At 66.2% G+C, this 113,452-nt stretch carries 118 protein-coding genes and 1 riboswitch (2 of these 119 cut by a window edge); of the genes, 52 read left to right on the forward strand and 66 right to left on the reverse strand.

Annotated features, from left to right (window positions below; all coding sequences use genetic code 11):
- On the reverse strand, positions 1–221 hold the 5' portion of the coding sequence (locus tag AB0876_RS21065) for a hypothetical protein (RefSeq protein WP_526043045.1). 139 nt of this gene lie to the left of the window's left edge; the window shows 221 of its 360 coding nt (coding positions 1–221); it begins with the start codon at positions 219–221; its stop codon lies off the left edge, out of view.
- A 163-nt stretch (positions 222–384) separates the two neighbouring features.
- Here AB0876_RS21065 and AB0876_RS21070 point away from each other — a divergent pair, with 163 nt between their 5' ends.
- Entirely contained in the window at positions 385–897 is a 513-nt protein-coding gene (locus tag AB0876_RS21070; protein WP_526042869.1) for an Rv2253/PknI dimerization domain-containing protein, read from the forward strand.
- An 84-nt stretch (positions 898–981) separates the two neighbouring features.
- Here AB0876_RS21070 and AB0876_RS21075 read toward each other — a convergent pair whose 3' ends face one another.
- The 8 genes from AB0876_RS21075 to AB0876_RS21110 are packed head-to-tail and all read right to left on the reverse strand — an operon-like array spanning position 982 to position 10,170.
- The gene (locus AB0876_RS21075; RefSeq protein WP_526042870.1) at positions 982–2,550 is read right to left on the reverse strand and encodes an MCE family protein; all 1,569 of its coding nucleotides are present in this window, start codon (positions 2,548–2,550) and stop codon (positions 982–984) included.
- Entirely contained in the window at positions 2,550–3,785 is a 1,236-nt protein-coding gene (locus AB0876_RS21080) for an MCE family protein (protein ID WP_526042871.1), read from the reverse strand. Before AB0876_RS21080 ends, AB0876_RS21075 begins: the two co-directional genes overlap by 1 nt.
- Positions 3,782–5,239, reverse strand: a complete 1,458-nt coding sequence (locus AB0876_RS21085; RefSeq protein WP_526042872.1) for an MCE family protein — start codon at positions 5,237–5,239, stop codon at positions 3,782–3,784. Before AB0876_RS21085 ends, AB0876_RS21080 begins: the two co-directional genes overlap by 4 nt.
- Complete coding sequence (locus AB0876_RS21090) at positions 5,236–6,318, reverse strand: MCE family protein (protein ID WP_526042873.1); 1,083 nt, start codon at positions 6,316–6,318, stop codon at positions 5,236–5,238. The genes AB0876_RS21085 and AB0876_RS21090 overlap by 4 nt, the downstream gene beginning before the upstream one ends.
- A complete protein-coding gene (locus tag AB0876_RS21095; RefSeq protein ID WP_491841416.1) occupies positions 6,318–7,349 on the reverse strand; it encodes an MCE family protein in 1,032 nt (343 codons plus the stop codon). The genes AB0876_RS21090 and AB0876_RS21095 overlap by 1 nt, the downstream gene beginning before the upstream one ends.
- On the reverse strand, positions 7,346–8,533 hold the full coding sequence (locus tag AB0876_RS21100) for an MCE family protein (RefSeq protein WP_526042874.1): 1,188 nt from the start codon (positions 8,531–8,533) through the stop codon (positions 7,346–7,348). Before AB0876_RS21100 ends, AB0876_RS21095 begins: the two co-directional genes overlap by 4 nt.
- 12 nt (positions 8,534–8,545) lie before the next feature.
- A complete protein-coding gene (locus AB0876_RS21105) occupies positions 8,546–9,403 on the reverse strand; it encodes an MlaE family ABC transporter permease (protein WP_526042875.1) in 858 nt (285 codons plus the stop codon).
- Positions 9,400–10,170, reverse strand: coding sequence for an MlaE family ABC transporter permease (locus tag AB0876_RS21110; protein WP_055110583.1), 771 nt, complete (start codon positions 10,168–10,170; stop codon positions 9,400–9,402). The genes AB0876_RS21105 and AB0876_RS21110 overlap by 4 nt, the downstream gene beginning before the upstream one ends.
- Before the next feature lie 228 nt (positions 10,171–10,398).
- On the opposite strand from AB0876_RS21110, the gene AB0876_RS21115 reads away from it, so the two are divergent.
- Positions 10,399–11,277 (forward strand): alpha/beta fold hydrolase, encoded by an 879-nt coding sequence (locus AB0876_RS21115; RefSeq protein ID WP_526042876.1) that lies wholly within the window; start codon positions 10,399–10,401, stop codon positions 11,275–11,277.
- On the opposite strand, the gene AB0876_RS21120 is transcribed toward AB0876_RS21115, so the two are convergent.
- Complete coding sequence (locus AB0876_RS21120; protein WP_491841420.1) at positions 11,252–11,920, reverse strand: TetR/AcrR family transcriptional regulator; 669 nt, start codon at positions 11,918–11,920, stop codon at positions 11,252–11,254. The genes AB0876_RS21115 and AB0876_RS21120 overlap by 26 nt on opposite strands.
- Before the next feature lie 118 nt (positions 11,921–12,038).
- Here AB0876_RS21120 and AB0876_RS21125 point away from each other — a divergent pair, with 118 nt between their 5' ends.
- Complete coding sequence (locus AB0876_RS21125) at positions 12,039–12,890, forward strand: IclR family transcriptional regulator (RefSeq protein WP_526042877.1); 852 nt, start codon at positions 12,039–12,041, stop codon at positions 12,888–12,890.
- A gap of 7 nt (positions 12,891–12,897) precedes the next feature.
- On the opposite strand, the gene AB0876_RS21130 is transcribed toward AB0876_RS21125, so the two are convergent.
- Genes AB0876_RS21130 through AB0876_RS21150 form a run of 5 tightly spaced genes read right to left on the reverse strand, consistent with a single transcriptional unit; the run spans position 12,898 to position 17,403 of the window.
- A complete protein-coding gene (locus AB0876_RS21130) occupies positions 12,898–13,740 on the reverse strand; it encodes an SDR family oxidoreductase (protein ID WP_526042878.1) in 843 nt (280 codons plus the stop codon).
- Positions 13,741–13,742: 2 nt separating this feature from the next.
- Positions 13,743–14,504, reverse strand: coding sequence for a hypothetical protein (locus AB0876_RS21135; RefSeq protein ID WP_526042879.1), 762 nt, complete (start codon positions 14,502–14,504; stop codon positions 13,743–13,745).
- A gap of 9 nt (positions 14,505–14,513) precedes the next feature.
- Entirely contained in the window at positions 14,514–15,005 is a 492-nt protein-coding gene (locus AB0876_RS21140) for a nuclear transport factor 2 family protein (protein WP_526042880.1), read from the reverse strand.
- Positions 15,002–15,805: a mycofactocin-coupled SDR family oxidoreductase gene (locus tag AB0876_RS21145; RefSeq protein ID WP_526042881.1), complete on the reverse strand. Its 804-nt coding sequence runs from the start codon at positions 15,803–15,805 to the stop codon at positions 15,002–15,004. The genes AB0876_RS21140 and AB0876_RS21145 overlap by 4 nt, the downstream gene beginning before the upstream one ends.
- On the reverse strand, positions 15,805–17,403 hold the full coding sequence (locus tag AB0876_RS21150) for a flavin-containing monooxygenase (protein WP_491841495.1): 1,599 nt from the start codon (positions 17,401–17,403) through the stop codon (positions 15,805–15,807). Before AB0876_RS21150 ends, AB0876_RS21145 begins: the two co-directional genes overlap by 1 nt.
- Before the next feature lie 146 nt (positions 17,404–17,549).
- Here AB0876_RS21150 and AB0876_RS21155 point away from each other — a divergent pair, with 146 nt between their 5' ends.
- The 6 genes from AB0876_RS21155 to lipP1 all read left to right on the forward strand — a co-directional run bounded on the left by AB0876_RS21155 (position 17,550) and on the right by lipP1 (position 24,247).
- Positions 17,550–18,614, forward strand: a complete 1,065-nt coding sequence (locus AB0876_RS21155) for a 2Fe-2S iron-sulfur cluster-binding protein (protein ID WP_491841426.1) — start codon at positions 17,550–17,552, stop codon at positions 18,612–18,614.
- Positions 18,615–18,714: 100 nt separating this feature from the next.
- A complete protein-coding gene (locus AB0876_RS21160) occupies positions 18,715–19,896 on the forward strand; it encodes an acyl-CoA dehydrogenase family protein (protein ID WP_491841427.1) in 1,182 nt (393 codons plus the stop codon).
- 13 nt (positions 19,897–19,909) lie between these two features.
- Entirely contained in the window at positions 19,910–20,818 is a 909-nt protein-coding gene (bphC, locus tag AB0876_RS21165; protein ID WP_491841428.1) for a biphenyl-2,3-diol 1,2-dioxygenase, read from the forward strand.
- Positions 20,815–22,281 carry an FAD-dependent oxidoreductase gene (locus AB0876_RS21170; RefSeq protein ID WP_526042882.1) on the forward strand — a complete coding sequence of 489 codons (1,467 nt, stop codon included), beginning with the start codon at positions 20,815–20,817 and terminating at the stop codon, positions 22,279–22,281. The genes bphC and AB0876_RS21170 overlap by 4 nt, the downstream gene beginning before the upstream one ends.
- Before the next feature lie 212 nt (positions 22,282–22,493).
- The gene (locus AB0876_RS21175) at positions 22,494–23,327 is read left to right on the forward strand and encodes an IclR family transcriptional regulator (protein ID WP_418010847.1); all 834 of its coding nucleotides are present in this window, start codon (positions 22,494–22,496) and stop codon (positions 23,325–23,327) included.
- Positions 23,324–24,247 (forward strand): LipP1 family hormone-sensitive lipase, encoded by a 924-nt coding sequence (gene lipP1 / locus AB0876_RS21180; RefSeq protein ID WP_526042883.1) that lies wholly within the window; start codon positions 23,324–23,326, stop codon positions 24,245–24,247. The genes AB0876_RS21175 and lipP1 overlap by 4 nt, the downstream gene beginning before the upstream one ends.
- A gap of 155 nt (positions 24,248–24,402) precedes the next feature.
- On the opposite strand, the gene AB0876_RS21185 is transcribed toward lipP1, so the two are convergent.
- Positions 24,403–24,738, reverse strand: a complete 336-nt coding sequence (locus tag AB0876_RS21185) for a hypothetical protein (protein ID WP_133058787.1) — start codon at positions 24,736–24,738, stop codon at positions 24,403–24,405.
- A gap of 108 nt (positions 24,739–24,846) precedes the next feature.
- Between AB0876_RS21185 and AB0876_RS21190 the strand changes: the two genes are divergently transcribed.
- The gene (locus AB0876_RS21190) at positions 24,847–25,758 is read left to right on the forward strand and encodes a hypothetical protein (RefSeq protein WP_198542213.1); all 912 of its coding nucleotides are present in this window, start codon (positions 24,847–24,849) and stop codon (positions 25,756–25,758) included.
- Positions 25,755–26,498, forward strand: a complete 744-nt coding sequence (locus AB0876_RS21195) for a hypothetical protein (RefSeq protein WP_088304839.1) — start codon at positions 25,755–25,757, stop codon at positions 26,496–26,498. Before AB0876_RS21190 ends, AB0876_RS21195 begins: the two co-directional genes overlap by 4 nt.
- Before the next feature lie 138 nt (positions 26,499–26,636).
- On the opposite strand, the gene AB0876_RS21200 is transcribed toward AB0876_RS21195, so the two are convergent.
- A complete protein-coding gene (locus tag AB0876_RS21200; protein ID WP_055110596.1) occupies positions 26,637–27,842 on the reverse strand; it encodes an NADH:flavin oxidoreductase in 1,206 nt (401 codons plus the stop codon).
- 100 nt (positions 27,843–27,942) lie between these two features.
- Between AB0876_RS21200 and AB0876_RS21205 the strand changes: the two genes are divergently transcribed.
- Entirely contained in the window at positions 27,943–28,962 is a 1,020-nt protein-coding gene (locus tag AB0876_RS21205; protein WP_088304838.1) for a Dabb family protein, read from the forward strand.
- A gap of 621 nt (positions 28,963–29,583) precedes the next feature.
- Here the strand turns inward: AB0876_RS21205 and AB0876_RS21210 are convergent.
- From AB0876_RS21210 to AB0876_RS21225, 4 genes are all read right to left on the reverse strand, one after another.
- Positions 29,584–30,048, reverse strand: coding sequence for a hypothetical protein (locus tag AB0876_RS21210; RefSeq protein WP_133058786.1), 465 nt, complete (start codon positions 30,046–30,048; stop codon positions 29,584–29,586).
- Entirely contained in the window at positions 30,045–30,428 is a 384-nt protein-coding gene (locus tag AB0876_RS21215) for a hypothetical protein (RefSeq protein WP_055110597.1), read from the reverse strand. The genes AB0876_RS21210 and AB0876_RS21215 overlap by 4 nt, the downstream gene beginning before the upstream one ends.
- An 865-nt stretch (positions 30,429–31,293) precedes the next feature.
- Positions 31,294–32,181: an SDR family NAD(P)-dependent oxidoreductase gene (locus AB0876_RS21220; RefSeq protein ID WP_526042884.1), complete on the reverse strand. Its 888-nt coding sequence runs from the start codon at positions 32,179–32,181 to the stop codon at positions 31,294–31,296.
- Positions 32,178–34,103, reverse strand: a complete 1,926-nt coding sequence (locus AB0876_RS21225) for a flavin-containing monooxygenase (RefSeq protein WP_526042885.1) — start codon at positions 34,101–34,103, stop codon at positions 32,178–32,180. The genes AB0876_RS21220 and AB0876_RS21225 overlap by 4 nt, the downstream gene beginning before the upstream one ends.
- 103 nt (positions 34,104–34,206) lie before the next feature.
- Here AB0876_RS21225 and AB0876_RS21230 point away from each other — a divergent pair, with 103 nt between their 5' ends.
- From AB0876_RS21230 to AB0876_RS21270, 9 genes are all read left to right on the forward strand, one after another.
- Positions 34,207–35,793, forward strand: coding sequence for an acyl-CoA synthetase (locus AB0876_RS21230; protein ID WP_526042886.1), 1,587 nt, complete (start codon positions 34,207–34,209; stop codon positions 35,791–35,793).
- A 10-nt stretch (positions 35,794–35,803) separates the two neighbouring features.
- A complete protein-coding gene (locus AB0876_RS21235; RefSeq protein ID WP_526042887.1) occupies positions 35,804–36,910 on the forward strand; it encodes a zinc-binding dehydrogenase in 1,107 nt (368 codons plus the stop codon).
- A gap of 9 nt (positions 36,911–36,919) precedes the next feature.
- Entirely contained in the window at positions 36,920–38,350 is a 1,431-nt protein-coding gene (locus AB0876_RS21240) for an aldehyde dehydrogenase family protein (protein ID WP_526042888.1), read from the forward strand.
- Positions 38,347–39,123 (forward strand): enoyl-CoA hydratase/isomerase family protein, encoded by a 777-nt coding sequence (locus AB0876_RS21245; protein WP_526042889.1) that lies wholly within the window; start codon positions 38,347–38,349, stop codon positions 39,121–39,123. Before AB0876_RS21240 ends, AB0876_RS21245 begins: the two co-directional genes overlap by 4 nt.
- Entirely contained in the window at positions 39,120–40,223 is a 1,104-nt protein-coding gene (locus AB0876_RS21250; protein ID WP_526042890.1) for an acyl-CoA dehydrogenase family protein, read from the forward strand. The genes AB0876_RS21245 and AB0876_RS21250 overlap by 4 nt, the downstream gene beginning before the upstream one ends.
- Positions 40,220–41,281, forward strand: a complete 1,062-nt coding sequence (locus AB0876_RS21255) for an acyl-CoA dehydrogenase family protein (RefSeq protein WP_526042891.1) — start codon at positions 40,220–40,222, stop codon at positions 41,279–41,281. The genes AB0876_RS21250 and AB0876_RS21255 overlap by 4 nt, the downstream gene beginning before the upstream one ends.
- A gap of 68 nt (positions 41,282–41,349) precedes the next feature.
- Positions 41,350–41,856, forward strand: a complete 507-nt coding sequence (locus AB0876_RS21260) for a polyketide cyclase (protein ID WP_491841442.1) — start codon at positions 41,350–41,352, stop codon at positions 41,854–41,856.
- Positions 41,853–42,716: an SDR family NAD(P)-dependent oxidoreductase gene (locus AB0876_RS21265; RefSeq protein ID WP_491841443.1), complete on the forward strand. Its 864-nt coding sequence runs from the start codon at positions 41,853–41,855 to the stop codon at positions 42,714–42,716. Before AB0876_RS21260 ends, AB0876_RS21265 begins: the two co-directional genes overlap by 4 nt.
- Position 42,717: 1 nt before the next feature.
- Positions 42,718–43,656, forward strand: coding sequence for an alpha/beta hydrolase (locus AB0876_RS21270; protein ID WP_526042892.1), 939 nt, complete (start codon positions 42,718–42,720; stop codon positions 43,654–43,656).
- 33 nt (positions 43,657–43,689) lie between these two features.
- On the opposite strand, the gene AB0876_RS21275 is transcribed toward AB0876_RS21270, so the two are convergent.
- Entirely contained in the window at positions 43,690–44,556 is an 867-nt protein-coding gene (locus tag AB0876_RS21275; RefSeq protein WP_526042893.1) for an alpha/beta fold hydrolase, read from the reverse strand.
- A gap of 68 nt (positions 44,557–44,624) precedes the next feature.
- Between AB0876_RS21275 and AB0876_RS21280 the strand changes: the two genes are divergently transcribed.
- Positions 44,625–45,242 carry a TetR/AcrR family transcriptional regulator gene (locus tag AB0876_RS21280; protein ID WP_491841446.1) on the forward strand — a complete coding sequence of 206 codons (618 nt, stop codon included), beginning with the start codon at positions 44,625–44,627 and terminating at the stop codon, positions 45,240–45,242.
- 36 nt (positions 45,243–45,278) lie between these two features.
- Here AB0876_RS21280 and AB0876_RS21285 read toward each other — a convergent pair whose 3' ends face one another.
- Positions 45,279–46,169: an LLM class flavin-dependent oxidoreductase gene (locus AB0876_RS21285; protein WP_526042894.1), complete on the reverse strand. Its 891-nt coding sequence runs from the start codon at positions 46,167–46,169 to the stop codon at positions 45,279–45,281.
- 152 nt (positions 46,170–46,321) lie between these two features.
- Between AB0876_RS21285 and AB0876_RS21290 the strand changes: the two genes are divergently transcribed.
- From AB0876_RS21290 to AB0876_RS21310, 5 genes are all read left to right on the forward strand, one after another.
- Complete coding sequence (locus AB0876_RS21290) at positions 46,322–46,924, forward strand: TetR/AcrR family transcriptional regulator (RefSeq protein ID WP_526042895.1); 603 nt, start codon at positions 46,322–46,324, stop codon at positions 46,922–46,924.
- Positions 46,925–47,055: 131 nt separating this feature from the next.
- A complete protein-coding gene (locus AB0876_RS21295; RefSeq protein WP_526042896.1) occupies positions 47,056–48,132 on the forward strand; it encodes a hypothetical protein in 1,077 nt (358 codons plus the stop codon).
- Between the two features lie 18 nt (positions 48,133–48,150).
- Positions 48,151–48,933, forward strand: a complete 783-nt coding sequence (locus AB0876_RS21300) for an SDR family NAD(P)-dependent oxidoreductase (RefSeq protein WP_491841450.1) — start codon at positions 48,151–48,153, stop codon at positions 48,931–48,933.
- Positions 48,934–48,953: 20 nt separating this feature from the next.
- Complete coding sequence (locus AB0876_RS21305) at positions 48,954–49,397, forward strand: nuclear transport factor 2 family protein (protein WP_491841451.1); 444 nt, start codon at positions 48,954–48,956, stop codon at positions 49,395–49,397.
- A 59-nt stretch (positions 49,398–49,456) separates the two neighbouring features.
- Positions 49,457–50,080, forward strand: coding sequence for a TetR/AcrR family transcriptional regulator (locus tag AB0876_RS21310; RefSeq protein ID WP_491841452.1), 624 nt, complete (start codon positions 49,457–49,459; stop codon positions 50,078–50,080).
- 16 nt (positions 50,081–50,096) lie between these two features.
- On the opposite strand, the gene AB0876_RS21315 is transcribed toward AB0876_RS21310, so the two are convergent.
- Together AB0876_RS21315 and AB0876_RS21320 are read right to left on the reverse strand one after the other, a co-directional pair.
- Entirely contained in the window at positions 50,097–50,375 is a 279-nt protein-coding gene (locus tag AB0876_RS21315) for a ferredoxin (RefSeq protein WP_491841453.1), read from the reverse strand.
- A gap of 2 nt (positions 50,376–50,377) precedes the next feature.
- The gene (locus AB0876_RS21320) at positions 50,378–51,523 is read right to left on the reverse strand and encodes a 3-ketosteroid-9-alpha-hydroxylase subunit A (protein ID WP_526042897.1); all 1,146 of its coding nucleotides are present in this window, start codon (positions 51,521–51,523) and stop codon (positions 50,378–50,380) included.
- A 102-nt stretch (positions 51,524–51,625) separates the two neighbouring features.
- On the opposite strand from AB0876_RS21320, the gene AB0876_RS21325 reads away from it, so the two are divergent.
- Positions 51,626–53,329, forward strand: coding sequence for a 3-ketosteroid-delta-1-dehydrogenase (locus tag AB0876_RS21325; RefSeq protein ID WP_491841455.1), 1,704 nt, complete (start codon positions 51,626–51,628; stop codon positions 53,327–53,329).
- Positions 53,330–53,345: 16 nt separating this feature from the next.
- Here the strand turns inward: AB0876_RS21325 and AB0876_RS21330 are convergent, their stop codons facing one another.
- Positions 53,346–54,011 (reverse strand): PadR family transcriptional regulator, encoded by a 666-nt coding sequence (locus tag AB0876_RS21330; protein ID WP_491841456.1) that lies wholly within the window; start codon positions 54,009–54,011, stop codon positions 53,346–53,348.
- Positions 54,012–54,136: 125 nt separating this feature from the next.
- Between AB0876_RS21330 and AB0876_RS21335 the strand changes: the two genes are divergently transcribed.
- The 3 genes from AB0876_RS21335 to AB0876_RS21345 are packed head-to-tail and all read left to right on the forward strand — an operon-like array spanning position 54,137 to position 56,522.
- Entirely contained in the window at positions 54,137–54,673 is a 537-nt protein-coding gene (locus AB0876_RS21335) for a flavin reductase family protein (protein ID WP_491841457.1), read from the forward strand.
- Complete coding sequence (locus AB0876_RS21340) at positions 54,642–55,280, forward strand: PaaI family thioesterase (protein ID WP_491841458.1); 639 nt, start codon at positions 54,642–54,644, stop codon at positions 55,278–55,280. Before AB0876_RS21335 ends, AB0876_RS21340 begins: the two co-directional genes overlap by 32 nt.
- A 24-nt stretch (positions 55,281–55,304) precedes the next feature.
- Positions 55,305–56,522, forward strand: a complete 1,218-nt coding sequence (locus AB0876_RS21345; RefSeq protein WP_526042898.1) for an amino acid permease — start codon at positions 55,305–55,307, stop codon at positions 56,520–56,522.
- Positions 56,523–56,600: 78 nt separating this feature from the next.
- Here the strand turns inward: AB0876_RS21345 and AB0876_RS21350 are convergent, their stop codons facing one another.
- Complete coding sequence (locus AB0876_RS21350) at positions 56,601–56,732, reverse strand: hypothetical protein (RefSeq protein WP_491841460.1); 132 nt, start codon at positions 56,730–56,732, stop codon at positions 56,601–56,603.
- Positions 56,733–56,750: 18 nt separating this feature from the next.
- On the opposite strand from AB0876_RS21350, the gene AB0876_RS21355 reads away from it, so the two are divergent.
- Positions 56,751–58,025, forward strand: coding sequence for a uracil-xanthine permease family protein (locus AB0876_RS21355; RefSeq protein ID WP_526042899.1), 1,275 nt, complete (start codon positions 56,751–56,753; stop codon positions 58,023–58,025).
- Here AB0876_RS21355 and AB0876_RS21360 read toward each other — a convergent pair.
- The 5 genes from AB0876_RS21360 to AB0876_RS21380 form a co-directional block, all read right to left on the reverse strand.
- A complete protein-coding gene (locus AB0876_RS21360) occupies positions 58,006–59,022 on the reverse strand; it encodes an NAD(P)/FAD-dependent oxidoreductase (RefSeq protein WP_526042900.1) in 1,017 nt (338 codons plus the stop codon). The two genes, AB0876_RS21355 and AB0876_RS21360, sit on opposite strands and share 20 nt — an antisense overlap.
- Positions 59,019–59,528 carry an isoprenylcysteine carboxyl methyltransferase family protein gene (locus tag AB0876_RS21365; protein ID WP_526042901.1) on the reverse strand — a complete coding sequence of 170 codons (510 nt, stop codon included), beginning with the start codon at positions 59,526–59,528 and terminating at the stop codon, positions 59,019–59,021. Before AB0876_RS21365 ends, AB0876_RS21360 begins: the two co-directional genes overlap by 4 nt.
- On the reverse strand, positions 59,528–60,595 hold the full coding sequence (locus AB0876_RS21370) for a type III polyketide synthase (protein ID WP_491841464.1): 1,068 nt from the start codon (positions 60,593–60,595) through the stop codon (positions 59,528–59,530). The genes AB0876_RS21365 and AB0876_RS21370 overlap by 1 nt, the downstream gene beginning before the upstream one ends.
- A gap of 78 nt (positions 60,596–60,673) precedes the next feature.
- On the reverse strand, positions 60,674–62,110 hold the full coding sequence (locus AB0876_RS21375) for a M28 family metallopeptidase (RefSeq protein ID WP_526042902.1): 1,437 nt from the start codon (positions 62,108–62,110) through the stop codon (positions 60,674–60,676).
- Entirely contained in the window at positions 62,107–63,612 is a 1,506-nt protein-coding gene (locus AB0876_RS21380) for a M28 family metallopeptidase (protein WP_526042903.1), read from the reverse strand. Before AB0876_RS21380 ends, AB0876_RS21375 begins: the two co-directional genes overlap by 4 nt.
- A gap of 339 nt (positions 63,613–63,951) precedes the next feature.
- Between AB0876_RS21380 and AB0876_RS21385 the strand changes: the two genes are divergently transcribed.
- Positions 63,952–64,668: a slipin family protein gene (locus AB0876_RS21385; protein WP_526042904.1), complete on the forward strand. Its 717-nt coding sequence runs from the start codon at positions 63,952–63,954 to the stop codon at positions 64,666–64,668.
- A gap of 7 nt (positions 64,669–64,675) precedes the next feature.
- Here AB0876_RS21385 and AB0876_RS21390 read toward each other — a convergent pair whose 3' ends face one another.
- The 8 genes from AB0876_RS21390 to thiO all read right to left on the reverse strand — a co-directional run bounded on the left by AB0876_RS21390 (position 64,676) and on the right by thiO (position 69,759).
- A complete protein-coding gene (locus AB0876_RS21390) occupies positions 64,676–65,434 on the reverse strand; it encodes an ABC transporter permease (protein ID WP_491841468.1) in 759 nt (252 codons plus the stop codon).
- On the reverse strand, positions 65,431–66,342 hold the full coding sequence (locus tag AB0876_RS21395) for an ABC transporter ATP-binding protein (RefSeq protein WP_088304855.1): 912 nt from the start codon (positions 66,340–66,342) through the stop codon (positions 65,431–65,433). Before AB0876_RS21395 ends, AB0876_RS21390 begins: the two co-directional genes overlap by 4 nt.
- Positions 66,343–66,389: 47 nt before the next feature.
- Positions 66,390–66,680, reverse strand: a complete 291-nt coding sequence (locus AB0876_RS21400) for a WXG100 family type VII secretion target (RefSeq protein ID WP_491841470.1) — start codon at positions 66,678–66,680, stop codon at positions 66,390–66,392.
- A 16-nt stretch (positions 66,681–66,696) separates the two neighbouring features.
- The gene (locus AB0876_RS21405; protein ID WP_491841471.1) at positions 66,697–66,996 is read right to left on the reverse strand and encodes a WXG100 family type VII secretion target; all 300 of its coding nucleotides are present in this window, start codon (positions 66,994–66,996) and stop codon (positions 66,697–66,699) included.
- Between the two features lie 43 nt (positions 66,997–67,039).
- Complete coding sequence (locus AB0876_RS21410) at positions 67,040–67,810, reverse strand: SGNH/GDSL hydrolase family protein (protein ID WP_526042905.1); 771 nt, start codon at positions 67,808–67,810, stop codon at positions 67,040–67,042.
- Positions 67,807–68,565 carry a thiazole synthase gene (locus tag AB0876_RS21415; RefSeq protein WP_491841473.1) on the reverse strand — a complete coding sequence of 253 codons (759 nt, stop codon included), beginning with the start codon at positions 68,563–68,565 and terminating at the stop codon, positions 67,807–67,809. The genes AB0876_RS21410 and AB0876_RS21415 overlap by 4 nt, the downstream gene beginning before the upstream one ends.
- Positions 68,558–68,758, reverse strand: a complete 201-nt coding sequence (thiS, locus tag AB0876_RS21420; RefSeq protein ID WP_491841474.1) for a sulfur carrier protein ThiS — start codon at positions 68,756–68,758, stop codon at positions 68,558–68,560. The genes AB0876_RS21415 and thiS overlap by 8 nt, the downstream gene beginning before the upstream one ends.
- Positions 68,755–69,759 carry a glycine oxidase ThiO gene (thiO, locus tag AB0876_RS21425; protein ID WP_526042906.1) on the reverse strand — a complete coding sequence of 335 codons (1,005 nt, stop codon included), beginning with the start codon at positions 69,757–69,759 and terminating at the stop codon, positions 68,755–68,757. The genes thiS and thiO overlap by 4 nt, the downstream gene beginning before the upstream one ends.
- A riboswitch (TPP riboswitch) is annotated at positions 69,749–69,863 on the reverse strand. It overlaps the preceding gene by 11 nt.
- Positions 69,864–69,902: 39 nt before the next feature.
- Between thiO and thiE the strand changes: the two genes are divergently transcribed.
- Entirely contained in the window at positions 69,903–70,574 is a 672-nt protein-coding gene (gene thiE, locus AB0876_RS21430) for a thiamine phosphate synthase (RefSeq protein WP_491841476.1), read from the forward strand.
- Here the strand turns inward: thiE and AB0876_RS21435 are convergent.
- On the reverse strand, positions 70,558–71,064 hold the full coding sequence (locus tag AB0876_RS21435; protein WP_055110634.1) for an NUDIX hydrolase: 507 nt from the start codon (positions 71,062–71,064) through the stop codon (positions 70,558–70,560). The two genes, thiE and AB0876_RS21435, sit on opposite strands and share 17 nt — an antisense overlap.
- 132 nt (positions 71,065–71,196) lie before the next feature.
- Here AB0876_RS21435 and glnX point away from each other — a divergent pair, with 132 nt between their 5' ends.
- Genes glnX through AB0876_RS21450 form a run of 3 tightly spaced genes read left to right on the forward strand, consistent with a single transcriptional unit; the run spans position 71,197 to position 75,757 of the window.
- On the forward strand, positions 71,197–72,516 hold the full coding sequence (glnX, locus tag AB0876_RS21440) for a protein kinase G-activating protein GlnX (protein ID WP_491841477.1): 1,320 nt from the start codon (positions 71,197–71,199) through the stop codon (positions 72,514–72,516).
- Positions 72,513–73,481 carry a glutamate ABC transporter substrate-binding protein gene (locus AB0876_RS21445; protein WP_491841478.1) on the forward strand — a complete coding sequence of 323 codons (969 nt, stop codon included), beginning with the start codon at positions 72,513–72,515 and terminating at the stop codon, positions 73,479–73,481. The genes glnX and AB0876_RS21445 overlap by 4 nt, the downstream gene beginning before the upstream one ends.
- The gene (locus AB0876_RS21450; RefSeq protein ID WP_491841479.1) at positions 73,481–75,757 is read left to right on the forward strand and encodes a serine/threonine-protein kinase PknG; all 2,277 of its coding nucleotides are present in this window, start codon (positions 73,481–73,483) and stop codon (positions 75,755–75,757) included. Before AB0876_RS21445 ends, AB0876_RS21450 begins: the two co-directional genes overlap by 1 nt.
- A gap of 1 nt (position 75,758) precedes the next feature.
- Here AB0876_RS21450 and AB0876_RS21455 read toward each other — a convergent pair whose 3' ends face one another.
- Genes AB0876_RS21455 through AB0876_RS21470 form a run of 4 tightly spaced genes read right to left on the reverse strand, consistent with a single transcriptional unit; the run spans position 75,759 to position 81,908 of the window.
- Positions 75,759–76,889: an acetate/propionate family kinase gene (locus AB0876_RS21455; RefSeq protein ID WP_526042907.1), complete on the reverse strand. Its 1,131-nt coding sequence runs from the start codon at positions 76,887–76,889 to the stop codon at positions 75,759–75,761.
- Positions 76,886–78,964, reverse strand: a complete 2,079-nt coding sequence (pta, locus tag AB0876_RS21460) for a phosphate acetyltransferase (RefSeq protein WP_491841481.1) — start codon at positions 78,962–78,964, stop codon at positions 76,886–76,888. The genes AB0876_RS21455 and pta overlap by 4 nt, the downstream gene beginning before the upstream one ends.
- Positions 78,965–79,015: 51 nt before the next feature.
- On the reverse strand, positions 79,016–80,335 hold the full coding sequence (locus AB0876_RS21465) for a class-III pyridoxal-phosphate-dependent aminotransferase (RefSeq protein ID WP_526042908.1): 1,320 nt from the start codon (positions 80,333–80,335) through the stop codon (positions 79,016–79,018).
- Positions 80,336–80,351: 16 nt separating this feature from the next.
- On the reverse strand, positions 80,352–81,908 hold the full coding sequence (locus AB0876_RS21470) for an APC family permease (RefSeq protein WP_064887840.1): 1,557 nt from the start codon (positions 81,906–81,908) through the stop codon (positions 80,352–80,354).
- A 212-nt stretch (positions 81,909–82,120) separates the two neighbouring features.
- Here AB0876_RS21470 and AB0876_RS21475 point away from each other — a divergent pair, with 212 nt between their 5' ends.
- Positions 82,121–82,882, forward strand: a complete 762-nt coding sequence (locus AB0876_RS21475; protein WP_526042909.1) for a GntR family transcriptional regulator — start codon at positions 82,121–82,123, stop codon at positions 82,880–82,882.
- A gap of 2 nt (positions 82,883–82,884) precedes the next feature.
- Here AB0876_RS21475 and AB0876_RS21480 read toward each other — a convergent pair whose 3' ends face one another.
- On the reverse strand, positions 82,885–83,847 hold the full coding sequence (locus AB0876_RS21480) for an endonuclease/exonuclease/phosphatase family protein (protein WP_491841484.1): 963 nt from the start codon (positions 83,845–83,847) through the stop codon (positions 82,885–82,887).
- A 1-nt stretch (position 83,848) separates the two neighbouring features.
- Positions 83,849–84,859: a glucose-6-phosphate dehydrogenase (coenzyme-F420) gene (gene fgd / locus AB0876_RS21485; protein ID WP_491841485.1), complete on the reverse strand. Its 1,011-nt coding sequence runs from the start codon at positions 84,857–84,859 to the stop codon at positions 83,849–83,851.
- Between the two features lie 34 nt (positions 84,860–84,893).
- On the opposite strand from fgd, the gene AB0876_RS21490 reads away from it, so the two are divergent.
- Positions 84,894–85,634 (forward strand): MBL fold metallo-hydrolase, encoded by a 741-nt coding sequence (locus AB0876_RS21490; RefSeq protein WP_526042910.1) that lies wholly within the window; start codon positions 84,894–84,896, stop codon positions 85,632–85,634.
- On the opposite strand, the gene AB0876_RS21495 is transcribed toward AB0876_RS21490, so the two are convergent.
- The 4 genes from AB0876_RS21495 to AB0876_RS21510 form a co-directional block, all read right to left on the reverse strand.
- A complete protein-coding gene (locus tag AB0876_RS21495; RefSeq protein ID WP_526042911.1) occupies positions 85,631–85,933 on the reverse strand; it encodes a hypothetical protein in 303 nt (100 codons plus the stop codon). The genes AB0876_RS21490 and AB0876_RS21495 overlap by 4 nt on opposite strands.
- Before the next feature lie 18 nt (positions 85,934–85,951).
- Entirely contained in the window at positions 85,952–87,052 is a 1,101-nt protein-coding gene (locus AB0876_RS21500) for an LLM class flavin-dependent oxidoreductase (RefSeq protein ID WP_491841488.1), read from the reverse strand.
- Complete coding sequence (locus tag AB0876_RS21505) at positions 87,049–87,534, reverse strand: GNAT family N-acetyltransferase (RefSeq protein ID WP_526042912.1); 486 nt, start codon at positions 87,532–87,534, stop codon at positions 87,049–87,051. The genes AB0876_RS21500 and AB0876_RS21505 overlap by 4 nt, the downstream gene beginning before the upstream one ends.
- 105 nt (positions 87,535–87,639) lie before the next feature.
- Entirely contained in the window at positions 87,640–88,719 is a 1,080-nt protein-coding gene (locus tag AB0876_RS21510; protein ID WP_526043046.1) for a class I SAM-dependent methyltransferase, read from the reverse strand.
- A 73-nt stretch (positions 88,720–88,792) separates the two neighbouring features.
- On the opposite strand from AB0876_RS21510, the gene AB0876_RS21515 reads away from it, so the two are divergent.
- Positions 88,793–89,656 (forward strand): SDR family oxidoreductase, encoded by an 864-nt coding sequence (locus AB0876_RS21515; RefSeq protein ID WP_491841490.1) that lies wholly within the window; start codon positions 88,793–88,795, stop codon positions 89,654–89,656.
- Here the strand turns inward: AB0876_RS21515 and AB0876_RS21520 are convergent.
- The 6 genes from AB0876_RS21520 to AB0876_RS21545 are packed head-to-tail and all read right to left on the reverse strand — an operon-like array spanning position 89,653 to position 93,801.
- Positions 89,653–90,066 carry a hypothetical protein gene (locus tag AB0876_RS21520; RefSeq protein WP_491841491.1) on the reverse strand — a complete coding sequence of 138 codons (414 nt, stop codon included), beginning with the start codon at positions 90,064–90,066 and terminating at the stop codon, positions 89,653–89,655. The two genes, AB0876_RS21515 and AB0876_RS21520, sit on opposite strands and share 4 nt — an antisense overlap.
- A gap of 11 nt (positions 90,067–90,077) precedes the next feature.
- The gene (locus tag AB0876_RS21525; protein WP_526042913.1) at positions 90,078–91,301 is read right to left on the reverse strand and encodes an O-succinylhomoserine sulfhydrylase; all 1,224 of its coding nucleotides are present in this window, start codon (positions 91,299–91,301) and stop codon (positions 90,078–90,080) included.
- 17 nt (positions 91,302–91,318) lie between these two features.
- The gene (locus AB0876_RS21530; RefSeq protein ID WP_491837151.1) at positions 91,319–91,732 is read right to left on the reverse strand and encodes a rhodanese-like domain-containing protein; all 414 of its coding nucleotides are present in this window, start codon (positions 91,730–91,732) and stop codon (positions 91,319–91,321) included.
- On the reverse strand, positions 91,729–92,184 hold the full coding sequence (locus AB0876_RS21535) for an Rv0361 family membrane protein (protein ID WP_491837152.1): 456 nt from the start codon (positions 92,182–92,184) through the stop codon (positions 91,729–91,731). Before AB0876_RS21535 ends, AB0876_RS21530 begins: the two co-directional genes overlap by 4 nt.
- Before the next feature lie 6 nt (positions 92,185–92,190).
- The gene (gene purT / locus AB0876_RS21540) at positions 92,191–93,474 is read right to left on the reverse strand and encodes a formate-dependent phosphoribosylglycinamide formyltransferase (RefSeq protein ID WP_491837153.1); all 1,284 of its coding nucleotides are present in this window, start codon (positions 93,472–93,474) and stop codon (positions 92,191–92,193) included.
- Between the two features lie 24 nt (positions 93,475–93,498).
- Positions 93,499–93,801: a UBP-type zinc finger domain-containing protein gene (locus AB0876_RS21545; RefSeq protein ID WP_491837154.1), complete on the reverse strand. Its 303-nt coding sequence runs from the start codon at positions 93,799–93,801 to the stop codon at positions 93,499–93,501.
- A 43-nt stretch (positions 93,802–93,844) separates the two neighbouring features.
- On the opposite strand from AB0876_RS21545, the gene AB0876_RS21550 reads away from it, so the two are divergent.
- Genes AB0876_RS21550 through AB0876_RS21570 form a run of 5 tightly spaced genes read left to right on the forward strand, consistent with a single transcriptional unit; the run spans position 93,845 to position 99,665 of the window.
- Positions 93,845–95,434, forward strand: a complete 1,590-nt coding sequence (locus AB0876_RS21550) for a Na+/H+ antiporter (RefSeq protein WP_491837155.1) — start codon at positions 93,845–93,847, stop codon at positions 95,432–95,434.
- Positions 95,427–97,433, forward strand: a complete 2,007-nt coding sequence (locus AB0876_RS21555) for an MMPL family transporter (RefSeq protein WP_491837156.1) — start codon at positions 95,427–95,429, stop codon at positions 97,431–97,433. The genes AB0876_RS21550 and AB0876_RS21555 overlap by 8 nt, the downstream gene beginning before the upstream one ends.
- Positions 97,434–97,443: 10 nt before the next feature.
- Positions 97,444–98,250, forward strand: a complete 807-nt coding sequence (locus AB0876_RS21560) for an alpha/beta fold hydrolase (protein ID WP_526042914.1) — start codon at positions 97,444–97,446, stop codon at positions 98,248–98,250.
- 9 nt (positions 98,251–98,259) lie between these two features.
- Entirely contained in the window at positions 98,260–99,465 is a 1,206-nt protein-coding gene (locus tag AB0876_RS21565; RefSeq protein WP_526042915.1) for a cytochrome P450, read from the forward strand.
- 5 nt (positions 99,466–99,470) lie between these two features.
- Entirely contained in the window at positions 99,471–99,665 is a 195-nt protein-coding gene (locus AB0876_RS21570) for a ferredoxin (protein ID WP_055110659.1), read from the forward strand.
- Between the two features lie 11 nt (positions 99,666–99,676).
- Here AB0876_RS21570 and AB0876_RS21575 read toward each other — a convergent pair whose 3' ends face one another.
- Both AB0876_RS21575 and AB0876_RS21580 read right to left on the reverse strand, forming a co-directional pair.
- On the reverse strand, positions 99,677–101,212 hold the full coding sequence (locus tag AB0876_RS21575) for an HNH endonuclease signature motif containing protein (RefSeq protein ID WP_526042916.1): 1,536 nt from the start codon (positions 101,210–101,212) through the stop codon (positions 99,677–99,679).
- 51 nt (positions 101,213–101,263) lie between these two features.
- Positions 101,264–101,911 (reverse strand): hypothetical protein, encoded by a 648-nt coding sequence (locus AB0876_RS21580; RefSeq protein ID WP_491837217.1) that lies wholly within the window; start codon positions 101,909–101,911, stop codon positions 101,264–101,266.
- An 86-nt stretch (positions 101,912–101,997) separates the two neighbouring features.
- On the opposite strand from AB0876_RS21580, the gene AB0876_RS21585 reads away from it, so the two are divergent.
- On the forward strand, positions 101,998–102,744 hold the full coding sequence (locus AB0876_RS21585) for an SDR family NAD(P)-dependent oxidoreductase (protein ID WP_491837160.1): 747 nt from the start codon (positions 101,998–102,000) through the stop codon (positions 102,742–102,744).
- A 2-nt stretch (positions 102,745–102,746) separates the two neighbouring features.
- Here the strand turns inward: AB0876_RS21585 and AB0876_RS21590 are convergent, their stop codons facing one another.
- Entirely contained in the window at positions 102,747–103,373 is a 627-nt protein-coding gene (locus AB0876_RS21590) for a PaaI family thioesterase (protein WP_064931633.1), read from the reverse strand.
- Positions 103,370–104,665 carry an adenylosuccinate synthase gene (locus AB0876_RS21595; protein WP_491837161.1) on the reverse strand — a complete coding sequence of 432 codons (1,296 nt, stop codon included), beginning with the start codon at positions 104,663–104,665 and terminating at the stop codon, positions 103,370–103,372. Before AB0876_RS21595 ends, AB0876_RS21590 begins: the two co-directional genes overlap by 4 nt.
- A 105-nt stretch (positions 104,666–104,770) precedes the next feature.
- Between AB0876_RS21595 and AB0876_RS21600 the strand changes: the two genes are divergently transcribed.
- From AB0876_RS21600 to AB0876_RS21610, 3 genes are all read left to right on the forward strand, one after another.
- A complete protein-coding gene (locus AB0876_RS21600) occupies positions 104,771–105,352 on the forward strand; it encodes a hypothetical protein (protein ID WP_491837162.1) in 582 nt (193 codons plus the stop codon).
- Positions 105,353–105,381: 29 nt separating this feature from the next.
- Positions 105,382–106,161, forward strand: a complete 780-nt coding sequence (locus AB0876_RS21605; RefSeq protein ID WP_491837163.1) for a site-2 protease family protein — start codon at positions 105,382–105,384, stop codon at positions 106,159–106,161.
- A gap of 111 nt (positions 106,162–106,272) precedes the next feature.
- Complete coding sequence (locus tag AB0876_RS21610) at positions 106,273–107,169, forward strand: cation diffusion facilitator family transporter (RefSeq protein ID WP_491837164.1); 897 nt, start codon at positions 106,273–106,275, stop codon at positions 107,167–107,169.
- A 3-nt stretch (positions 107,170–107,172) separates the two neighbouring features.
- Here AB0876_RS21610 and AB0876_RS21615 read toward each other — a convergent pair whose 3' ends face one another.
- Positions 107,173–107,589 (reverse strand): DUF3151 domain-containing protein, encoded by a 417-nt coding sequence (locus AB0876_RS21615; RefSeq protein WP_491837165.1) that lies wholly within the window; start codon positions 107,587–107,589, stop codon positions 107,173–107,175.
- A 64-nt stretch (positions 107,590–107,653) separates the two neighbouring features.
- Here AB0876_RS21615 and AB0876_RS21620 point away from each other — a divergent pair, with 64 nt between their 5' ends.
- Positions 107,654–108,451: an Rv0361 family membrane protein gene (locus AB0876_RS21620; RefSeq protein WP_491837166.1), complete on the forward strand. Its 798-nt coding sequence runs from the start codon at positions 107,654–107,656 to the stop codon at positions 108,449–108,451.
- A 9-nt stretch (positions 108,452–108,460) separates the two neighbouring features.
- Positions 108,461–109,048: a CHAP domain-containing protein gene (locus AB0876_RS21625; protein ID WP_491837167.1), complete on the forward strand. Its 588-nt coding sequence runs from the start codon at positions 108,461–108,463 to the stop codon at positions 109,046–109,048.
- Here the strand turns inward: AB0876_RS21625 and fbaA are convergent.
- Positions 109,045–110,082: a class II fructose-bisphosphate aldolase gene (gene fbaA, locus AB0876_RS21630; protein WP_526042917.1), complete on the reverse strand. Its 1,038-nt coding sequence runs from the start codon at positions 110,080–110,082 to the stop codon at positions 109,045–109,047. The two genes, AB0876_RS21625 and fbaA, sit on opposite strands and share 4 nt — an antisense overlap.
- Before the next feature lie 75 nt (positions 110,083–110,157).
- Here fbaA and AB0876_RS21635 point away from each other — a divergent pair, with 75 nt between their 5' ends.
- Positions 110,158–110,862: a DedA family protein gene (locus AB0876_RS21635; RefSeq protein WP_491837169.1), complete on the forward strand. Its 705-nt coding sequence runs from the start codon at positions 110,158–110,160 to the stop codon at positions 110,860–110,862.
- On the opposite strand, the gene AB0876_RS21640 is transcribed toward AB0876_RS21635, so the two are convergent.
- The 3 genes from AB0876_RS21640 to AB0876_RS21650 form a co-directional block, all read right to left on the reverse strand.
- A complete protein-coding gene (locus tag AB0876_RS21640; RefSeq protein WP_491837170.1) occupies positions 110,859–111,758 on the reverse strand; it encodes an LLM class F420-dependent oxidoreductase in 900 nt (299 codons plus the stop codon). The two genes, AB0876_RS21635 and AB0876_RS21640, sit on opposite strands and share 4 nt — an antisense overlap.
- The gene (locus AB0876_RS21645) at positions 111,755–112,906 is read right to left on the reverse strand and encodes an XdhC family protein (RefSeq protein WP_491837171.1); all 1,152 of its coding nucleotides are present in this window, start codon (positions 112,904–112,906) and stop codon (positions 111,755–111,757) included. The genes AB0876_RS21640 and AB0876_RS21645 overlap by 4 nt, the downstream gene beginning before the upstream one ends.
- Before the next feature lie 63 nt (positions 112,907–112,969).
- Positions 112,970–113,452 carry the 3' portion of a FadR/GntR family transcriptional regulator gene (locus AB0876_RS21650; protein ID WP_526042918.1) on the reverse strand. It continues 201 nt past the right edge of the window, so only the last 483 of its 684 coding nucleotides appear in the window; its start codon lies off the right edge, out of view — the gene reads right to left on this strand; its stop codon occupies positions 112,970–112,972.

Genomic DNA, 113,452 nt, shown 5'->3' on the forward strand with positions numbered 1-113,452 from the left:
GACCGGAAGTAGCGCGGCTCGTAACGGCGCGGCGACCCGCAGAACACCACCCGGCCCCAGGAAGTGGTGCCGAAGACGTAGTACGCGGTGTCCGAGCACGGTGCGCCGAGCACGACGCCACCGGTGATTCCGGGTACGCATGAGGGTTCGCTGCAGCCGACAGGTTCTGCGCTCGCCGGCGACGGAGCGATCATCGCCGCCGCAACGAGCAGTCCCGCCATGCCCACCACCGGTATTCGCACGTACGACACTGTGGCACGGTTGAATCCGGCTGCCAGCTCATGGCCCACTAGGTGGGACATTGTCCGTCAGAAGACCGAAGAAGTTGCACAGTGAACACTGCCGCGGCGACCACCGGTGGCCGGCGTACAGAGGAGTTTGGTCATGCGGGTGTCGACTGCGTTCATTGGGGCGGCGGTGCTCACCGCCACTGGGGTGGCCGGCTTGTGCAGCCCGGTTGCCGCGGCGTCTCCGAGTTGGGGCCTCAACGGCACGTACACCGCCACGTCGAACGGCGAGTGGGCGAAAACGAACGACATCTTCCACGACGAGGCCAGCATTCGTGGCACCTGGACGATCTCGACGACGTGCAGTTACCCCAGCGAGTGCACCGGCACGGTCGACACCGATTGGGGCTGGAGTGCGCCGATCTACAAGAAGAGCGGCGTCTGGTACGTCAAGAAGACGGTCGACAACTGGCAGCCGTGTGGGGACGGCACCGCCGGTCCGGGTCTGCAGGTGTACCGCTTCTTCCCCTCGAACGCGGACGCCACCGCAACCGATCCGGCGTCGACGACGTTGCTGGGCGAGGACTCCACCACCGGCGTCAGCGGGTCGTGCGGCACCAGCAAGGTCGTGTTCATCACGATGCCGTTCAAACTCGTGAAAATGGCCTGAGCAGACACCTTTTCAACCACCAGACCAGGTACGTCAAGCCCCCGCAACGGCTTCCATTGCGGGGGCTTTGGCATTCACCGGCACTCAGGTGGTGAACAGGTCTTTCCACGTCGAGTCGCCGGTGTGCGGCACCAGGTCCGACTGTCGATACACCTTGCCGTCCGGCGTGGCGTACCGCCCCGTCTTCGGGTCGTAAGTGGCGATCGCGACCGAGGGGCCATCAGATCCGTTGGGAGTGAAGGCACTCGGCGCCATCGTCGGTGCATCCGGGCTCGGCGGCACCTCACCTTCAGGCGGCGCGACAGGCGCCTCAGCAGGCCCTTCGGCGGGCGCGGCCGCCGGCGGCATCGGGGTGCCCTCGACCGGGCCATGGATGGCCGCGTCCCGATCGACCCGCGAATCCGGCGCTATCCCCTGCGCCAGCAGATTGGGATCGATCGGGTAGGGGCCGAGGGGGTGCTGACGCATCGCCAAAGGCTCGTACGGCCGGTCGCTGTTACAGATTTCGACAGTGGGAGCACGTTTCCCGGGCTTCCCCATGCACGGGTAGTTGCGCGCTCCGCGGACACCGATCGGCGAATCCTGCGGCAGTTTGCAATACAACCCGTCGGGGGTGTCGATGTCGCTGGTGTCCTCCGGAGACCGCCACGCCGACGGCGGTAGGAATCCGACGGTGCACGCGGGCGGATCTCCGACGTTGAGGGTGAAGTCGCCCAGCGACATCCCGACCGGATTGTTCTTCGGCGCACCGTATGACTGCGTAGAGGCCACGGTTGGCGGCAGCAGCACCAGCAATTGCTCCAACGACGGGTGATAGGTCACCCCGACCTGACCCAAGCTGGTGAGGTTGGCGAGCAACAAAGGCAACGTGGGTTTGACCTGATTGAACAAGCGGGATGCTTCGTCCGCGGTCCCCGACCCGTCCTTCAACAGCGTGCGCACATGCTGGTCGTCGTCGGCAACCTGCTTGGTTATCCCGGCCATGCTCCGGGCCCAGGTGCGGATCGCATCGACCGACTCGGCCTGCCCGTCGAGTAAGGGCGCACCGTCGTCGATGAGCGCCCGGGACTGATCGGAGGCAGCGTTCGCCTCGTTGATCAGTCTTGACGAGGAGTCCAGCAGTGCCCCCATGTCATTTCCAGTCCCGTTGAACGCCTTGAAGGTTTCGTCGAGCAGCGGGCTGATCTTGTCCTTGGGGATGCTGCCCATGAGTGAGCTGACCTGATCGAGCATCGGCCCCACGGCCTGGGGAATCGATGTGCTGGATGCCGGGATGACCGACCCGTCCTGGAGATACGGTCCCGAGTCGTTGCGGGGCTGCAGATCCACGTACTGCTCACCCACTGCCGACACGCTGAGGACCGCGGCGTGCAGATCCGCAGGCACCTTGGGTGACGTGTTCAGCGACAGTGTGGCCACCGCTCCGTCACGGGTGGGCCGCACCTCGGTGACCTTCCCCATCTGCACGCCGCGGTAGGTGACATTCGAGAACTGGTACAGCCCACCGGTTCCGGGCAGTTGCAGGGTCACCGTCATCCGCCCGATCCCCAACAGGGTCGGAGCCTGCATGTACACGATGCCCATCAGAGCCATCCCGATCACCGACGCCACCGCGAAGATGATCAGCTGAATTCGGACAAAGCGGGTGAGCATCAGTTGCCACCTCCGTTCGGCGCGGCTGCAGGGTCGGAAGGCGGCGTTGCGGCCAGCGGATCGGACTGCCCTTCGTCCGGAGCCGGGTCGACCAGCGGCGGCATCGTGGCCACTGCGGGTGGTGGTGGAGTCAGTGGCATGTTCAGGGGATCCTTGGTGTAATTCGAGAACCAGGGATCGCCGGGCGCCGGCGTCAACGGCAGGCCCTCCTGGCCCCATCTGGTCCCCAGGAACAACCCTCTCTTCAGCCGCGGGACGGTGAAGTCGAAGGTGATGAACTGGTTGAGGTAGTCCCCGCGAATCGCCCGGTCGATGAAGTTCTGCGGATAGGGGAAAGTCGGTGCGTAGGCCAACACGGTGCCCAGATTCGGGCCGACGTCGGCCAGTGCCTTCACCGTCGGTTCAAGGTTGCGCAGGTTGGTCAGCAGGTCGTCCCGCGTCGCGTGGACGAGCTTGGTTGCGGTGTAGCTGAACTGACCGAACTTCTCCAATGCCGTGGTGATGCGCGGGCGTTCCTTCACCAGGACGTCCAAGGCGGGAGGGATCCGTTGCAGCGCCGTGGTGATGACCTCCTGCTGCCCGGACAGCGTGCCGGCCAACCGGTTGAGTGCCGTGATTGACGCGTTGATGTCGTCGCGCTGGTTGGCGAACATGCCGACGATGTCGTCGAGCCGGGTAAGCAGATCGCGAATCTGGTCTTCACGTCCGTTGAGCGCTGCGTTGAATTCGGTGACCAGGTCACCGATCTTGCCCAGACCGCCACCGTTGACGAGGACCGACAGCGACGACAAGGTCTGTTCGGTCGACGGATAAGTCGAGGTCTGGTCGAGCTCGAGCGTGGCGCTCGGTGTCAGCCGCCCTGACGGCGATTGCCCCAGCGGGGGATCGAGTGCGATGTGCATGGAGCCCAGCAGGCTGGTCTGCCCCACAGTGGCGACCGCGTTGGCCGGAACGACGACGTCGGGCTTGACCGAGACCTCCACGTCCGCGTGCCAGCCCTTCACCACCATGCGGGAGACGCTGCCCACGATGACGTCGCCGATCATGACGGGCGAATTCGCTTCCAGCGTCCCGATATTGGCGAGCTCGACATGATAGGTCGTGGCGTCAGCGCCACGCCCCACCGTGCCGGGCAGGGGCAGCGAATTCAGTCCGTGGAACGCACAGCCGGTCAGGGTCGCCGCTGCGCAGGCGGCTACCGCGGTCAGGCGCGTCAGCGACCTCCGAGCGCTCATGGGGTGCCTCCTGGGGCGGGTGGTGCAGGGGTCGGAGCCATCTCGGCGGGGAGGAGCATGTCCCCCAACGACTTCGGCGCTTGCACCGGTGTGTCCGAGACGATCGGTGATCCGGGATAGGCCGCGGGTGACGGGTTCGCGGGGAAACCGTTGGGTGTGTACGAACCCGGCGGACCCGGGGGCGCGCCCCATCCTGCCGGCGGCGCAACGTCACCGGCACCGGTGTAGGCCGACACCGCAGGCGGCTGATCCGCGTACGGCTGCGGACGCCCGCCGGCCCCACCGGGTGCGAGATTGGGATCGGTGTACACCAGGTTCTCCGGGCTGGGCGCCTTACGGAGGTAGGCGTTGAACGGCATCGGCAGGTAGTTGAAGTTGATCAACGACAGTGCCGGTCCGAGGTACTGGGCGCACAGCTTGGAGGATTCGGACGCTGTGGCGTTCTTCACCGCCGAGATCGCCGAGCACACCACCGAAACCGGATCGGCGAAGTTAGACAGCGCAAAAGCGCCGACGGCGGTCCCACTGTCGGGGTTGTAGATGTTGTAACCGTTGGCGATCGCGTTGGGCGCGACGTGCAGGACGTTCTCCAGCTTGGTCTTGTTGTCCACCAGATTCTGGGTGACGTTGTTCAACCGCTCCAGTTGCTCAGCGGTCTGATCACGCGTGCCGGCGATGAACCGCCGGACGTTGCCGACGGCATCGGCCAGATTGGTCAGCGCACCGTCCAGATCGGAGCGGCTCCCGTCGACGACACTGGTGACGTTGGCGAGATGTCCCTGGAACTCCACGATCTGGGCGTTGCTGTCCCGCAGCGCAGTCACGAAGACCTGCAGGTTCTTGATGGTGCCGACGAGATCGCCGCTCCCCTGGCCGAGGATCTTCGCGACACCGGACAACTGGCTGATCGCCTCGTGCAGTTTCTCACCGTTGCCGTTCATGGCGGCGGCGGCACTGTCGACGAACCGGCTGAGAGACGTGGCCGACGCCCCGTTGAGCGGTCCCAGATCGCTCGCCAACCGCATCAGCTGGTCCTTGACCTGGTCCCACTCAACGGGCACGGCGGTGCGCTCGACACCGATCTGCGCACCGTCCGCCATGGTCGGTCCGGAGTCTTCATAGGCCGGGGCCAGCTGGACATAACGAGCAGCAACCAGGTTCTGCGCCATCAGGATCGCCTTGGCGTCGGCCGGAATCTTCACGCCGTGATCGACGGCGAGGGTGAGCCGCGCCTGCCCACCGACCGGTTCGATGCTCGTGATCGAGCCGACCTTGACGCCTGCCACGCGGACCTCGTCGCCCGGGTAGATCGCGGTGGCCGAGGTGAAGTACGCGGTGATGGTGGTCGGCTTGAAGACGGTCTGCCGCACGATCACCACCGTGCCGGCCAGGGCCAGCGCGGCAAGCAGCACCAACACGGTGCGGCTGATCCGCTTGCGGTTGCGGGCGATCATCGACTTCCTCCAGGAATGCCGTTGTGGGGCCATGGGAATTCGGCGCGCGGGCCGGCATTGTCCGGTGGTTGCCCGGCGTTGGTACCGCGCCGGAATCCGAAGGCGTAGTCGAGGAAGGGCTGAAGGGTCTGCGCCGGCAGCAGGTTCCCGACGAACGCGTTGTAGTACCAGCCGTTGTTCACCGACTCACCCTGGGTCACCTGGTATTTGGCGAGGCCCGCCAACGCGCCCGCGATGTTGTCGCGGTTCTTCTCCAGCATCGCCGTCACCGCGTTGAGCTGCTTCAGGGTGGGCGCCAGCTCTTCTTCGTTGTCGTGGACGAGTCCGGAGAGCTGCTGGGCCAGCGCCGAGGTATTGGCCAGCAGGTTGACGATCGCGTACCGGCGTTGGTCGAGCACCCCGGTCAACGCGTTCGCGTCCAGCAGCAGCGTGTTGACCTGCTCGCTGCGCTTCGAGAGGATGCCGGTCACGTCGGCAGCGCTCTTGAGCAGGTTGGACAGGGACTCATTGCGGCTGTTCAGGGTTTGCGACAGCCGGGACAGACCCTCGAACGTCGGACCCAGTTGCGGCGCCATGCGATCGATGGTGTCCGACAACGTATCCAGGGATTGCGTGAGCGCAGCAGTGTCGGTACCGGCCGTGTTGTTGGTGAAGTCGCCGACGGCGTTGGTCAACGAATACGGTGACGCCGTCCTGGTGATGGGGATGGTGTCCGAGGAGCGCATTGTGCCCGCGCCGGCCGGTTCCAGGGTGAGCATCCTGGCACCGAGCATGGTTCCGGTGCGGATGTGCGCGGTGGTGGCGGAGCCCAGGCGCACCTTGCTGTCGAGAGTGAAGGTCACCAGTGCCTTGCCGTGACTCAGGCTGACGTCCGTGACGAGGCCCTTGGTGACGCCGGAGATCTTGACGTCGTTACCGGTGGTGATCCCACCGGCCTCGGCGAACAGTGCGTGATACTTCACCGACGTGGCCCAGGACCACAGTGCCTGAGGTTGGAGCCCGACGGCGATGACCATCGCGATCAGCACGATCCCGATGAGACCGCTCCGAATGAGGTGTGATCCACGGTATTTCAGCATCAGGGCTCCCCACAGCGTCCGGTGTTCTGCATGATCCACGGGAAGTACGCGGTGCGCCCCTGCAGGTCGGTGACCCGGACATTCATGCCGCACAGGTACTGATTGATGAAGCTGCCGTAGGCCCCCAACCGGACCAGCTTGCGGTAGTTCTTGGGGGCGTTCTGCAACGAAAGGTCCATCCGCGCCATGTCGTCCTCATTCGAGAGCAGCGGCGCCAGCCGGGTGAGTTGATCGACGGTGCCGGACAGGGGTGGCCGGGCCTCGGTCATGAGGTCTGCCAGAGAGGCGGTTCCATTGTCCAGCGCGGTGATCGCCTCGCCGATGGGATCGCGTTCCTGGGACAGACCGGTGATGAGTTGTTGCAGTTGCTCGACGGCTCCCGAGAATTTGTCACCGTCCTTGGCAACCGTTGCCACCGTGGTTTTCAGGTTGTCGATCAGCTGTTGCACGGTCTGTCCGTTGTCGGCGAGCGCCTGAGTGAACGTGGTCGTGTGCGCCATCAGCGATTCCACGGTGCCGCCCTGGCCCTGCAGGATCTGGATCAGGGAGTTCGTCAGCGCGTTGACATTCTGGGCGTTGAGTCCCTGAATGACGGGCTTGAGCCCACCGAGCAGCAGGTCGAGATCCAGCGCCGGTTCGGTGCGGTCGAGTGGGATCTGCGAACCCGCCGGCTGGATCTTGGTCGAGCCCGGACCCTCCAGCAGTTCCAGATAACGGTTGCCAACAAGGTCGAGATAGCGCACCGCGACCTTGGTGCCGGTCGTCATGACCACTTCACGGTCAGAGTCGAACTGGACCAGCACGGTGTTGTCAGGTTGCAGCGCAACGTCGTTGACCGTGCCGACGCGAATACCCGCCACCCGCACGGAATCGCCGGCCTTCAGGCTTGACGCGTCGCTGAACACAGCCGAATAGCCGTTGGTCGATCCGGTGCGGTACTGGCCCATGATCGCGAACAGCGCTGCGGTCAGGAGCAACATCGTCACGCCGAACACACCGAACTTGATCGCGGTGCCGATACTGCGCGTCATCCCGGTTGTCCTATCTGGGGTGTGTTGCGGGGCGGACCGTCGAGCGGGCCGTACAACGCCTGCTTGAGTCCCTCGGAGTTCAACAGGATTCCCTGGTTTCCGTACTGCGCCGGGTTGGCATCGATGTCGGTGACAATGAACGGCGGCCGTTGTTCGAAGCCGACCTCGGGCAGGCCCTGGCACTGCGGGCCGCCGGTGGCGGCGACCTTCGGCAGGTTGCCCGGGTAGCGGTAGCGTTCGGTGCCCAGCAGGAACGAGTCCAGCAGCATGACGCCAGGTAGCGGCTGTGGCGGCCCCATCGCCAGCGGCACCATTCCCTTGAGCACACAGTTGAGTGCCGGGTTGTACTGGTTGAGCAGATTCGTGGTCGGCACCAGCAGCCGCATCGCGTCGGTCACCCCGGCGCTGTTGGTCGAGACCACCTCGTTGCCGACGTCGGCCAGCCCGATCGCGCTCACCAACAACGCATCCAGATCATTGCGTCGATCGACAACGGTGTCACTGAGTCGCGTCGCGCCGCGCATGGTCTCGACCAGTTCCGGTCCGGCGTCGGCGTAAGCGTTGAAAACCTGCGGTGCGACGGCTATCTCGTGGCTCAGCGTGCCGAGGCTGGGGGCGAACTTGGCCAGCATGGCGTCGAGATCGACGAGCGTCTGGCCGAGCTTGTCGCCGCGACCGTCGATGGCCTGGGCCATCGCGCCGAGTGTCTCGTTGAGCTTCTCCGGTTGGATCTGTGCCAGCACCGACACCAGCTGCTCGAACACCGTGTTGATCTCGACGGTGGTGTGCGTGGCGTCGAGCACCTGGCCGGCGTACATCGAATTCTTCGACGGCTCCGGCGGCGGCACGAGCTGGACGAACTTGGCACCGAACACGGTGCTGGAAGCGATCTCCACACCCGTGTTGGATGGAATCAGTTGCAGATCAGCGGGATTCATCGCCAGGCGAAGCGCCGCCTGCCCGTCCGGCAACGTGTCGATGGCTACGACCTTGCCGACCTGCGCGCCGTGCAGTTTGACCTTGGCGTCGGGGTTCATCACCAAACCGGCCCTCGGCGAGATGACGGTCACCGAAGCGGTGGGCGCGACCCCGCCGCGGAACAGCACGACCGCGCCGGTGACGAGCGCGGCGATCACCGCGACCGTGGTCAGTCCGGCCAAAAGACGTATAGCGTCACGCGACATCAGATGCCTTCTTTAGCCGGAGAGGTTGAAGTTGCCGTTGGAGCCGTAGACGGCCAGCGAGATCAGCAGGGTGATCGAGACCACGACGATCAGCGACGTCCGGACCGCGTTGCCGACCGCGACGCCGACACCGGCCGGACCGCCGGTGGCGAAGAAGCCGAAGTAGGTGTGCACCAAAAGGATTGCCAGCGCCATCAGCAGCGCTTGAAGGAATGACCAGAGCAGATCGATCGGGTTGAGGAACGTGCTGAAGTAGTGCCCGTACAGACCACCGGACTGCCCGAGCAGCACGACAGTGGTGAACTGACTGGCCACGAAGGACAGGATCACCGCGATCGAGTACAGCGGGGTGATCGCGATCATTCCGGCCACGATGCGGCTGGACACCAGGTACTCGACGGGCCGGATCGCCATCGCTTCGAGGGCGTCGACCTCCTCGTTGATCCGCATGGCGCCGAGCTGCGCGGTGACGCCGGCGCCGAAGGTGGCGGCCAGTCCGATTCCGGCGACGATGGGCGCCGAGATCCGGACGTTGATGAAGGCAGCCAGGAATCCGGTGAGCGCTTCGATGCCAATGTTGCCCAGCGAGGAGTAGCCCTGGATCGCCAGGACTCCGCCGGTGGCCAGGGTCAGGAATCCGACGATGACGACGGTCCCGCCGATCATCGCCAATGTACCTGCACCCATACTGATTTCGGCGATCAGCCGGACGACTTCCTTGCGGTAGTGCACGGCCGCATGGGGCATGCCCGCCAGCGCCCGCCCGTAGAACAGGACATGGTCACCGATGCCGCTCAACGCGGCACCCGGCCGGCGTACGGCCCGGGACAGGCGCGGGTACGCCGACTGAAGTACTGCCGTTGCCGTCATCGCGTGGTCATCTGGATGCCGATGGCGGTGACCACCACGTTGACGACGAACAACGCCATGAAGGCGTAGACCACCGTTTCGTTGACGGCGTTGCCCACCGCTTTGGCACCGCCACCCGAGACGGTCAGACCGCGGTAGCACGCGACCAGTCCGGCGATCAGGCCGAACAGGGCCGCCTTGACGCAGGAGATGATGACCTCCGGAATGCCGGTGAGCAGGGTGATACCCGCGGCGAAAGCGCCGGGGTTGACGTCTTGGACGAACACCGAGAACAGGTATCCGCCAAGGATTCCGATGATCACCACGACGCTGTTGAGCAGTAGCGCCACCAGGCCCGAGGCCAGCATCCGCGGCGTCACCAGACGCTGGATCGGATTGATGCCCAGCACCTCCATCGCATCGATCTCTTCACGGACGGTCCGCGAACCCAGATCCGCACACATCGCCGTCGCCCCGGCACCGGCCACGATCAACACCGTCACCATCGGCCCCACCTGGGTCACCGCACCGAAGGCAGCGCCCGCCCCGGACAGGTCGGCCGCCCCCAGTTCCCGCAACAGGATGTTCAGGGTGAACGACACCAGGACCGTGAACGGGATCGCGACCAACAGCGTCGGCGCCATGGAAACCCGTGCCACGAACCAGGATTGGTCAAGGAACTCACGCCATTGGAATGGTCTGCGCACCGTGAATCTGGCGGCATCCACCGACATGGCGAACAACCCACCCACCCCCTCGAGTGGGCCGGCGAGTTGTCGCTGCAGCATCGGGTTCTCCTTTTCTGCGTGGGAGTCACCCGGGGGCCGGTATGACCTGGAACACGTCTCGACCGGGAACCATCGCAGTTCACAACCGAGCGCACCATCGCGTGTCCCACCCACCGGGAATACCGCCCCGCCGCTGATAGTCACCGGTCAGCGGAACATCCCATTGCCGACCTTTCGGACAGCGTGTGAGGCTGGATGCAACCAGCCCGGCAAAAGGAAAGAAGACACGTGTCAAGTTCTGCTGCGACCACCACCGGAGTCGGTACGACGGATGCGCTGCGTGAGATCGACACCAGTGCAGGAACTTTGCGGTACTACGACGTCGGCCAGGGTCCGACCGTCCTGTTCCTGCACGGATCGGGTCCCGGCGTTACCGGGTGGCGCAACTTCCGCGGAGTGCTACCGACGTTCGCCGAACGCTTCCGCTGCCTGGTCCTCGAATTTCCAGGGTTCGGAGTCTCCGACGACTGGGGCGGGCACCCGATGGTCACCGCTCAGGGCGCCGTCACTCCCTTCCTCGATGCCCTCGGTATCGACCGGGTAGACATCGTCGGCAACTCCATGGGCGGCGGCGTCGGGATAAACACGGCGATCAACGCTCCCGAACGGGTCGGCCGTCTCGTGACGATCGGCGGGATCGGTACCACGATCTTTTCCTCCGGCCCGAGCGAGGGAATCCGTCTGCTCCAGGAATTCACCGAGGACCCGACTCGGCAGCGCTTGATCGACTGGCTTCATTCCATGGTCTACGACCGGTCGTTGGTCACCGAGGAGCTGATCGAAGAGCGCTGGACGCTCGCGACCGACCCGGAGACGCTGGCCGCCGCCCGCCGCATGTACGGGAAGGCGGCGTTCGCAGCGATGATGGCCTCGATGGCCGCTTCAGACCTGCCCATGCCCTGGGCACGCATGCACAAGGTGTCGGCACCGACACTGTTGACGTGGGGGCGCGATGATCGCGTGAGTCCACTTGATATGGCGCTGATTCCGATGCGGACCATCCCCAACGCCGAGCTTCACGTGTTCCCCAACTGTGGGCACTGGGCCATGATCGAGGCGAAGTCCGCTTTCGAGTCTGTGGTCACGAACTTCCTGGCACGGGGCTAACGGCTTTTCCGTCCGACCGATGCAATCCGGCCAGCACCATGGCGATGCCGGACCGGTGCGCCGCTATCAACTCGTCGAGTTCATGCGGTTCCTTGGCGTCGGTCCACCAGATGTAGGCGTTACTGCTGACGTGGACGATCAGCCTGCTCGGCAATGAGCGCGTGAACACGTCGTCGCTCAAGTCGAAGTGACCCGCCAGGAACTCGGTGATGGCGTCGGCGAGGTTCTCGCTCCATTCCATCCATCGCAGTCGGTACTGCGGAGTCTCGGCGACCAGCGACATCAGTTTCCGCGCCTTGTCGACCGACTGCCGATGCTGGGCCCCGGCTGACCGGCGGTGCCGGACCTCGACCGTGAACATGTCGACAAGGACATCTACGGGGTCTGAATCCGCTGCAGCACAGGACAACAGATCCCGCATGTTCGTCTCGCTTCGCCCGAACAACGGCCCAAGTACGTCTTCCTTGACCGGGAAGTGGCGGTAGAACGTACGCGTCGCGATGCCGACTTCGGCGCAGATGCGCTCCACGGTTGCCGTGGTGTCGCCGTCGGCGATGAAGATGTCGCATGCGGTCCTGGCGATGTTGAGCCGCAGTTCCTCAGCGCGACGCTCGGTGAGCGTCGGCCCCTTACCTTTGGGCATTCGCTGATTGTCGTCGCACCGGCACGCGGCCTCCTTTACTTCGCAGGCGCGCTGTGCTTAGACTCACACCTGTCACGTTGTGACACATATGCAGAGTATGACAGGTATGGAGGGTTCTGTGTCAACGTCGGATGACGACGCTGCTCCCATAGCGCTGCTCAGTCGGGCGGCCGCACTTCTGGAGGTGTTCGGCGCACGACAAACGCTCACACTGGCGGAAATCACCCGGTATTCGAACGTTCCCCGCTCGTCGACTCATCGCATCCTGCAGGGCCTGGTCCAGCTCGGCTGGATCGAACGCCATGGCGCCGAATACACACTGGGACTGAAGATGTTCGAATTCGGCCGCCAGGCAGTGCGACAGCGTCGAGTTCCCGAAGCGGCATTGCCGGTGATGGCCGACCTACACCGTCGCACCGGCCTGACGGCGCATCTCAGCGTCCTGACGGGTACGCATGTGCTGCACATTGAACGCTTCGGCATGTGGCCCAGCTCAGGCAGTTGTTGGCAGGTCGGTTTCAAGCAGCCCGCGGAACAGAGTGCCGCCGGCCGCGCGCTCCTGGCCCAACTGGACGAGTCAGCCTGGCCAGAGTTGCGGTATGCGGTGACGTCGCCGTACGGAATTCACAACCGCGCGGAGTTGGATCGGAGCCTGGCGGCGGTACGCGCCCGTGGCGGGGTTGCCGTCGATGCCGAAGGTTGTGAGCGCGGAGTCACCGTCGTGGCCGCTCCGATCAGCGTGACCGAGGGAGGCAATCAATTCGCGCTGTCGCTGTGCGGTCCCACCAGGTCAACGCGGATCGAGCCCGTCGCCGCCGCTGTTCACAGCGCGTCATGGGCGATCTGCCACAGCCTGTCAAATGTGCCCCGCAAAGGCGCGAGCCAGGCCCGAGCGGCGCATCGCGTGGTGACACCGGCCATGATCCATCGCACCGATGAGGCCACTGTGGCAGCCGTCGGTGGTAGGTGACGAGAACCTAGCGGCGCAGATACTTCCAGGCATAATTGGGAAGCCGGGGTGTGGGCACCCGCCGAGGCCAATCGTCTGGCCTGAAATAGGCATCCGATCCACCGTCGACGAAGATGACGCTGCCGCAGAGAAACTCAGCAGCGTCCGACAGCATGAAGACCATCCATTCCGCGAGATGATCGGGGCTGCCGAAGCCTCCGACTGGGACCGGGAAGGACTGCACCGCCTTGGCTTCTCTCGGGGAGGCGAGCTGCTTCTCCAGTAGCGGAGTCCGGATCGCACCCGGGGCAATCGCGTTCAGTCGAATTCCGGCGCCTGCCCAACTCTGCAGCACCGCATTGCGCCGCACCCATCGCGATACCGCGATCTTCGATGCACCGTAGCTGAGCGACGGTGCGACCGCACGGTACCGACGCAGGGACTTGACGGCGCGGTCGAGATCGTCGCGCAGCAGGGCCCGCACCGCGCGCACCGGCACCATCGGCATCGTGGTACTCGAATTGCTACCGACGACAACCACTTTTCCGTTCCCGGCGGCGACGAACGCAGGGCGCCACTTCTGCAGCAGATCGACCACCCCGAGATAGTTGACCGACAGGATCAGCCGTACGGCGTTGCGGTCCGGCAGCGGACCGACACCTGCCGCCATCACTGCGCCGTCGAGCCGACCCTCAGCCAACTCAAGCACCGCAGCGGCGGCTTCCGAACGGCCCTGTGCAGTCGAGAGATCCGCGATCACCTCGGCATCGCGCAGATCGACACCGATCACGCGGTGCCCGTCGCTCCGCAACCGCTCGGCCGCCGCGCGGCCCATCCCGGACGCCGATCCGGTCACTGCATAGGTACCCATGTTCACCAGTCCTGCCAGGGAATGATCGTGTTCAGTGGCGTGTCGATGACGCACTCTCCGGGCGCCGTGTCAACCAGCCGATCCTTGATCCGGCCGGCGACGCGGACCGGATCGTCATCGAGGTAGAGCAGACGGATGCGCAGGCCGCCGGGCGGGTCTGCCGCCTCCGAGGAACGGAGGCCGAGCCCGTTGTCCTGGTGGCGATCCAATGCGAAAGTCCATGCCCCCGCCACACCGTCCAGTTCCAGCAGAGCCGGGATCGCCACCCGGTCCTCCCATCGGTGATGCTCGTGAGCTTCGGCACCGTACGGTTCGGCAAACCGGGTCATCGTCAGGTGCAGCCCGCGGTTGGGCCGGTACGGGATCACACCGGGCGACACCAAGGCCGAGGCAGCGGCGTAGCCCTTGACCGGTCGGAAGAACGCGAGCACTGTGCGCCGCACGCCGGGGATCATCGGTCCGCGACCCCACTGAAATGAGTCCGCACCGAGCTGCTCCCACTCCCGCACCGACTGCTCCACGGGAGGACGGAACCAGTACATCGCGACATAGTCGGTATCGGCCTGTGCGGGTTCGGCCCTTGAGACCTCGCGGCACGCTTCCGGGCGGCTCCACCGGTCGCCCCAGGCGATTCCGGGGAGTGCGAGATTTTCCGGCCGGTGGTCCAACTGATGCCATTCGTTGTAGCGCCGGTGTTCCTCGGCTCCCCCGTCACCGAGTGCGACGAACGAGAAGAACACCAGCGGGCAATCAGAAGCGGACATGAAGACCTCTCAGATCTGCTCGGGGACAGGCGCTCCCGCCAAACCCAGGTTCAATAGAGTGTGCGCGTACGGGTTGCCGTTGAGCAATCTGCTGGTGCGCGTCGTGATCTGCCATTGCCCTTCGAGACGTTCCAGCGCGAAGTGGTTGGCAGTCGCCCGCCACACTCGATAGCCGCTCTCGCTCTCGCGCAGCAGGACCAGCGATTCGCACACCGCGACAGCGCGGTCGCCGTCAACTGTGACCACCGCGGGGCCGAGGAAATGGCAACAGCCCGCGGCAACCAGATCCTGGTGTCCGGTCGAGCTGACCATCTGATGCACGCCGCCCCGGCCGGTCATCAGCCAGTCCTCGACGTCATAGGTTCCGTCGACCGCCCACAGTGCGGCGGCATTGTCGGCGTTACCGGCATCCACCGAAGGGCCGTATGAGGCAATCAGTTTCGTGATGGCCAGCTCATCTTCGAGGCGCTGCAGCCGGATGAGTATCTGCTGTTCGGTCATGTCGTCTTCTGGGTCAGGCCGGCATCGACCACGAGCTGGGTACCGGTGATGTATCGGGCTTGTTCGGAGGCCAGGAACACCGCGGCGTTCGCTACATCGACCGGTTCCACCCACGGCACCGGAAGCAGGTTTCGGGCGGTGAGCACTTCGATCGCATCGGCTTCGGTGGGGTTGTCCAGATCTGGCCGCAACCTTTTGTAGGTGACAGGGTTGCGCACCATCGGGGTCGCGACTGCCCCGGGATGGACCGTGTTCACCCGAATACGATGCGGCCCGAGTTCATTGGCGAGTGTGCGGGCCAGACCCACCGCTGCATGCTTACTGGCAGTGTAATGCGCCGTGCCCGCGGTACCACGTAAACCGTTGGTAGAGCTGATGATCACCACGGACCCACCTTCAGCAACCAGGTGGGGCACACCGGCCTTCACGGTGTGCCAGACACCGGTCAGATTGACATCCAGATTGCGTTGCCATTCCTCGGTACTGATCTCCCACGCCGGCCTGTTCGGCGTGTGGATACCCGCATTGGCGACGATGATGTCGAGGCGGCCCAATGTCGTAACACCCGAATCAACCGCCGCGGTGACAGCCGCGAGATCACTGATGTCGGCCGCGGCGGTGGCACAGCGTCTGTCACGCCGCCGCACCCGATCGGCCGTCTCCCGCAGGTCGTCCGCCGCATCGACCCGGTCGAGCGCTATGACATCGGCGCCTGCGTCGGCGAAGCGTTCGCAATGCACGCGCCCGGTACCGCCTCCGGCACCAGTGACCAGGACGACCTTGCCTGCCAGGTCCGCCACTAGGGCGCCTTCAGCAGATCGAATCCTTTATACCCAGCTGCCGCTGCCTCGTTGCAGATATCGAGGTACACGCCGAAGCCGCCGATGAACAGCATGAACATCCGAGGCTTGCCGGGCACATTGGCGCCCATGTACCAGGAGTTGGCCTTGGTGAACAGCGTGGCGTCGGCGCGCTGGGCACATTCGGCGATCCAACTGTCCACGGCATCGGCCGTGGGTTCGATTGCCGCGTAGCTGTTCTGGGCGAGATAGGCGATGGCTTCGGCGATCCAGTTCACGTGCGCTTCGGCATGCAGAACCATGTTGGCCAGCACCGCCGGTGCCCCCGGACCGGACACCAGGAACAGGTTGGGGAAGCCATCGGTACCCAGACCCAGGTAGGTGCGGGGCCCGTCGGCCCAGTCGTCCGCCAGCTTCCTGCCGCTCCGGCCCACAATGTCGATCTTGGCCAACGTGCCGGTCATTGCGTCGAACCCGGTGGCCAGCACCAACGCGTCGATGTCATAGCGCGCGTCGGACGTGTTGATTCCCGTTTCGTCGATCGATTCGATCGGCGTCCTCCGGACACTCACAAGCTCGACGTTGGGACGGTTGAACGTCTGAAAGTAGTTGGTGTCGGTGCAGATCCGCTTTGTCCCGATCGGGTGATCGTCGGGGATCAGTACCTCGGCCAGGGCCGGGTCGTCGATCACGGCACGGATCTTGTTCTCGTAGAACTTGCGGGCCTGCTCGTTGGCTTCCAGGGAGACCATCTGATCGGTGAACGTCTTGGAAAACAGCACTCCGCCCAGTTGCCAACGCTTTTCGAAGGCGTCATGACGCTCTTCGGGCGTGGCTTCCATGGTGAGTTTGGGGTGCGCGACATGTGGTGAGCCACCGCCACTGCGCCAGGACATCCGGCGCCGCTCGGCATAGTTTGCCTTGGTGTCGGCGACCTCGTCGGCGGTCAACGGCCGGTTGCCAGCCGGCACGCTGTAGTTCGGGGTCCGTTGAAAGACATAGAGCTGCTGGGCCTGTTCGGCGATGATCGGGATGGACTGAATCCCCGAGGATCCGGTGCCGATGACGGCGACGCGCTTGCCGGTGAAGTCCACGTCCTCATGCGGCCAGTGCGCGGTGTGGTAGACGTCGCCGGCGAAGCTGTCCAGACCCGGGAAGTCAGGAGTCATCGCCGCCGACAACGGGCCGGTGGCCATGACCACGAACGTCGCGTCAACAGTTTCGCCGGTATCGGTGGTGACGGTCCAGCGCAGCGTCTGCTCGTCGAGCACCGCTGAACTCACCCTGGTCTCGAACGTGATGTCGCGGCGCAGATCGAGCTTGTCGGCAACCCAATTGATGTACTTCAGGATTTCGGACTGGGTGGCGTACTTCTCGGTCCAGGTCCATTCCTGTTGGAGTTCGTCGGAGAACGAGTAGCAGTAGTCGACACTCTCGACGTCACAACGTGCACCCGGGTAGCGATTGAAGTACCAGGTGCCGCCCACCTCCGGGGCGGCCTCGAAGACTCGCACCGACAAACCCTGCGACCGGAACTTGTGCAACGCGTACAGGCCACCGAAACCGGCGCCCACCACCACAACATCTACGACGTTCATCGATCCACTGCTCACAGGGCGAACGGTAGGCGCCGATCACGCGCGCGGCCGCCACAGTTCCCGGTCACCGGACCGCGAGACCTGACGTCCCGACCACCGGAATCGGCGGATTGCCTCATCGGGTGCGTCAGCGAGAATCTCGGCCCATGACCGACCCGAGCCTCCAGACCAGACGGAGCGTCGTTGTCACGGTGGCCGATGTCATCGATGAAAGCCCCGACGCCCGATCTCTGGTTTTCACTGTGCCGCAGGACCAGCAGGATCGATTTTCCTATCGACCCGGACAATTCCTGACGCTGCGGGTGCCAAGCGAGCTGACCGGATCGGTGGCCCGGTGCTACTCACTCGCCAGCTCACCGCACACCGATCCCGCCCCCAAGGTGACCGTCAAGCGCACCGTTGACGGGTACGGTTCGAATTGGTTGTGCGACAACGTGGATGTCGGCGACACCATCGAGGTACTGCCGCCCGCCGGGTTGTTCACCCCGGCAAGCCTCGACACCGACTTTCTGTTGTGGGCGGCGGGCAGCGGTATCACTCCGGTGATGTCGATCTTGAAGTCGGTGTTGTCGGCCGGAACCGGGCGGGTGGTCCTGTGTTACGCCAACCGCGACGAACGCTCGGTGATCTTCGCCGGCGAACTACGCGAACTCGCCGCCCGCTACGCAGGCCGACTGACGGTGCTGCACTGGCTGGAATCGATTCAGGGCCTGCCGACCCGCGCGCAGCTGAGCGGATTCGCCCACACCGTTTTCGCCGGGTCCACGGGCTTCGAGTCGTTCGTCTGCGGTCCGGCCCCGTTCATGGCGGTCATCAAGGAGACGCTCGTCGCGTCCGGTGTCACGCGGGACCGGATACACCTCGAGGTGTTCCAGTCGCTGACCGGTGACCCGTTCGCCGATGACACCACCGCACTGGCAACAGATTCCGACGACGATGACGCCGCCGACCTTCAGGTCGATCTTGACGGCGCCAGTCACCGGCTGAGGTGGCCGCGCCAGGCGACGTTGGTCGACGTGCTGATCCGCTCGGGTGTCGACGTTCCATATTCCTGCAAAGAGGGACAGTGCGGATCGTGCGCGGCCACGGTGGTACGCGGTGACGTGAACATGGCCGCCTGCGACATCCTGGAGCCAGAGGACCTGGCCGACGGCGTGATCCTCGGCTGCCAGTCGCGGCCGGTGTCCGACGACATCCACATCGAATTCTGAGCCGGCATGGTCGGCTCACTTCCACTGAACGGGATTGGCCCCCTCCACTGGGGTCAAAGCGGTACACCATCAGTACAGCCCTCGACGATAGGACCGAACCATGACTGAGCGCGTAATCGACCGGGTGCGCGACCTCGCCGACCAGTTGCGCCACCAGGGCGCCGAAGCCGAGAAGATCGGCAAGCTCACCGACGAGACCGTGAAGATGATGAAGGCGGCGGGAAACATCCGCCTGCTGCAGCCCAAGGCTCACGGCGGCTTGGAGGTCCATCCGCGCGAGTTCGCCGAGACCGTGATGGCCACCGCGGCGCTGGATCCCTCGGCCGGATGGATCAACGGCGTGGTGGGCGTGCACCCGTACCAGCTCGCCTACGCCGACCCCAAGGTCGCCGCCGAGATCTGGGCCGAGGACGTCGACACCTGGGTCGCGTCTCCCTACGCGCCGCAGGGGGTGGCCAAGCCCGTCGACGGCGGCTACATCTTCAACGGTCGCTGGCAGTTCAGCTCGGGCACCGATCACTGTGACTGGATCTTCCTGGGCGCGATACTCGGTGACGCCGAGGGCAAACCACTGATGCCGCCGCAGATGCTGCACATGATCCTGCCGCGCCAGGACTACGAGATCGTGGAGGACTCGTGGAATGTGGTGGGGCTGCGCGGAACCGGCTCCAAGGACGTCATCGTCAAGGATGCGTTCGTACCGACATACCGGACGATGGACGCGATGAAGGTCATGGACGGCACCGCCCAGCGCGAGGCCGGGATGACCGAAACGCTGTACCTGATGCCGTGGTCGACGATGTTCCCTCTCGGCATCAGCTCGGCGACCATCGGCATCGCCGAGGGGGCCCTGGCCGCTGCGCTCGACTACCAGCGCGAGCGGGTCAACTCCAGCGGCGTGGCGATCAAGGACGACCCCTACGTCATGTACGCGATCGGTGAAGCCGCGGCGGACATCAACGCGGCCCGCCAGGAACTGTTGGCCAACGCCGATCGCATCTACGACATCGTCGACTCGGGCAAGGAAGTGTCGTTCGAGGACCGGGCCGCGGGCCGGCGCACCCAGGTGCGGGCGGTGTGGCGCGCGGTGTCGGCGGTCGACGAGATCTTCGCCCGCTGTGGCGGCAACGCGGCGCGGATGGACAAACCGCTGCAACGGTATTGGCGTGATGTGCATGTCGGCCAGGCCCACGCGATTCACGTTCCGAGCACGGTCTATCACGCGTCGGCCCTCAGCTCGCTGGGCGTGGACCCGCAGGGTCCGCTGCGGGCGATGATCTGAGAGGACAGCTCATATGGGACTGATCAAGAGCCTCGGCTACGTCACCGTCGCCACCTCTGATATCGAGCGCTGGCGGCACTTCGCCTTCAACGTGCTCGGCTTCGCCACCGGTACCGGGCCCGACGAGTCCGCGTTGTACCTGCGGATGGATGAGCGTGCTGCCCGCATCATCGTGGTACCCGGCGACTCCGACAAGATTCTGACCGTCGGCTGGGAGGTGCGCGACCACGCCGACCTTGAGCAGGTCAAGGCAGCGCTCGATACCGCCGGTGTGCCGTTCAAGCAGCTCTCACTCGAAGAGACGGACGCACGACGGGTCGAGGCGGCCATCGCGTTCGAGGACCCTGCCGGCACCTCACTGGAGGTGTTCCACGGCCCGGTCCTCGACCACTCCCCGGTGGTCACACCCTTCGGCGCGAAGTTCGTCACCGGCGATCAGGGTCTCGGGCATGTGGTGTTGCCCGCGCTCGACGTCAACGGCTTGTTCGAGTTCTACACCGAGGTACTGGGTTTCAAGTCCCGTGGCGCGTTCCGCGTTCCGGTGCCGCCGGAGTTCGGACCGGTGCGGGTCCGATTCATGGGCGTCAACGAGCGCCATCACAGCCTGGCGATCTGTCCCGCGCAGACGCTGCGCGATCCGGGACTCATTCATCTCATGGTCGAGGTCGACACCCTCGATGCAGTGGGCCAGGCCCTCGACCGGGTCAATGCCGAAGGCTTCCAGCTGTCGTCGACACTGGGTCGGCACACCAACGACAAGATGGTGTCGTTCTACGTGCGCGCTCCGGGCGACTGGGATATCGAATTCGGCACCGAGGGCATGCGGGTCGACGAAACCTATTACACGGCAGAGGAAATCACCGCAGACAGCTACTGGGGACACCAGTGGGTCACCGATCTGCCGAAGGCCATGCAGCCGTGACGCTCACCGACGACATCCTGCCGATCCCGGTCAGCGCGGTCACCGAGTGGGCCGACGAGGCCGACGTGGTGATCGCCGGTTACGGGGTGGCCGGCGCCGCCGCAGCAGTGGAGGCGGCCCGCGCAGGCGCCGATGTACTGGTACTCGAACGCACCGGCTCCTGGGGCGGAGCCGCCTCGATGGCAGGCGGATTCATCTACCTCGGCGGTGGGACCGAGATCCAAAAGTCCTGCGGGTTCGAAGATTCCGTCGACAACATGGCCGCTTTTCTCAACGCGGCGATGGGGCCCGGCGCTGATCCCGCGCGCATCGCGGATTACTGCCAAGGCAGCGTCGCGCACTTCGACTGGCTCGTGGGCTGCGGGGTGCCGTTCAAAGCCGAGTTCTTCGGCGAGCCCGGTTGGGAGCCCATGGGCGACCAGGGGCTCATGTACAGCGGTGGGGAGAACTCGTACCCGTTCAACACCATCGCAACGCCGGCTCCGCGCGGGCACGTCCCGCAGATGCAGAACAAGAAGCAGGGCGAGTCCAGCGCGGGTTTCATGCTGATGAAGGGCCTCGTCGACACGGCGACCGCGGTCGGGGCGCGCTCGCTCTATGACGTGCGGGTGCAGTCGCTGATCGTCGAGTCCGACGGCCGCGTCGTCGGCATTCGGACCCGGCGCTACGGCACTGTGCTGGATATCCGGGCACGGCGTGGAGTTGTGCTGGCCACCGGCAGTTTCGCCTACAACGACGCCATGGTCGCCAGGTATGCCCCGCGCATCGCCGGGCGCCCGGCCGCCTCGATCGAGCAGCACGACGGGCAGGCCATCCGGATGGCGCAGGCGCTCGGTGCCGATCTGGCGCACATGGACGCCACCGAGGTCGCCCTCTTCATCGATCCCCAGCAGTTGGTGCGCGGGATTCTGGTCAACGAACGTGGTCAGCGTTATGTCGCCGAGGACACCTATCCCGGTCGCGCCGGCCAGTTGACGCTGTATCACCAGAACAACACGGCCTATCTGATCATCGACGGCGACGCCCAGGAGGAGGCGATGGCCTCGCTCTCTCCCCACCTGATGATGCGGCCGCCGACCTGGGTGGCCGACACCGTCGCCGATCTGGAGGCCGAGATCGGGCTACCTCCGAACTCGCTGCAAGCCACCGTCGATGCCTATAACGACGGCGCGTCGCGCGGCGAGGACCCGCTGCTGCACAAGAAGCCGCAGTGGCTCAAGCCGATCAAGTCCCCGGTGGGAGCCATCGACCTCCGTGAGAGCACCGGCGGTTTCACCCTCGGTGGGCTGCACACCACGCTCGACGCCGAAGTACTGCACGTCAGTGGCGAGCCCATTCCGGGGCTGTTCGCTGCCGGGCGCTGCACCGCCGGCCTGGCCGCCTGGGGATACGCCAGCGGTGTGTCACTGGGTGACGGGAGTTTCTACGGTCGTCGCGCCGGCCGGGCCGCAGCAGAGGCATAGCCGCTGGTCATTGCGGCTCCCGCAACTTGAAATCGCCCAACCCCCGCCGCATCGCGGCGGGGGTTTTGGCATGACCCCGCTCGCATTCAATCGTTCATGTGACAGCACCCACACCGATATGCTACAAACAGTCATATGACTAATAGTCATATGCCGTCCAGGCATGCGGCTCGATATGGGAGGTCCTCATGACAATGGCTGTCGAGAAGACAATGGCCGCCGAGAAGCCGGGCGAGACGCCCAGCGCCGTCATCGACCGGGTCTCCCTGGTTCTCGATGCCTTCGAGGGATCTGCCCGACTGACATTGGCCGAGATCGTGCGGCGGACCGGCCTGCCACGATCGTCGGCCCATCGCCTCCTCGAGCGCCTTGTGCACCTTCGTTGGCTTCGCCGTGACGGCCGCGACTATGAGTTGGGCATGCGACTCGTCGAACTGGGTTCTCTGGCGCTGCACCAGGACCGCATCCACCGTGCCGCGATTCCCTTGCTGCGCGATTTGCACCGGGCCACCGGACTGGTCGTCCACCTGGCGGTACTCGACGGATCCGACGTCGTATACCTGGAGAAGATCGGCGGTCAGATGGTGGCCGCCATTCCGACGCGTATCGGGGGTCGGCAGCCCGCACACTGTACGGCGGTGGGTAAGGCGATCCTGGCCGACAACTCGTCGGTCGAGGTCAACCTGGCCTCGCGGTTGACGCGGTTCTCGATCAGCACAGAACGGCAACTGGAAGCCGAGTTGGCAAAGGTCCGCGCCCACGGTTTCGCGTTCGAACGGGAGGAGTCGCTCACCGGATTCGGTTGTGTGGCAGCACCTATCGGCCCGGCGGGCGCAGCCGTCGCGGCGGTGTCGGTGTGTGGTCCTATGAGCCGGATGGCATTCGATCAGCGGCTGGCCGCTCCGGTGCGGATGACGGCCATGGGTATATGGCGTAATGCCGAAGACGGGCCTCATCGAGTGGTCCCCACCTTGCAGCCGGTCCGGCCACTGCGCGTCGGCGGCCCCGTCGGCCCGCGGACCTCTGCCACCCTGGTCCCGGCATGACGCTCGATCCGCAGATCGCAGGTTTGATCAAGACACTGGATTCAGGCTTCCCGCCTGTACACACGATGACCGGCGCGCAGGCCCGCGCCGCGATCCGCAGCCGGTTCGTCGCCAACCCCCAGCCCGAGCAGGTGGCTTCCGTTGCCGACCACCAGGTACCTGTCGACAACGGTCGTATCGATGTGAGGGTCTACCGTCCCAAGGCCTCCGAACCGCTGCCCCTGCTGGTGTACGCCCATGGCGGCGGGTTCGTGTTCTGCGATCTCGACAGCCACGACGGGTTGTGCCGTAACCTTGCCAATCTCATCCCGGCTGTGGTGGTTTCGGTCGACTACCGACTGGCCCCGGAGCACCGCTGGCCGACCGCCGCCGAGGACGTCTACGCCGCCACCCGCTGGGCGGTCGATCATGCAGCCAATTTCGGCGCCGACCCGTCACGCGTCGTCGTGGGCGGCGACAGCGCCGGAGGCAATCTCGCCGCGGTGACCACCCTGATGGCCCGCGACCGCGGCGGGCCGGACCTGGCGGCGCAACTCCTGCTGTACCCGGTGATCGCCGCAGATTTCGACACCGACTCCTACCGACTGTTCGGCCAGGGCTTCTACAATCCGCGCCCGGCACTGCAGTGGTACTGGGACCAGTACGTCCCGGTGGTCGATGATCGGCAAAACCCTTACGCCTCACCGCTGCACGGTGACCTCAGTGGTTTACCGCCGGCCGTCGTGGTTCTCGCCGGCCACGATCCCCTGCGTGACGAAGGCATCGCCTATGCCGACGCGTTGGAGGCGGCCGGGGTGCCAGTGACCCGACGCCCCTTCGAGGGTGGCATCCACGGATTCATGACGATGCCGATGCTCGACATCGCCCACCGGGCCCGACGAGCGGCCAGCCAGGCGCTACGTGACCTGCTCGGCGGGTAACGCGGCGGACCAAACGTCATCGCGGCAGGTCCGTGGCGCGTAGACGAAAGCCCTCCAAGGCCGCCGCCACTAGGGTGTTCAGAAATCGAACACCCCAAGGTCTGCCTCATGGCGCTGCCCGCCGATCAGCGTCCCGTCGCCGAACAGCCCTTCGCTCAGCGACGGCCCCGGGTCGGGTCAAGGTCTTCCTGCGTGGAGAGCAGGTCGGCCAGCATCTCTGCCTGGGCTTTCATGTGGGTGTCCACCAGCGGTTCCTCCCCCTCATTCTGGGGGTGTTCAATTGTTGAACAACGCTTTCGCGCGCTGTCGCAGCTCGCGGATTGCGCTGATGATCTGGCGGAGGATCTTGGCAGCTCCTGCTCCAGCGTCAGCGCCAGAACGGTTCGCCCGAGGTTAAGGATTGCAGCATCAGCTTCGACGCCAACACCGACAATGGCGCCGAGCGGGGGCGCGTGGACTTTTACCCCGAACCTCCGTTTGTTGTCAAACAACTGCAGGCTCCCATTTTCGAGTTTGGTTGTTTGACATTGTATCGATGATAGGGTAGAGGGATGCATCCTGCGTCAGTGCCCGCACGCCTGGTCGAGGCCGGAGTCCCGGTGGTCACAGGTGATGCCCAAACCATCACCTACCGCGCCGGCAACCACGCGGTCACCGCCGACCTCATCGTGGCTGAACGCGTGTCGTCACCAACATTGGCACTGGATCGCAGCCGTAGCCGTACTGGCCACCGGATATTCGTCGTCTGCGACACCATCTCCGCGCAGGCGCGTTCAGCTCTGTTAGCCGAGGGGGGCGTCGACCTCAGCGTCGGCAGTACAGGCGAACTGGTGCTCTCTGGCACCGTTTACCGCGCTCCTGCGATGGCGCGCCCCCGCCGCGGCGCAGGCGAACGTAGCTGGCGTCGCCGCGCGGCGGAACGGATCTGCGTCCTCACCAGCGAGCACCTGCGCCAAAGCGACCTTGCCGCGGCCATCGCAGTGAGCCAGCAGGCGATATCCAAGATGGTGGAGAGGGTGCCGCTGCCAAACACACCCATGGCCGAGGAATCACGTCGGGAATGCCTCGCCGCGATGACGTCGGTGCCGGCCGACGACGGACTTATCGAAACCTACTGGTATGGCACAGACTCGGTGACCGATCAGGTCCGCAGCGCGATCCGGCTCGGCGCCGAGCTGACGGTACGGGTGCTTGCCGGCGGTGAAGTCGCCGCCGATGTGCTGGCGCCGTGGCGGGTACCGACACACGGCCTGGTCTACTCCGAGGAGCTGATTGACCTCACCGACTTCGATTTGGTGGAAGCGACCGCCGAGGAGGCAACTTTGACCGTGCGCGTGCCTGCTGACCAGACGGTGTGGGCGACCGCCGGGTGGTGGAACCAAGTCACTGGCGCGCAGCATCCCGGCATCCTCACCGCAGATCCGGTGGTCGTCCTGCAGGACATTAGCGCCGGTGCTGACATCGGCGACGGGGCACCGCAGCGACTTGCCGACTGGATCGCGAGCCGGTGACCGCCGCAGTACCGGTCGTCGTGGCGTGCACGGCCACGGCCGACGACAACGGGATGCGTGCGTTGTACGACGTGTCCGCCGTGGCCACTCATCTGGATTACCGCGTCATCGGCGGCCACATGGTGCGGTTGCTCCGTCATGTCTACGGCGTGCCAGGAGTTCCGCGAGTGACCTCCGACGCCGATGCGGGGATCGACGAGCAGGTGGCTGTTGCCGGCGAATTCCACGACCAGCTCACCGCGTTGGGTTACACGGACATCCGCGGAAACCGATACGAGCTTGGTGAACGCGCGGTCGATCTCCTGGTGCCCACCGAGACCAAACCGGGCAAGAGATACATCGGTCAACGGGCTTTTGACGGGGCACCGGGATTACGCCTGGCGCTGGCGTCGCCGCCGGTGTGGGTGGCCGTCACAGCGCGGCTCACCGACAGCACCTATCTGGAATTCGAGGTCCCGGTTCCCGACGTCGAGGCCGCGTTCGTGTTGAAGATGCTGGCATGGACCGTAAGGCACTCCGACCGCGACGTGAAGGACATCGAGACGGTGCTGGAGATCGTCGCGTCGCAACCTGAGTACCGGGCTTCGCCGTGGCGGATGCACGATCCCGCCGTCACCAAGCTCGGCGAGCGCAAAGACGCCGCCCGGGCAGCGGCACGGATGATCGCTAGCCCACCGAGGGTGGTGCCGGCCCGGGTGCGGGCCCTGCTGCGACAGCACGTCGCGCCCGCTGCGCGTTGACAGCGTGTACCCGGCGCCCATCGCGCCGGCATCTTCAAGCGCTACAGCCCGCCACTACTGGCCCACCTCATGCGAGCTGACACAGTACGTAGGATGGCAACAATGAACGAAACCCATGTGGCACAGCGAAGCCGGGCGCTACGTGACCTGCTCGACGCTGAGCACCGCACCGTAGCGCTGCTCGGGGTCGAGCACGCAATGGGTGCGGCTGAACACCGTCACCATGCACTTGTTGTTGTGGTTGCAGCGGCTGCGTGAGGCGGGCTCGGCGATCATCGAGTTGACCCGGTCCGGTTCACGCAGCAATGCCCGGCCCATGGCGAAGAAGTCGAATCCTTCCCGCATACCCGTCTCAAGGTGTTCGCGATCGTTGATGCCGCCCAGCAGAATCAGTTTGGTGTTGCGCATGAGCGGCACGAACTGCCGGGCGGCCTCCAGCATGTAGAGGTCGTGATACGGATAGACGCCCATCGTCTGCTTGCCCACCAGCCGGATCGCCGGCCGCAACGCCGGCGGCATCACCTTCGCGAACTCCTTGACCGGGACGTCGCCGCGGAACAGGTACATGGGCTTGTACACCGACGACCCCTGGGTCAGTTCGATGGCGTCGAGGGTGGCGTCGGAGTCGAGAAGTTGGGCAGTCCGCAATGCCTCGTCGATCCAGATGCTGCCCGGAAGTCCGTCGTCCATGTCCAGTTTGGCGATCACCGCGACCCGGTCGCCCACCACCTCGCGAACCCGCGCCGCGATCTCCCGCACGAATCGCGATCGATTGTCGATGTCACCGCCGTAGGAGTCCTTACGACGATTGATCAGCGGACTCAAGAACGAGCTGGGTAGGTAGAGATGGCCGAAATGTAGTTCGACGGAATCGAATCCGGCGTCGACGGCCACCTGCGCGGCGTCGCCGAACTGGTCGATCACCTGAGCGATCTCGGCGCGGGTGATCTCACGGCAATACGCGAAGGAGGTCGGGTTGATGAATTTGCTCGGCGCCACGGCGGTGACACCGGTCAGCTTCTTCTGCGCCACCACGCCGGCATGGCCCAGCTGCGCCGAAATGGCCGCCCCCGCACCGTGTACCGCATCGGCGAGCCGCCGCAGTCCCGGCAGAGCCTTGCTGTCCATGACGATCTGACCGGGTGCGCTCGCCCCCTGGGGAGACACACAGCAGTAAGCCACGGTGGTCATCCCGACACCGCCCTCGGCGAAGCTGCGATGGAAATCGATGAGGTCGTCGGTGACCAGGCCGTGGGGTGAGCGGCCTTCCGACGTGGCAGCCTTGATCACTCGGTTACGCAGCGCCACTGGCCCGAGCTGTGCCGGGCTGAACGGATCGGTCATCCCCCCACCATCGCGCCGACACTCACTGTCGTCAACGGTGGTTTCCCGATGGCCGGGAACGCTGCGCCTCAGTCAAAGCGGACGATCGTAATCTCGGTTCATGGCTGAGGTTTTCGTCATCGATCGGGTGGTCACCAGAGCGGGCTGCGCTCAGAAGTTCATCGATACCTACCTGACCGGATATGCCCCGGGCGCGCGTGAGCGCGGCATGACACTGCGCGATGTCCTGGTCACCCCGCCCATTTGGTTCGACGACCGAACCAACGTGGTCACCTTTACCTGGACGCTGCCCAGCCCCCAGGCCTGGTGGCAGATGACCTGGCAGGGCCGGCCCGACCCGGCCGTGGCGCGCTGGTGGGAAGGCGTCACCGATCTGGTGGTGGAACGCACTCGCGAGGTTGCATCCGCCGCCGAGGCCGTCGACGCCCCTGCCCCGGCCATCCCAACCGGCACATCGACCGGCGAAGCCACATTCGCGGTCACTCGCCTGGTCGACGTCGACGAGTCCGAACGCGGCCGTGTCCTTGGCGCCCTACGTGACGCAGCCGAACGCAGCGGAGCATTGAGAGCGTTGGTAGAGCCGACGTTGCCGGGTTCCCGCAATGGCGGCGATATCCTGGTCCACCTGCGGTTCGGCCACCAATCTGACTGGGACAGCATCGATTTCGATGCGTTGTTGACTGACCCGGCGATCACCCACGTCAATGGGGTCACCTACCACGGGTCGCCAACTCGCCGCGGCGACGGCACCGTTTACCGCGCCCTGTTGCTCCGAGTGCCTGACGACGTAGAGGCCGAGACCGTCGCAGCATTCGAGAGTGAACTGTCGATGATGCCCCGATACGTCCCCACGATCACCGCGTGGCAATTGAGCCGGGTCGAGCATTCCGTCGGTACCAGCGAATGGACCCACGTCTTCGAACAGGAATTCACCGACGTCGACGGGCTGATGGGCCCCTACCTGATGCATCCGATCCACTGGGCGGTGGTCGACCGTTGGTTCGATCCCGAGACCACTGACATCATCGTGCGGGACCGGGTCTGCCACAGCTTCTGCGAACTGCCTGCACCTGTACTCGAACAGGCGAGCGCCTACTCATCGCCGACGACAAGTCGTTAACCCCTTTCCAGCGTTGGAGGACCTTAGGACCCGACGGCGGGTGAACAAGGTGTCGAGAGTGGTTGAAGAAGCCCAGATCGCGCGCACTAGCTGGTCCGATGAAATTTCCCTGCTGCGGTACCGACGTGGGCGAGGTGGTTACCTGACGACCCCGTTGTAGTCTGCACTATTGAGCAAAAGCGTCGTCAGATGGTCGAACAACGCGATTTGGGGAAGCTACAATGTACCTGACCATTTTCAAATGGGCACTTCTAGCTTTCATTTGCGTTGGAATTTCGATCATTTTGATTACATACATCCGGCGTGTAAAAAAGGTTCGCCTTCGCCGTGAACCTAACCCCGATCTTGGCTATTTGTCCAACGTCGGCGTCCCCCCGACGCCACTACCCGAGTGGGCATACTGGAGTGATAATGACGAAATCGAGGAAGAGCGCTGATGGGCGGTGCGCGATCTCAACATCAATCAGCCCAAAGTCGTCCAAAGTGCTGCTTCGCGAAAATTTCTCGCGCCATTCGACTATCATTCGCCTGAGTAATTTACGATCATCCGGCCCTCAAGGATAGCGATCGGACTGAAATCGCTGACCGGAAGATAGAATTTACTGCAGAGAAATGCTCAATTTAATTGTGTAGCTGATTTTTCGAACGAATGCCGCACGATTCATAAAGTGAACCTGCAGCCTGATATGTCAGTGTGCCTGCTTCGAGAGATTTCTGGGTCCGCTGTTCTTCAATGGCAACGTCATACGGTCCGGCCCCCCGCGCCGCCGTGACATCAGCCAACATGTCTACACCGTCTGCCCACTTGTCCATCTGAGATCGCTTGGCAGGATCTGATATCTGCGACGCGCTGGCGTGGATATCAGCGCCGAGGGCGCGCCAGTCCTCGGGTTTGTCGCTGCCCGTCAGGCTTGAGTCGGACAGCTGTTCCCAACTTGCGCCCAGCCGCTCTACAGCAGCACAGTCGGCGCGCATCGTCGCGCGTGCACGATACTCCCGGACCCCCCACAACGCGGCAACGGTAACGCTGAGTATTGCGATTATGGCGAATATAACCCACCGCCGACGAACAGTTCCTGGGGTCATCTTCCCCTCGCTACCGAGTCCTTGGGCGACAACTCGACCATTCCGTTTGGATTCGGCAGGTACATCGTCAGTGCTGGATTTCTGCCTTGCGCCTGATAAATGTCCAAAATTTGAATCGGATGCCACTCGCCCATGCCCCATCGCATGGTTACTCCACCTACAGGGCCTTCTTGCCCAGCCATCTGCCTGACGTGCTCGACTTCATAGTCGTAGCCAACCCAAGTAGCCGGGTACCACTTCCCGTCCTGCTGCACCCACTGGGCGTGTCCAGGCGCACCGTCAAATCCTTTACCCATGAGCCGGAATCGGTATTCCTCCTGACCAGTAACGTAAGGCTTGCTGCCCCAGCCATTAGTTGGAACGGTGATGATGTCTTTCATCCCAGAAGTCGGGCCGATAATAGGATCTTTGTACTGAGTGTGCCACGGAAGACTGGCGACCCGTCCCCTGTCGTGGCAACGGTAGTTACCGTCTCACACAGACAACTGTATCGGGCCAGCAGCACGTCGTAGCGCGCTATTTTTTGTGGCTGCTGAAGGCACGATTCCGGCTTCGATGATTTGCCATCGAGGACTGCTGGCCATCACCGACGGCGTCTCAACTGCTCCGAGGGTCGCCGCTTCGACCGCTGACCTGGCGTCTTGATACCAGTAGAGAATTTTCTCACCACAGCTTTGGAGTTGCTCCGACGAAGCTCGCTCGATGCCGTCGATAGTGGATGGCTGCGGAAACAGAGGGAGCGCAGCGGAGCCTGTGGGTAGCTGCCGATCGCCTTCCCGGTCGGCAGCGTGGAGTCGCGGCGGTCGGTCGCGTCGGGACTCGTGTGGGCGCTGCTGAGGGTGGCGAGGATAGTAGCCGGTGTGGGGCGATGTCGGCGGCGGTGGCTATGGTGGGGTGGATTCCCGCGCGGTGCGTGATCATGGATGCCGGTGATGGTCTCGCACCGACCGTCGGGCATCCCTGCGTAGGCCACACAGGCCGTCCACGCCAACAACGCTGCGATCGAGCTGGTGCCGGGTGGCCCCCGCGCGCGGTTCGTCACGCTCGATTCAGCCACGATCTCGACCGAACGGCTCTTGATCGCGTTACGCTCGCCGCGCAGCTCTGCCACCCCGTCGAACGACACCTCAAGCTGTCCACCCAGTGCTACATGCGCGACCAATGATGCTGCGGCGAAGGACATAACATCATCACGGCACCGACCACCGAACAAACTCGAAGGCGAGAAGACACCGGACTGTCGACTCAAACCCCCGCCGGCAAGATGTTGGGATTCGCCGCCGCGGGCGGCTGCAGCGGCGGCAGTACCGTGGCGCCGTCCAGTGAGTGCACCGGAAGTTGTTGTGACCACGGGTAGTGCAGGCTGAACGCCACCAGACCGGTCCGCTCCGCGGCAGGCAGGTGACACATCGCCAGTACCGTTTCGGCCAGGTATTCGACCGGTTCGGTCGGAAAGCTGTCCGGAATCAGCGACGCCGCGCCCGGCGTGCGCACCGCCGTCGACGGTCCGACGCAGTTCACCGCAATGTCGGCATCGAGCAGTTCGGCGGCCACGCCCTGGGTGAACCGATGCAACGCAGCCTTGCACGACGCGTAGATCACGTCGCCCGCGGTCTTGTTGTAGTCCCGGTAGGGCCGCACCGGGGCCACCCCGGTCACCGATCCGATGTTGACGATCCAGCCGGCACCCTGATTACGCATGTGCGGCACAGCGGCTTTCGTCAACGCGAACGGAGTCTTCAGGTAGTGCTCCACGGTACGGTCGAAGGTCTCGACCGGCATGTCCTCGACGACCGAATAGTCGGCATAGCCGGCGTTGTTGACCAGGATGTCCAACCGACCCGTGCGTTCGATGACGGCCTCGATCAATCCGTCGCGCGCAGTGGCATCTTCGAGATCAGCAGCGACTCCGAAGGCCGAACCGCCGGCGTCTTCGATGAGAGCGATGGTCTCCTCGATCGTTCCCGGGATCGCCTCGGTGACTCCGGCCCGCGTGGACGGGGTCGGAGTGTGGGACCGTGCGGTCACGGCCACGGTCGCACCCTCGGCCGCCAACCGCTGGGCGATCGCGCGACCGATACCGCGGCTGCTTCCGGTGACCAATGCCGTTTTACCGGCTAGCATCTGGTTCATCGGAGAACGAAATCCTCTTCGATCGGCGCGCGATGTTGGTGCCACAGATCCACCAGGCGGTACGGCGTGGCCACCACGACGCGTCCGGACTGCGATCGATAGTAGGTGTGCGCGTTGGGGGTATGGCACCACACTGTGCCCTGCATGGTCTTGTCGATCCCGTCGACGTAATCCTCGAACGCGGCCTGGGTGACTTCCATGGTCGACGCGCCGCGCAGCGCCATCAGCTGCAGGCACTCCAGGATGTAATGCGCCAAGATCTCCATCGAGAAGTTGGCCCCCGCGCCATGTCCCGGGCTGTAGTTCGGCGCGGAGGTGATGAACAGGTTCGGGAACCCCGGTACGGTACCGCCGCGGTACGCACTGGGACTGTCGCCCCACACCTGGGCCAGGGTCTTGCCGTCCCGACCCCGAATATCCACGGTGGACAGGAAATCCAAGTGGTAGCCGGTGGCGTAGATGATCACGTCGAGATCGATCTGACGACCGTCAGCGGTGACGATGCCGCGTTCGTTGATCTCGGCGGGCTCGCTCGCCTCTACGTCGACGTGGTCGCGGGTGAGCGCGGCGTAGTAACCACCGGGATCGCGGATGATCCGCTTGCCGTAGGGTGCGAAATCCGGCGTCACCTTCTTCGCCAATTCTGTTCCGGCACCGAACATCCGGTCGATGTATTCCAGGCACATCTGCAGAAGCACATCGTTGACTGGTGAAATCGACAGGTGCGTCTTGGACCATTCGGGGTCCTGCAGAATGATGGGGTAGTTGTTGTCGGCGGTACCCCAGTACGACTTGAGCCGGTGCCACATCGAATAGAACGGCAATGCACGCCCCAGGTAGCGACGGTGTGCGGGCACCTCGTCGGAAGGGCGCTTTCGTGGGGCAACCCAGTGCGGTTGGCGTTGGAAGACGGTCAGGTTCTCGACCTCGTCGACACAGGCGTCGACAATCTGCACCGCAGTGCAACCGGCACCGATCACCGCGATCTTCTTACCCGTCAGATCCAGTGACGGGTCCCATTGCGCCGAGTGAATACTCGTTCCAGCGAAGGTATCTGAACCCTTGATCTCCGGGAATCGGGGACGGTTCAAGTAGCCGGCTGCGGTGACGACGACAGTGGCATGGTCGATGCTCTGGGTGCCATCGGCAGAGCGGGAGTGGATCTCCCACTGCGCCCGCTCCTCGTCCCACCACAAGGCTTCGACCTCGGTGCCGAACCGGATGTGGCGGCGCAGATCGTGCTTGTCGGCCAGCGAAACAAGGTAGGCCTGGTATTCCGCCCCCTGGGGGTAGTAGTTCGACCAGTCCGGGTTCACCTCGCGCGACAGCGAGTAATACGCCGAGGGAGTATCCACGCCGATGCCCGGGTAGGTGGTGGTCAGCCAGGTGCCGCCGACTTCGTCGTTGCGGTCGAAGATCTCGAACTGCACGCCCTCCTCCGCAGCGGCCAGCGCGACCGCGATACCTGCGATACCGGCACCGATGATCGCCACCGTGGTGGACGAGGGAATCGGCGTGGTGCGCGGCAACGTCGGATGTGACGGGCGGAATCCGCCTTGCTCCAACAGCAGGTCGACGTGTTCGTCGTCGACAGGACCACCCAGCGCGATCGGCAGCAGACGGGCGAAGAACCCGCGATCGTCTACCGGCAGCGCACCAGCCGGACGCGGCCGACCGAGCGCGGCAATGATTTCGTCCGCCAGCATCTCGGCCGTCTGGGGATCGGTCGATCCGGCCCGCTCCGGCGGATCGGGAACGTGATCGATCTTGGATGCATACCGATCGATGACCGCCGGATCACCCGTCATCTGCGCCAACACCGCGACCAGGACACCGGAGTCCGCCTGCAGGAGGTGGGCGCGCAGGACGTCAGGGTCTGGGGCGCGATCCGCGAGTGACGAGGATTCAGTGGTAGCGGTCATGGTTTCGAGTATCGAAGGGTCGGGCCCCGCACCGCGCCCTCCCTGTCTACTGAGCGGGAGACGAACCACCGCCGCAGCGGGTGGCGTGCCTACTCTGCCGACCATGCATTCCGACGACCTTGCCGCCGTCATCGCCCGGGCCCGCAGCCACAGCCTCGCAGATAGCCCCCGCCGGTCGGCGCGTAAGCAACCTGAGAAGACCGCCATCATCGATGGCGACGTCGCCCTGAGTTTTGCCGAGTTCGATCACCTGGTGGACCGCGCGGCGGCCGCGTTGCACGAGAACGGGTTACTTCCCGGTGACCGAGTGGCGTTGTTGTCGCGCAACTGCTGGCAGTACGCGGTGTTGGCATTCGCCACCGCCCGCGCCGGTGTGGTGCTGGTGCCGATCAATTTCATGCTGATGCCAGAGGAGATCTCCTACATCCTCGGCCACAGTCAGGCCGCCGGATTCATCGTCGAGGCCGACCTGATCCCGGTGGCCGAACAGGCCATGGCCGCGGGGACAGCAGTCCGCACGAAGGCAGCACTCGTCCCCTCCGGCCAGACATGCGCCGGCGACTGGCCTGATTTCGCCGAATGGCTCACCACGACCGCGGACGTGCCGGACATCCGGATCGACGACGATCAGCTGCTGCGGGTGATGTACACCAGCGGCACCGAATCCCGGCCCAAGGGCGTGATGCACAGCAGTCGCAGCTTGATGTGGCAGTACATCAGCACCATCGTGGCGGGTTCGATGTCCGGCGACGACGTCGAAATCCATTCCCTGCCCTTGTATCACTGCGCTCAGCTGGATAATTTCCTGGCTACCGACATCTACCTGGGTGCCACCAGCATCATCCTGCCTCGGCCGGATCCGGAGCTGGTACTGCGGACGATCGAGCGCTACGGCGTCACCAATTACTTTGCGCCACCGACGGTGTGGATCAGCCTGCTGCGCAGCCCTGTGTTCAACGAGGTAGACCTGTCCAGCCTGCGCAAGGGGTACTACGGCGCCTCACCGATGCCCACCGAGATCCTGCACGAGATGCGCAGGCGGCTGCCCAATCTGCGGCTGTGGAACTTCTACGGCCAGACCGAGATGGCACCGCTGGCGTCCGCCCTGGGGCCTGCCGAGCAGGACGCTCATGCCGGCGCGGCCGGCCGACCTGTGGTCAACGTCGAAACCGTGATCCTCGACGACAACGATGTTCCGGTCGAGTCCGGCACCGTCGGCGAAATCGCTCACCGCAGCCCGCATCTGATGCTGGGCTACCTCGACGATGAGGACAAGACCGCCCAGGCCTTCGCCGGTGGCTGGTTCCATTCCGGCGACCTGGGCTTCTACGACGAGCACGGGCTGCTACACGTCGTCGACCGCAAGAAAGACATGATCAAAACCGGCGGCGAGAATGTCGCCAGCCGCGAGGTCGAAGAAGTTCTCTACCGGCACAGCGGGATAGAAGAAGCCGCGGTCTTCGGGGTGGCGCACCCGATCTGGGTGGAAGCCGTCGTCGCCGCGGTGGTGACTCGCGCCGGCACCACCGTGACCGAAGACGAGGTCCTACGTCATTGCCGTGACCATCTCGCCGGGTTCAAGACCCCCAAACAGATCTTCTTCGTCGATTCCCTGCCCAAGAACCCCAGCGGCAAATTGCTCAAACGCGATCTGCGACAGCGATTCAGCCTCGAATCCACCAGCAACTGAAGGGATCACTGTGTATACCGGCCGCATCGCGCGATTCGACGAACCAGGCAAACCATTTGAGATTCAGACGGTCTCCCTACCCGAAGTCGGGCCCGGGGAAATTTTGGTCAAAGTCCTGCGGACGAACATCTGCGGTTCAGATGTACATGCCTGGCATGGCACTTTCGCCACCCGCGGCTTAGGTGGACAGCTACCCACCGTCTTGGGTCACGAGATGGTCGGCGCCATCGAGGTGCTGGGCAACGGAGTGACCGCCGACTCCAACGGCAAACCCTTGGCTGAAGGCACCCGAGTGGTGTTCCCGTACTTCTACTGCTGCCACCAGTGCCGAAACTGTCTGGCGGGGCGCCGTAACGCCTGCCTGAACCTGAAAATGGCGATGTTGGGCCGTGCCGACGAACCGCCCTATTTTGTCGGCGGCTACGGCGACTACTACCTGTTGCCTGCCGGCGCAGTCGTTTACACGGTTCCGGACACCCTGAGCGACGATATCGCCGCGGGCGCGAACTGCGCTCTGTCACAGGTCATGTATGGACTTGAACGCGTCGACCTACAGCTCGGTGAGCACGTCGTGGTCCAGGGTGCCGGCGCCCTGGGTCTCTACGCGGTCGCCGTGGCCAAGGCGCGCGGGGCGGCCAACGTGATCGCCATCGACGGCGTACCCGAGCGGCTGGAGTTGGCAACAGCATTCGGCGCCGACTCGGTGATCGACCTCAACGAGGTGTCCACTCCCAAAGACCGGGCCAAGGCGGTGCGTGCCAAGACCGACGGCCAGGGCGCCGACGTGGTGGTCGAGGTCGTCGGCCATCCCTCGGCCATCGACGAGGGATTGCAGATGCTCGCGCAGTTCGGCCGTTACGTGGAGATCGGCAACATCAACATCGGCAAGACGTTCGAATTCGATCCGTCACGGTTCGTCTTCACCAACAAGACCATGGTCGGGGTCTCCCTGTACGACCCGGCAGTCCTGTCCCGCGCATTGACCTTCCTGGACAGTCACCAGCATCAACTGCCGTTCGATCGGCTCGCCGCGGCGTCGTACTCACTCGACGACATCAACGAAGCGTTCAGCGCAGCTGACGGCAAGCGCGACGTCCGCGCCAGCATCGCACCATAAACAAAAAGGATGACAGTGCCCACTTTCGACCACGACAGACTGTTCATCAACGGCAGCTGGACCGCCCCCACCAGGAACGGGTTCATCGAGGTCGTCGACCCGGCGACCGAAGAAGTGATCGGCCACGTGCCCAATGGCGACGCCGTCGACGTCGACATCGCGGTGGCCGCGGCCCGTCAGGCGTTCGACCCGCTCATCACCGTTGACGAACGTCGGGACCGGGTGCAGCGGGTCATCGCTGCGATGGAGAAACGCCTACCCGATATCGCCGAACTCATCACCGCCGAGATGGGTGCCCCCATACGCATCGCGCAGACGGTGCAGACGCAGGTGCCGCTGGCGGTGGCCAAGGGTTTCGCCGATGTGCTGGAGACCTTCGAATTCGAAGAGCGCATCGGCAATTCGCTGGTCCTGAGGGAGCCCTACGGCGTCGTCGGCGCCATCACGCCGTGGAATTATCCGCTCTACCAGGTGGTCGCCAAGGTGCTACCCGCCATCGCTGCGGGCTGTCCCGTCGTGCTCAAACCCAGTAACGAGGCCCCGCTTTCGGTGTTCGCCTTCGTCGAAGCCTGCGAAGAGGCTGGCCTGCCACCGGGGACCATCAACCTCGTCTCAGGCCCCGGTCGGGTGATCGGCGAACGCCTCGCCTCACATCCCGATGTCGACTTCGTCTCGTTCACCGGGTCCACCGGTGTGGGCGCACGCGTCGGAGAGCTGGCCGGCCAGTCGATCAAGAAGGTCGCCCTCGAGCTCGGCGGCAAGTCGGCCAATGTGATTCTCGACGGCGCCGATCTTGCCACCGCGGTCAAGGTCGGCGTGGGCAATGCCTTCCTCAACGGCGGACAGACCTGCATGGCCTGGACCAGGATGCTGGTGCCGCAGAATCGATATGGCGAGGCGCTGGACCTGATCGAATCCGCCGTGGGCCGCTATACCGTGGGCGATCCGCGCGACCCGGCGACCCGGATCGGACCGTCGGCGTCGCGGTCGCAGTTCGACACCGTTCGTGGCTTCATCGAGCGCGCCCAGCGCGACGGTGCTCGGCTACTGACGGGCGGCGCGGAACCGATCCGCGACGTCGGTTACTTCGTGGCACCAACGGTTTTCGCCGATGTGGATCCCGAATCCGAACTCGGTCAGGAAGAAGTGTTCGGTCCCGTGCTCGCGGTGACGACCTTCGTCGACTCCGACGATGCACTGCGCATCGCCAACGGCACCCCATATGGGCTGTCGGGCGCGGTGTGGGCCGCCACCGACGAAGACGCCATCGCCTTCGCCCGTCAGGTGCAAACCGGCCAGCTCGACATCAACGGCGGCGCCTACAACCCCACCGCCCCGTTCGGCGGGTACAAGAAGTCCGGGATCGGCCGTGAACTGGGCCGGTTCGGCTTCGAGGAGTACCTCCAGACCAAATCCCTTCAGCTCAAGGAGCATGCGTGACCCCGCCGCTCGACGTCCACACCGACGGACCGGTGCAAATCTGGACGATCACCCTGCCCGACGTCGGCAATGCCATCACCGGTAAGGACGTCATCGCCGCATTCGAGGAAGAGGTGGATGCGGTCAACGCCGACAACACCGTGGGTGCGGTCATCCTCACCGGTGCGGGCAAGATCTTCTCCGCCGGCGGCAACGTGAAGGAGATGGCCGACCGTCAGGGCATGTTCGGTCTGGCGGCTATCGACCAGCGACGGGCCTACATCGATGGGATCCAACGGATCCCACGTGCCTTGGGTCGGCTCGAAGTCCCTCTGATCGCTGCGGTCAACGGCGCCGCCATCGGCGCCGGGTGCGATCTGGCGATGATGTGCGACATCAGGATTGCCTCCGAGCGCGCATCCTTCGCCGAGAGCTTCGTGCAGCTCGGCCTCATCCCGGGCGATGGCGGCACCTGGTTCCTGCCGCGCGCGATCGGCTACGCTCGCGCCGCCGAACTCACCTTCACCGGCGAACGGATCGACGCCGCAACGGCGTTGGAATGGGGACTCGTCAGCCGAGTGGTACCTCACGAAGACCTCCTGACTGAAGCACGGGCACTGGCAGACAAGATCGCGGTCAACCCGCCGCACGCACTGCGGATGGCCAAGCGCCTGTTGCAGGAATCGACCACCGGCTCCCTGGAATCCACGCTGTCCATGGCAGCGGCCATGCAACCGCTGGCCCACCACGACGCCGAGCACCAACGCCGCATCGCGAAGTGGCGGACATCGTGACCGGCGCACAGCTGGACGAGTTACGCCGGGAAGTCCGTGGCTTCCTGGCCGAACAGTTGGCCGCCGGTGCATTCAAGCCTTCCGTCGATGCCTGGCTGTGCGGATGGGACGAGAATTTCACCGGGTCCCTGGCGAAGCAGGGCTGGCTGGGCATGACCGTTCCCGTGCACTACGGCGGTCATGGCCGCTCGTTTCAGGAACGGTTCGTGGTGACCGAAGAACTGCTGGCCGCGGGCGCCCCGGTGGCCGCCCACTGGATCGCCGACCGCCAGATCGTCCCGTCGCTCCTGAAATACGGGACAGAAGAGCAGAAGTCAGAGTTCTTACCTCGCATCGTGCGTGGTGAGTGTTTCTTCGGAATCGGGATGAGCGAACCGGATTCCGGCTCGGATCTGGCGAGCGTCCGCACCCGTGCGGTACCGGTCGACGGCGGGTGGTCGATCACCGGAACCAAGGTGTGGACCTCGGGGGCGCACCACGCTCATGCCTTCATCGTGTTGGCCCGCACCGAACCGGTCGATCCGTCGCACCGGCATGCCGGGTTGAGCCAGTTCATCGTCGACCTCCGCGCCGTGGGCGTGCAGGTCCGCCCGATCATCTCGATGAACGGCGGCCATCACTTCAACGAGGTCATGCTCGACGAAGTGTTTGTTCCCGATGCCATGGTCTTCGGCGAGATCGGCCACGGCTGGACCCAGGTCACCTCAGAACTGAGCTTCGAGCGCAGCGGGCCGGAGAGATTCCTGTCGACGTTCCCCCTGCTGCCCCGCGCGCTCGAAAACACGTCAGAGGAAGCCGAATTGGGCCGTCTGGTCGCGCGAGTGACCGGACTGCATCACATATCGACCGCGGTGGCCGCCGCCCTGGAGCGTGGTGAGAACCCCGACGTTCCGGCGGCCGTCGTCAAGGTCCTCGGCACGACGGTCGAAGGCGACATCGCCGACTACGCAGATCGGCAGACCGGAGACGACGCCGCGACGGACGCCGAGTGGACGCACCTGGTCACCACCGCGGTGGACCAACGCCCCGGCTTCACGTTGCGCGGCGGCACCAACGAAGTACTGCGCGGTGTCATCGCGCGGGGATTGGGTATGCGATGAACACAACTGAACTCGCTGTCAGCACGCTGTTGGCGGTGGACCCCGATCTCGCGGCCATGATGGACGGCGTCTTTGCCGAGTACCGCCAGACCGCAGGCCCGGTTCGCCCGGGTGAGCGCGTCACCTATGACCGCGCACTGTGGCAGCAGCTCGAGTCCCTGGGACTGGTCCGCCTGACCGGCGCCGAGGAATCCGGTGGCAGCGGCGCAGGTTGGCTCGAGGCAGCCGAGTTGCTCAGTGCCGCAGTCCGTCACGGTGTCCGCATCCCCCTGGCCGAACACGATCTGTTGGCCTGTTGGATGCTGGAGGCGACCGGCAGGCCCGTCGACGACGCCGTGCGAACGGTGTGTGTGGCTCCACTGCGCGGCGAATCCCCCGCACCTGTGCCGTGGGCCGCTGATGGGGAACGGATCGTCGTGCTCTGGCCGGCCGGCGACGAATACCGGCTCACCGAGTTCGACACCGCGGACCTGTCGATCACCCCGGGCACCAACCTGATCGGCGAGCCGCGCGACACGATCACCATCGACACCACGTCAATGACGGGACCACCGGTGCCTACACGACTGGTCGACCAGCTCGCCCGCAAATCCGCGATGGTACGGGCGGTTCAGGTGTGCGCGGCGCTCGATCGTGCTGTGGCGCTGTCCATCGAACACGTGGCGTCACGGGTGCAGTTCGGGCGCCCGCTGGCGAAATTCCAGGCGATTCAAAACCTGATCTCGGATGCGGCGGCAGAGGCGGCGCTGGCGCGGGCCGCCACCGAGGCTGCGCTGCACACCGCCATCGGAACGGACTGGCAGTCAGCTCAACTGGACTTCCAGATCGCGACCGCGCGATCGTGTACCGGGCATGCCGCCTCGGTCGTGACCCGCAACGCGCACCAGGTGCACGGCGCGATCGGCACCACCCACGAGCATCGTCTGCACGAGTTCACCCGCGCAGCCTTGGCCTGGCGCTCGGAGTTCGGCTCCGTGCGCTTCTGGGATGACCGGGTTGCGGCGGCGGCCGTTGCGGCAGGCGGACAACAGCTCTGGGCGTTGATCGCCGGCGCATAGCGGTTTGGTGTTCCGCTGACCGGTCACCGGTGCTGTTACCGGCGCCACATCACGGGTTGACTGCCGGCATGAGCAACCAGATCGCCCTGTCCGATGTCCAAGAGTTCATCTCCGGTTTCTGGTACCACTACGACCAGGGTCACTTCGATGAGGTCGGCATCCGCCTCGCCGACGAGATGGAGTACCTGAGCCGCTCAGACTCCGGTGCCTGCCCGTTCGAGCACCTGCTGGCCGCAGAACTGCACGGTAAGGCCGAGACGGTGGCCTGGCTCATTGAGCACCGCAACGAGAACCCGTACCCGTGCCGTCATCACGCGACCAACGTGTTCCGCACCGGAGTCGACGGCGCGGTCACCAACGTCCGCTTCTATCTGTTCGTCAACCAGATCACCAACAACGTTCCGTTCGCGGTGTCCAGTGGGGTCGTCGATGCCGGGATCCGGCAGTCGGACGACGGTCTGGTCTTCACCTCGCTGAATGTCGTGCTCGACGCCGAGGACTCGGTCCCGTTCGCCGAGCACGCCGCCAAGGCCTCGTCCATCACAACGTCGGCCGCCGGCGCCCCTTCCGCGTGAACGCCGCAGAGGTCTTCGGGGGCGGAGTCGCCGTCATCACGGGTGCCGGCGCCGGAATCGGCGCCGGCCTCGCGCGGCATGCCAGCCGGTTGGGTATGACGGTGGTGCTGGTCGACATCAACGCCGACGCCATCGCGGGCCTCCGAGAGGAGATCAGCGCCGCCGGCGGGTCGGCGACCGACGTGGTGTGCGATGTGCGTGATGCCGCTGCGGTGCAAGCGATGGCAGACGACGTCTACCGCGAACTCGGACCGGTACGCCTGCTGGTGAACAACGCCGGCATCGAGCAGTTCGGATATCTGTGGGACACCCCGGTCGACAACTGGCAACGTGTCGTCGACATCAACATCAGCGGAGTGTTCCACGGCGTCAAGGCATTCCTGCCGAAGATGATGGCCACCGACGCACCTGCCTGGGTATGGAACCTGTCCTCGATCGGCGGTGTGGCCGTTGTCCCGCTGCAGGCGCCCTACATCATGAGCAAGCATGCCGTTCTGGCCCTGACGGAATGCCTGCACCTGGAAGTGCAGTCCGCCGGACATGACCATCATGTGCACGTGCAGGCGGTGCTACCGGGCGCCGTGGTATCCAACATCTTCGAATCGGCAGGCGGAGTCCAGTCCGGCGATGCCGGCGCGGCCGAAGGACAGCGCGCCGCCATGCTCGACATCAAGGCCGAGGCGATGGATCCGCTGGCCGCCGCCGAGGTGGTGTTCGAGCAGGCCGCCGAAGGCCGGTTCTATCTGCTCACCCAACCCGATTACGTCGGCTCGGCGATGTCCGAGCGGGCCCGGGTGTTGAGCAACCAGGAGGCTCCCCACTTACGGACCGAGCGCCGTTTCGATCCGGCTCAGAGCTGAAATGTCCTATCCACCACTGGATCCCGATGCGGCCGCACGAGTTTCCTCGTTCGGTGAGATCGCTCCCATGCGGGCCCGCGGCCTGCAGGCCGTGCGGGCCGGCCTCGAATCCGGACCGCTGCCCGAGATGCCGGCCATGGCGGGCATCGAAGACCTGACGGCCACAGGCCCGGGCGGTCCGATACCGCTGCGCCTGTATCGGCCCAGCCCGGAGCCCGGTCTGCCCGTACTTGTGTACCTGCACGGCGGCGGGCTGGTGATGGGTTCCAATCGTTCGTTCGAGCCGTTGGCGCGCGAACTGGCACACTCCAGCGGCGCCGCGGTGGCGGCGGTCGAGTACCGACTGGCACCGGAATCGCCACCGCCAGCGCAATTCGACGACGGTTACGCGGCCACCGAATGGGTTGCCGCTCATGCCGACGAACTGAACCTCGATGTAAGCCGGCTGGCGGTCGTCGGCGACAGCGCCGGCGGATCGCTGGCTGCCGCAGTGACATTGGCGGCCCGCGATCACGGCGGTCCACGAATCTTCGCCCAGGTATTGCTGTATCCCGGCCTGGACCGCGACATGGGCGCGGCATCCATCACCTCCATGCCCGACGCCCCACTGCTGCGCCATGAAGACATCGTCTACATGCACGAACTGGTCGACCGTGGCGGAGCGCCGCGAGACCCGTATCAGGTCCCGGCGTATGCGACCGACCTTCGTGGCCTGCCGCCGGCGATCGTCGTGACCGGCGAGTGCGACCCGATCCGTGATTGGGGCGAGCGCTACGCCGGGCGCCTGCGCGATGCGGGCGTGCAGACCACCCTCACGCGTTATCCCGGTATGTACCACGGCTTTCTGATGCGCGCCGACTCCACCGCGCGGGGCCGCCTGGCCCTGGCAGAGATCGGCGCGCTCCTGCGGGCGAAGTTCGCGCATCCCTTGGCATTCTGAGGGTCTCCCTGTTCGGGGTTCGCTGTCGCGATATCACGTCGGCGAGTCCTTCTGCCGGAGGTGTTCGAGGACCCGGCTGCGGACAGGTTCGACGTCGGCCAGGAGACCGTGCCCCGCACCGGGGAGAATCACCGTGTCCGCTCCGGCACGCCGCGCGACTTCCGCTGCTGCCTCCGAATCGTGCACCTGACTCGCCCCGGCCAGGGCGACGAGGGTCGGGACCGGCAGGTGCGTCAGCCCGTCCGGCAGGTGCGGATGAACGATCGGCGAAGCCGGGAAGTGCGCGGCTCCGTGCGCGAGCAGGTCAAGGTAGGCCTCCAGATGGGCCGGCCCGCTGCCGGGAGCGCCCGGTGCCAGCATCGCGCGCGCATCCTCGAAAGTCGGGTGCGGGTCGCGGTTCCGGCCAAGCTCCTCGAACTCAGGGCTGAGACCGGCGAAGGCCAGGGGCGGATCGAGCAGGACCAGCCGCCGCACCCGTTCGGGATGGGCGAGCGCGAACCGGAGTGCGAGGTGCCCACCCAGGGACTGACCGCACAGGTCGGCCGCGGGCAACTCGAGCAGATCGAAAGTTTCCGCCAGCCAGTCCACCAGATCTTCCATGCTGGTCAAGGCTGCGCCGGTGTGCCGACTGCGGCCCGGCTCGCCCATGGTGTCCACGGCCCGCACGTGGTGCTCCTCGGCCAGCGAACCGACTACCGGGTACCACATTCCGGACGTGCCGCTGTATCCGTGGAGCAGGACCAGCGACGGCGCTGCGGTCGGGCCCGCGGATGTGACCCGAGTCGTCCCATACCGTCCCGGAAGATCGACCGTCTCGGCCGGCACCGGCCAATTGGCCATCACCGCGTCGTAGGCCGCGAAATATGCTGCCTCCAGCTCGGGGTCGGTGAATGCGGTCATCTCGCACCACTCCTTTCCAAGTCAGATGTATTAAGTCAGATGTATGGTAATAGCGAAAGGGGTGCGCGTTGCCGAAACAGGTCGACCACCGAGAACGCCGCGAAACCATCGCACGCGCGCTGTGGCGGGTAGTGGAACAGCAAGGATGGTCCCGGGCGACGATGCGCGAGGTCGCCGGCGCGGCGGGCGTCTCCCTCGGCCAGGTCCAGCACTACTTCGCCTCCCGGACAGCGATGCTCGAATTCGCGATGGAGTTCGCTTCCGAACAGACCTCGCAGCGCGTGACCCAAAGCCTCCAGCGTCTCGGCTCACCCCCGCACCCCCGAGACGCACTGCGCGTGATCCTCATAGAGATGCTCCCCCTGCACGCAGACGCCCGCGCCACCAGCCGTATGAGTGCCGCCTACACCCTCGAGGCGCTGCACGACCCAGAGCTACATGAACGGGCCCGCCTCGGACTCCGGAACGGCAGAACGCTGACAGAACGCCTGATCAGGCAAGCAATTGCCGACGGCCACCTCCCGCCGGATCGCGATCCGGTCATCGAGACAAACCTTCTGCTCGCACTGACCGGGTTCACCCCGCTTCTCGACCTCGATGTCATCGATCCCGACGCCGCATCGGCCGCTATCGATTACTACCTCGACAGACTCTTCGACGGCCCATCGCCCAGTCCCAGCCGGTGAGCTTGCGGCAGGCGCTCGAAACCTCGTGCGGCGGGATCAGATACCGAGTACCTCTCGCGCCCGGTCAATTTCGTCGGGATCGGCTGTCGTCGGGACGAGCCTGAGCTCATCGAGACCCGCTTCGCGCGCGCCGTTGACGGCTGCGAGGAGCCCGGAGGCTCCGCAATTCAACGTCCCTGCGGTCGGGGCCGTGAGGAAGGAGGACTCAGCTCCGGTGAGGTCGACATCTTGGTTCCAGAAATCCTGTACATGCTCCCCGAGTTGGTTCTCCGGATCCGGACCGAGCGCGAACCAGACCGGTGCGGAGAAGTGCGGCCGTTCCGTCCTTCCCGCCGCCCGCCAAGCCTCCATGACGCGCTCACGCTGCGCAGCCAACGCCTCGGCGTCGAAGTGAAGTGAATGCGCCGGGTCGCTCACTCCGTCAGCCCACTGCGCGGCTCGGGCGAGCGCCTTGGGGCCGATCACTCCGGCGACGAGCGGGATGCCCCCAACTTGGACGGGCACGGGACCCACCGGAAGGTGTCCTTCGACGGGAGGCTCTTGGGCCCACACCCTGCGCATCGCCGCTACGGCCTCGTCCATACGTTGACGCTTCCGGTCGAGCGCGCTGCCGACTGCGACGTAGTCCTCGTCCCATGCGCCGATACCGACCCCGAGCGTCAGGCGCCCGCCGGACAGGACATCGATGGTCGCCAGGTCCTTTGCGAACAGGACCGGGTCCCGCATCGGGAGCGCAACGACGTCGGTCCAGAGCCGCACGCGCTCGGTCATCGCTGCCGCGGCGGCAAGCTGGGGGACAACCGACCAGCTGTCGGGATAGAGCACCCGCTCGTACGTGACGAGGCCGTCCCACGGCCCTTCGTCGATCTTGCGATACCACGCAAGCTCCGTCTCGCGCGCGTGAGGGAAGAGGGTCGGAAGACCCATGCTGATGTGCATTTGGGAGTACATCCCTTTCCGAGGGGTTCTGGCGACCACCGCGGGGTTATTTGAACAGAATGTCGCGTTAACGCCCTCCAGTTGGACCGCTCAGCGGGAGGCGGTGATTCTCGACCTAAATGCCGTAGTAGACCGGTGACATGGGCGTCCAGGATCCAATAGCGAAACCACGCGTCCGGCCTGGAGGACGCAGCGAGCGTGTCCGCGAATCTGTGCTGCGCGCTTGCCTGGAACTCTTGACCGAGGGCAAGGTCGAGCTGCCGATTGCCGAGGTTGCCGAACGCTCAGGGGTGAACCGCGGCACCGTATACCGATGGTGGCCCTCCTCCACAGAGCTGCTCAATGAGGCCCTTGCGTTCCACACCCGTCATCGCACCGATGCTCCGGACACCGGTGCGTGGGAAAGCGATGTTCGCGCGCTTATCACCCAACTCGCCTCGCTCGCAGCCGATCCCGTCGAACGCGGGCTCATGGCGACGATGATCTCGGATCGATACCCGTCTTTGAACGACACGATGATGGGTTGGTACCGAAACGACCTCCCACACTGGTTCACGATGATCGGACGCGCCATCGGCCGCGGTGAGGTGAACCCTGATGTGGACCCCGCCGTTGTGCTCCAGATGATGCTGGCGCCGGCCGTGTCCGTCTCTCTCTTCGAAGGGCGAGCGCTGACACACGAGGAGATCGACTCCCTCGTGGCACTGGTCTGCCGCGCTACAACGGTTCCTGCGCACAGCTGAGCAAGCGACCGCTACGTACCTGGTGGCGTCTTGAATTCGTGTCCCGATCAGCGGTCACCGCCACGTTCGAAATTTCACAGTGCCTCCAGACTCGAACGAGCGAGACCGCTGAAAGCCTTTAGGAGACAAGAATGCTGACCGACGAGCGGCGCCTTGAGCTGTCCGACATCCTGCGTCCTGCCGCCCCACCGCGCGAGCTCACCGACATCTACACCGAAGACCAGAAGCGCAGACTGCTCGACGTCGTACACACCCAGGGCCCATGGAAACTCATCATCGCCCAGCACTTCGCCTCGGCCGACGAGCTGATGGCCACCATGAGCGGCGCCTTCCCCGAAGGGTTCACGCCGTCACTGGACTTGTTCCTCACGCCGACGTTCCGCGGTTACCTGGCCAATTACGGCACCGCCCTCTACCCCGAACTGCATGACTGCTTCTACAACGCCGGCTTCATCGAGCAGGCCAAGAGCTACTGGAACGCCGAGTACGCCAAGCCGGAAATGATGCTGTTCAACATCAACGGACCTTGCGCCAACCGCGATCCCGGGCACCTGGACTCCCCCAGCTTCCGCGGCGTGCGCCACGAGAACGCCCCCACCTGGTTGTGCAGCGTGATGGGCAAGTCCGGCCTGTTCACCGACTACCTGATCAAGATGGCTCAGGTGATCACCTGGTTCTCCCTCGACGAAGGTTCGGGCTTCACGTACTGGCCCGAGGGTCCGCTCAAGCCGCCGGCCCGGGTACTGCCGCCGATCAACAACCGCGGCGTCGTCGTGCAGAACGAGATGATGATGCACCGCGGAGAAGCCAACGGCCCATTGGAGCAACAGGTTCCGGCCGGCCTGGCGTTCGACACCGTGTTCACTGGCGACCCGGCAGACCGCGACCAGTGGCTGCTGAAGAACGGCGAAGATGTCATTGCCCGCCACCACACCGACGAGCTGAGGTTCCTCGTCCACTGGTCTGCCGAGGTGTTCTCCGACTACGAAGAACTCAAGAAGAACATGGACGGTTCGGACGACATCACGATCGAACGCGCCATCGGGATGATGGTCGACGATCTCAAGGTCAAGGGCATCAAGCTCGACGTACCCGGCGAGCCGTTGCATGACCCGGCGTTCATCGGAGCGCTCAACGCCGCCTACGACCTCGGTGGCCCCAGCAGCTACCCGGAAGAGGCTCCGATCTCCGCCTTTCAACTCGCCTGATCTCGAAGGGGATATCTGATGGACCGTTTCTCAGATCGTCGCGTGATCGTCACCGGCGCCGGGTCGGGTATCGGCGCGGCCACCGTGGCGCGCCTGCTCGATGAAGGTGCGACGGTGGTGGCCTACGACATCTCGGCCGACGGCCTGGCCGCGACTACCGAAGCCGCCGAGGAAGCAGGCACCGCAAAGCGGCTCACCACAGCCGTCCTCGACATATCGCGCGAGGAGGACGTGATCGCCGCGGTAGACGCTGCCGTCGCCGAGCTGGGCGGCCTTGAGGTTCTGGTCAATGTGGCTGCGATGCAAACGTGTTCGCACACCCACGAAACCACTCTTGAGGAGTGGAACCGCACCTTGGCGGTCAACCTCACCGGCACCTTCCTCATGACGCGCCAGGCGCTCCCTGCTCTGCTCGAATCGGGGCGAGGCGTGGTCGTGAACTTCACGTCGACCGCCGCGATGTTCGCGCACCCTTACATGGCGGCGTATGCGGCCAGCAAGGGCGGCATACTCAGCTTCACCCACTCACTGGCACTGGAGTACTCGAAGCAGGGTCTGCGCGCGGTCAACATCCAGCCCGGCGGGGTGTCAACGGCCCTGGCCAACAGCACTCTTGACAAGATGCCGGAGGGATACGACCTCGGCCTGTGGGCCAAGCAGACCCCGCTGCTGCACGGCACCGAAAGCGAAATCCTCGGGGACCCAGGCGCAGTAGCATCGGTCATCGCCATGGTCGCCTCCGATGACGGCGCGTTCATCACCGGCACCGAGATTCGCGTCGACGGCGGCGCGCACACCTGAGCAGTGGAAGGAATGTGGGCATGGATTCAGTCGCCCTGAAGGTGATGCGCGATGAGCGAGACATCGAACGGGCGCTGCATCTGTTTGCCCGCGCGATGGACAACCGGGACTGGGCGGCGATGGCCGCGATCCTGGCCGACGACGTCGAAGGAGACTTCGGCACCGGACGCCTGGTGGGAGTTGCCGCCATCCTCGACATGATTCGCGGATTCCTCGACAGTTGTGGCCCTGCCCAACATCTGTTGGGAAACATCATCATCGATGTCGTCGACGACACCGCCACGAGCAAGGCTTACATCCGCGACGTCCACCTGAATACTGCCGGCGACCCTTCGACCCGCTTCTACACGCTGGGCGACTACCACGACACCTGGCGGCGTGACGGCGATGGTCGTTGGCGTATCACCGAACGCATCAAGGCCAACCGTGCGTATGTGGGTCCGCTGGAAATCTTTGGTAGCTAGTGCCCGGTCAGCGAGAGCAACTGCGCTCAACCACCTGAGCGGAATCTAGTGTTGTCACCGTGAGCGCATCTGAGTTGAAAGTAGCGATGTTTCGCCCCCAGGCGACCGATTCATGCTTGGGAACAACAGAACTCACCGCGCGCCGGATGGCCCGTCGTGAGCGGATTGTCAATGCCGCGATGTCGCTGGCCTTCCAGGGCTACGACGCATGCCAAATCCGTACAGTCGCCGCGACGGCAGACATGTCGGCGAGCACTGTGTACCAATACTTCCCATCGAAGGATGACCTGCTGCTCGCATGCTTCTACGAATGGCTGTGGGATTTCGAAACTGACTATCGTTGCGGCACCGGCGACACGGATCCGTTTCAGCGTCTGCTGCAGGTTTCCCTGGCGCTCACCGGCAGGCTCTGCTCCTCACCACGATTTGCCGAAGCCATGATTCGCCCGTATCTCTATGCCGACGGAACTGCTGCGACCCAGGCCGACCTGGTGCGACGGCAGACCGTTCGGATCTTTGTTCGTGCCGTCGGAGGCGAGAATTCGGCAACGAGGGAGATCGGCGCGGCCGAAATCCTCTCCGACGTCTGGATGTCCAACATCGCCGCATTCGCTCAGCAGCGCATCGCTGCGGGAGAACTGTCAGAACGGATCGCCCGTACCGTCGGCCTCCTGAAGAGGTAGCCGACGGTTCCGGGCTTCACGACGTCTCGTCGACGACCTGCAGCGCTCCCGTGCGCACGGCGTCGGCGATGGAAACACCCAAAGCCGAGCAGGCCAGGAACAAACCGTGCCCACCGTTGCCGGCCAATTGTGCAGCTGTGCAACGCTCTTCACAACGCGCCAGGGCGGCGCCGGACCACTGAACGCTGGTCTGGTTCCAGCTGCTCTTGCGCACCTCGACGCCGGCGCCGCAACGTGCGCACGTCACCGGCGCCATCGGCGCGTCGTCGAGACGATTGTCCGGACGGACGGCCATCCTCACCCCACGGACCCGGAGGTGGCGGTGCGGGCAGCCAGATTGGCTTCCACTTCCTTCATCCAGGCCTCGTACGGCCGGGTGGTGTCCAGCTCGAATTCGAAGCGGTCCACCATGTCCGGCGCGACGTCGGCCGCATCGACATAGAACTGCTCATACCAGCGTCGCAGCTGGTAGACCGGCCCGTCCTCTTCCACGAGCAGCGGATTGTCGATCCGGGTCTTGTTGCGCCAGATCTCGACGTCCTGCTCGAATCCCATCTTGACGAAATCGCCGAGTGCGATAGCGGTCTCCATGGCGAGTTCCTCCGGCATGGCCGCATTCTTCTCCACCACGATGCCGTACTGCAGCACAAAAGAATTGGCGTCGATCGGATAGTGGCAGTTGATCAGGACCGTGCGCTGATCGAACTCCTGGTAGTGATAGGTCAGATCGTCGATCATGAACGACGGGCCGTGATAGGCGGCCAGCGACGTGGTGCCGAGCAGCTTGGACCCCTCGGGGTCGCCGATATCCGGCCGGCCCGCACTCTTCATGTACTGAGTGGCGACTTGGCCTTCGAAAATGTTCTTGAAGTGCGTGGGAAGCGAACCGTGGATGTAGAAGAAATGCGCCATGTCGACGACGTTGTCGATGATCTCGCGGCAGTTGGTGTTGACGACTGTGGTGTACCAGTGCCATTCGGTCCACCCGTCGCTGGTGGCCCCCTCGATGCGCGGGATCGTCACGTCTGCCGGCGGCGGCTTGCGCTCGGGGTCATTCCAGACGAACAGCATGCCGTCCTGCTGCAGCGTGGGCCAGGCCGCGGTGCGGGCCAGCCGCGGGGTGCGCTTGGCGTAAGGCACCAACTTGCACCGGCCGTCGCCGCCCCAGCGCCAATCGTGGAACGGGCAGGCGATCTCGTTGCCCTTCACCGTCCCCTGCGAGAGGTCTCCGCCCATGTGCCGGCAGTAGCCGTCGAGCACGTTGATGGCGCCGTCCTCGCCCCGGAACACCACCAGCTTCTGCCCGAAGGCATTGATCTGGTGAGGCTCTCCATCACCGAATTCGCGGACCAACCCCAGGCAGTGCCAGCCGCGAGCGAATCTGGTGGGTACCGAACCGGCCTCGATCAACCGAATTTCGTCGGTATCTGCGTGCGTCGTCATGACCCCATTGAACTGCGGTGACGGACCGGCGGGAAGGTCAGTGTTCCGCTCAACAGGAGACCGGAATCAACTTTGCCGGTTGTCGCCCTATCGTCTCCGGTCGTGACCGCCACCACCCACAAGACCATTCCCGCCGGACTGACCGTTGCCGCCACCGACGTCGATCTTCTCGTCGTCGGATCCGGTACCGGCCTGGCCGCGGCCCTGGCAGCCCGCGAGCAGGGATTGTCCGTTCTCGTCGTCGAGAAGTCGTCCTACGTCGGCGGTTCGACGGCCCGATCCGGTGGTGCGCTCTGGCTGCCGTCGAGCCCGGTGATCGAGGACTGCGGTGGCAACGACCCAGTGTCCCGGGCACACACGTACCTGGAGTCGGTCGTCGGGGATTCCGCACCACGGGAGCGCTCCGCCGCATACCTCGACAACCTGCCGGCCACGGTCGAAATGTTGCGCCGAACCACACCCATGAAGCTGTTCTGGGCCAAGGAGTACTCCGACTATCACCCCGAGGCCCCCGGCGGGTCGGCGGCGGGACGCACCTGCGAATGCCGCCCGCTCAACACGGCCGTGCTAGGCGAATACCTGGCCGACCTACGGCCCGGCGTCATGGAAGTCAAGATTCCGATGCCGACCACCGGTGCCGACTACCGCTGGCTGAACCTGATGAGCCGGGTGCCACGAAAAGGGCTGCCCACCATCGCAAAACGACTTGCGCAGGGCATCGGCGGGCTCGCCCTCGGTAGGCGTTACGCCGCCGGTGGTCAGGCCCTGGCCGCCGGATTGTTCGCCGGGGCGATCCGGGCCGGCATTCCGATCTGGCTCGACACCTCACTGACCGAGCTGGTCACCGACGGAGGCCGCGTCACTGGCGCCGTCGTCGAGCATGGCGACAAGACGTTCACCGTCACCGCCCGACGCGGCGTCGTACTCGCCGCCGGCGGTTTCGATCACGACATGAAGATGCGTCACAAGTTCCAATCCGAGTCTCTCGGAAGCAATCTCAGCCTCGGTGCCGAATCCAACACCGGAGACGCCATCCGACTGGGACAAGAGGTCGGCGCCGACATCGCCTTGATGGATCAATCATGGTGGTTCCCCGCCGTGGCGCCACTCCCGGAGGCCGCTCCTGCGGTGATGCTCGCGGAGCGGTCGTTGCCCGGATCGTTCATCGTCGACCAGGACGGTCAACGGTTTGCGAACGAATCGGCCGACTACATGAGCTTCGGGCAACGCGTCCTGGAACGGGAAGCTTCGGGAACCCCGGTCGAAAGCATGTGGATCGTCTTCGATCAGCAGTACCGCAACAGCTACGTCTTTGCCGCCGAACTGTTTCCGCGCATGCCGATCCCCCAGACCTGGTACGACGCCGGAATCGCGGTCAAGGCAGACAATTTCAACGAGCTGGCAACCAAGATGCGGGTGCCCGAGGACAGTTTCTCGGCCACCGTCAGGCGGTTCAACGAGAACTCGTTCGCCGGTGAGGATCCCGACTTCGAACGCGGCCGCAGCGCCTACGACCGTTACTACGGCGATCCCACGGTCACGCCGAACCCCAACCTGCGGCCGCTGGTCAAAGGCCCGTTCTACGCGGTCAAGATGGTGCTCAGCGACCTGGGTACCTGCGGCGGCCTACGAGCCGACGCCCAAGCACACGTGCTTCGCGAGGACGGCACCGTCATCGACGGGCTTTATGCGATCGGCAACACCGCCGCCAACGCATTCGGCAATACCTATCCCGGTGCCGGGGCGACCATCGCACAAGGGTTGGTCTACGGCTACATCGCCGCACTCGACGCGGCGGGAAAGTAACACGACGGGAGGAAAGTCAGTCGGCGTCTTCGGCGTCGGCTTTCTTCTCGATCTCGTACCAGTACGAAGGGTCTGGCCACGGGATCTTGGCGCCTTCACCGACTTTCGGGAAGTTGGCCTCGGCCTCGTCGAGATCTTTGATGAGTTGCAGCGTGAGCTCCCGTTCGGACGCGTAGTAGCGATCCGCCCAATCCAACGCGATCTTGGCGTATGCCCATGACGGATTGACGCCGGCCCAACGGGCGTCTTTGGCGGCGTCGCGTTGCATCTCATCGACGTAGGCCAAGTGCTCCTGGAGTATCTGCTTCAGCGTGGCGGGGTCACTCAGGTGGCCCATCGTCACCCGCATGAGTGCCGGGTGCTTCAACGACGGAGGATCCGGTGGCGTCTTCCGTGCCCACTGCGTGACGGCGTCCAGGCCCGACTGCGTGATCTTGTAGAGGCGGCGGTTGCGCGTACCGGTGCCGTCGACCCGCGAGGTGAGGTAGCCCATCTTTTCGAGCTTCTTCAGATCGGAGTAGATCTGGCTGTAAGCGGGGCTGCCGTAGTAAAAGCGCATGCTCCAGTGGAGCCATTTGCGGATGTCGTAACCGGAGAGTTCTTGCTCGTACGACAGCAACCCGAGCAGCGCCCAGCTGTTCGCGGCCAGCGCCGGCTTGGCTGTCTGCTCGGAATCTTCCATGGTGCAAGGGTAACAATCGAGGTCACGACACCTCTCCGGCCAAACCACTGACCGGGAGACACCGTTGCCCACGGTCCATGTCTCGACGAATCTGGTTCACGACTCGAGATGAGGGAGACGCAGCGATGGGACTCGATAGCACTGCGACACTGGGCAGCCCACCCCAACGACCAGGCCCCCAGGACATGAGGGCGGTGCTCGGTCACTTCTGCACCGGCATCGCTGTCATCACCGGTCACGACGGGCAGCGACCGCTGGGTTTCACCTGCCAATCGGTGACGTCGGTGTCGCTGGAGCCACCCTACGTGTCGTTCTGCCCGTCGCGATCCTCCTCGACCTGGCCGCTGATCCGAGCTACCGGCCGGATGTGCATCAACATCCTGGCCGACCATCAGCAAGCGGTCTGTGCCCAGTTCGCACGCAGCAGCGTGGACAAGTTCGCCGGAGTCCACTGGAGCCCGGCTGCGAACGGCGCCCCGCGCCTGCACGACACGTTGGCCACCATCGAAGCCGATCTTGAGTACGAGCACGGCGCGGGCGACCACACCATCGTCGTCGCCCATGTCACCTCGTTGAGCGCCGACGGCGGACAGCCGTTGTTGTTCTACCGCGGTGATTACGGTGGCTTCGATGACCGGCGACTCGATTCCACGAGGGAGTGAGGAATTGTCCATTCACAGCGAAACCCATGTCCCAGAAGCGCTTTACGCATCCATCACCGAATCCGTCCGCCGACTCGTCGATGCGACCATCCGAAGTCAAGCCGATCTCGACACTCTCCTGTCCGCCAAGGCGAAGATCGATGCGGCCGCAAGCGAACTCAGCCAGTCGCTGATCCCCGGTTCGTTCGGTGTGCAACAAGCCGTCGACGGCCAATCACTGGCGTGGGGAAACGCCGTCATCGGGCTCCGCAATGCCGTGGCTCCGCCCTTGGTGGTCCACCACGAGTCCGACGGGCGAGTTTGGGCCGACGTGACGCTCGGTGCGGCATACGAAGGGCCCGCCGGCCACGTGCACGGGGGAATCTGCGCGCTCTTGCTCGACCACGTCCTCGGCGCAACGGCACACAAGCCAGGGCAGCCTGCCGTGACCGGCACTCTTACCCTCCGCTACGAAGCCGGCACTCGGCTCGGACCTGTTCGCGCCGAGGCGCACATCGACCGGGTAGAAGGTGTCAAGACCTTTGCGGTCGGTCACCTCGCCACCCCGGACGGCATCACGGTCCGCGCTGAAGGTGTCTTCTTTCATCCACGCCGGCCTGCCGGATAGCAGGCACGGCACTACTATCGCGGGGTGACCACGCCCGGCGGGCTGCAACGCAGACTCGGGACCACCGACGCTGTCGTGATCGGCCTGGGTTCCATGGTGGGGGCGGGCATTTTCGCGGCCCTCGCTCCGGCTGCTCATGCGGCCGGAACCGGACTGCTCATCGGCCTCGCCGTCGCCGCCGTCGTCGCCTACTGCAACGCGACATCCTCGGCGCGGTTGGCCGCGCGCTACCCGCAGTCCGGCGGCACCTACGTCTACGGGCGCGAACGTCTCGGCGAGTTCTGGGGTTACACGGCCGGGTGGAGTTTCATCGTCGGAAAGACCGCGTCGTGCGCGGCGATGGCTTTGACGGTCGGGCTGTATGTGTGGCCGCAGTGGGCGCATGCCGTGGCGGTGGCCGCCGTGGTGGCGTTGACGGCCGTGAACTACACCGGTATCCAGAAGTCGGCCTTGCTCACCCGGATCATCGTCGCGTGCGTGCTGGCGGTCCTGAGCGCGGTCGTGGTGATCATCGCCGGTTCCGGCAGCATTGACCTCTCCCGCCTGGAGATCGGTGACGACGTCGGTGCCCGCGGCGTGCTGCAGGCCGCGGGCCTGTTGTTCTTCGCGTTCGCCGGTTATGCCCGGATCGCCACTCTGGGTGAAGAAGTCCGCGACCCGGCGCGCACCATTCCGCGCGCGATTCCGATCGCACTCGGTATCGCGCTGGTGATCTACGCGGTGGTGGCCGTCGCCGCGCTGTCGGTCCTGGGCAGTTCGGGTCTGGCAACCGCGTCCGCTCCACTGGCCGATGCCGTGGCCGCCGCAGGCGCCCCGCAGTGGCAACCGGTGGTGCGGGCCGGAGCGGCGGTGGCGGCGCTGGGCTCGCTACTGGCCCTGATCCTCGGGGTGTCACGCACGACGCTGGCGATGGCCCGCGACCATCACCTGCCGCATGCACTGGCCGCCGTACACCCGCGGTTCGCCGTGCCGCATCGGGCCGAGGTGCTCGTCGGCATTGTCGTGGCCATCCTGGCGGCCGTGGTGGATCTTCGTGGGGCGATAGGGTTTTCGTCGTTCGCGGTGTTGTTGTACTACGCGATCGCAAATGCGGCCGCCTGGACTCTGGGCCGGAGGGTCATTCCGGCACTCGGCCTGGTCGGCTGCCTGGTGCTGGCCTTCTCTCTGCCGCTGGCCTCGGTGCTCGCCGGGCTGGCGGTGGTCGCGCTCGGTGCGGTGATTTATGGCGTGCGCCGCCGCTGACCGGCGCCGAGTGGCCAGTTATGGCGCAGGTTTCCCGGAAGCGCGTGTTACAACTGGCCGCTCGACGCGTGTAGACGCCTAACGGTTCCGGAACGCCTCCACCGCGACCGTCACCCCGGCCAGGACGTCACCGCGCAGCCAGGACCGCTGGTAGCCGGTGAACTGTGCCAGTCCCGGGAGCCACGTTTGGGGTGCGCGACGACCGCTCATGGTGTTCAGTCAACACTCGTGATTCCGCTGAGTTGGAAATACGTCGAGACCCGCACCGACGACGACTTCGTCGTCAACCCCGGGGAACGGCTCGATTGGGCCAGCACGATCGGCATCGGCGCCCAGCACGTGGTGGCCATGTTCGGCGCCACATTCCTGGTTCCAGTGCTCACCGGCTTTCCGCCGGCCACCACCCTGCTGTTCTCCGGGGTCGGGACCATCCTGTTCCTGCTCATCACCGGCAACCGGCTACCTAGCTATCTGGGGTCGAGTTTCTCGGTGATCGCCCCGGTCACCGCGGCCGTGGCAGCGCACGGAACCGGCAGCGCGCTGGGTGGTTTGATCGCCGTCGGAATGCTGCTGATCCTCATCGGCGCGGTGGTGCACCTGATCGGAACCCGGTGGATCGACCTGACCCTGCCGCCGGTGGTGACCGGCGCGATCGTCGCACTGATCGGCTTCAACCTGGCCCCGGCGGCCAAGGCCAATTTCGAGAAAGGCCCGCTGGTCGGGTTGGTGACATTGGTATTGCTGGTCGCCACTCTGGCTTTCTTCAAAGGACTGATCGGCCGACTGGCCATCTTCGGCGCGGTTGTGAGCGGGTATCTGCTGGCGCTGGTCCTCGGCGACGTGGACACTGCGGCGATCGCGGCGGCGCCGTGGATCGGGCTGCCCGAGTTCCACACGCCGGAGTTCAGCCTGGCGGTACTACCGCTGTTCCTGCCCGCGGTGATCGCTCTGGTCGCCGAGAACATCGGGCACGTCAAGTCGGTGGGGCAGATGACCGGCACCGACCTCGATCCGATGATCGGGCGTGCGCTGGCCGCCGACGGGGTGGCCACCGTACTGGCCGGCGCCGGCGGCGGTTCGGCCACCACCACCTACGCCGAGAACATCGGCGTGATGGCGGCCACCCGGGTCTACTCGACCGCGGCTTACTGGGTCGCGGCGGCCGTGGCCATCGCATTGTCGTTGTGCCCCAAGGTCGGAGCGGCGATCTCGGCCATCCCGCCAGGTGTGCTGGGCGGGGCGACGATCGTGCTCTACGGTCTGGTCGGCATCCTGGGTGTGCGGATCTGGCTCACCAATCACGTGGACTTCTCCAAACCGGTCAACCAGATGACCGCAGCGATTCCATTGATCATCGGGATCGCCGACTTCACCTGGCAGCTCGGCTCACTGACCTTCACCGGGATCGCGTTGGGCTCCATCGCCGCGCTGCTGGTGTTCCACGGCATGCGGATGCTGGAGTACCTCGGCAACCTGGCACAACCTACTCACCGAGAGCATTGACCACCCGGGCGAACACCGACGGCAGCGCCGCCGAGGCCGGGGTGATGCAGGCCCGCACCGGGCCGAAACCGCTGCCGTGCAACAGGGCTGCGGTCAGCAGCCGGTAGCGGCGGGTCAGCCCGCGCCACTGCCGGTCGTAGTCACCGGGCCGGTCGGTCCGCACGCAACCCACCAGGAGTTCGGCGGCGCCGAAGGCCAGGCCCATCCCCTCTCCGGTCAGTGCGTCGACGTAGCCCGCCGCGTCCCCGACCAGCAACACCCGCCCCGCACTACGGTTGCGGACCTTCTGCCGCAACGGCCCGGCGGCCCGGTCCTGGCCGTGCTCAAGGCCTTTGATCCGCTCGACCAGCATCGGGAACGCCGCCAGATGCTGCTCGAAGCCGCCGCGCTCGGACGTCAGGATCGCGATTCCGACGCAGTTCTCGCCGACGGGCGTCACGTACGCCTCGGCGTCGGCACCCCAGTACACCTCGACGCAATCCGACCACGGGGCAATCTGGACGTGACGCCGAATCCCCCAGCGGCGCCGCCTGCCCTCACCGCCGCTGAGCCCCAGCGAGCGGCGGATCGGTGAATGCAGACCATCGGCCGCCGCCAGATAGCGGGCCCGAAAACCCGCCGCGCTCACCGAAGTCGAGTCCTGGGTCACCGCACCCACCTCACCGTGGACCACCCGGACCCCGGCAGCCGACGCCGCATCCGACAGCGCGGCGTGCAACACCGTGCGACGCACCCCGTAGCCGGACCCGTCGCGGAACCTGGCCTCGGCGGTGCGCCGCCCGTCCAGGTAGCGGATGCCCCGAAAGGCCCGTCCGTCCACCTCCGCACCCAGCCGCTGCAACTGCCGGACCGAATGCGGCATCAGCCCCTCACCGCAGGCCTTGTCGATCGGGCCCTGCCGGCGTTCCACCACCACGGTCTCCAGCCCAGCGCGCGCCGCGTGCACCGCGGTGGCCAGCCCGGCCGGGCCGCCACCTGCGACGAGCAGATCGATCACGTCAAGCCTTGCAACGCTTCGTTTTCCACCCGGATCCGGGTTCGCAGCAGCGCAGCGTTGGCCACGGTGAACACCAGGGCGGTGAACCATGCGCCGCCGGCCAACGGCAAGGCGGCCCCTTCCGTGACCACCGCGACGTAGTTCGGGTGCGGAATCAACCGGTACGGACCGTCGACGACGCGCGTGGCGCCCGGCACGACCACGACCCTGGTGTTCCACTGTCTGCCGAGCGTGGTGATACACCACCAGCGCAGCGCCTGAGCCGCGAGTACGACCCCCACCATGATCCAGCCGAGAACCGGCCGCGGCCGCCGTCGACGGGCCTCCACCACCGCGCCTGCCAGCAGCGCGCTGTGCAGCGCGACCATCACCGGATAGTGACCGGCCCCGAATTCCTTGCCGCCCTGGGCGATACTCCACTTCAGGTTGCGTTTCGACACCACCAGCTCGAGAATCCGCTCGGCGGCGACGAGGACGATCAGCACGGTGAATCTCTTGGCCGTCATCAGCGCCAACGCAGCAGGACGAGTTCGGAGCAGAAACCCGGACCCATGGCCATCATCACCCCGGGCGTATCCGACTCCGGCCGTTTGCGGATGGTGTCACGCAGGACGTGCAGCACCGAGGACGACGACAGATTGCCGACGTCGGCGAGAGACTGCCAGGTGAGATCCAGTGCGTCCTCAGGCAATCCGAGGGTTTCGATGATCGCCTCGATCACCTTCGGTCCGCCCGGATGACTCACCCAGGCGGATACGTCGTCGACGGAAAGGCCGTGGTCCCCAAGGAACCCGGCGACGTCATCTCCGAGGTAACGGCCCACGAAGCCAGGAACTTCGGCGCTGAGCACGATCTCGAACCCGTCGGAACCGATGTCCCAGCCCATGGCGTGCAACGAATCCGGGTAGAGATGACTGCGGGAATCCAGCACATCGGGCCCGGTCGGGTTCAGCTTCTTGGCCCGTTCCTCGCCGACGGCGACCACCGCGGCGGCGCCGTCACCGAACAGCGCACCGGCCACCAGCGTCGGCATCGAGGGATTGTGTTTGCGCGTCAGCGAACACAGTTCCACCGACACCAGGACCGCCACCTTGTCGGGTGCGCCGCGCAGATAGTCGTTGAGCCGGGCGATGCCTGCGGCGCCGGCCACACAACCCAGCCCGAAGATCGGGATGCGGCGCACGTCCGGCCGCAGGCCGAGGCGGCCGGCGATCCTGGCATCGAGCGACGGGACCACGGCGCCCGTGACGGTGGTGGTGATGATCAGGTCCACATCCTGTGGACGCAGACCCGCATCGTCGAGCGCCCCGGACAGTGCGGCGCAGCCCAGTTCGGTTGCGTGCTCGATGAACAGGCTGTTGCTCTCACCGAAATCGTCGAGCCGGGCGTATTCCTCGAGCGGCAGGACCAGATACCTGCTGTTCACTTTCGCGCTCTTGTGCAGCGCCCGCACCACCCCCTCGGACTCGGCGTATCCGGGCAGGTCCAGCAGTGCGCTGGTGACCTCGTCCTGGGTGTACCGATGAGGAGGCAATACCGCATGGACGCCGGCAATGGTGCTGTGGCTGGGCATTCTCGCGACGTTAATTCCCATACCTGTACAACGGGGGCCTACCCTCTGCGGTTCAAACGATCACTCGGTGAATCCGGATCAGCCGCGGTGACGCTTGTCACGTGCGGGCACACCGTTGGGACCCTCGATCGACCGGGCGTAGGTGCCGACGGTGAACGCGATCGCCGATCCCATGATCCCCAGCGCGCGCGCATCGACGTTGTCGATGGTGTCTCGCCGCGTGTGATAGTTCGGATCGAAAGCCACCCCGGCCCGGCCACCCCACAACCGGGCCTGCACCTGGGTCTTGCGCTGCGACGATCCGGTGGTCGTGCCACCGATCGGCACCCCGGCCTGCAGGAGCGGGTGGTAATCGGAGTTGATGCCGATCGGCATGTCCGCGGGCCGCACGCCGGCAAGGTTGAGATAGCCCGCCATGGTCCGTTCGATACCGGCCGAGCCCTCGGGTATCGGCTTGGGATCCGTGGCCTGGCCTGACTGGTCGCCGTCGTAGGTGAAGAACCCGGCGTTGGGTGAGCCGACCATATCGAAGTTCAGGTACAGCGCGAGGTCGTCGAGTTGGTCCAGCGGCAGGTTGCGCACGTACTGCGTCGACCCTTCCAGCCCCATCTCCTCGGCACCCCAGAACGCGAACCGCACCGCATTGGTCGTGTTCGGCGAACTACCCAGCTGCAGCGCGGTTTCCAGCACGGCTGCCACTCCGGACCCGTTGTCGTTGATACCGGGGCCACCACCCACACTGTCCAGGTGCGCGCCGACAAGCACCACGTCCGAGGCCGAACCGGTCTTCGTCTGCGCGGTCACGTTGCGGGATTTGACCATCTCGGCTTTGCCGTCGAGGGTCAGCCGAACCGGGGCGCTGGTACCCAGCAGTGCGGCATCTGCGGTTTCGTCGATGACGCCGACCGGCACGGTGAGGTGCCGGTAGTAGCCGGTGCTGAACAAGCCACCCGGAGCGGGCTGCCGCCCACGGTTGACCACCAGCAACCCCACCGCACCCTTATCCAACGCGGTGTTCTGTTTGTCCACAACGGAACACCCGGTGTCGTCCACGACCGCAATGGCACCCTTGATGTTGACCGAGCCGTAGTCGGCGGCCGCGCATCCCGAGGGTTTGACCGGGTGCAACGTGGGCGCTGTGAGCCCGCCCGGCGCCGTCATCACCAGCATCGACGCCTGGTCCACCGGGTAGGTACGTCCGGACACGCTCAGCTCCGGTTTACCCCCGCGCATCGAACCCATCCGCTCGAACTCGGGTGTCTGTACGTCGAAACCCTTGTCCCGCAGCAGTTGTGCCACATAGTCGACGCTGGCGTCGTATCCGGAGCTGCCGACCGCCCGGTTGCCGTCATGGCTGTCGGCGATCTCCTGCAGCTTGCGCAGATGGGTGAACATGGCGTCGACGGTGATCTTGCCCGCCAGGTCCTGGGGTTCGACCGGCTTCGGCGCCGACTGCGCCGAGCAACCCGCGAGTGCGGCACCGAGTAATAAAGCAGCGAGTCGGCGCGCCCTCACTGCGCGTTGATCTGGTGGCGCGTGCGGTCTGCGCGGACCGGTAAACCGTTGCGGCCCCGCTGATCTTGGGCATACAGCCCGACAGCAAATGCGACTCCCTCGCCATGTATCTGCAGAGCATCCCGGTTCACGTGGTCAAGGGTATCGGTGTTCTTGTGATAGTTCGGGTCGAACGGTTTATCCGCCTCACCGGCCCACAGTTTGGCCTCCTCGGCGTTCATCTTGTCCTCGGCACCCGAGAACAACCCACCTGCGGGAACCCCGGCCATGGTGAACCCGTCGTAGTCGGACCGACCGTCAAAACTGGTGTCGCGCGGCGTCTTTCCCGCCTCTTTCAGATAGGTCGACAGCGTGCGCTCGATACCCGCCGAGCCCTCGGGAACCCGCGGACGGCCCTGCTCATCCAGCGGTGCGGACTGGTCACCGTCGTAGGTGAAGTAGCCCGCGTTGGGCGAGCCCAGCATGTCGAAGTTCAGGTACATGGCAATGTCCTTGAGCGCTTCGGTGTCCAGGGACTGGACGTAGTTGGTCGAGCCGAGCAAACCTTCCTCCTCGGCTCCCCAGAAGCCGAACCGCACGGCATTGGCCACCTCCGGCGAATCGCCCAACTGCAGAGCGGTTTCCAGTACCGCGGCCACGCCGGAACCGTTGTCGTTGATCCCGGGTCCCTCCGGCACGCTGTCGAGGTGCGCCCCGACCATGACCACGTCGGAGGTCGATCCGGTCTTGGTCTGGGCGATGATGTTGCGGGTGTGCTCGACGCGCACCCCGGCGACGAGTTTGATCGTGGTGGGGCCGGGTGCGTTGCGCAGCCTGGTGCCTTCGTCCTTGGTCACGCTGACCACCGGGATCTTGACGTCGGTGTTGCGGCCCAGCGTGCCGCCCATCTTCTCGTCGTTGTTGGTGTTGACGACGATCATCGCGACGGCACCGCGCTCGGCGGCCGCGGCCTGCTTGTCGGCGAAGGGGCACGAGCCACGGTCGACCAGCACGACCGCACCGGCAACGGGTAGACCGTCGTAGTCGGCGGCCTCGCATCCCGGCGTGTCCTCCACCTTGGCAGGCACCAGCGGTGCGGACACCCCTTCCTGGGCCGTGCCGATGGTGAACTCCAGCGGCTTGGCGGTGACGGGCTGGCCACCGACAGTCACCTGAGGGTCCTCGGCGAACGGGAGTTTCACCTCGAACTCCGGCGTCTCCACGTCAAATCCCTTGTCGCGCAGCGCGCCGACGACGTAGTCCACGCTCGCGTCGTACCCCGCGGTGCCCAGCGCGCGGTTGCCGTCGTGCGCGTTGGCAATCTCCTGGAGCTTGCCCAGATGCCCCATCATCGCGTCGGACGACACCTGCGCACGCAGCTGGTCGGCGAACACCACCGCCGACGAGGACGACTCCCGGGACGCCTGCCCGTCGGTCTGCAGTTCGGTCTTTGCATCACAGCCGGCGAGCCCCATGGTCAGCGCCAGCGCGCCGAGAACTGCCCCCGTCGAAGTACGTCGCATTGCACCCACGGTAGCTGCTGTCCCGAACTGCCAGACCGATAAATCGGTTGCCTGGCGATTTGCTGTGGTGGCATCGTGTTCCCCGACGCCGACAGGGAAGCAGGCCGAGCGGGGTGCCGCAACGTTTCTGTGTGTTGCCGGCGGCGTCATGGCACAGGTAAAGGGCCTGAGGTTCGAATCCTCTCTTGCAAATCCCCGATACCGCCGCCGGGTCCCACGCGATCAGCGACCTTGTGGCCCGCACCCGCCGGTACGGGGGTGCGACGCCCCGTCACCGATCGCGTCCGGCGGCGGTATCCCTTTGCCGCGCAGACACATACACCGGAAGGAGGACACGACATGGGTATCTTCACGTTCAACCGAATCACCGTTTCCGCAGGCCAGTGCGCACTGGAGTACCGCGACGGCACGCTGGGTCGTGTCCTGCAGCCGGGGCGCCACCGCATTGATGTGGCGGCCTCGGTGGTGCGTGTCGAGATGCGTGAGCAGGTGCTCACGCTGGCTCCGCAGGAGGTGCTGACCTCGGATGCGGTGACGCTGCGGATCACCGTCGCCCTGCAGTTCAAGGTGAGCGACGCCGTGGCCTATGTGGAGGCCGCGGCCGATCCGATGGCCGCGGTGTACCTGGCCGCGCAGATCGCCCTGCGGGACCTCGTCGCCGCGGTGACCGCCGACGAGGTGATGCAGCGCGGCAACCGCATCGACGCCGGGGCGATCGCTGCGGCGGCGCGGGCGGCCGGTGCCCGCACCGGGGTCGAGGTGATCGAGGCGTTCGTCAAGGACGTGATCATCCCGGCCGAGATCCGTGCCGCGGCGATGCAGCTGGTGACGGCCAAGGCCACCGGCGCGGCGAAGCTGGAAGCGGCCCGTGCCGAGACCGCGGCGCTGCGCGCACTGGCCAACGCCGGCAAGCTGCTGGACGCCCACCCGGCCCTGGCTCAGCTGCAGCTGATCCAGCGCGTGCCGTACGGGTCGAAGGTGGTGCTGGCCATCGGTAATGACGCGGTGGGCACCGCCGATGCGGTTTCCCGCGGTGAGGCGTCTGACCCGGAGTAATTCCGGGTCAGGCGTCCCGCCTGTTCAGCACCACTGCGGCGGCGACGAATGCCACCGCCACCCACACCATGAAGTAGAGCAGCGAGCCCAGCTCGCCCCACGTCGTGAAGTACGTCGGGAACAGCCACTCCACATGCAGGAACGAAAACATGTTGGCGAACGGCAGCCACGGTCCGACCTTGGGGCCGCTGTTGGGCATGTTGCCGAGCAGTGGCTCGGCCACCAACGGCCACAGCAGCAGCACCGCCACCGCACCCGCCGCGAATCGCACCAGCGCCCCGACTGCCACGCCGAGCACCGCGGCCAGCGCGGCGTACAACGCGAACCCACCGGCCACCCGCCAGGTCGCCGGGTTGGCCATCGACAGCTGCGTACCCACCACCGGGTCGGCGACCATCCGGGCCACCAGTACCGAGGCCAGCACCATGATCACCGCGCACACCGAGGAGAACGCCGCGCAAACCACCGCCTTCGCGGTGAGCACCTGCGTGCGGTTCGGGGTGGCCAGCAAGGTGGTGCGGATCAGTCCGCTGCGGTATTCCCCCGTCATCGTCATCGAGGACAGCACCATCAGGACGGGAACGCCGAACACCGCGACACCGAGTGCGGCCTTGGATGGCGGCAGCCCGGTGTAGTGGTTCACAGTCATGCCCTGCATGGCCGCCAACCCCAGACTGAGCACCGCGACACCGACCACCGACCACAGTGGGGAGCGGGTGGTGGACAGCTTGATGCGCTCGGCGTCGAGCGCGGCCAGCGCGCTCACTTCTTGACCGCCCGGTAGTCGACGGCATCATCGGTGAGTTTCAGATATGCCTCCTCCAGCGAGGCCTGCCGCTGGCTCAGCTCGTGCAGGGCGATCGCGTTGCGTGCGGCCAGGTCGCCGATCACCTCGATGGCCGCGCCGTGCACCGCCAGCGCGTCACCGTCGGCGGCGGCCTCCACCTCGAACCCGGCGCCGGTGAGAACCTCGCGCAGCGTTTCCAGCTGGGGGCTGCGCACCCGCACGGTGTCGGCAGATGTGCCGCTGACGAACTCGCTCACGGTGGTCGAGGCGATCAACTTGCCCTGGCCGATCACCACCAACCGGTCTGCGGTGTTGGACATCTCGGCCAGCAGGTGGCTGGACACGAATACCGTGCGTCCCTCGGCGGCCAGGTCACGCATCAGGGTGCGCACCCAGTGGATGCCCTCGGGATCCAGGCCGTTGACCGGTTCGTCGAACAGCAGCACCGGCGGGTCGCCCAGCAGCGCCGCGGCGATCCCCAACCGCTGGCTCATGCCCAACGACAGCGCCCCGGCGTTGCGGTCCCCTGCTGCCGTCAGCCCGACGGTCTCGAGCACCTCGTCAACCCGGGTCGCCGGGATCCGGTTGGCTGCGGCGATCCAGCGCAGGTGGTTGCGGGCGGTGCGGTTCGGATGGGCCTGGCGCGCGTCGAGCAGGGCACCGACCGTGCGCAGCGGGTCACGCAGTTCCCGGTAGTGCTTGCCATCGATGGTCGCGGTCCCGGCGCTGGGATGGTCCAGTCCGAGGATCAGCCGCATCGTGGTGGTCTTGCCCGCGCCGTTGGGCCCGAGGAAGCCGGTGACGACGCCTGGTTCGACGGTGCACGTCAGATCGTCGACAGCGCGGTGGGTGCCGTAGAGCTTTGTCAGCCCGGTCAGTTCGATCATCACCGCCATCATTGCAGGCGGTGTCGTTCTGACCGCTCAGGTTCAGATCAGCTGAACATTCCGGTCACGTCGGACTCGGTGGTGTTGAGGGTGTCGATGCCCGCGTGCACCGCGGCACACAGCTGGTCCAGCGCCTGAGCCTCTTCGTCGGCTTCCTTGTTCCACTCGCGGTATTGCTGACTGAACTGTTCCGACGCCGTGCCGCTCCACATTCCCCCGATGTCGGCCATCAGCGCGGTCTCTTCTTCCAGGATCTGCTTGACCTTGGCGGCCTCTGCATCCAGCTCGGCAGCCAGTTGCCGCGTGCGCTCGAACTGGACCGCGATATCGGTGCTCATCCGGAAACCCTCTGTTTCAAATGTTCATCGACTGGGCCAGCGAACCGGCCGCGTCGCTGTCGGTGCCCTCATATGCCGCAATCGCGTCACTGAGGAGGTGGGACATGTCGACCTCTTCCCGGCGGACATCGGAGGCCTGCGTCAGGTAGTTCGAGAGTGCGGTCTGAACCGCCGACCCCGACGTTCCGGTCCAGGTCCCAGTGAGCTCACCTGCGATCTCAGCCACCCTGCGCTCGTGCTGGGCACGTTCGGCTGCGAATTTCGACAGCTGGGCAGACTTCTTCCGAAGCTCGTCACCATTCAACCCGAGTGTCATAAAGAGATTGTGACACGCCGCAGGCAGCCCCGAAGTCACGAATTCAGGCGTTGAACCCTGCCTGCGCCACCACGAGATCGGCAACCGCGCGCATGCCCGCGGCGTTCGGGTGCAGCGGCGCGGGCCGGCATGGCCAGGGCAGACCCGGTCGCGTGGTCCACGGCTGGGCCGACCAGGCATGGTGCATCAGGCTGGTCTGCGCGGCGCGCACCCACCCGCAGCCCGTCGCGGCGGCAGCCTCTCCGGTGAGCCGTTCCAGCGTGGCCGCGACGTGCCGCCCCAGCGCCGCATCGGTCTCCGAGAACGGCGACGCAGCGACGCCTTCCGGCGGCAGTATGGCCAGGTAGTCCACGAACAACACCTGCGCCTGCGGCGCTCGGCGGCGGATCTCATGCCCCACCGTCACGAGCGAGTCGGCCACTTCGGTCAACGCGGTTTCCCGCGCGTCGGGGTCGAGCAGGCCGCGAAGCAGCGGTCCCGCCAGCGGCAGGGACCGAGTGAAACGCGGCAACGCCGCGGCCATCAACTGGGGCACGTAGCCCGCGTCGTTGCCCCCGATGGTGACCGTCACCAGCGCCTCGGATCCGTCGAGTGCCTCGATCTGGGGCGGCGCACCGTTCTGCCGATCGCGCAGCACATGCGCGGTGGTGGCGCCGGAGTACGTCACGTCCACCAGGTTCAGCCCGAGTTCGGCGGCCACCAGGTGCGGGTAATTGCGGGCCGAGCGGCCCGCCTGCCAGGGCGCCCCTTCAGCCGACGGCTTGATCCCCGGCCCGGCAGCCATCGAACTGCCCAGCGCGACATAGCGCTTCACAGGGCAGGGCTCGACGCCTGCGCCCAGAACCGCTTCGGAATACGCCCGGCCTGACGCGCCAGATATCCGGCGGTGACGGCGGCCGACATCGCCGCGGCCATGGTCGGTGGATCGGAAGCCCGGGTGACGGCAGTCGCCAACAGCACAGCGTCACAACCCAATTCCATCGCCAGCGCCGCATCCGATGCCGTGCCGATCCCGGCGTCCAGCACCACCGGCACCCCTGCCTGCTCGACGATCATCTCGATGTTGTGCGGGTTGGAGATACCCAGGCCGGTACCGATCGGCGAGCCCAGCGGCATGACCGCGGCACAGCCGGTGTCCTCCAGCCGGCGGGCCAGCACCGGGTCGTCGTTGGTGTAGGGCAGGACGATGAACCCGTCGTCGACCAATTGTTCTGCGGCCTTGACCAATTCGATGGCGTCGGGCAGCAGTGTGCGTTCGTCTGCGATGACTTCGAGCTTGACCAGGTCGGTACCCAGCGCCTCACGGGCCAACTGCGCCGTGAGCACCGCCTCGGCCGCGCCGCGACAACCGGCGGTGTTGGGCAGCGCCGCGATGCCCAGCCGGTTGAGCAGATCCAGCACTCCGGTTCCGCCCGACGCGTCGACCCGTCGCATGGCCACGGTCGTCAGCTCTGTGCCCGAGGCGACCAGGGCCTCTTCCAGCACAGCCAGATTCGGTGCGCCTCCGGTACCCATGATCAGCCGGGAACCGAACTCCCGGCCACCGATCCTCAAGGCGGAGTCAGCCACCCTGCACCGCCGTCACAACCTCTACCCGGGCACCGTCGGCCAGCGTCTGGTCCCATTCCGCGCGGGGCAGCACCGTCCAGTCGAGCGCGACGGCGATGCCCTTGTCCGGGAAGCCCCGGGTTTCCAGCAGCCCTTCGATGGTGGTCTGCTCGTCCACCTCGAGGGTCTCGTTGTTGACCGTGATGGTGATCATTTCGCTCCCACACTCATCTCGAGCTCAGCCGCGATCCGCTCAGCGGTCCACGGCGCCAATAGAAATCCGTTCCGGCCGTGCCCGACGGCCACCAGCGTGCGCTCGTCGACCCGTTCGACGATCGGCAACCCGTCCGGTGTCATCGGCCGCAACCCCGCCGCGGTCTCGGCCAGCTCGTACTCGCCGAGCGCGGGCATCACCGCGCAGGCGTCCTCGAGTAGGTCGCGCACGCCGCAGACCACCGGCGCGGTGTCCCGGCCGTGCTCGTACTGGGTGGCGCCGACCACCACGCCGTCGGCCCGCGGCACTAGGTACACCGGGCGCCCGTGCACCCGGGCCCGGATCACGCGCTGCGGCACCGGCATACAGCCTTGACGCCACCGAAGCCGCAGTACCTCACCCTTGACCGGGCGCACCGGCAGATCAGGCAGGAGCTTCGGGGAGTCGATGCCGTTGGCGATCACCCGGACGTCCGCCTCGAGGTCGTCCAGGTTCTCGACGGGCCCAGCCCACCGCACCGCCAGTCGCTCGCAGTGTGAGGCCAGCCCGTCGACCACGGCCCGGTTGTCCACGGCGAGTTCGGTGGTGGCCCGGAACCCGTGCCGGATACCCTGTGCCAGTAGCGGTTCCACGTCCCGCGCGGCCGTCGTCACCTCGACCGGCTGCCCCTGGGCCGACAGCCATTCGGCCACGGTGTGCAGGTCGGACACGTCGGCCCGGTCGACCGCGACCACCAGCGACTCCCGCGCGGTGACCACCTCGGGCGCCAGCCCGTCGAGGAATCCCGAGTGCCACAGCTTCAGCGATTCCAGGCCGATCTGCAGCATCTGCTCTTCACCCGGCCAGCCTTCGCTGTGCGGGGCGAGCATGCCGCCGGCCACCCACGAGGCTCCGTGCTCGCGTGTGCAGTGCAGCCGCACGGTCCAACCGTCGAGTGCAGCCCGGCGTGCGACCGACAGCCCGATCACACCGCCGCCGATGACGGCGAGTGTCCGCGCCATATCCGCTCCCTTCGCCGGCATGACCCGGATCAGGTGTGACGGTCAGGGCCGGTCCGTGTGCCCACTCTCAGCCCCGCGTCCCCGGGACTCCCGTATTGATTGCCAGTCCAGGGTACTCGGGCGGTACCGGCTACCGTCGCGGTGTGGAATCACCGGTCGACCGTTTGCAGCGCGCCACCCTGTACCTGTGCACCGACGCCCGCCGGGAGCGCGGTGACCTGGCTGAATTCGCCGACGCGGCGCTGGCCGGCGGGGTGGACCTGATCCAGCTACGCGACAAGGGTTCGGCCGGCGAGAAACAGTTCGGCCCGCTGGAGGCCCGGCAAGAACTCGAAGCGCTGGAGATCCTCGCCGACGCGGCCCGCCGCCACGGCGCACTGCTGGCGGTCAACGACCGCGCCGACATCGCGCTGGCGGCCGGGGCCGACGTACTGCACCTGGGCCAGGACGATCTGCCGTTGGACGTCGCACGGGGCATCATCGGGGACCGTCCGGTGATCGGCCGCTCCACCCATGACGCCGGGCAAGCCGCGGCTGCGATCGATGAGCAGGTGGACTATTTCTGCGTCGGCCCGTGCTGGCCGACGCCGACCAAGCCCGGCCGGACCGCGCCAGGACTCGAGCTGGTGCGCTCGACGGCGGCGCTCAATCCGGCCAAGCCGTGGTTCGCGATCGGCGGGATCGATCAGCAGCGGCTGCCCGAGGTGCTCGCGGCCGGGGCCCGGCGCATCGTGGTGGTCCGCGCGATCACCGCAGCCGAAGACCCGCGTGCGGCAGCCGAGGAATTGAAGGCGGCTGTCAGCGCGGCGGGTTGACCTCAAGCGGTAGCGAGGCCGTCACCGTCCGCAGCTGCTCCCAGCTGGCGGCGAACCCGGGATGCAGCGGCAGTGCCGCGACTTCGTCCTCGGCCACCCAACGCAACTCCGAGCTCTCCCGGTTCGGGATGGTCTCCAGCGGTTCGGGCACGTCGGCGATCACGGTGGTGTAGCTCCAGTGCGTGCCACCGATACCGGCCACCTCGGCCGTCACCACGGTGGTCCGGACGGTGAGCTGCTCGGCCGTCACGCCGGCTTCCTCGTTGGCCTCCCGGACCGCGGCCTGCTCGGCGGTCTCGTGACTGTCACGCGCGCCTCCGGGCAAGGCCCAGGTTCCGCCCTGATGACTCCACGGCGCGCGATGTTGCAGCAGCACAGCGGCCGATCCACCCGGCCAGGGCGCGCGCAGGAGCAACCCCGCGGCACCGTGACGCCCCCAATACCGGGCGCCGTTGTCGGAGAACACCCAGCCGTCACCGTCGCCACGCACGCGTACAGCTTAGGGAACGCCGTCTGTTTCGGTGGACCCCAATTTCTCCGCGAGCCTAAGTGGGCGCTCTTAGAATTTTTTTATAGTGTGGGGACAGCCGTAAGCACCGAAATAAATGAGGTCCGTGCGCAGGTGACTGTGGAGTTGGCACATCCCTCGACCGAACCGCTCGCGTCCCGGTCGCCGACCACGCCTGCCCATCCTCGGTGGTGGTTTCTGTGGACCACTCCGGGCCGCATCTTGACCATCGGGCTCGTGTTGTCGGCACTTGTTATCGCCAGTGCGTTCGCCACCTCCACCACGATCAACGACCGCCAGCAGGCGCTGACCACCGTGCTCGATCACACCGAGCCTCTCGCGTTCGCGGCGGGCCAGCTCTACACCACACTGTCGGTCGCCGACGCCGCCGCGGCCACGGCCTTCATCGCCGGAGCCGAGCCCCGCGACGTCCGGCAGCGCTACGAGCAGGCCATCACCGATGCCTCCGTGGCGGTGACCCGGGCGTCGAGCGGATTGACCGACGAATCGCTGGTGCAGTTGCTCGGCCGGATCAATGCCCGGCTGGCGGTCTACACCGGCCTGGTGGAGACAGCCCGGACCAACAACCGGGCCGGCAACCCGGTGGGTTCGTCGTACCTCTCGGAAGCCTCGGCACTGATGCAGTCGCAGATCCTGCCCGACGCACAACGCCTGTACGAGGAGACCTCGGCCCGGGTGGACGCCGAGACCACGGCCTCCACCCGGATCCCGGCCGCGGTCATGCTGGTCGTGCTGGCGACGTTGATGTTCGGTGCGTTCGCCAACCGCTGGCTGGCGCGACGCACGCGGCGCCGGGTCAACATCGGTTTCGTGGCCGGCGGGATGGCCGTGCTGATCATGCTGATCTGGGTGACGACGGCGCTGGTGATCTCCACGTCCGACAGCCGCAGCGCCAAGGACACCGCTGCCGAATCCCTCAAGACCGTGACCAATCTGGCCATCACCGCCCAGCAGGCCCGGGCCGACGAGACGCTGGCGCTGATCCGGCGTGGCGACGAGAACCTTCGCAAGCAGTCCTACTACCAACGCATCGAGGCAATGCAGCAGCAGCTCGCCCAGTATCTGGCCCGCGACACCCGCATCGACAAGAGCGATCTGACGGGCGCCGAAGATCTGCTCACCAAGTGGCGTACGGCCGATGACCGGATCAACGCATACATCGCGGTGGGCAACTACCAGGCGGCGACGCAAGTGGCGCTGGGCACCGGGGAGGACGATTCCACGTCGGCCTTCGACAAGCTCGACGATGCGTTGTCCAAAGGCATCGAACAGAGCCGCAGCCAGTTGCGCAACGACATCGCCAATGCCCGCCGCGTGCTGTCCGGCGCGACCGTGGGTGCCGCACTGCTCAGTGTGGCCGCGGCGCTGGCGGTGGCGTTGGGGTTGTGGCCTCGACTGAGTGAGTACCGATGAGTGCGATGAAGAAGATGTTGGCCGCGCTGACCGCGGTCGTGGCGGTCGCCGGGTGCAGCCAGAGCGCCCCGGCGTTGACCGTGCCGACGATGACGCTGGCGCCGCCCAGCCCGGCAGGCATGCAGGAGCTGGCTCCCCAGCCGGTACGGGTGCCGACTCCCGACACCGACGAGTGCAACCGGACCGCCAGCCTGAGGCCGTTCAGCAACCAGGCCGACGCCGATGCGGCGGTCGCCAAGATCCGCGACCGCGGACGGTTGGTCGTCGGGCTGGACATCGGTAGCAACCTGTTTTCGTTCCGGGATCCGATCACCGGTCAGATCAACGGGTTCGACGTCGACATCGCCGGCGAGGTCGCCCGCGACATCTTCGGCACCCCGTCACAGGTGGAGTACCGCATCCTGTCCTCGGCCGACCGCATCACCGCATTGCAGAACAATCAGGTCGACATCGTGGTGAAGACCATGACGATCACCTGTGAGCGCCGCAAGGAGGTGGCCTTCTCCACGGTGTATCTGATGGCCCACCAACGCATCCTGGCCGCGCGCGATTCCAATATCTCGCAGGCCTCCGATCTCTCGGGCAAGCGGGTATGCGTGGTGGACGGCACCACCTCACTCAAGCGGATCCAGCAGATCAGCCCGGCGCCGATCATCGTCTCCGTGGTGACCTGGGCCGACTGCCTGGTCGCGCTGCAACAGCGCCAGGCCGACGCGGTCAGCACCGACGATTCGATCCTGGCCGGGCTCGTCGCCCAGGATCCGTATCTGCACATCGTCGGTCCCAGCCTCAACGAGGAGCCCTACGGCATCGGGCTGAACCTGGACAACACGCCGCTGGTCCGCGTCGTCAACGCAACACTGGAACGCATCCGCCGCGACGGCACCTGGAACACGTTGTACCGCAAGTGGTTGACGGTCCTGGGGCCGGCGCCGACTCCCCCGGTCGCGAGGTACGTCGACTGATGAAGAAGCCCGACGACGCCGACCTGCCGGAAACCCTCGACACCGAGGGCGGCCCCGGGACCCAGCCGGCGAGCCTGGACGACCTCGACATGGATTCGCGGTCGACCATGCGGCCGATGGCGACGCAGGCGGTGTTCCGTCCCGAGTTCGACGACTCCGACGACGGTACGTTCGGCGGCGGCGACACCGAACCGCAGAACCTTGCCACGATCGCCACCCGGATGCTCTCGCCGATCCGCAGGCTGGGTGGCGGGTTGGTCGAGATCGCGCGGGTGCCCGAGCGGGATCCGTTGACGGCGTTGATGACCAATCCGGTCGTGGCCGAGCAGAAGCGGTTCTGCTGGAACTGCGGCAAGCCGGTCGGTAGGTCCTCGTCCGACGGCCATGCCCTGTCGGAAGGCTGGTGCCCCCACTGCGGCAGCGCCTACTCGTTCCTGCCGCAGCTGTCCCCGGGTGAGATCGTCGCCGACCAGTACGAGATCAAGGGCTGTATCGCCCACGGTGGGCTGGGCTGGGTGTATCTGGCGTTCGACCACAACGTGAACGAACGTCCCGTCGTGCTCAAGGGACTGGTGCATTCCGGTGACGCCGAGGCCCAGGTGATCGCCATGGCCGAACGTCAGTTCCTGGCCGAGGTGACCCACCCGGGAATCGTGAAGATCTACAACTTCGTCGAACACGACGACAAGCACGGCAATCCGGTCGGCTATATCGTGATGGAGTACGTCGGCGGAACTTCGCTCAAACAGGCCAGGGGAACCCGGCTTCCGGTGGCCGAGGCCATCGGCTACATGCTGGAGATCCTGCCCGCACTGGGCTATCTGCATTCGATCGGGCTGGCCTACAACGATCTGAAACCCGAGAACATCATGATCACCGAGGAGCAGCTCAAGCTGATCGACCTCGGTGCGGTGTCCAAGCTCAACTCCTACGGATACCTGTACGGCACACCGGGTTTCCAGGCTCCCGAGATCGTGCGCACCGGACCGACGGTAGCCACCGACATCTACACCGTGGGGCGCACGCTGGCCGCGCTGACCTTGAACCTGCGGACCCGGCGGGGACGCTACGTCGACGGGCTGCCGTCCGAGGACCCGGTGCTCGACACCTACGATTCCTTCGGCCGGTTCCTGCGCCGCGCCATCGACCCGGATCCGCGACGCCGGTTCCGCAGCGCCGAGGAAATGTCGTCCCAGCTGCTCGGGGTGCTGCGCGAGGTCGTGGCGGCCGATACCGGAAGTCCCCGCCCCGGTCTGTCGACCGTGTTCAGCCCGTCGCGGTCCACATTCGGGGTGGATCTGCTGGTTGCGCACACCGATGTCTACGTCGACGGGCAGGTGCATTCGGAGAAGCTGACCGCGCAGGAGATCGTGCGGGCGCTGCCGGTGCCGCTGGTGGACCGCGCCGATGTCGGGGCCCCGATGCTGGTGGCCAGCGTGCTCAGCCAGCCGGTGCACACCCTCGACCAGTTGCGGGCCGCGCGGCACGGCGCGATCGACGCCGAAGGCGTCGACCTTTCGGAATCGGTGGAGCTGCCGTTGATGGAGGCGCGTGCCCTGCTCGATCTGGGCGACGTCGCCAAGGCCACCCGCAAGCTCGACGACCTGGCGACCTGGGCCGGTTGGCGCTGGCAGCTGGTCTGGTTCCGCGCGGTGGCCGAGATGCTCTCGGCCGATTACGACTCGGCGACAAAGCATTTCACCGAGGTGCTCGACACCCTGCCCGGCGAGCTGGCGCCCAAGCTGGCGCTGGCCGCGACGGCCGAGCTGGCCGGCACCGCCGACGAGCTGAAGTTCTACAACACCGTGTGGAGCACCGACAACGGCGTGATCTCCGCCGGTTTCGGGTTGGCCCGAGCCGAGTCGGTGGCCGGGTCACGGGACAAGGCGGTCCAGACCCTGGACCAGGTTCCGCCCACCTCACGGCATTTCACCACCGCCCGGCTGACCAGCGCGGTCACCCTGCTGTCCGGTCGGTCCACCGGTGAGATCACCGAGCAGAACATCCGCGATGCCGCGCGGCGGGTGGAAGCCCTGCCCGATTCCGAGCCGCGCGTGCTGCAGATCCGGGCACTCGTACTGGGCACCGCGATGGACTGGCTGGCCGACAACACGGCGAGCAGCAATCACATTCTCGGATTCCCGTTCACCGAGCACGGTCTCAAGCTCGGCGTGGAGGCCTCACTACGGGCGCTGGCCCGCGTCGCCCCCACCCAGTCGCACCGTTACGCCCTGATCGACCTGGCCAACAGCGTACGGCCGATGAGCACGTTCTGATTCAGGCCAACGCGGCGCAGGCCCTCGCGATCGCCAACTCCTCATCAGTCGGCACCACCAACACGGTCACGGGTGACTCGGGTGTCGAGATCCGGCGTGCTTCACGCGACGGTGACGCGTTGAGTTCCTCGTCGATCTGGATCCCCAGCGCGGACAGGCCGGCCAGGGCGTCGCGGCGCACCGTGGCGTCGTTCTCCCCGACGCCCGCGGTGAAGCTGATGACGTCGGTGCGGCCCAGCACCGCCAGGTAGGCACCGACGTATTTGCGGAGCCGGTGGATGTAGACGTCATACGCCAATTGCGCGTTCTCGTCACCGGATTCGATGCGCTTACGCAACGTGCGGAAGTCGTTCTCGCCACCCAGGCCGAGCACCCCCGACTGGCGGTTGAGCATCGTGTCGATGTCCTCGACATCCATGCCGGCCGCCCGGCGCAGGAACAAGATGATGCCGGGGTCGATGTCACCGCTGCGGGTGCCCATCACCAGGCCCTCCATCGGCGTCATCCCCATCGAGGTGTCCACGGGCCTGCCGCCGGCGATCGCCGACGCCGACGCACCGTTGCCCAGATGCAGCACAATCTGATTCAGCGATTCGTAGGGCCGATCCAGGAAAGCGGCGGCCTGCTGGCTGACGTACTGGTGCGAGGTGCCGTGGAAGCCGTAGCGGCGGATGTCCCAGCGCTCGGCCACCTCACGATCGATGGCGTAGGTGGCCGCCGCAGCGGGCAGGTTGTGGAAGAACGCGGTGTCGAACACCGCCACATGCGGCAGGTCAGGCAGCAGCTTGCGGGCCACCTCGATACCCAGGATCGCAGGCGGATTGTGCAGCGGCGCCAGCGGAGACAACTCCTCGAGCTTGCCGATCAGCTCACTGTCGATCAGCGTCGGGCAGTAGAAGGCCTTGCCGCCGTGCACCACCCGGTGGCCGACTGCCACCAACCCGAGGGTGTCCAGGTGCAGGCCCTGAGCCGCCAGTTCGTCGAACGCTGCCCGCAGCGCGGCATCGTGATCGGGCACCTGCGCCGAGCCGATCTGCTCGATGATGCCGTCGGCCAGGAATTCTCCCGAAGCCGGTTTCACCACGGCGTATTTCAGCGATGAGGATCCCGAGTTGATCACCAGAACCGTCATGACTGCCCCTGTGCCTGGATCGCGGTGATGGCCACGGTGTTGACGATGTCCTCCACCAGGGCTCCCCGGGACAGATCGTTCACCGGCTTGTTCAAGCCCTGCAGCACCGGGCCGATCGCGATGGCGCCCGCACTGCGCTGCACCGCCTTGTACGTGTTGTTACCGGTGTTGAGGTCGGGGAAGATCAACACGGTGGCGCGCCCCGCCACCGGCGAGTCGGGCATCTTCGTCGCCGCGACCGACGGTTCCACCGCCGCGTCGTACTGAATCGGCCCCTCCACCAACAGATCCGGCTCGCGTTGTCGCACCAGCTCGGTTGCCGCCCGGACCTTGTCGACGTCGGCCCCGGTGCCCGAGGTGCCGGTCGAATACGACAGCATGGCCACCCGCGGATCGATGCCGAACTGCGCGGCGGTGCGCGAGGAGGAGATCGCGATGTCAGCGAGTTGTTCGGAGGTCGGGTCCGGCACGATCGCGCAGTCGCCGTAGGCCAGCACCCGGTCGGCCAGGCACATCAGGAAGATGCTCGACACCGTCGAGATTCCCGGCGCCGTCCGGATGATCTCGAAGGCCGGCCGCACGGTGTGCGCGGTGGTGTGCGCGGCGCCCGAGACCATGCCGTCCACCATCTCGTTGTGCACCAGCATGGTGCCGAAATACGAGACGTCGTGGATGATCTCGCGCGCCTGCTCGACGGTGACACCCTTCTTGCGGCGCAGCTCCGCGTACTGCTCGGCGAACTGGTCGCACAGCTCACTGGTGAGCGGATCCAGGACGACAGCCGCATCGAGGTTCACCCCGAGTTCGGCTGCCCGGGAACGGATCTGGCTCTCCTCGCCGAGGATGGTCAGATCGGCCACCTCGTGCTGGAGCAGCCGGCCTGCGGCCTTGAGGATGCGGTCGTCGGTGCCTTCGGGCAGCACGATGCGCCTGCGGTCGGAGCGGGCCTGGTCGAGCAGTTGGTAGGTGAACATCTGCGGCGTGGTGACCGCGGGGATCGGAATGCTCAGCTGCGCGATCAGGTCGTTGACGTCGACGTGCTTGTCCATCAGCGCCAGGGCGGTGTCGATCTTCCGCTGCGATGTTGCAGTGACGCGGCCGCGGGCGCCGGCGACCCGGCTGGCGGTCTCGAACGTGCCGTACTTGGTGGCCACGATGGGCAGCCGCAGCCCGAGCCCTTCCACCAGCGCTGCGATGGCCGGGTGCAGATCGAGGCCACCGTTGAGGATGATGCAGGACAGTGACGGAAAGCCTTCTGCCGCATGAGCACTCACCAAGGCCAGCACCACGTCGGACCGGTCACCCGGGGTCACCACCGCGACACCTTCGGTCAGCCGCTCCAGGCAGTGCTCGGCCGTCATACCGGCGACCATCACGCCCATCGCCTCGCGCGACAGCAGCTCAGGGTCCCCGGCGATCATCGTGCCGTCGACCGCCACCTGCAGTTCGGCCACCGACGGGGCGACCAGCAGCGGCTCCTCGGGAAGCACATACGCGGGTGGGCCAAGTGGTTTGAGGGCCTGGGCCACCGCATCCAGCTGGGCCGGGTCGCACCGGTTGGCGACGACGGCCGCGGCATGCGCATGCTGGTGGTTCAGCTCGGCCAGGCACACCTCGACCACATGGGCCACCTCGGCAGGCGTCCGGTCGGCGGCCTTGACCGCGAGCACGACGGGCGCGCCGAGGTTGACCGCGATGCGGGCATTCATGCTCAGCTCGCTGGGGGTGGCGACGTCGGTGTAATCGCTGCCGACGATCAGCACGGCGTCGCACTTCTCGGCCACGCGGTGGAACCGGTCGACGATGTCGGCGATCGCGACGTCGGGATCCTCGTGCACCTGCTGGTAGCTGACCCCGACGCACTCGTCGTAACTCAGCCCGGCCGTGGCACTGGCCAGCAACAGCTCGAGGATGTAGTCGCGGTCCTCGCCCAGACGGGTGATCGGGCGGAACACCCCCACCCTCGGCACGGTCGCAGCAAGTCGGTGAAGGATGCCGAGCGCAATGGTCGACTTTCCGGTGTCACCTTCGGGCGACGCAATATAGATCGCGGTAGCGACGACTGCCTCTGGCACTGATACAGCTTCCCTCATCAGGGTTTGGACGGCCAGATGCTCTGCTTTTGCTCAGCGCAGCTCACGCAGCGCATCGGCGAATTCGGTGCAGAACCAGTCCACATCCGACAGAGAGAATACCAGGGGAGGTCTCACCTTCAGCACACTGCCCTGCGCTCCGCAAACCGAGATCAGCACCTTACGGTCCCGCATCGCGTTGACCAGATCGTGCGCTGCGGCCCGGTCAGGGCCTGCGCCGGCACGGTCGGTCACCATCTCGATACCGACGTAGAGTCCGGCGCCGCGAACATCCCCGACGCGTGGATCGTCGGCGGCCAGACGGGTCAGTTCGTCGCGCAGGGCCGTGCCTACCCGCGCCGCGTTGGCCATCAACTCCTCGCCCTCGATGACGTCGAGCACCGCAGCTGCCGCCGCCATCGACACCGGATTACCTCCGAAGGTGTTGAAGTACGGCACCTCCCGGGCGAAGGCCTCCAGCACCTCGCTGCGGGCGGCCATCGCCGCCACCGGCAACCCATTGGCCATCGGTTTGCCCATGGTGACGAGGTCCGGCACGACCCCGTGGCGGGTGAAACCCCACATCGTCTCCCCGGTACGGCCGAACCCCGGCTGTACCTCGTCGGCGATGAACACCCCGCCGGCCGCCCGCACCGCCGCCACCGCAGGCGCCAGCACCGAGGGATCGGGATAGATACCGTCGGAGGAGAAGAAGGTGTCCACGATCAGAGCACTCAGACCGAACCCGGCCGCCTTCAACTCGGCGATCGCGGCCTCCACATCGGCCAGGAAACGCTCTGCCACTTCGGTACCCGAGCGGTAACTGTCCGGCGCGGCCACCGCGCGCACATGGGATCCGATGGTGGTGGCACCGCCGAGCGACGGTGAAATCGCCGTCACCGCTTCGGTATTACCGTGGTAGGCGTCGCGGGTGACGATCACACCGTGCGCCCCGGTATACCGCTGGGCCACCCGCAGGGCCAGGTCGTTGGCCTCCGAACCGGTGCAGGCGTACATCACCTGGTCGAGTTCCGCCGGAAACGTGGCGAGCAACCGCTGTGAGTACTCCACGATGCCCTCGTGCAGGTAGCGGGTGTGGGTGTTGAGCGTCTCGGCCTGGCGGGTGAGGGCGGCGACCACGTGCGGATGGCAGTGTCCGACGCTGACGACGTTGTTGTACGCGTCGAGGTAACGCGTGCCGTCCGCGTCGAACATGTGGCTGCCGCTGCCGCGGACCAGGTGTACCGGCCGCTCGTAGAACAGCCGGTACGCGGGGCCCAGCAGGTGGGTGCGAGCCTCGATCAGCTTTTCGGTGCCGGGATCGGCCGACTGACCGGTGTAGCTGTTGGAGTCCATGATGTTCGAGAAACTCATCCCGTGCACCCCCTGCTCAGCGTTCGTGCGCCTCCTCCAACACGGTCCGACCCAGGTCGGAATACCGTTCCGGATCCCTGAATTTCAGGAACAGCGCCCACAGCACACCACCGATTCCGGCGATGCCGACAACATACGGGATTGCTGTGAAGATCCAGTCAGAAGCGGCTGAACCCGCAGCAAACGACGCGTTCTGGGCCAGCAGGTAGATGACGTAGAGCATGCCGACCCCGCCCAGCAGCGGAGCCAGAAAAGTGGTGAACCAGTTCGCCGTCTCGGGATGGCGCTTCTGGACATGGAAGTAGGAGATGACCGAGAACGCCGCCAGCGCCTGGACGATCATGATGGCCGTCGTGCCCAGCAATGCCATCAGGCCGTACAGCCCGGTGTACGGGTCGCGTCCGGTGATGTCGAAGAACATCACCACCGCGGTCGCGAAACCGGTCTGCACGAATCCCGCGATGTGCGGTGAGCCGTGCACCGGGTGGGTGGCCCCGATGGTCTGGCGCATGCCGGGGATGACGTTCTCGCGGCCGAGCGCGTAAAGGTAACGGGCAGCGCAGTTGTGGAACGCCATACCGCAGGCGAAGGAGCCCGACATCAGCAGGATCTTGAACAGATCGACGGCCCACTGTCCGAGGTGCTCGTGCACCGGAGTGAAGAAGATGTCACCCGCAGTGGCCGAATCCTGTGCCAGCGCAACGGCGTTCTGCGGTCCGGTGCCGACGATGGCCAACCACGAGACCAGGACGTAGAAGGTGCCGATGCCGACCACCGAGCTGATCACCGCGATCGGAATGATCTTCTTGGGATTGCGCGACTCCTCGCCGTACATCGCGCTGGACTCGAAGCCCACCCACGACCAGAACGCGAAGAACAGGCCGACGCCGGCGGATCCGGCCACCGTGATCATGCTGCCGTCGGCACCGGCCACCTCACCGGACAGACTCTGAAAACCGTTGAGCGGGTTGAGCGATCCCAGTGACCAGCCCTGCGGACCGCCGCCGGTGAAGACCACCGACAGCGCCATCATGGCCAGCATGATGATCTCGGTGATCAGGAACACGGCGAGCACCTTGGCGGCAAGGTTGATGTCGAAGTAGGTCAGCACCGCGTTCACGGCCAGCATCACCACCGCGAAGAGAATCCACGGCACGTCGACGCCGAAGAACGACTTGAACAGATCGTTGCCGAAGAACGAGAAGATGCCGATCAGCGAGGCCTCGAACACCATGTAGGCCAGCGCTGTCAGGAACCCCGCGCCCAGACCGACGACGCGGCCCAACCCGTGCGAGATGTACCCGTAGAAGGCGCCGGTGGCAGTGATGTGCCTGCTCATCGCGGCGTAGCCGATGGCGAACAGGGTCAGCACGATGGTCGCGACGAAGTAGCCGGCCGGCGCGTTGACGCCGTTGCCGAAGCCCACCGAGATCGGCACGTTGCCGACCATGGCCGTAATGGGGGCGGCGGTGGCGACCGCCATGAACAGCACGCCGACCAACCCGACGGCGTTGGGTTTGAGGCGTTGGACGGAGGCGCCGGACGGGGCCGGTGGATCGATGATCTCGCTCATGGCGGGTCCTAACTGAGGACGGTTTTCGGACCACTATTTGGTCTGATTTCCTGTCGTCGCCGACGGCATTGTGATGCGACGCAGCACATTGTCATCCCGCCCAGACCGTCGGGCAACTCGAAACTCGTTGCGGGTCAATCCCTTTGTTGCGGTCATGTAAATCGTTCGGTTTCGGTCTGCTCTGTGGCGTCTATTTGGTTCACACTCGGGGCATGTCCCTGACACCGGGCGGCCCCGTCGCCGAGGACGTGCGCCGGCGCATCCTGTCCATGTTGGCCCTGGGCACCCTGCGCCCCGGCTCGCGGCTGGGCACCGAGCGGGAGATGGCGGCGAATTTCGCGGTGTCGCGCTCCACACTGCGCAGCGCGCTGCTGCCGCTGAGTCAGGCGGGCGTGCTGGAGCGCCGCACCGGGCGCAACGGCGGCACGTTCGTACGCGCCGACGTCGTCGAACGCAATGCCGCCGAACTGGCGGGGTTACCGGACCGGTTGCGCACCGGTGGTCACACCAGCGCCACCCGGGTACTGACGACAGACCGCAGGCCGGCCACCCCGGTGGAGGCGCGTGCCCTCGAAATCGCCGATGGCGCAGAGATATTCACGATCCGGCGGTTGCGGTTCGCCGACGCTGTGCCACTCTCGGTGGATCTGGCCTGCTTCGTGGCCGAGCACATGGAGGACCTGCTGGAACAGCCGCTCGGCGGCTCCCTGTACGAGTTGGTGCGGGTGCGGTACGGCCTGACCCCGGCCGCCACCACCGAGACCATCGAAGTGGTCAGCGCCAGTCCCCGCGAAGCGCAGTGGCTCGACATCGCCCACCGCAGACCGCTCCTGGCCATCACGCGGATCACCCGCGACAGCAGTGGCCGCCCGTTCGAGTACGCCTACGACCTGTTCCGGGCCGACCGGGTCCGGCTCACCGCCACCAGCCAGGGCGGTGTCGGTGCGGTGCAACGCTCGGTGTGCAGCGCCTGAGATCAGGCCCCGTGTGGGACAACGATGTCCGCGATGAGGGCCATATGGTCGGCCTCCGGCACGAGCTCCGTTCGCACCGCGGTCGCGTCGGCATTGCGCAACAGCACATGGTCGATACCGACGGCAGGCACCCTCCGCGGACCGACCGGGAAGGTGCGGACCAGGCCCCCGCCGGCCTGCTCCGCGGCGTCGCGGTAGCCGGTGGCCAGCAATTCCCGGAACGGCAGCATGTCGTGGGTGGCATTGAAGTCCCCGGCCACGATCACCGCACCCGGACCGGCCTCGTCGGCCAGCTCGCGCAGCATCGTCGGGAACTTCGCCATGTCGTTGCGCCACGACTCGATCGGCTGCGGCCACGGCGCGGCGAAATGGATCCCCACCAGGATCGGGGGAACCGCGACGTCCGGCACCTGGACCCGGGACCGCAGCATCACCATCGAGTAGCCCGGAACATGTGCACTGTCCGTCAACGGGAACCGGCTCCAGATCCCGAGACCACCGGCCATCGGCTCGGGGTCGAAGATCCGGTGGCCGAAGGTGTTCTCCAGCCCGGCCGCGATCAACCCGTCGGCGGCCTCCTGCGTGAGCTCCTGTATCACGACGACATCCGCCGTCCGCTCGGCAGCGGCCACCACAGCGGCCGGATCCCCGCGCCCCATACCGAGATTCGAGGTGAACACCCGGACCGGTGCCGACTGCGCCGTCACCGCCTCGGGACCCAGGTAGTGCGGCACCTGGATCACCGCGATCGCCAGCGTCAGCACCACGGCCAGCGCCGTCAGCACCCACCGCCGGCCGAGCACCAGCAGCAGCACCGCCACCGGGGCGGCCAGGGTCAGGTAGGGCGATGCCGTCGCCAACAGCACCGTGCCGTGGCGGCCCAGCGGTACGTAGCGCACCGCCAGGCCCACCGCGGCCATACCCGCCGCGACCACCCCGAAGAGGGTCGCGACAATTCGGATCAACTCAGCCGAGCTTGCGCAGCCGCGGTTCCAGATCCTTCTTGAACAGGTCGAGGAAACGACGCTGATCGTGACCGGGAGCGTGGAACACCAGGTGGTTCAGGCCCCACTTGACGTACTGGCCGACCTTCTCGACCGCCTCATCGGGATCCGAGGCGACGATCCAGCGCTTGGCGACCTGCTCGATGGGCAGCGCGTCGGCGGCCTTCTCCATCTCGATCGGATCCTCGATCGAATGCTTCTGCTCGGGTGTCAGCGACAACGGCGCCCAGAACCGAGTGTTCTCCAACGCCAGCTTCGGGTCCGGATCGTAGGAGATCTTGATCTCGATCATCCGGTCGATGTCCTCGGCGTTGCGGCCGGCGGCCTCAGCGCCCTCCTTCACCGCCGGGATGAGCTTGTCCTTGTACAGCTCCTCACCCTTGCCCGAGGTGCAGATGAAGCCGTCACCCGCGCGACCCGCGTACTTGGCCACCACCGGCCCCCCGGCGGCGATGTAGACCGGCACACCGCCCTCGGGCACGTCGTAGATCGAGGCGCCCTTGAGCTTGTAGTACTCACCGTCGAAGTCGACACGGTCGCCGACCCACAGTTCGCGCATCAGCTTGACCGACTCCCGCAGCCGGGCGAAACGCTCCTTGAACTCCGGCCACTCCCCGCTGTAGCCGGTGGCAATCTCGTTGAGCGCCTCGCCGGTACCCACACCGAGGAAGATGCGGTCCGGGTACAGGCACGCCATCGTCGCGAAAGCCTGCGCGATCACCGCCGGGTTGTACCGGAACGTCGGCGTCAGCACCGAGGTGCCCAGTACGAGCCGCTCGGTCCGCTCGCCCACCGCCGTCATCCAGGCCAGCGAGAACGGCGCATGCCCGCCCTCGTGTCGCCACGGCTGGAAATGGTCGCTGACCGTCGCGCTGTCCATCCCTGCCGCTTCGGCCAGCACCGCCAGCTCGACGAGTTCCCGGGGCGCGAACTGCTCCGCCGATGCCTTGTATCCCAGTTTCAGTTCAGCCACGCTTCGTTTCTACTCCTATGCCTAAACTCGCGACATGGCAGCAGCCCTGACCGCGATCACCGAGCACGTGCACTTCGCGCAGACCGACTTGGTCAACTGGACGTTGGTGACCGACGGGGACCGGGTCATGCTGATCGACGCGGGGTTCCCGGGCCAGCGCCAGGACGTCATCGGCTCGGTGAACCAGCTCGGCTACTCCATCGACGACATCGCCGCGGTCCTGCTCACTCACGCCCACATCGACCACTTCGGCACCGCGATCTGGCTCGCGAAATCCCATGGCGTACCGGTGTTCTGCCATGAGACCGAACTCGGCCACGCCAAGCGTGAATATCTTGAGCAGGCCGCACCCGCCGATGTGGTGCGCAACATCTGGCAGCCCCGCTGGCTCAAGTGGGCGGCCACCATCACCGCCAAGGGCGGGATGAACCATGCCGGTATCCCCACCGCGCAGGCGCTGACCACCGAGATCGCCGCGGGGCTGCCCGGTGCGCCCGTCGCCGTGCCGACGCCGGGTCACACCGGCGGACACTGCTCGTTCATCGTCGGCGGCGCCCTCGTCAGCGGTGACGCACTGGTGACGGGGCACCCGCTGCTGCGGCGCACCGGTCCGACGCTGCTGCCGGCGTTGTTCAACCACGACGAGGACGGCTGTCTGCGCAGCCTCGAGACGCTCGGGGTGCTGGGTACCGACATCATGCTGCCCGGACACGGGCCGATGTGGCGCGGATCGATCGCCGAGGCCGCCGCCACCGCCGCGGCCGTCCACGCCTAGTGCTGCAGGATCCGGTATCCCAGCAGGAAGAACCCGGTCAGGCACAAACCGCAGGCCAGCACGATCGTTGGCATCAGGATCATCTGGTCGAGCTCGTCGGGGTCGAACACCTCGTCGTCGTACACCGAACCGAACAGCACCCGGGCAAACCTGGTCCGGCGGAACGCGTGCATCCGCCGTCGTGACTCCGCCGAGTCCGCCCGGCGACCGATGAACAGCCGCAAAGCCACGCCGGCCGCAAACACCACCGCAGCCGCTGCCAGTAGCAGCGATCCCACGATTACCTGCAGACTCGGCATCGCAGGCCAGCCTAGCCGCTAACGACCCCACCGCTCGGCAAGCAGCTCGTGCGAGCGCAACCGGTCGGTGTGCCGGTGCGTCACCGAGGTGACGACGAGCTCGTCCGCGCCGCTGACGCGTTGCAACGCTTCCAGCCGGGCGGCCACCTGATCGGGATCGCCGACGAATTGCGTTGCGATACGGTCCCGGACCACGTCCAGCTGCTCGTCGGACAGCGGCCCACAGTCGGCCGGGTCCGGATAGGGCATGGCACCGCCGCCGGCCCGGACCGAATACACCCAGTGCCCGTAACTGGACGCCAGATGCCGTGCGGTGGCTTCATCGTCGGCGACGACCACGTCGGCCGAAACCGCCACGTAGGGCTCGGACAAGGCCTCCGACGGGGTGAATCCGTTGCGGTACACCTCGATTGCCTCCAGTGCCGTGGCGGGAGTGATGTGATAGCTCGCCACGAACGGCAACCCGCGCGCGGCCGCGACGCGTGCACTCTGCCCCTTACTGCTGCCGAACACCCACGGTGTCAGGTCGGCACCCGCACCGGGAACGGCCGTACCCACCTCGTAACGGCCGGCGAGCATGGCCAGGATGTCGTCCACCTGTTCGGCGAAATCCGGTGTGAGCGCTTCGGGTTGCTGCAACACGGCCATCCGTGACCGCAACTGCGGGTCCCGCATCAGCGCACTGACGTCGTAGGGCGTCGGGATCACCACACCGTCGATCTCGTGCCACCGGCGCGGCGGCCTCGGCTCACGCGGCTTGTCCCGCACCGCCTCGGCGCGTTTCTGACCCGAGCGGCCCACCCCGAGATCGATGCGGTCGGGGTAGAACGCGGCCAGGGTGCCGAAGCTCTCGACCACGGCGACCGCGGTGGTGTGGCCGAGTTGCACGGCCGCGGTGCCGACCCTGATCCGTTCGGTGGCCGCGGCGATCTGCCCCACCAGAACCGCGGGCGACGAACTGGCCACCGATACGAAGTGATGCTCGGCGACCCAATACCGTTGGTAGCCCCACTGTTCGGCGTGCCGGGCCAGGTCGACGGTGTTCCGCAGCGCCGTCTGCGCGTCGCTGCCCGCACTGATCGGCGCCAGGTCGAGGATCGAGAGCGGAGTGGCTGTCACGTCAGCTCCTTCTCGAACGCGATCGGGAAGACCGTCCCCTCCCCCTCGGGCGGCAGCGGCACCGTCAGCCGGGTGTAACCCGCGGAGTCGTAGAGCGCCTCGGCCTCGGGCTGCAGGTGACCCGTCGTCAGATAGACCCTCCGGTACCCGCGTGCGGCGATCTCACATTCGAGGTGGGCCAGCAGCACCCTGCCGTAGCCACGCTTGCGATAACGACTGTCGGTCCAGATGCGTTTGAGTTCGGCGGTGTCGGCGTCGAATCGGGTGAAGGCGCCACCGGTCACCGGCACACCGTCGAGCACGCCGATGTACAGGCCACCGCCGGGCGGGGCGAACTCGTCGGCCGACTTCCCGCGCAGCCAACCCATCATCTGCTCCGGCGTTCCGCCGTAGCGCCCCGAGTACTCCACGGACAGCTCGGCCAGCAGCGGGGCAGCCAGTGGATCATCCAGATCGACCGCGACGAACCGCACACCACTCACGGGGGCTGACTTAACCACCGTTCCGATACTCACGGCTGCTTCAACGCGCAGCCACGGCCGGGATATGCCCACAGGCTCAGCCTGATCAAAACCCTGCCGAGCCGCTCATTTCCTGGCCAGGTAGTAGTAGTTCGACGGGTCCTGCTCGATCTCGGTGACCTCCACGTCGGAGAATCCCGCGTCGGTCAGCATCGACACCGCCAGCTGCCTGCCCCACATCGTCCCCAGCCCGGCTCCGTCCAGACCGAGCGAGACCGACATGCAATGGGTCAGCGACACCGCGTAGCGGTACGTGCTCATCACCGCGCCGATGTTGTCCTCCAGTCGGCTGGAAGCCTTGATGTCGGCCATCACCAGCACCCCACCCGGTCGCAGCGCACGATAGATGTTCTCCAGTACCCGGGCGGGCTGTGCCTGGTCGTGGATCGCATCGAACGCGGTGATGAGGTCGTACTTCCCGGCCTGGTCGAGGTTCGCCAAGTCGGCGGAAAGGTACGAGACGTTGGTCAATCGACGTTGCGCCGCCGCCGCAGCCCCGGTGGCGACCGCTTCTTCCGAGAAGTCGATTCCAGTGAATCGGCTGGCCGGATAGGCCGCGGCCATCAGGCCGATCGCGTACCCGCTGCCGCAACCGAAATCGGCGACGTCGATGCCGCTCTCGAGCCGTCGCGGCAGGTCGTCGATCAACGGCAGCACCGCACTGACCAGGGCCGCGTCGAACACCTCACCACTTCGCTCGGCCATCACGGTGTGGAAGCGCGGATAGTCGTCGTAGCTCAGCCCGCCGCCCTCGCGGAAGCAGCCGAGGATCTTTTGTTCGACCTCGCACATCAGCGGCACGTACTGGGCCAGACGTGCCAGGTTGCCCAGGCCGGACTCGCGCGTCAGCGAAGCGGCGCGGTGTTCGGGCAATCGGTATGTCGAGGCTTCCGCGTCGTAGTCGACCACCCGGCCCGCGGCCATCCCGCCGAGCCATTCCCGGACGTAGCGTTCATCGAGGCCCGCCGCCGCGGCAATCTCGGTGCTGGTTGCCGACGGCAGCTTCGCCATCGCGTCGAACAGGCCGGTCTGGTGGCCGATGCTCAACAGCAGGGTCAACCCCGCGCTGTCGATCGCCGCGGTGATCCGCTCGGAGAAATCCTCCGCGGTTTCGGTAATTGCCTGCTGATCGGTGCCATTCGCCATCACGCCCGCCCAGACTACGCCGCCTCGGCCACCCCCTTCCGCCCCAAACTTGACACGTGTAAAGTTCGCCGCCATGGACAACATCAGGGGCAAGACCATCGCGATCACCGGCGCCGCCCGCGGCATCGGTTACGCCACCGCCAAGGCCCTGCTGGCCAAGGGTGCCCGGGTCGTCATCGGTGACCGTGACGTGGCCCTTCAGGAGTCGGCGGTCGTCGAGCTGACCAAGCTCGGCCAGGTCTCCGGCTACCCACTCGACGTCACGGACCGCGAGTCCTTCGCGACGTTCCTCGACAAGGCCCGCACCGACGGCGGCGGCCACATCGACGTGCTGATCAACAACGCCGGGGTGATGCCGGTCGGGCCGTTCCTGGAGCAGACCGAGCAGTCGATCCGGTCCAACATCGAGGTCAACGTCTACGGGGTGCTCACCGGCTGCCAGCTGGCACTTCCGGACATGGTCAAGCGGCGCAGGGGCCACGTCATCAACATCGCCTCGCTGTCGGGTCTGATCCCGCTGCCCGGCCAGGTCGTGTACGTCGGCGCGAAGTACGCCGTCGTCGGGCTGACCACCGCGCTGGCCGACGAGATGGCACCGCACGGGGTCGACGTTTCGGTGATCATGCCGCCGTTCACCAACACCGACCTGATCTCGGGCACCAAGTCCGGCGGGGCCATCAAGCCTGTCGAGCCCGAAGACATCGCCGCCGCGATCATCAAAACGCTCAACAAGCCCAAGACACACGTGTCGGTACCGCCGCCGCTGCGCTTCACCGCACAGGCCGCGCAGATGCTGCCGCCCAAGGGCCGTCGCTGGATGAACAAGAAGCTGGGCCTGGACAACGTGTTCCTGGAGTTCGACACCGCCAAGCGCAAGGCCTACGAGGACCGGGCCCAGGCCGCTCAGGGCGTCATCGACTCCGACGGCAAGAGCTAGCCGAAGGTCGGCAGCTCCGTGCCGTGACGGTAGCCCTCGATCACGTCGAGGGCACCGTCGAGCAGTTCCTCATGGGTGAACTCGTAGCGCTCGACGCTGCCGACGAACACCACCCGGACGATCTCGCCATCCTCTGCCGCGTCCAGCCACAGTGAAGTCACCGGCAGGCCGTCGTCCACCTGGGCGCCGGACGGCTCGTAGAACCACACCGCGTAGTCGTCGTTGGACTGCTCCTCGTCAAAGGTCCAGCCACGCGCGGTGATTCGATCGTCGAACTCGGCCAGATCCGCAACGACGGCATCCGGGATGTCGGCCAACTGGTCGACCATCTCGTGGGGCACCAACCGCGTGTCACGAGCGGCCTGCCGCTTGCGGCGGCGGGCCTTCTTGGCGTCGGAGCCCTTGGACACGCCCGGCCCGCCTAGCTCAGCGCCTGGTCGAGATCGGCGATCAGATCCTCGGTGCCCTCCAGGCCGATCGAGATCCGCACGACACCGTCGCCCAGCCCGATCGCGGCGCGCCCCTCGGGGCCCATGGCCCGGTGCGTCGTCGTTGCCGGGTGGGTGATCAGCGTCTTGGAGTCACCGAGGTTGTTCGAGATGTCGACGACGCGCAGCTTGTCGAGCACCTCGAAGGCGCGCGCCTTGCCGTCATCGGCGTTCAGCTCGAAGGTGATGACGGTGCCGCCACCACGCATCTGCCGCTGCGCCAGGTCGTACTGCGGATGCGACTTCAGGAACGGGTACTTCACCCAGCTCACCGACGGATGGCCTTCCAGGAACTCGGCGATCTGCTGCGCCGAGCGGTTCGAATAGTCCACCCGGACGGCAAGCGTCTCAAGGCCTTTCAGCAGCGTCCAGGCGTTGAACGCGCTGATCGCCGGGCCGGTGTGGCGCATGAGCTTCTGCACCGGGCCGTCGATATACTCCTTGTCGCCCAGGATCGCCCCGCCGAGCACGCGGCCCTGCCCGTCGATGTGCTTGGTCCCCGAATACACCACCACGTCCGCGCCGAGCGGCATGCCCTGCTGCAGCAGCGGCGTGGCGAAGACGTTGTCCAGCACCACCTTTGCGCCGGCGGCGTGGGCCAGCTCGGACACTGCGGCGATGTCGACCAGGGACTGCATCGGGTTGGAGGGCGTCTCGAAGAACACCGCGGTCGGGGGCTTAGAGGGGTCGGACAGTGCCTCTTCCCACTGCGCGAGGTCCTCGCCGTCGACGAACACCGTCTCCACACCCCAGCGGGGCAGGATCTCGTTGCACACCACGAAGCACGATCCGAAGAGGCTGCGGGCGGCCACGAGTCGGTCACCGGCACCCAACAGGGCACCGAGCGCGGTGAAGACCGCCGCCATGCCGGTGGCAGTCGCGAACGCAGCCGGAGCGTCCTCGATGAGCCGCAGCCGCTCCTCGAACATCGAGATGGTCGGGTTGCCGTAGCGGGAGTAGACGAAGCGGTCGATCTCGCCGGTGAACGCCTTCTCGGCCGCGGATGCGGACTCGTATACGTACCCCGAGGTCAGATACATCGCCTCGGCGGTTTCCTCGAACTCCGAGCGCAGCAGACCGCCGCGCACGCCGATGGTGGCCTGGCTGACGCCCTCGGGCAGGGCAGCCGGGATCCGGACAGATGGGATGTCAGTCATCGATCCTCAACTCTGCTTCAGCTCTGTTTCCAGGGCAGACCGACGGCTTTCCAACCGGTACCGCCACGGTGGCGGAACTCGTCGAGATTGCCCTCGAATCCGTCGAGGATGTTGTACGACGGCGCGATGCCGGCCGCAGTGGCGGCCTCGGCCGCGCCGATCGAACGGTTGCCGGAGCGACACAGGAAGACCACCGGACGCTCACCCGGCGTCACTCCTGACGCCTTGAGATCGTCGACGAAGGCGTCGTTGTGCCCGCCGTCCGTCCGGTTCCATTCCACGTACACCACGTCACGCTCGAGGGTGGACAGATCCGGCACACCGACGAAGCGCCACTCAGCGTCGGTACGGCAGTCCACCAGCACGGCCTCGGAATTCTCGCTCAGAAGCTTCCAGGCCTCCTCAGGCGTGATGTCACCTGCATAGCTCACGGGCGTGAGTCTCCCATACTCGAGCAGACGCGCCATTGGCCGTCCTCACGCACGAACGCCGTCTCGGTGTTCACCTTGGCATCGGGGGCGTTGCCGAAGTGGTAGACCACCGTTGCGGTGGCCCGATCACCCTCAACGTGCACCCCGGTCACGTCGTCCACATACCTGGCGCCCTGCTTGGCTACCGAGTCACGCTGCCGGGCAATGAAATCGGCTTCGGTGCCGCGTTGCGCGACGCAGGTGTGGTCAGTGAACTCGCCGAAGTTCTCCCGCTGCAGGGCGTCGTTCTGGCCGACCGCGGCGAGGCTCACCTTCTGCTCCTCGCTGCGCCCGTCGCTACCGAACGTGTTGAGTAGAACGACCACGATCACCACGAGCACAATGATGGCCAGCGCGCCGAGGAACGGCGCCATCGTCGGCCGGTCCCCCGTGTCCTCCGTCTCCTCAGCCATCACGGCTCACCACAGCTTGCGCAGCGCGGAGCCGACCCGGCGGGCACGGTCACGGGCGATGATGACATCGGGCGCGGTGGCCAGGGCCACCCCGAGCCGCCGCGGGGCGTCGGATTCACCCGGTCGGCCGAACAACCGCACATCGCTTTCCGACGTGGCCAGCGCCTCGGCCAACACACCGCTGATGTCGCCCGACAGTTCACCGGTGTCGGCGCCGCCGTAGCTGACCTCGGCGGCTGCCGGGGAGATCATGATGGTGTCGACCGCCAGGCCCAGGATCGCCCTGGCATGCAGTTCGAACTCCGACAGCCGCTGCGACCGCAGCGTCACCAGACCACTGTCGTGCGGCCGGATCCGGACATCGGAGAAGTACACGTCGTCGCCCTGCACCAGCAGCTCGACCCCGAACACCCCGCGCCCGCCCAACGAGTTGACGATCCGGGCGGAGATGGACTTCGCGGCGTCCAGCGCAGCCGGCGAAAGGGGCTGAGGCTGCCAGGACTCCAGCACATCCGTACCGACCTGACGGTGCCCGATCGGCTCGCAGAACTGCACTCCGGGACCGGACGGCCCGGCGGTGCGCACCGTCAGCATCGTGATCTCGTAATCGACCTCGACGACGGACTCGGCCAGCACGCGGTTCTGCGCGATGTGTCCGGCGGTGGTCGCCCGCTGCCAAGCCGGTTCGACGTCGTCGGACCGCAGCATCACCGATTCCCCGTCGCGCTGCGCGCCCACCACCGGCTTCACCACCAACGGGAAGCCGGCATGCTCGGCCACCGCAGTCAGCTCGTCGACGGACCCGGCGAACCAGAACGGCACCGTGGGCAGGCCCAGCTCGTCCGACGCCAGCCGGCGCAGGCCTTCGCGGTCCTGACTGAGCCGAATGCTGCGCGGGGCGGGCAGAACCTCGATGCCACCCCGCTCGGCCACCGCGACGAGGGCGTCCGCGGCGATGACGCCGGACTCGGCCACCACGTAACGCGGCTGCTCCCGCTCGATCAGCGCGGCGAGTTCCTCGGCGTCATTCATCTTGATCACCGCAGAGCGGTCCGCGACGCCGTGGGCAGGGGCGTAGTAGCGGTCCGCGGCGACGACGACGCCGCCCAGCCGCTGAAACGCCAGCGCGAGCTCCCGGCTCAACTCACCCGAACCCAGCAGCAGCACCGTCGCCGCGGGATCGGTGGGCTTGGGAGACTCGGCGGGCTCGGGGGACGGAGCCTCTTCGGCACCGTCGACCTGATCATCGGTCAGGTCATCAGTCTGCGCGTCCTCAATCGATTCACTCATCGCACGTACCAGCCTGCCAGATCGTCACCCAACCCGATGGTCGATATAGCACCAACGCCAACTCTCGCCGGGCTCCGCCGAACGCATCACGGGATGACCGCTTTGCTGAAAGTGCTTGGTGGCATGCTGATGCGGGCTTGAGTCACAGCAACCGACGTGACCGCACGTCACACACATCCGCAGATGTGCCCAGTTGTTCTCGCCGTCTTCCTCGCATTCCTGGCACTGTCCGGGAGTCAACGGTTGCGGCTCGGGGACCTCGGCTTCGAGATGTGCACAGGTACGAGGCATCGGACTGGACTCACGCCGACGTGATCTCCTCAACATGTTGATCAAGGATAGGCACGGCACACGAAGGAGGAACGACAACGTGGGTGCCTCACTCCTGGCGGCCCTGGTGGCCGCAATACTGCTGGCCGCCGTCGCCCGCCGGTTCGACGTCTCGGCGCCGTTGGCGCTGGTGGTGGCCGGACTCGCCGGCAGCGCACTGCCCGGCTTCGGCGATGTCCAGCTGGATCCCGAACTGGTGCTCTTCGTGATCCTGCCGCCACTGCTGTGGTCGGCGGGATTGGAGAGCAGCTACGTCGCGTTGCGCCGCAACATCAGGCCGATCGGGCTGCTCGCCGTCGGGCTGCCGCTGGCGACGACGTTTGCCGTCGGAATCGTCGCATTTCACACCGTGCCCGAACTCACCATCGCCGCGGCCCTGACCCTCGGCGCCATCGTCGCCCCGCCCGACGCGGTGTCGGCCACCGCCGTCGGCCGCCGCCTCGGTCTGCCGCGGCGCACGATGACCCTGCTCGGTGGCGAGAGCCTGCTCAACGACGCCACCGCACTGACCGCCTACAAGGTGGCGCTCGGGGCCGCCATCGGCACCGCCGCCAGCTGGGGCGACGGCCTGGCCACCTTCGGGTTGGCCGCGGTCGGCGGCATCGTGGTCGGCGGGGTGATCGGCATGGTGGTGCACTTCATCCGCACCCGCCTCGACGATCCACTGGTCGAGAGCGCCATCGGCCTGGTGGCGCCGTTCTTCACCTACCTGCTGGCTGAGGAGATCCACGGCTCCGGCGTGATCGCCGTGGTGGTGGCCGCGTTGATCCTGGGCCAGCGCGAGACGCAGGCCGGCTACGCCACCCGACTGCAGGACAAAGCGGTGTGGAAGGCGCTGCAGCTGATCCTCGAATCGTTCGCCTTCCTGCTGATCGGCCTGCAGCTGCCGAAAGTCATCAGCGAGCTGGCGGGCATCTCGGCGGCCACCCTGGCGATCTCGTCGGCGGCCGTGCTGACCACGGTGATCGGGGTGCGCATCGTGTGGGTGTACGCCTCGACCTATCTGCCCCGGTTGTTCTCCAAACGGCTCTGCGCCGAGGAACCAGCACCGTCGCGCGGACATTTGTTCGTCGTCGCCTGGGCGGGCATGCGCGGAGTGGTGTCGCTGGCCGCGGCATTCGGCGTTCCGGCCACCACGCTGGCCGGCGATCCGTTCCCCGGCCGGCCACAGCTGGTGTTCCTCACCTTCGTGGTCGTGGTCGGCACGCTGCTGCTGCACGGCCTGACGTTGCCCTGGTTCATCCGGGTACTCGGGGTCCAGGGCGACGAGGCGCACAGCGACGCCGTCGCCACGGCGGCGGCCCAGGACAAGGCCGCGCGGGCCGCAGCCGAACGGCTCGACACCTTGATGTCCGAACAATCCGCCACCGATGTGCCCGAACGCGCCGCCGACGTGCTGCGGGCGTGGAACACTCGGCGCCGTAATGCCGCCTGGGAGCGTCTGGGCCGCGACGACGCCGACATCGGTGAGAGCCCGACATCCGCGTTCCGCCGGCTGCGCCTGGAAATGCTTGCCGCCGAACGGGACACGTTCATCGCCGAGCGCGATGCCGGGCACATCGACGACGAGGTCCTGCGTACTGTGCTCCATGGGCTCGACTTGGAAGAGGCGACACTGAACCGTGATTAGGCGTCTGGCGTGGCTGGCTGTGTTGGTCGTGATCGTCTCCGGCGCGCTCCTGGGCCTGCTCAGCGGCGGCGACGCCGCCTCGCAGTCACCGGTCGCCGTCCCGGCTGATGCAGAGTCGGCGCGGGCCGACGCGCTGCGGGCCGATTTTCCCGGTGGAGATCAGGTTCCGGCGATTCTGGTGGTGACCCGCGCCGACGGCGCCGAACTCACCATGGGCGACGTCGACGCCACCGCCGATGCCCGCCACCGGATGACCGATGCTCCCGGCCCGCCGTTGACGGTCTCCGACGACGGCAAGGCCGCGGTGGTCACCGTGCCGCTCAAGGCCGACCTGTCCGGCTTCGGATTGAACGACGCCGTCAAGGATCTGCGCACCACCGCGAATGATGGTCTGCCTGCCGAGCTTCGGGCCCAGATCACCGGCGGCCCGGCATTCGGCGCCGACATCGCCAATTCATTTGCCGGAGCGAACATCACACTGCTCGCGGTGACTGCAGCTGTGGTGGCCCTCCTGCTGATCGTCACCTACCGCTCACCGGTTCTGTGGCTGGTGCCGCTGCTGGTCATCGCCTTCGCCGACCGCGTCGGCGCCGTCGTCGGCACCGCGGTGGCCTCCGGACTCGGGCTGAGCCCGGACGGTTCCACCTCGGGAATCACCAGCGTGCTGGTGTTCGGTGCGGGCACCAACTATGCGCTGCTGTTGATTTCGCGGTACCGCGAGGAACTTGGGCGGTGCGAGCAGCATCGCGAAGCCCTGGTGACAGCGGTACGGGCCGCCGCCCCTGCCATCGTGGCCAGTAACGCGACCGTGGTCCTGGCCCTGCTGACCCTGCTGTTCGCCTCGGCACCCAGTAATCGCAGCCTCGGCGTGCAGGCCGCGTCGGGTCTGGTGGTCGCCGCGATCTTCGTCCTGGTCGTGCTGCCACCGCTGCTGGCCCTGTGCGGCAAACGACTGTTCTGGCCGTTCATTCCCCAGGTCGGCGCCACACCGCTGACCGAAACCGGTATCTGGCACCGGATTGCGGACTCGGTGGCCCGCAAGCCCGCCCGCGTGGCTCTGGTCTCGCTGGCCGGCCTCGCCGTCCTGTGCACCGCCCTGTTGTCCACCCCGATCGGGCTGACGCAGACCGAGCAGTTCCGGGTACAGGCCGAATCGGTGACCGGCTATCAGACACTGGCCGCGCATTTCCCGAGCGGCCTGACCGACCCCACCCGCGTCATCGCCTCCACCGCCAAGGGCGGTGCGGTGCAGCGGGCGATCACCGATACTCCCGGCGTCGTATCCGCCTCACCTGCCGGTCAGTCCCCCACGGGCCTGAGCCAGTGGTCGGTGGTACTCAAGGGCGAACCCGCCTCCGATGAGGCCTTCGAAACCATTGACGCCCTTCGGGATTCGGTACACGCGGCGGACCCCAGTGCGCTCGTGGGCGGGTCCGATGCCCAGGCCAGGGACACCGCCGCGGCCGCCCAGCGCGACCGGCTCGTGGTGATCCCGGCGATCCTCGCGGTGGTGCTGGCGGTGCTCTACCTCCTGTTGCGGTCCGTGTTCGCGCCGCTGGTGCTTGTCGGGGTGACGGTGCTCAGTGCACTCGCCGCGCTCGGCCTTGGCGGCTGGGCCAGCGTCCACCTGTTCGGATTCCCCGCGCTGGACAACAGCACCCCGCTGTTCGCCTTCCTGTTCCTGGTGGCCCTCGGCGTGGACTACACGATCTTTCTGGTGACCCGGGCCCGTGAGGAGACCCCCGAGTTCGGAACCCGACTGGGCATCGTGCGGGCCGTGTCGGCCACCGGTGCAGTCATCACCAGTGCCGGCGTGGTGCTGGCGGCAGTGTTCTGCGTGCTGGGTGTGCTGCCACTGATCGTGCTGACGCAGCTGGGCATCATCGTCGGGCTCGGCATCCTGCTGGACACCTTCGTCGTCCGCACCGTGATCATCCCCGCGCTGTTCACCTTGATCGGTCCCCGCATCTGGTGGCCGGGCCTGCACGCCGAGCGCTAACTTGGCAGATGTGCAGGAGCTGCGAGTCCCGACGAAACTCGGCCGTCTCCGCGTCCAGGTCCGCGGCGAGGGCGACGCGGTCCTGTTCTGGTCCAGCCTGCTGATGACCGGCGACATGTGGGCCGGCCAGGTGCGGGAGTTCGAACCAGACCACCGGGTCATCGTCGTCGACCCACCCGGCCACGGCGGCAGCGAAAAGCTGACGGCCCCTTTCAGTTTCACCGACTGCGCAGCTACCGTCGCCGACATCCTCGACAGCGTGGGCGTCGAACGCGCCCACTTCGTCGGCAACTCGTGGGGCGGGATGATCGGCGGGACGTTCGCCGCGTTGTACCCGAACCGCATCGGGCGCGCCGTGTTGATGAACTGCACGGCGTCGCCCGCCGGGCGCGGGCAGAAGCTCGAGTACGGCCTGCTGCTGCGGATGGCCAAAGCGCTCAGGGGAATCCGCGGTCCCCTCACCCGCCCGGTGCTCGCGGCGTTCCTGGGCCCGACGACGTTTGACACACGTCCCGAGGTGGTCGCCTTCGTGCGGAATGCCGTACACCTGGTCGACGTCGATTCCGCCGCCTGGGCGGTGACGAGCGTGGTGCCGCGCCGGCCGGATCAGCGGGCCTTGCTCTCCCGCGTGAAGGCACCCGTCCTCGTGGTCGCCGGTGCGGAAGATGCCACGTTCCCGCTCGCGGAGACCATCGCGATGGCCGACGCCATTCCGGGGGCGGACGTGACGGTGCTCGACGGCGTCGCGCACCTGGCCGCGCTGGAGAATCCCCGCCTCGTCAACACGTTGATCAGGGATTTCCTGGCGTGCGGGTAGCGTCGTGGCATGACTGGGCCGATCACGCTGCCGCCAGTGCACATGCGGCGCAATGCCTTCGACCCGACGCCAGACCTGCGCGAGATCCGTGAGACCGACGGGGTACGCAAGGTCATCAGTGCGCTCGGCAATCCCGTGTACCTGATCACCCGCCACGAAGACGTCAAGGCGGTGTTGAGCGACCACGAACGGTTCTCCAACAGCAGACCACCCGGTTTTGCCCTACCCGGTGCGCCCCAGATGTCCGAGGAGGAGCTGGCCAGCGCCCGCGCCGGCAACCTCTTGGGGCTCGACCCGCCCGACCACCAGCGGCTGCGCCGCATGCTCACCGCGGAGTTCACCATCCGCCGGATGAAACGTCTCGAACCTCGGATCGTCGAGATCGTCGACGCCCGACTCGATGCGATGGCAGCGGCGGGGCCACCCTCGGATCTGGTGGCCGACTTTGCGCTGCCCATCCCCTCGCTGGTCATCTGCGAGCTGCTCGGGGTGCCCTACGAGGACCGCGACGACTTTCAGGAACGCTCCACGCACCAGCTCGACCTGTCTCTGTCCATCGCGGAACGTCTTGCGCTGCAACAGCAGAGCCGTGACTACATGCGTGGCCTCGTCCTGCGGGCCCGCCAGGATCCGGGTGAGGACATCCTCGGCATGCTGGTCCGCGACCATGGTGGCGAGCTGTCCGACGACGAGCTCGTCGGCATCGCCGGGCTGCTGCTGCTCGCCGGGCATGAGACCACGTCGAACATGCTTGGCCTCGGCGTCCTGGCATTGCTGCGTCACCCCGATCAACTGGCTGCCGTGCGGGACGACCCGGATGCCGTCGGCCCCGCCGTCGAGGAACTGCTGCGCTGGCTGTCCATCGTCCAGAACGCCATCCCGCGCTTCACGAACACCGAGGTCGATGTTGCCGGCGTGCGGATACCCGCAGGCGAATTGGTCTTCGCCTCCCTGCCCGCGGGCAACCGGGACCCCGACTTCATCGACACCCCCGACATGCTCGACATCCGCCGCGGTGCGCCCGGGCATCTGGCCTTCGGCCACGGCGTGCACCACTGTCTCGGTGCTCCGCTGGCCCGCATGGAGATGCGGATCGCCTTCCCGGCCCTGCTGCAAAGGTTCCCGGACCTCGGGCTGGCCGAGCCGTTCGAGGACGTCGCCTACCGGTCTTTCCACTTCATCTACGGCCTCAAATCGTTGGCGGTAACGTGGTGAGCGCCATGAAAGTAGAAGCAGATCGGGATGCCTGCATCGCCTCGGGCAACTGCGTGATGGTCTCCGACGTCGTCTTCGATCAGGACGATGACGGCGTGGTCGAAGTCCTCGTCGATGAGGTGCCCGACGATGAGATCGCGCATGCGCGCGAGGCCGTCAAGCTGTGCCCGGCAAGCGCATTGAAGCTCACCGGCGACTGACGCCGAGCCGTTCAGAACGGTGGTGGTGGTCCGTATTCTTCGGCGAGCCAGGCTTGGTAGTCGCGTTCGGTTGCGAGGTCGTTGTTGAGTTCGGCGCGGAGGCGTCGTTCCTCGGCGATGCGGTCTTGTCGGTCTTGTTCGCGGGTGCGGCTGCGCTTGGGCATCTTCGCAGCCCGGTTCGGATTTGAGTTCGGGTGCGGAGCCTCGGGTTCGGGGAGGTTGAGGTCCCCGGTGGGTTGACCCAGGTCCGGGAACATGCCGGCGCCGTGGGGTTCGGTGGCGTAGGTGTGGCCGGTGGGTGTGGTGATTTCGACTGTGCCATCGGGTAATTGACGGTCTGACCAGCCGGGGCAGAACGTTTTGATCAAGTGATGCGCCCGGCAGTAAAGCTTGGTGTTGGACGGATGCGTCGGCCCGATCGGGTACGGGACGGTGTGGTCGATGTCGCAGCGGTCCACGGGTGCGTCGCAGCCCGGGAACCGGCAGGTCAGGTCCCGCCAGCGGATGAACTCGGAGAGCGCCACCGATGGGCGATACCCCGGCTCGGAACCGTCAGGGGCGATGGACTCGCTGGGTTGGGCGGGCTCAGGCAGCCCCGTCGACTCGCCGGGGTCGGGTGGCGCGCTGGATTCGCTGGGCGACGTAGAGGTGTCAGCGGGTACCCGCACCGGCTTGAGCTTGGCGTTACTCGAGAGGTCGCGCACACGGTCGGCGGGCAGGATCCCGTACCCGGGTAGATATCCCGGATCCTGCGACATCCCATCCAGGGTGGCTTGGCTGGCCAGCACGTGAACCACCGCCGCATCAGCGGCCGCGCGCTTCTGGGCCGCCGGGCAGTCCTCACGACCACACCGGCACACCAACTGAGCTTCCAGCCGCGCCAGCGGCCCGACCGCATCAGAACGGCGCCGCTCCCGGCTGCGCGGATCATGCTCACACACCGTGTCGGCCAACGCATCCAACCGTTGATCGAACGCCGCCGCGTCCTCAGCATCGACATTCGCCCAGATCGTGGCCGCACCCGGGCTGCCCGGGTCCACCTGCACGAACCGGTCCTGCGCCAGATCCGGAGGCACCCGCACCCCGTTCGGATCCAGTTTGGCGATCCAATGATCGATCCGATCCCGCAACTGCCGCTCGGAGAACCGCATCCACCGATGCGCCCGGCCCGCGAGTTCGGCATCCAGTTCGGCCCACACCGACCGGTCCGCGGTCTCGGTGCGGGCGATGATCATCGACACCACCCGATAATCAATATCCCCGACGGCGAATCGGGCCGCCACCAGCGGCAGTTTGTCGCGCAGCATCCGGGCGTGATGCACCTGGGTACCCGCCCGACCCCGCGAGATGCGCATCGCCGCCGACACCTCGGCGCACACCTCCGCATACGGGTCGGTGCGCCACAAAATGCTGTCGACCAGTTCTCGTTCGCGCAGGGTGTCCAACGCCCCGATCGCGGCCAACCGCCCCGCGATCGCCGCTGATTCCGCACGGGCCGACGCGGACATCGCGTCGATCAGTGCCACATCGGAATCGTCTTCGAACATATGTTCGATACTACTCCAACTCCACGACACGCGCAGGCGAACTACCGCCGACTAGCCGGAATGCTCGTGCTCACCGGGTAGATCGATCACCCCGGCTCGGACTAGGAACAACAGGCTGACCGCCAGCACCCAGGTCGGGAACGCCAGCGTCAGCCACATGCTCAGATCGCCGGCAACCAGAAGCGTCACCGCGAGAAGGTATGTCGCGAACGCCAACGGACGCGGCATCAAGCCGGTCTTCAACCAGATCGTGGCCAGCGAGATCATGAACACGGCAGCCATACGGATCCCGTAGGTCTTGCTCAGCGCCAGCAGCAGCATCTGCCCGAACGTGGCGACGTCGGAATGCGCCGCAGCGTCGACCATCCCGGCCTTGCTGGCGATCAATGCGGCACCGACGGCCGAGGATACGAACATCATGGCCAGGAACAAGATGCCGCTGCCGAGGAACACGGACGAGAAGAACCGGTCCTCAAACCGGCCGAACCCGTCACGCACCACGCCGATGAACCACAGGAACGCGATACCCGCGAACGGCATCAGGACCGACGCCACCCGCAGCCGGGTGCTCGCTCCGTCGATCCATTGGGAGCCCGGCTCGGCGCCCTCGGGCAGCGCGGTGCGAATCAGGATCAGCGATGCCCCGAACAACAGGGCGAACAACACTCCCGCGATCGCCGCGGCGCGCGGCGTCGACAAACGGTGCAAAGGTCGTTGATCCACGGCGCCATAGTGACACCCCGAGTCCCGAACTGCGATCACATTCGCCCCCTTACGATGTCCCGGTGTCATTGAGTGGAAGAACCGCACTGGTCACCGGAGCCACGAGCGGGATCGGCTATGCCACCGCAGTACATCTCGCGCAACAGGGTGCGCACGTTCTGGCAAGCGGTCGAGACGCCGACCGCGGAGCGCAGGTGGTGACCGAGATCCGCAATGCCGGCGGCAACGCCGACTTTCTGCCCGCCACATTGACCGACGCCGCCAGCGCCCATGGCTTGGTAGAACAGGCACTGACGGTCGCCGGCCAGATCGACATCCTGATCAACAACGCCGCCATCGCGGTCTTCGGGCCCACCGCGGCCATCGCCGAAGACGACTTCGACGACTGCTTCGACCTCAACGTGAAGATCCCGTTCTTCCTCGTCGGAGCAACCGCACCAGCCATGGCCAAGCGCGGAGACGGCGCGATCGTGAACGTCAGCACCATGGTCTCCATGTTCGGCACAGCGGGTTCGGCGGTGTACGCGTCGTCAAAGGCCGCGCTGAATCTGCTCACCAAATCATGGGCCGCCGAATACGGGCCCAAGGGTGTCCGGATCAACGCCGTCGCTCCGGGACCGACGCTTACCGAAGGCACCACGGCTCAGTACGGCACCGACCGACTGACTGCCCTCGCGGCACAGGCCCCGGCGCGACGTGTCGCCGATCCCACCGAAATCGCAAGAACCATCGGCTTTCTGGTGAGCGAGGACGCCAGTTTCATTCACGGCGCGGTGCTGCCGGCCGACGGCGGCCGCACCGCGATCTAGATCTAGGGCTGGCCCGGCAGCAATCTGAGCATGAGGCCATTGGCCTCGGCGAGCAGGTTCTCGTCGGGGTCACGCAGTTCGGCGTTCACAAATGCCTTGCGCCCCTCCGACTCACGCACCCAACCGCGGGCGGTCAGCACCGTGTCGATCGGGGTCACCTTGCGGTAGTCCACATGCAGGAACGCGGTACGGCTGATCGGCCGGCCCGCCGCGTGGATCACCATGCCGAACACCGAATCGAACAGCAGCGGCAGCACACCGCCGTGCACCGCATAGTTGCCGCCGACGTGGAATCGGCTGAACTCGACCTTCAATTCGACGCCCTCGGGCTCGAACTTCGACACGGTGAACGGCGGCATCAGCAGGCTGCCCACACCCGGCAGGGACGGCACCCGGTTGGCCGGCCCGACGCCCTCGGCGGCCTCGTACGGAGCGAGCAGCTTGACCAACTCTTCGACCCGATCGGCCGCGTCGTCCCAGGTGTCGCTGTCCGGATCGGCCGACACGGCGAGATCCTGCGCTCGGCGCATCGCGGTCAGGAAACGCGCGAAACCCGGTCCGGGATCGGCTGATTCGAATACCGGGAATCCGCCGTGCTGCTCAAAGACCGATGGCCGCTCGTCGGTCACTTGGCGGCCAGGATGTCACGGCGCACGATCGTCTGCTCGCGACCTGGCCCCACACCGATGCACGAAACATGCGCGCCGGCAAGCTCTTCCAGCCGCAGCACGTAGTCCTGGGCCTTGGCGGGCAGATCGGAGAACTCACGGGCGGTGGAGATGTCCTCCCACCAACCGGGCAGCTCCTCGTAGATCGGCTCGGCGCGGTGGATGTCGGACTGCGTCATGGGCATCTCGTTGGTGCGCTTGCCGTCCACCTTGTAGCCGACACACACTGGCACCGTCTCCAGGCTGGACAGCACGTCGAGCTTGGTCAGGAAGTAGTCGGTGATGCCGTTGACCCGGGTCGCGTACCGCGCGATCACCGCGTCGAACCAGCCACAGCGCCGGGCCCGGCCGGTGGTCACACCGACCTCGCCGCCGGTCTTGGCCAGGTACGCGCCGTGCTCGTCGAACAGCTCGGTCGGGAACGGACCCGATCCGACGCGGGTGGTGTAGGCCTTGAGGATTCCCAGCACGGTGGTGATCTGCGTCGGCCCGATCCCGGAACCGACCGCGGCACCGCCGGCGGTCGGGTTCGACGAGGTGACGAACGGGTAGGTGCCGTGGTCGACGTCGAGCAGGGTGCCCTGCGAGCCCTCCAGCAGCACGGTCTCGCCCTTTTCCAGCGCCTGGTTCAGCAGCAGCCGGGAATCGGCGATGCGGTGCTTGAAGCCTTCGGCCTGGGTGAGCAGGTTCTCGAGTACCTCGGCGGGCTCGAGCGCCTTGCGGTTGTAGATCTTGACCAACACCTGGTTCTTGAATTCCAGTGCCGCCTCGATCTTTTCGGCCAGCAACTGCTCGTCGAGCACGTCGGCGACCCGGATGCCGATGCGGGCGATCTTGTCCTGGTAGCAGGGACCGATGCCGCGGCCGGTGGTGCCGATCTTCTTGCTGCCCGCGTAGCGCTCCACCACCTTGTCGATGGCGACGTGATACGGCATCAGCAGATGCGCGTCGGCCGAGATCAGCAGGCCCGAGGTGTCGACACCTCGCTCTTCCAGCCCGTGGAGCTCGGTGAGCAGCACACCCGGGTCGACCACCACGCCGTTACCGATGACGTTGGTGACCCCTGGCGTCAGGATGCCCGAAGGGATCAGGTGCAGTGCGAAGTTCTCCCCCGTGGGAAGCACGACGGTATGCCCGGCGTTGTTGCCCCCCTGGTAGCGAACCACCCACTGCACGCGGCCACCGAGCAGATCGGTGGCTTTACCTTTGCCCTCGTCGCCCCATTGGGCGCCGATGAGGACGATTGCCGGCATGGCGTAATCTCCCGCCTAATCTTCCGCACTAGTGTGATGCAGCCGGTAGGCCACCTTATCCCAGCTCACGCCAGGAACACATTTGTCTGACCACAAGGAGCAGTTTTGACCACCTCAGACGGGGTCGCGGTGGTCGGCACAGGGCCCGTTCCGCGCCCGCTCCGCAACCTGCCGAGAGTCGATGTCGACGACCTCGGCGCGCACCGCAGACTGGTCGTGACCGGCGGCGACGGCGAGCTGGCCGCCGTGCTCACCGCGTTGCTGCGCGCCGATCGGCTCGACGTCGAGGTCGCTGCGGCCACTGGCAGCTGGTCCGCGCGGCGTGCACTCCGCGGGTCTGCCCGGCGTGTCCCGCTGATCCGCGACGAGACGGGAACTGTGCTGGTCGGTGCGGCACAGTGGCACGGGCCCGACGGTGCGGCGCTGCAGGGCGAGGCCATCGTCGACGACATCGTGCTGTTCGACGGCGAGGCTCCAGGTGTCCGGGTCGAGCCCACGACGAGCATGCCGGGACTGCGCGCGAGCGTGCTGTCAGACCGTGGCCGCCCGCGCCGGTGGGTCGTCGGCCGCGCCGCACAGCTGGGTACCCCGGGTGCGCAGGTGATCCGGGACGGAGTGGCCGGGGCGCGGACGGTACGACGCTCGACGTTCTATCGGCACACTGAGGGCTGGCTGCGGGTCGGCTGAACTGCGGCCACAGCCGGTAGCGTCGAATCGTGAACATCCGCCCGCTGCATCAGTCGGTACGGCCCAGCCCGGTCTTCCTGGCCGTCGTCGCGATCACGGTCGCGGGCGGGGTGGTGGCCTGGTTGGCCGCCGACACCGTGAAGCCGCTGTCCTACGTGGGCGTCTTCATCCTGGTGATCGCGGGCTGGCTGGTGTCGTTGTGCCTTCACGAGTTCGGCCATGCGTTCACGGCGTGGCGGTTCGGTGATCACGACGTGGCGGTGCGCGGGTATCTGACGCTCAACCCGCTCAAGTACTCCCATCCCCTGCTGTCGCTGGGATTGCCGGTGCTGTTCATTGCGCTCGGCGGGATCGGCCTGCCCGGCGGGGCCGTCTATGTCCGTACCTCGTGGATGACGGCCAGGCAGAAGACACTGGTCAGCCTGGCCGGGCCGGCCGCCAACGTGGTGCTCGCCGTCCTGCTGCTGACCGTCACCGCGGTCTTCTTCGACCCGGCCCACCTGGTGTTCTGGTCGGGGCTGGCCTTCCTGGGATTCCTACAGGTCACCGCCGTCCTACTGAACCTGCTGCCGGTTCCCGGGCTGGACGGGTACGGCGCCCTGGAACCGCATCTGAGCCCCGACACCCAGCGGGCGCTGGAGCCGGCCAAACAGTGGGGCTTCTTCATCCTGCTGATCCTGCTGATCACGCCCACGCTCAACCGGTGGTTCTTCTCGGTGGTCTTCTGGTTCGTCGACCTGTCCGGGGTGCCGAGCCAGCTGGTGTCCATCGGCAGCCAGCTGACCCGTTTCTGGTCCGCCTGGCTTTAACCCGCCCCCCGGCAGCCACGCTGGCGTGACACTCGGCGCCGACAGCCACTCTGGCGTGACACTCGACCCAACGCTTGCCACATATGCGTACTTCCGCATATATTTCGAGGCATGGGTGCCGGCCACGATCACAGTCACAGCAGCGATACCCGCGTCAGCAGAATGCTCATCGCCGCGGCGATCCTCAGTGCGTTTTTCGTCCTTGAGCTGGTCACCGCGCTGCTGATCAACTCGATCGCGCTGCTCGCCGACGCCGGCCACATGCTCACCGACCTGGTCGCCATGTTCATGGGATTGACCGCGGTGTTGCTGGCCCGGCGCGGAAGTACCTCCCCGGCCCGCACCTACGGCTGGCACCGGGCCGAGGTCTTCACCGCCGTCGCCAACGCCGCCCTGCTCCTCGGCGTGGCGGGCTTCATCCTGTACGAGGCCTTCGAACGCCTCGGCAACGCGCCCGACGTCCCCGGCGTACCGATGATCGTCGTGGCGCTGGCCGGGCTGGCCGCCAACGCCGTCGTCGTGATGATGCTGCGGTCGCACTCCAAGGACAGCCTCGCCGTCAAGGGCGCCTACATGGAGGTCGTGGCCGACACCGTCGGCAGCATCGGCGTCCTGGTCGCCGGCATCGTCACCGTCACCACCGGCTGGCCCTACGCCGACGTCGTCGTCGCCGTCCTGGTCGCGCTCTGGGTCCTGCCCCGCGCCATCGCGTTGGCCCGGGCAGCGCTGCGGATCCTGAGCGAGTCCTCGCCACAGCACATCGACGTCGAAGAGCTGCGTACCGCGCTCGGCGCGGTGGACGGCGTGACGGGCGTGCACGATCTGCACGTGTGGACGCTGGTCCCCGGCAAGGACATGGTCACCGCGCACCTGACCAGCAACGCCGACACCGCCCGGGTGCTCGACGACGCCCGCGCGGTACTGAACGCCCGGGGCCTCGCCCACGCCACCGTGCAGGTGGAGCCGCCCGAATCAGCGAACGACTGCTCCTGCGAGGCGAAGGACTGAACGTCAGGCCAGGCCGAGGTCGGCCCGCGCCGACGGATCACAGTCGTCGAGCAGATCGATGCACCGCTGGAACTCGTCGGTCTCGCCGATGTCGTCGGCGGCGCGGGCCAGCGCGGCCACACACCGCAGGAACCCCTGGTTCGGCTCATGGGCGAACGGCACCGGGCCGAAACCCTTCCAGCCGTTGCGCCGCAACTGATCCAGCCCACGGTGATAGCCCGTGCGGGCATACGCGTACGCCGTGACAGCCTTGTCGTCGGCGAGGGCCTTCTCCGCCAGCACCGCCCACGCGATCGACGCCGACGGGTGGGCGGCGGCCACCACGGCAGCCTTTTCACCCGCAGCCAATTCGTCCTCGGCCTCAGGGTCCCCGGGAAGGAGGACCGGATCCGGCCCCAACAAATCACCCATCCGTGTCATGGGCCTATTGTGCACCGACCGATAAGCTCCACCGGTAGCGACGTACGGGAGGACCGCAGCAGGGATGTCGAACCCAACGGGACCTGGCGAAGACCGCACCGACCAGAGCGACACACCGACCGAGAAGGTCGAGCTACCTTCCACGGCCGAACTGTCCGCCCTGTCCGAACCGGCCACCGAGATCTTCAGCTCGGCCGACGAAGTCACCGGGGAGGTACACCTCGGAGAGGAACGACGCTTCACCGCGCCGTCCGGCTTCGACAGTTCCACCCAGAAGATCGACACCCCGCCCGACCCGGAGACCGAGGTGTTCGCACCGGCCGATGGTGACACCGTCGCGGCCGAGGTGCCGAAAGGTGCTGCCCCGAAGGTCATCCCGCCGCGCGAAGAGCAGGAGCAAGCTCCGCAGACCACGACCCGCCGCAGCTGGGGATGGGTGGTGGCGGTCGTCCTGGTGATCGCGGCCCTGGTGGCGATCGCCGTGCTCGGCACCGTCCTGCTGACCCGCAAATCGTCGTCGGCGGCCTCCCAGGAAGACGACGTCCGCACCACGATCCAGGACTTCGACTCGGCCATCCAGCGGGGCGACCTGGCCGCCCTGCGATCGATGACCTGCGGCACCACCAGCGACAACTACGTCAAATACGACCAGAAAGCCTGGGACGAAACACACTCCCGGGTGGCGGCCGCCAAGCAGTACCCCGTCGTGGCCAGCATCGACCAGGTGGTCGTCAACGGCGACCACGCCGAGGCCAACGTCACGAGCTTCATGGCATTTGCCCCGCAAACCCGGTCCACGCGCAGCTTCGACCTCCAGTTCCGCGACAATCAGTGGAAGATCTGCCAGGCGCCTACCGGTTAATCTGGTCCGGTGACCCTGCGCGGACCCAAGCTCTGGTTGACCCTGTGCGCGTTCGGCGCGGTCATCGTGGTCGGCCTGGCCACGCTACTGGTCCGCCATCCCGGAGCGATCGACCTGCTGCCGGGCAAACCCGTCGCCTTTCCTCAGATCGACCGCACCGCACTCGATCCGGGCCAGGCACGCATCGTCGACGTGCTGCAGGCGCAGTACGAAGCCCAACCCGGCGGCAGCCACTTCTCCGAAGGTGTCGAGGAGCCGTGGTGCGCGGACTTCGTCAGCTGGGTGCTCAACGAGGCGGGCCGGCCGCTGTCCAATCCCAACTCGGGGAGCTGGCGGATCCCGGGCGTGTACACGCTGCAGGAGTATTTCCAGGCCGCAGGCCGGTTCGCCGAACCGCGCGGATACCGGCCCCAGACCGGCGACGTGGTGATGTACGCCGACGGTAGCCCGCTCGGGTTGCACACCAATTTTGTTGTGACCGTGGACGGCAACGCGATCACCACGGTCGGCGGCAACGAGGAGGGCGGTATCCGTGTGCACACCCTCGATGACGCCGAGATCGCGGGGATCCTCGGGTACGGCCGACCGGCCGCCTAACCGGCGGTGACGCTGCGCCCGGCGCTGTGCAGGTCGTTGCAGGCCTCGATGACACGCTCGCTCATCGACGCCTCGGCCTTCTTCAGGTAGCTGCGCGGGTCGTAGACCTTCTTGTTCCCCACCTCGCCGTCGATCTTGAGCACCCCGTCGTAATTGGTGAACATGTGCGCGGCGAGCGGACGGGTGAAGGCGTACTGCGTGTCGGTGTCGACGTTCATCTTCACCACGCCGTACTTGAGGGAATCTTCGATCTCGGACTTCAGCGAACCCGACCCGCCGTGGAAGACGAAGTCGAAAGGCTTTGCGTCACCTGACAATCCGAGCTTGGCGGCGGCCACCCGCTGCCCCTCGGCAAGCACCTCGGGCTTGAGCACCACATTGCCGGGCTTGTAGACGCCGTGCACGTTTCCGAACGTGGCCGCCAACAGGTAGGCACCGTGCTCGCCGGCGCCCAGCGCGTCGATGGTCTTCTCGAAGTCCTCCGAGGAGGTGTAGAGCTTCTCGTTGATCTCGGCCTCGACACCGTCTTCTTCGCCGCCGACCACACCGATCTCGACCTCGAGGACGATCTTGGCCGCCGCGGCGAGCTTCAAGAGCTCCTGCGCGATGGTCAGGTTCTCGTCGATGGGGACGGCCGAGCCGTCCCACATGTGCGACTGGAACAACGGATTGCGGCCGGCGGCGACCCGCTCGGCGGAGATGGCCAGCAGGGGCCGCACATAGGTGTCGAGCTTGTCCTTCGGACAGTGGTCGGTGTGCAGGGCGACGGTGATCGGGTACTTCTCGGCGATCACATGGGCGAACTCGGCCAGTGCGACGGCCCCGGTCACCATGTCCTTGACGCCGAGCCCCGAAGCGAACTCCGCCCCTCCGGTCGAGAACTGGATGATGCCGTCACTGCCCGCATCGGCAAAACCCTTGATGGCGGCGTTGATCGTCTCCGACGATGTGCAGTTGATGGCCGGGAATGCGAAGGAATGCTCCTTGGCCCGAGCCAGCATCTCGGCGTAGACCTCAGGCGTGGCGATCGGCATTGACTTGTCCTTCCATCTGGACGCGGGTTATCGCAGGTGAAGACCGGTGGTGGGGCCCAGGTACCCTAGGGAGTCGTGATCGACATCGCCCTCCCTGAGGCTACGACCAATCTGGCGCTCATGCCGGATTTCATGGATCCACTGCACCTCATCGGATCCTTCGGCACCTGGGCCCTGGTGGGCATCCTCGTCGTCGTCTTCGTCGAGTCCGGGGTGCTGTTCCCGGTCCTTCCCGGCGACTCGTTGTTGTTCGTCGCGGGCATGCTCGCCGCGGGCACCGCCGCCCAGGGAACGGCAGTGGACGCCAACTTCGCACTCTGGCAGCTACTGGTGTTCATCCCGCTGGCAGCCATCCTCGGCGGCCAGGCGGGCTACCTCATCGGCCGGTTCATCGGCGTCGAGATGTTCAAACCCGACGCCCGGATCCTCAAGCAGAAGTACCTCGACGAGGCCCACGCGTTCTTCGAGCAGCGCGGCCCGTTCGCAATCGTCATCGCCCGGTTCGTGCCGATCGTGCGCACCCTGGCGCCGATCGTCGCCGGCGCCGCCAAGATGCGTTATTCGGTGTTCACCACGTTCAACGTGCTGGGCGCAATCGTGTGGGGTGTCGGCCTCGTCCTGCTCGGCTACTGGCTGGGCCAGTTCGAGATCATCCAGAAGCTGCTCGAGCCGATCTTCATCCTGATCGTCGTGGCCTCGGTGGCGCCGATGTTCTACGAGTGGTTCAAGCGCCGCCGGGCCGCCAAGAAGGGCACCGAGCAGGTTCAGCCGAACCCCTAACCGAAGCCCAACGCGGCGGCCAGTTCACGAAGGGCCGGACGCGGATCGGCCGTCGGGTTCTCCCCCAGTGCCTGAACGACGACGTGGTCGGCGCCGGCATCCAGGTGGGCCGTGATCACCGCCGCCGCCTGATCCGCCGAACCCATGCCGACGAGTCCGCGCGCCAGCCGGTCCGAGCCGCCCCGCACCAGGTCGGATTCGTCGAAACCCTGCCGCAGCCACGAGTTTCGGTAGTTGGGCAGCCCGCTGTAGACCTCAAGGTGCTTGTGCGCCCGAGCCAGCTGGTCGGCGTCGTCACCCCCGATCGCGACGGCCTGCTCGGACACCACCCAGCGGTCCGGACCGAGGAGCTCGCGCGTCGTCGCGGTGTGATCGGGCGTGACCAGGTAGGGATGTGCGCCGTCGGCGTGGGTGCCGGACAGCTCGATCATCTTCGGGCCGAGTGCGGCCAGCAGTCGGGGCGGGCGCCCGACGCCCGGTTCGATCTGCTCGGGCACCGCGGCCATCCGCTCCAGGTAGGTGCGCATGGTGGCCAGGGGCTTGGCGTAGGTGCCACCCAGTCCGTGCTCGACGAGAGGTCCGTGGCTGACGCCCAGGCCGAGCACGAACCGGCCCGGGTAGAGCGCTGTGAGGGTGCGTGCCCCCGATTCGGCGGCTGACGGCACCCGGACGTGAATGTTGGCGATGCCGGTGCCCACCACGAGTCGTTCGGTGGCAGCCAGGAACGCCGCCGACTGGGTGAGAGCTTCCTTGCCGACCACCTCCGGAAGGAACAACGAGCCGAAGCCGAGAGCTTCGATGTCCCGCGCAACCTGCTGCGCGTCCGGCATCGACCAGGTGTCGCTGGCCCACCACACACCGATCCGGCTCGGGAAATCGATCTTGGCTCGTGTCACTGACCACTCCTCAATTCACTCGGTTCGTTGTGTTCGTGATGAATACGGCCACCAGTGTCCGCCAGTGGTGTGCCGGTGCCGCCCCAGCGTTGGGCGATGATCTCGGCCGCGATCGACACCGCGGTCTCTTCGGGCGTCCTGGCGCCCAGGTCCAGTCCGATAGGACTCGACAATCTCGCGAGCTCTTCGCCGGTCAGGCCGACTTCGCGCAGCCGGGCCATCCGGTCGTCGTGGGTGCGCCGCGAGCCCATCGCACCGATGTAGCCGATCTCAGGCAGTCGCAACGCCACTTCGAGCAGCGGCACGTCGAACTTCGGATCGTGCGTGAGCAGGCAGATGACCGTGCGGCCGTCGATCGCGCCGGCGGCGGCCTGCGCGGCCAGGTACCGGTTGGGCCAGTCGACGACGACCTCGTCTGCGGTCGGGAACCGGGCCGCGGTGGCGAAGACGGGGCGCGCGTCGCACACCGTGACGTGGTAGCCCAGCAGTGACCCCTGGCAGGCCACGGCCGCCGCGAAGTCGATGGCACCGAAAACCAGCATTCTCGGCGGCGGCGCGAAGCTCGCGACGAACACCTCCATGCCCTCGCCGCGGCGCTCGCCGTCGGGGCCGAACGTCAGCACCGCGCTGCGGCCGGTGTCGAGCAGACCGCGCGCATCATCGGTGATCGCGCTGTCCGCACGGGTCGAGCCGAGTGTGCCGGTGACCTCGCCGGTGCGGATGACCAGTCGGCGGCCCAGCCATGCCGGATCGGGATGTGCGATGACCGTCGCGGTCGCGACAGGTCGATGGGCCTCGATGTCGTCGACCAGAGCTTCCAGTTCTGGGAATGTCCGCTTCGACACCGGCTCGACGAACACGTCGAGGATGCCGCCGCAGGTCAGTCCCACGGCGAAGGCGTCATCGTCACTGACTCCGTATCGCTGCAGCACCGGGATGCCCTCGGCAACGACCTCACCGGCGAGTTCGTACACCGCACCTTCGACGCAGCCCCCGGATACCGAGCCGGTCACCGTGCCGTCGGGGGCCACCACCATCGACGCCCCGGCAGGCCGCGGTGCGGAACGGAACGTGCGCACCACCGTCGCGAGGCCCACGGTGCCACCGGCACGCCAGACCGACAGTGCATCGGCGAGCACGTCTCTCACGATGACAAACGTAGCCCGGGCTGGGCACATGCTCAGTTTCGGGGCACTGGTCCCGATGGCAAGTCAGCTACCGACTGCATGCAGATGGCGTTCGTGCACGTCGAGGCCGTAGATCGCAGCGCGGGTCGCCGCACTGTGGTCGCCTCGTTGGATCGCCTGAAACAGATCGTTGTGGAAATCCCGGTACGTGTCCTCGGGAGTGCTCATACAGAACGCGCCGTGGGCCGGGTCGCGCATAGCATTTTCGAAAGAGCTGTAGAAATCGAGCAGCAGCGTGTTGTGCGACGCGCGGGCCACCCCGATGTGGAAGGCGACGTCGTGGTCGATGAATGCGTCCAGGTCGGCGTCGGCCTGTGCGGACCGACGTCCCTGAAGGGCGACGCGCAGCGCATCGATATCGGCCGCCGAGCGGTTGGTCGCAGCTTCACGCGCGGCCAGCACTTCGAGCGTATGACGCACCAACTGAACCTCGTCGCGATCCGCGGTATCGACCAGGCGCTGCAGCGCAACTGTCGTCTCGTCCTCGGCGACCACGTAGGTGCCGTC

The sequence above is a fragment of the Mycobacterium sp. NPDC049093 genome, assembly GCF_040704635.1.
Classification (GTDB): Bacteria; Actinomycetota; Actinomycetes; order Mycobacteriales; family Mycobacteriaceae; genus Mycobacterium.

Coding starts and splice junctions, on each gene's coding strand:
- AB0876_RS21595 (WP_491837161.1), bottom strand. CDS start 104,665: ATGCCGGCAATCGTCCTCATCGGCGCCCAATGGGGCGACGAGGGCAAA.
- AB0876_RS21285 (WP_526042894.1), bottom strand. CDS start 46,169: ATGGGTCTTCCGACCCTCTTCCCTCACGCGCGCGAGACGGAGCTTGCG.
- AB0876_RS21200 (WP_055110596.1), bottom strand. CDS start 27,842: ATGACCGATCCGTTCAGCCCGGCACAGCTCGGGCCAGTGGCGCTGCGT.
- AB0876_RS21220 (WP_526042884.1), bottom strand. CDS start 32,181: ATGAACCAGATGCTAGCCGGTAAAACGGCATTGGTCACCGGAAGCAGC.
- AB0876_RS21320 (WP_526042897.1), bottom strand. CDS start 51,523: ATGACGACGCACGCAGATACCGACGAAATTCGGTTGATCGAGGCCGGT.
- AB0876_RS21260 (WP_491841442.1), top strand. CDS start 41,350: ATGAGCAACCAGATCGCCCTGTCCGATGTCCAAGAGTTCATCTCCGGT.
- AB0876_RS21510 (WP_526043046.1), bottom strand. CDS start 88,719: ATGGCGAATGGCACCGATCAGCAGGCAATTACCGAAACCGCGGAGGAT.
- AB0876_RS21490 (WP_526042910.1), top strand. CDS start 84,894: ATGGCAGCAGCCCTGACCGCGATCACCGAGCACGTGCACTTCGCGCAG.
- bphC (WP_491841428.1), top strand. CDS start 19,910: ATGGGACTGATCAAGAGCCTCGGCTACGTCACCGTCGCCACCTCTGAT.
- AB0876_RS21140 (WP_526042880.1), bottom strand. CDS start 15,005: ATGACCGAACAGCAGATACTCATCCGGCTGCAGCGCCTCGAAGATGAG.
- AB0876_RS21225 (WP_526042885.1), bottom strand. CDS start 34,103: ATGACCGCTACCACTGAATCCTCGTCACTCGCGGATCGCGCCCCAGAC.
- AB0876_RS21215 (WP_055110597.1), bottom strand. CDS start 30,428: ATGAAAGACATCATCACCGTTCCAACTAATGGCTGGGGCAGCAAGCCT.
- AB0876_RS21230 (WP_526042886.1), top strand. CDS start 34,207: ATGCATTCCGACGACCTTGCCGCCGTCATCGCCCGGGCCCGCAGCCAC.
- purT (WP_491837153.1), bottom strand. CDS start 93,474: ATGAGTGAATCGATTGAGGACGCGCAGACTGATGACCTGACCGATGAT.
- AB0876_RS21385 (WP_526042904.1), top strand. CDS start 63,952: ATGGGTATCTTCACGTTCAACCGAATCACCGTTTCCGCAGGCCAGTGC.
- AB0876_RS21370 (WP_491841464.1), bottom strand. CDS start 60,595: ATGCCCAGCCACAGCACCATTGCCGGCGTCCATGCGGTATTGCCTCCT.
- AB0876_RS21565 (WP_526042915.1), top strand. CDS start 98,260: ATGACTGGGCCGATCACGCTGCCGCCAGTGCACATGCGGCGCAATGCC.
- AB0876_RS21160 (WP_491841427.1), top strand. CDS start 18,715: ATGACTGAGCGCGTAATCGACCGGGTGCGCGACCTCGCCGACCAGTTG.
- AB0876_RS21445 (WP_491841478.1), top strand. CDS start 72,513: ATGAGTGCGATGAAGAAGATGTTGGCCGCGCTGACCGCGGTCGTGGCG.
- AB0876_RS21405 (WP_491841471.1), bottom strand. CDS start 66,996: ATGACACTCGGGTTGAATGGTGACGAGCTTCGGAAGAAGTCTGCCCAG.
- AB0876_RS21070 (WP_526042869.1), top strand. CDS start 385: ATGCGGGTGTCGACTGCGTTCATTGGGGCGGCGGTGCTCACCGCCACT.
- AB0876_RS21150 (WP_491841495.1), bottom strand. CDS start 17,403: ATGAACGTCGTAGATGTTGTGGTGGTGGGCGCCGGTTTCGGTGGCCTG.
- AB0876_RS21275 (WP_526042893.1), bottom strand. CDS start 44,556: ATGACCGCATTCACCGACCCCGAGCTGGAGGCAGCATATTTCGCGGCC.
- AB0876_RS21515 (WP_491841490.1), top strand. CDS start 88,793: ATGGACAACATCAGGGGCAAGACCATCGCGATCACCGGCGCCGCCCGC.
- AB0876_RS21350 (WP_491841460.1), bottom strand. CDS start 56,732: ATGAGCGGTCGTCGCGCACCCCAAACGTGGCTCCCGGGACTGGCACAG.
- AB0876_RS21615 (WP_491837165.1), bottom strand. CDS start 107,589: ATGACACGGATGGGTGATTTGTTGGGGCCGGATCCGGTCCTCCTTCCC.
- AB0876_RS21120 (WP_491841420.1), bottom strand. CDS start 11,920: ATGCCCAAAGGTAAGGGGCCGACGCTCACCGAGCGTCGCGCTGAGGAA.
- AB0876_RS21080 (WP_526042871.1), bottom strand. CDS start 3,785: ATGAGCGCTCGGAGGTCGCTGACGCGCCTGACCGCGGTAGCCGCCTGC.
- thiS (WP_491841474.1), bottom strand. CDS start 68,758: ATGATCACCATCACGGTCAACAACGAGACCCTCGAGGTGGACGAGCAG.
- AB0876_RS21465 (WP_526042908.1), bottom strand. CDS start 80,335: ATGAGTTTCTCGAACATCATGGACTCCAACAGCTACACCGGTCAGTCG.
- AB0876_RS21470 (WP_064887840.1), bottom strand. CDS start 81,908: ATGAGCGAGATCATCGATCCACCGGCCCCGTCCGGCGCCTCCGTCCAA.
- AB0876_RS21290 (WP_526042895.1), top strand. CDS start 46,322: ATGGGCGTCCAGGATCCAATAGCGAAACCACGCGTCCGGCCTGGAGGA.
- AB0876_RS21135 (WP_526042879.1), bottom strand. CDS start 14,504: ATGTCCGCTTCTGATTGCCCGCTGGTGTTCTTCTCGTTCGTCGCACTC.
- AB0876_RS21400 (WP_491841470.1), bottom strand. CDS start 66,680: ATGAGCACCGATATCGCGGTCCAGTTCGAGCGCACGCGGCAACTGGCT.
- AB0876_RS21175 (WP_418010847.1), top strand. CDS start 22,494: ATGGCCGCCGAGAAGCCGGGCGAGACGCCCAGCGCCGTCATCGACCGG.
- AB0876_RS21100 (WP_526042874.1), bottom strand. CDS start 8,533: ATGTCGCGTGACGCTATACGTCTTTTGGCCGGACTGACCACGGTCGCG.
- AB0876_RS21240 (WP_526042888.1), top strand. CDS start 36,920: ATGACAGTGCCCACTTTCGACCACGACAGACTGTTCATCAACGGCAGC.
- AB0876_RS21270 (WP_526042892.1), top strand. CDS start 42,718: ATGTCCTATCCACCACTGGATCCCGATGCGGCCGCACGAGTTTCCTCG.
- AB0876_RS21155 (WP_491841426.1), top strand. CDS start 17,550: ATGACCGACCCGAGCCTCCAGACCAGACGGAGCGTCGTTGTCACGGTG.
- AB0876_RS21210 (WP_133058786.1), bottom strand. CDS start 30,048: ATGACCCCAGGAACTGTTCGTCGGCGGTGGGTTATATTCGCCATAATC.
- AB0876_RS21315 (WP_491841453.1), bottom strand. CDS start 50,375: ATGGCCGTCCGTCCGGACAATCGTCTCGACGACGCGCCGATGGCGCCG.
- AB0876_RS21365 (WP_526042901.1), bottom strand. CDS start 59,528: ATGACGGCCAAGAGATTCACCGTGCTGATCGTCCTCGTCGCCGCCGAG.
- AB0876_RS21295 (WP_526042896.1), top strand. CDS start 47,056: ATGCTGACCGACGAGCGGCGCCTTGAGCTGTCCGACATCCTGCGTCCT.
- AB0876_RS21095 (WP_491841416.1), bottom strand. CDS start 7,349: ATGACGCGCAGTATCGGCACCGCGATCAAGTTCGGTGTGTTCGGCGTG.
- AB0876_RS21105 (WP_526042875.1), bottom strand. CDS start 9,403: ATGACGGCAACGGCAGTACTTCAGTCGGCGTACCCGCGCCTGTCCCGG.
- AB0876_RS21575 (WP_526042916.1), bottom strand. CDS start 101,212: ATGTTCGAAGACGATTCCGATGTGGCACTGATCGACGCGATGTCCGCG.
- AB0876_RS21570 (WP_055110659.1), top strand. CDS start 99,471: ATGAAAGTAGAAGCAGATCGGGATGCCTGCATCGCCTCGGGCAACTGC.
- AB0876_RS21305 (WP_491841451.1), top strand. CDS start 48,954: ATGGATTCAGTCGCCCTGAAGGTGATGCGCGATGAGCGAGACATCGAA.
- AB0876_RS21330 (WP_491841456.1), bottom strand. CDS start 54,011: ATGGAAGATTCCGAGCAGACAGCCAAGCCGGCGCTGGCCGCGAACAGC.
- AB0876_RS21455 (WP_526042907.1), bottom strand. CDS start 76,889: ATGACGGTTCTGGTGATCAACTCGGGATCCTCATCGCTGAAATACGCC.
- lipP1 (WP_526042883.1), top strand. CDS start 23,324: ATGACGCTCGATCCGCAGATCGCAGGTTTGATCAAGACACTGGATTCA.
- AB0876_RS21525 (WP_526042913.1), bottom strand. CDS start 91,301: ATGACTGACATCCCATCTGTCCGGATCCCGGCTGCCCTGCCCGAGGGC.
- AB0876_RS21620 (WP_491837166.1), top strand. CDS start 107,654: ATGTCGAACCCAACGGGACCTGGCGAAGACCGCACCGACCAGAGCGAC.
- AB0876_RS21300 (WP_491841450.1), top strand. CDS start 48,151: ATGGACCGTTTCTCAGATCGTCGCGTGATCGTCACCGGCGCCGGGTCG.
- AB0876_RS21340 (WP_491841458.1), top strand. CDS start 54,642: ATGACCGGCGACTCGATTCCACGAGGGAGTGAGGAATTGTCCATTCAC.
- AB0876_RS21110 (WP_055110583.1), bottom strand. CDS start 10,170: ATGCTGCAGCGACAACTCGCCGGCCCACTCGAGGGGGTGGGTGGGTTG.
- AB0876_RS21535 (WP_491837152.1), bottom strand. CDS start 92,184: ATGGCTGAGGAGACGGAGGACACGGGGGACCGGCCGACGATGGCGCCG.
- AB0876_RS21130 (WP_526042878.1), bottom strand. CDS start 13,740: ATGGGTACCTATGCAGTGACCGGATCGGCGTCCGGGATGGGCCGCGCG.
- AB0876_RS21475 (WP_526042909.1), top strand. CDS start 82,121: ATGTCCCTGACACCGGGCGGCCCCGTCGCCGAGGACGTGCGCCGGCGC.
- AB0876_RS21205 (WP_088304838.1), top strand. CDS start 27,943: ATGGCTGAGGTTTTCGTCATCGATCGGGTGGTCACCAGAGCGGGCTGC.
- fbaA (WP_526042917.1), bottom strand. CDS start 110,082: ATGCCGATCGCCACGCCTGAGGTCTACGCCGAGATGCTGGCTCGGGCC.
- AB0876_RS21450 (WP_491841479.1), top strand. CDS start 73,481: ATGAAGAAGCCCGACGACGCCGACCTGCCGGAAACCCTCGACACCGAG.
- AB0876_RS21545 (WP_491837154.1), bottom strand. CDS start 93,801: ATGTTGAGGAGATCACGTCGGCGTGAGTCCAGTCCGATGCCTCGTACC.
- AB0876_RS21335 (WP_491841457.1), top strand. CDS start 54,137: ATGGGACTCGATAGCACTGCGACACTGGGCAGCCCACCCCAACGACCA.
- AB0876_RS21495 (WP_526042911.1), bottom strand. CDS start 85,933: ATGCCGAGTCTGCAGGTAATCGTGGGATCGCTGCTACTGGCAGCGGCT.
- thiO (WP_526042906.1), bottom strand. CDS start 69,759: ATGGCGCGGACACTCGCCGTCATCGGCGGCGGTGTGATCGGGCTGTCG.
- AB0876_RS21380 (WP_526042903.1), bottom strand. CDS start 63,612: ATGCGACGTACTTCGACGGGGGCAGTTCTCGGCGCGCTGGCGCTGACC.
- AB0876_RS21395 (WP_088304855.1), bottom strand. CDS start 66,342: ATGATCGAACTGACCGGGCTGACAAAGCTCTACGGCACCCACCGCGCT.
- AB0876_RS21090 (WP_526042873.1), bottom strand. CDS start 6,318: ATGCTGAAATACCGTGGATCACACCTCATTCGGAGCGGTCTCATCGGG.
- AB0876_RS21255 (WP_526042891.1), top strand. CDS start 40,220: ATGAACACAACTGAACTCGCTGTCAGCACGCTGTTGGCGGTGGACCCC.
- AB0876_RS21610 (WP_491837164.1), top strand. CDS start 106,273: ATGGGTGCCGGCCACGATCACAGTCACAGCAGCGATACCCGCGTCAGC.
- AB0876_RS21075 (WP_526042870.1), bottom strand. CDS start 2,550: ATGCTCACCCGCTTTGTCCGAATTCAGCTGATCATCTTCGCGGTGGCG.
- AB0876_RS21085 (WP_526042872.1), bottom strand. CDS start 5,239: ATGATCGCCCGCAACCGCAAGCGGATCAGCCGCACCGTGTTGGTGCTG.